Source organism: Paucisalibacillus globulus DSM 18846 (genome assembly GCF_000482485.1).
In the GTDB taxonomy this organism is placed as follows: Bacteria; Bacillota; Bacilli; order Bacillales; family Amphibacillaceae; genus Ornithinibacillus; species Ornithinibacillus globulus.
The window spans coordinates 48,202-151,901 of record NZ_KI519441.1; the positions used below are offsets into that span (position 1 = coordinate 48,202).

Consider the following 103,700-nt stretch of genomic DNA (forward strand, 5'->3'; position numbering starts at 1 on the left):
TCCGTCAAAATGATGTGAATGATGCTCTTATACATCATTTCAACCTAGATTTACATTAGAAGCGATGCGCATCTCCAAATTTCTTAACCCTTACCGCACAGTCTATACAAAGTATGAAATTAACAACAATCATGCCTAAACGTACCGATGGTTTGAAAATTTGGTACCTAAAGAATTCAAATTGGTATTGTACTTTCAAATAGTCAATTCTCAAAAATATGCATAGTAATTATTTCCAGTCATATACTGATATGTTATTTGGAATGCCTTTCCTCCTAAATGCATATGATGAAATAAAGTACTCTTAATATAACAGGGGAATGCCGGTAAGTCGTTTCACCACTTGGGCAAGGAGGAACATACAATCATGTGTGGAATAACCGGTATTGTTGATTTGAAAAACTTTGTAAGAGAAGAGCGAGATACGTTAATTGGTATGACTGAAATGTTAACAACGAGCGGAGTGGCAGATCTATGGTTTAGTACCTTTGTAGGATTTGGCTATAAATATTTAGACGATAGAGGAACTGTTCAAAAAAAGATAAATGGAAATATGTACGCTATTGTATATAGTGGGTCATTAAGCAATAAGAAAGATACAAGAAATAAACTTTTGGAAAAAGGGCATTCCATTCCCTCATCGAGTGATGCAGAAACAATGTTGACATCCTATATTGAGTGGCGAGAAGATTGTTTGGATTTTCTAATCGGTAATTTTGTATTTGCTGTGTGGGATGAGAATAAACAAGAACTCTTTTTGACAACAAGTCAAGGAAGTAATAAATTAATCTATTATGCTTTTGATTCACATCGTTTCCTTTTTGGAACAGAACTGAATGCTATTGTGAAGCATCATAAAGTAAGCTTAGAGAATATAAAAGAGTTACAATTAGGACATTCGTTATTATTTTCAAAAGACAATGTAAAACTTAAGAATTAATATATAAACACGTGAAAAGTAGTGATGTTAATTGTCACTGCTTTTTCCATTGGCCGTTGGAAAGTATAACTATTTTCCAGATAGACAAAATGCGAATTTACACGGAATCAGGAGTTCAACGATGGGTATTAATATAAATCTCCAGGATTAGCAATCGACCACAATGCCCCTGTCGATTAATGAGAGGGGCTGTACTATTTTGTGAAAATATACAATATAAAGATTATTGAAAATAATAATGCGGAATGTTATGGTTGAGATAGATTGTCAACGCTTACAATGACATCCAAAAAAAGTAAAGGGAGTGGATTTTGTGAGTAACAAGGCAGTACTTTATGTAAAACCAGGTGAAGTGGAAGTTAAGGATATTGGTTATCCTGATCTAGTACTACGAGATGGACCAGGGGTCAACCCATTGAATGTAGGTCGCAAATGTAACCATGGTGTTATTTTAAAGGTGATTACGACTAATATTTGTGGTAGTGACCAGCATATGGTTCGAGGTCGTACTACGGCACCAAGCGGGCTTGTGTTAGGACATGAAATTACGGGTGAAGTAATTGAAGTTGGAAGTGATGTAGAATTTATTAAAAAGGGCGATATTGTTTCTGTACCGTTTAATATTGCATGTGGTCGCTGTGTCAATTGTAGGAAACAAGATACGCATATTTGTTTAAATGTTAATCCTGATCGCCCAGGTTCTGCTTATGGTTATGTAGACATGGGTGGATGGGTTGGCGGACAATCAGAATATGTGATGGTACCATATGCTGATTTCCAATTGTTAAAATTCCCTGATCGTGAACAAGCATTAGATAAAATTATGGATTTAACGATGCTTTCTGATATTTTTCCTACAGGATACCATGGGGCAGTTAGTGCTGGGGTGAAAATGGGCTCGACTGTCTATGTAGCTGGAGCTGGTCCTGTTGGATTGGCAGCAGCACACTCAGCGCAATTATTAGGTGCATCTGTTGTTATTGTTGGTGATTTAAATGCTGAACGTCTAGCTCAAGCTAGAAGTTTTGGTTGTGAAACTATTAATCTACGAGATCATGATAACTTAGGAGAGCAAATTGCGGAAATCGTAGGAGTTCCAGAGGTGGATTGTGCAATTGATGCGGTAGGATTCGAAGCAAGCGGCCATGGACAAAATGCTGGGGAAGCTCCAGCTACAGTGCTAAACTCCATTATGGATGTCACAAAAGCAGGTGGTCGACTTGGTATTCCAGGATTATATGTAACGGGAGATCCAGGTGCAAGTGATCATGATGCTAAAGAAGGAACGTTGAAAATTCGTTTTGGACTTGGTTTTGCGAAAGCGCATATTTTTGTTACTGGTCAAACTCCAGTCATGCGCTACAACCGTGATTTGATGAGGGCGATACTTAGTGGAAGAGCTCAAATTGCTAAGGCCGTTAATGCAACATTAATTTCTATTGATGAAGCACCAGATAGCTATCAAAAATTTGATGGTGGATCATCTCGTAAGTATGTTATCGATCCACATGGTACAGTACGTAATCGTCTTGCTGCATCTTCAAGTGCACATGCAAATTTATAAAAATTTCGTATAACTTAAAGAATAAGAGAAAGGGTCTACAGACTAGCAAGAAGTCGCTATTGTGTAGACCTTTTTTTGATAGTTAGGAAAAAACTTTCCGCACGTATAGAAAAAATCTTTTCCAAGACGTAAAAAATAGAATCATAGTCCAACTCTAATGTGGCAATGACTTTTGCCGTAGTCTTCTCGAACTATAATTTTTCCAAAGTAAATGGAATGTATTATTTTTCTTAGGAATATAGTGTATTAGAAAAGTTGGTACATGCTGCGTTCAGACTTAAATGCCAATTTTCCTAAATCGAAATTATTATGCTAAAAAAAGGGGTGTGTGTGATGTCTGAGTTTATGGCGGAACTGGTAGGTACGATGATTCTGATTATTTTTGGTGGAGGTGTTGTAGGCGGCGTTGTCCTGAAAAAGTCCAAAGCTGAAGGATCTGGTTGGATTGTCATTACAGTTGGATGGGGTCTTGCTGTTGCAATGGCGGTTTATGCAGTTGGGGGAATATCTGGTGCACATGTGAATCCAGCGGTTACCCTTGGTTTTGCATCAGTTGGTGAGTTTCCATGGGAAAAGGTACCACTTTATATTTCCGCACAAATGATTGGTGCTATAATTGGTGGAATAATTGTTTATTTGGCCTATTTAGCACATTGGAGAAATACAGATGATCCTGCTACAAAGCTGTCGGTTTTTTCAACTGCACCCGCAGTTCGTAGTACGTATGCTAACTTCTTAACAGAGGCAATTGGTACATTCGTTTTATTATTGGGGTTATTTTTTATCGGCACGAATGAATTTACAGAAGGACTGAATCCACTAATTGTTGGTCTGCTCATTGTGGCAATAGGTGTTTCGTTAGGTGGTCCAACTGGATATGCGATTAATCCAGCTCGTGATTTAGGTCCGAGAATTGCCCATGCCATTCTTCCAATCGCAGGAAAGGGTGGTTCTGATTGGGGTTACTCTTGGATTCCTGTAATCGGTCCAATTTTTGGAGGGATTTACGGTGCAGTCTTTTTCAAGGCAATTTTTGAAGGGCAATATTCCATACTTTTTTGGGTAATGACTGTACTTGTACTAGTAGCAATTGCTGGAGCGGTTAACGAGGATTTTAAAAAGCAAGGTTCCAGTCTAGGACAGCCTAATAAAGAAGCAGTATAATTTTAGGATAATTCGTACGTTCTTTAAAAATGAGAGGGGTGTCATCATGAAAGAAAAATTTATTATGGCATTAGACCAAGGAACAACAAGTTCAAGGGCCATATTGTTTAATCATAAAGGACAAATTGTAGAAACAGCACAGATGGAGTTTGAGCAGTTTTTTCCCAAATCAGGTTGGGTAGAACATGATGCAGAAGAGATTTGGACATCCATATTAGCTTGTATTGCAGAGGTTCTTCGGAAAGCAGATGTAGAGCCTAGTCAAGTAGCAGGTATCGGAATTACTAATCAACGTGAAACAGCCGTCGTATGGGATAAAGATACTGGTAAACCTGTCTATAAAGCGATTGTTTGGCAATCGCGACAAACAGCAGATATATGTAAGGAATTGAATGAAAAGGGTTACAATGACTTATTCCGTGATAAAACTGGTTTATTGATAGATGCATATTTCTCTGGAACAAAAGTAAAGTGGATATTGGATCATGTAGAAGGTGCGCGTGAAAAAGCGGAGAATGGTGATCTGCTTTTTGGTACGATTGATACATGGTTAGTGTATAAGTTGTCTGGTGGAAAAGCCCATGTAACGGATTATTCCAATGCATCTCGCACGTTAATGTTCAATATCTATGACTTACAGTGGGATGAAGAATTACTAGACATATTAACGGTACCAAAGAGCATGCTTCCGGAAGTTCGCGAGTCATCTGAAGTGTACGCAAACACGGTGGATTATCACTTCTTCGGTCATGAAGTACCAATTGCAGGAATTGCTGGTGACCAGCAAGCAGCATTGTTTGGTCAGGCTTGCTTTGAAACCGGAATGGCAAAAAATACGTATGGTACTGGCTGCTTTATGTTAATGAATACTGGGGAGAAGGGTGTTAAATCAGAACATGGCCTACTAACCACATTGGCATGGGGTGTCGACGGTAAAGTAGAATATGCACTGGAAGGCAGTATCTTCGTTGCCGGTTCTGCTATTCAATGGTTACGTGATGGGTTACAAATTATTAATAGTGCACCAGAGAGTGAAGGATTTGCATCAAAAGTAGAATCAACAGACGGTGTTTACTTAGTACCTGCATTTGTAGGTCTAGGAACACCATACTGGGATAGTGATGCTCGAGGAGCAGTATTTGGTTTAACTCGTGGTACATCAAAAGAACATTTTATTCGTGCTACTCTGGAGTCTTTAGCATATCAAACTAGAGATGTACTTGATGCGATGATTGCCGACTCTGGAATTGACTTAAAAACGCTTCGGGTTGATGGCGGCGCAGTTAAAAATGATCTCCTCATGCAATTCCAAAGTGATATTCTAGGAGTTCCGGTTGATCGCCCAGTTGTACAAGAAACAACCGCACTTGGCGCGGCGTACTTAGCTGGTCTAGCTGTAGGATATTGGGAGAACAAAGAGGAAATTGCACAGCAATGGCAAAATGAAAAAACATTCGAAAATACAATGGATTCCGAGGAGAAGGATGCGCTGTATGCTGGGTGGAAAAAGGCAGTGGAAGCAACCCGAGCATTTAAATTGTAATTAAATAAAAACATATAAATGGGCCCTAACGATATACTGACGCTAGGGCTTTTTTTGTAAATGAAGGGGGAGATTTCTAGTGAAGAAAATTATTAATAATCCAAATCAGGTGTTACAGGATATGGTTGATGGCTTGATTGCAGCTAATCCTCAACGTTTAAAGAAAATTCCAGAAACATTTGTTATAGCACGTGCAGATGCACCTGTACAAGGTAAAGTTGGTCTTGTCAGCGGCGGAGGAAGTGGTCACGAACCTGCTCATGCTGGCTATATAGGAAAAGGAATGTTAGACGCTGCTGTTTGTGGGGAAGTTTTCACATCACCGACGCCAGATCAGGTTTATGAAGCAATCAAAGCTGTTGATGGTGGAGCGGGTGTGTTTTTGGTGATTAAAAACTATACCGGGGATGTTATGAATTTTGAGATGGCCGCGGAGCTTGCCGAAGCAGAAGGTATTCAAGTGGAGAAAGTTATCGTTAATGATGACGTAGCCGTAGAAGATAGCTCCTTCACTACTGGACGAAGAGGTATTGCAGGTACGGTTTTTGTCCATAAAATTGCAGGTGCGATGGCGGATAAAGGGGCTAGTTTGGAAGACGTAAAAGCAGTAGCTGAAAAAGTGGTGGCTAATGTTCGCTCCATGGGAATGGCACTTACACCATGTACGGTTCCTGCTGCAGGTAATCCAAGCTTTGAACTCGCGGAGGATGAAATGGAAATCGGTATAGGAATCCATGGTGAACCAGGTATCGATCGTGGGACTATTGCAACTGCAGATGAGATAGCGACCACACTAACAGAAAAGGTTCTGGAAGATCGTGAATTCTCAGGTGAAGTGGCAGTTCTAGTGAATGGGCTTGGAGCTACTCCAGAGATGGAACTATATATTATGAATAAAAAGGTACACGATATTCTAGCAGATAGAGGTATTAATGTATATAAGACATTTGTTGGTGAATATATGACTTCACTTGAAATGGCTGGCTGTTCTGTTACACTGCTTCAGTTGGACGATGAGCTAAAGGAATTACTTGATGCCGAATCAACTGCTCCAGCATTTCGTATGTAGGGAAGGAGAGCATCATGGAATTAGGAGTGCTAGACATCGTAAAATGGTTTGAATTATCAAATGAAAAAATTCAGCAAAACAAGGATTATTTAACGTCGCTTGACCGACCTATTGGAGATGGTGACCATGGAATTAACATGGCAAGAGGTTACCAAGAAACTGTAAATAAAATTAATACTGTGGATTATGCTGAGCCATCAGCGGTACTAAAAGATGCGGCGATGGTATTGTTATCAAAAGTTGGAGGGGCATCAGGTCCTTTATATGGTACGGCGTTTTTGAAAATGTCCGTTGCAGTAAAGGGTATGGTAGTACTTAATTTGCGTACACTTACTGGTGGCTTGGCAGCAGCTCTTGCAGGGATAAAGCAACGTGGTAAGTCTGAGCTTGGTGAAAAGACAATGATAGACATTTGGGGCCCGGTGGTTGACTATTTTACGAAGGGAGAAATAAGTTCAGCTGGTCTAATGGAAATAGTTAGTAGTGCTCTAGAAACATCAAAAGAAACCATGGCAACAAAAGGGCGTGCAGCTTATTTTAAAGAAAAATCAATTGGCCATCTTGATCCAGGTTCAGCATCATCTTTTTATATTTTTGAAGCACTTGCTGAAGTGATAAAGGAGAAAGAGTAAAATGGATTATGTAGGAATCGTGCTAGTGTCCCATAGCCCTAAATTAGTGGAGGGATTGTTAGATATAATACGGCAAGTTATCCATGATGTACCAATCGAAATAGCTGGTGGAACGAATGAAATGGAGATTGGAACGAGTGTTGAAAAAATCATGTCTGCAATTACAGCTGCTAATACCGGAAAAGGGGTTCTAGTATTCTATGACCTTGGAAGTGCGAAGATGAATGCCGAGGTTGCTTTAGAAATGCTAGATTCCATACAGGTGAAAATTATAGATGCTCCATTAGTGGAAGGAGCCTATGTAGCAGCAGTAGAGTCAAATATGGGGAAATCACTAGATAAGGTTTATGAGACAGTGATAAGAGAGTTCTAATAAATAAGGGTCTGGCACCAGTAGTTATGGGTGCCAGACCCTACACTTATATCATAAAGGTAAATACTCATCTAAATCCTCATCATAGTAGTACCATTGACCATCGTATTCATCATAGTATGTCCAGGTCTGTAGATATTCATCAAAGTAATACCATTGGTCATCTACTTCGTCATAATAACTCCATTCACCTGTTTCCTCATCATAATGCATATTGGGATCAGTATTTGGATCAACATATCCCTCATCAGTATAGAAATCCGCACTTTCCTCTCCAGACCAATCTTCTTCGTAGTATCCACTATCTTCTTCATACCAATTTTCATAATTTGAACTCTCATCCCCGAAGTAATCCCACAGGGCATTCCCAAACTCTGCCCAGAAATCCTCATAATCATATTCCCAGTAATTATAGTAATCTTCGTCCTCGGAATACTCACCACCATCAAAGTAACCTTCACTCCATGAGTCTTCGTTATATGTATCATCATAAAATTGAGCAAGAATATCTTCTTCATTCATTGGCTCATTAATCCATGACTCAATAATTGAATGGACGGTATATAGTGGAATGCTAAATCCAATCGAAGCTTCTTCAATACTTTCTGCAGAATTAATGGCAACAATTTTTTCAGAGATCTTGTTTATTAAAGGTCCACCACTACTTCCTGGTGAAATTGGAGCAGAAATTTGGTATAGATTTTCATAAACATAAGGATCAATGACAAAACTCCGATTTTTTCCAGTGATATAACCCATTGTGGCAGTGTTTTCAAGTCCAAGTGGGCTACCAAGCGCAATGATTTCCTCCCCTATTTTGGTAGTATCCGAGAATTCAAGATCAAAAGGTTCTGTACCTACTAGATCTGGTACATGTATTACCGCAACATCAGTTTCGTTCGAATAGCCAATAACCGTACCAGGATATTCTGTACCATTAATTGTTTTGATAAAAACTGCAGTTTCCCCTTCGACAACATGAGCATTTGTAACAACTGCACCGCTATTGTTATACAGGAAACCAGATCCTTGACTGTACGGTGTAAAAACCGTGTAGACCGTTTCTTGTGCAGTAGAGATAATATCTGATAACTCCCGTTTTTGCTCATCTTGTAATTCTTGTTTTTCAGCACTTGGTGCGGTTGTTTCAACAACCTGGGGTCCTTGCTCTTTAGGTAAAATCTCTGTAGCAAGTCTATTCGGTACGTTTGAATAAAAGGACGTAACAATAAAAACACTAAGTACAATTGAACCAACCAATAATATGGATAAGAAAATAATTGTAAAAGGACTCAGTTTCTGCTTGATTTTCTGTTTATTACCACAATGAGGGCAGAAATTTGAGTTGGGCCGTCGCTCTCCACCGCAAGATTGACAGTACATATTCGAACCTCTTTTCTTTGGTTGTTAGTACAATAATTATAGCATGAAAAACTATGCTTAAGCCTAGTAATTATAATTTTGTAAGTATATAGATAGATATACTGATAGTAGGAAATTTGGGCAACAACGGTTTTGGTATTGATAACCCAAATAGTGGCGCATCGTCCAATTATCGGAAATATCATCCAGGCATCGTATCAATCGGCCGTTAATCGGAAATATCAGCCATGCATCGGAAATATCGGCCGTTATTCGGAAATATCAGCCAAGCATCGTAACAATCGGCCGTTATTCGGAAATATCAGCCAAGCATCGTAACAATCGGCCGTTAAACAGAACTATCATCCAGGCAGCGGAAATATCAGCCATTATACAGAAATATCAGCCGAATGTGGGGGAACAACAGACAATCCGCACTACAGTTTATAGCCTGTCCTACTCTTAAATCGTTTCAAAATGACCGAACTCTCCACTCGGGTTATTCCTTCAACCGAATAAAGCTGATCATTAATAAAGGTCTCTAGTTTTTGAAAGTCCTCTACTAAAACATGGGTATGAAGTGTACTAGGACCTGTCATTTGATAAATACTAGCTACATTGGGATTGTTAGCTAAATTCTCTGCAACCTTTTGTAACTGTTTAGGTTCCACATCTACCTCAAAAAATGCAGAAACATTCATTCCTATTTTTTCTGAATTGATGACAACGGAAAATTTTTCAATGATTCCTTTATCTTTTAGGTTTTTAATGCGATCCTTTACCGCAACACGTGATAGTCCAACTTTATCCGCTAATTCCACATATGATAATCGACCATCTTCTGATAGAAGGGATAATAATTGTTTGTCTATTTCATCGATTTTCATATTTAATCATCTCCTGATATTGTTTTGTTTGTAATTATAGTAGAAAAGTAAACATAATGAAAGCAAATATTAGTATATTCTTTTAAAAGTTAATCATATGTTGTAATTGGCTTAATTTTAGAAGAATCTTAGATTGACAGAATACTATATCTTTTGTAATATGTTATTAATTTAGAAAATTCTAGGGGGATTATTATGCTTGAGATGAACCATCACTCTTACCCGTATTCCAGTACAAGAAATTCTACATATGGCAAAAATGGTATGGTCGCAACATCACAGCCACTAGCAGCACAAGCGGGGCTTGAAATTTTAAAAAAAGGTGGAAATGCAATTGATGCTGCTATTGCAACAGCTGCATGCTTAACTGTTGTTGAGCCATCTTCTAACGGAATTGGTGGAGATGCATTTGCATTGGTTTGGACAAAAGGTGAATTACATGGGCTAAATGCAAGTGGTAAGTCACCAAAAAGTATTTCTATTGAAGCGGTTAAGGAAGCGGGGCATGAAACGATTCCAGCCCATGGGTGGATTCCCGTTACTGTACCAGGAGTACCTGGAGCTTGGGCAGAGCTTTCTAAAAAGTTTGGCAAACTTCCATTAAAAGAAGTTTTAGAGCCGGCAATTCAATATGCTTCTGAAGGGTATCCAGTGTCCCCAACGCTTGGAAAGTATTGGAACAACGCATACAAAAGCTTTAAACAGAAATTAACAGATGATGTCTTTAAGCATTGGTTCGATACATTTGCTCCAAATGAAAGAGCACCTAGAGTTGGCGAAGTATGGTCGTCAGAAGGTCATGCAGAAACGCTTCGTTCGATTGGGGAAACAAATGCAGAATCTTTTTATCGTGGAGAATTAGCAGAAAAAATTGCGCGCTTTTCAAAAGAAACAGGTGGCTATTTAACAGCAGAGGACTTAGCCGAATTCAAAGCAGATTGGGTGAAACCGATCAGTGTAAATTATCGTGGCTTTGATGTTTGGGAAATTCCACCCAATGGTCAAGGTATCGTTGCATTACAGGCATTAAACATTTTAAAAGGCTTTGATTTTCCAGAGAAAGAGTGTGTCGATACGTATCATAAACAAATGGAGGCCATGAAATTAGCATTTGCTGATGGGGAGAAATACGTAACGGATGAAGGTCATATGAGGGTTAAGGCAGAACAACTTCTAAGTGAAGCTTACGGTGAAAAGCGCAGAAGCCTTATTGGTGAAGAAGCATTATTCCCTGAAGCAGGAGATCCATCATTAAGTGGAACAGTATATTTAGCTGCCGCTGATGGAGAAGGGAACATGATTTCCTATATTCAAAGTAATTACATGGGATTTGGTTCAGGTCTGGTTGTTCCTGACACAGGAATTGCACTACAAAATCGTGGCCATAATTTTTCAATGGACCCTGAACACATGAATGCTTTAGCTGGTGGCAAGAGAACGTACCATACGATTATCCCGGGTTTTATGACCAAAGGTGATCAACCGATTGGCCCATTTGGTGTAATGGGTGGATTTATGCAGCCACAAGGTCATGTTCAGGTTGTCATGAACACCGTTGATTTCGGATTAAATCCACAGGCGGCACTTGATGCGCCACGTTGGCAGTGGATAAAGGAAAAAGTTGTCGAGGTAGAGAATCGATTTCCACATCATTTAGCACAAGGTTTAGCTGAAAAAGGGCATCATATTAAAATAGCACTGGAGCCAAATAGTTTTGGACGTGGTCAGATAATTTGGCGAGATCCTGAAACAGGAGTATTAGTTGGTGGGACGGAATCAAGAACAGATGGTACAGTTGCAGCTTGGTAATACGTCTAACTGAAAGGTGAATAGTCTTCTATGAAAATACAATGGAATTTATTTTTAGCTTTTTTCCGGGTGGGAATCCTAGGCTATGGTGGAGGGCCAGCCTCAATTCCTCTCGTTCACAAAGAGGTAGTTGATACGTATAAATGGATGAAAGATGAAGAGTTTGGTGACATGCTAGCACTAGCAAACACGCTCCCCGGTCCAATTGCAACAAAGCTTGCGGGATATATTGGGTACCGGGTGGCAGGTATACTTGGCATGTTAAATGCCGTAATTGCAACAACGCTTCCTACGATTATACTCTTAATTATTTTGCTTTCAACTCTTGCCTCATTTAAAGATATTGACTGGGTAAAAGGTATGACAGCAGCTGTGATCCCGGTCGTAGGTATGATGATGGCAACGCTAACTTGGCAATTTTTTGATAAAGCGAGAAAAGGAATGGGCTGGATTAAAGCGATTATCCTGACAGCCGTTGTCTTTGTATTTCTTTCCTTTTTAAATGTTCATCCCGGGATTATTATCGCTATTTTAATTGTTACCGCACTTGTGATTCGTGATAAGAAACGTGAAAAAGGAGTGAATGCCTGATGCTTACATACTGGCAAATATTCTTGGCCTTTTTCATTCCTGGGATACTTGGTTATGGCGGTGGACCGGCTTCCATTCCGCTTGTTGAAAATGAGGTTGTTGGTAGATATGGTTGGATGTCCGTGCAGGAATTTAGTGAAATATTAGCTGTTGCAAATTCCCTTCCAGGTCCAATTGCTACCAAGATGGCAGGGTATATCGGTTATGAAGTAGGTGGTGTACTGGGGGCAGTTATTGGAGTGTTTGCAACTGTCGCGCCTTCGCTAATCATTATGATTGCACTCCTTGGACTTTTGTACAAATATAAAGATTCCCCAAAAGTAAAACGAATTACTCTATTTGTTCGTCCGGTAATCGCAATACTCCTTGGGCTAATGGCTTGGAGATTCTTCTTTGAATCTTATGAGGGAATTGGTCTTCTGCATACTGCCATTATTACCATTGCTAGTTACTTATTAATTGAACGGATTAAGGTTCACCCAGCATTTGTTATATTAGGAGCATTTGTTTATGGGGGATTGTTATTGTGATAAGGATTCTACATGGCCTTATACTGTCAATAGCCGATGATGACCGAATTTTACAATCTAAGCAAAAAAAGCTTGTAGAGAAAAAATACCTGCTTTCTCTACAAGCTGGGGGACAGTGAAAGGTCACTGTCCTCTTACTAATTATTTTTAATAGCTGCTAGATTCGTCGTTTTAACAGTGAAAACCTTATAACTGAAATTTTCGAACTAATTCATTTAACTTTTCAGCTATCTTTGCAAGATCTTCTGAACTACGTGTTACTTCCTCCATGGAACTGCTTGTCTGTTGAACAGATGCAGTAGTCTGTTCAATACCTGCAGCAGACTCTTCAGCTGTCGCTGCAATATCTTGAGTCGCGCTATCCAATCGTTCAGTATTAGTAGCCATGGCTGATAAGTTTTCTGATATACCATTAATATTCGTTGCCATTTCCGTTACAGATTCTTTTATATTTTTGATAGTAGAATGGGTATGGCGAATTTGATTTGTACCCTCTTCAACTTCATTATATCCACTCTTTAAGGAATCCGTAACAAGTAAAACTTCTTGTTGCATATCATTAACAATTTTGGTAATGATTGTTAGGGACGAAGCCGTTTGTTCTGCGAGATTTCTTACTTCATCAGCTACAACTGAAAATCCTTTTCCGTGCTCTCCAGCTCTTGCTGCTTCGATTGCTGCATTTAATGCTAATAAGTTGGTTTGTTCAGCTACTTCCTTTATTACCTCAATCATTTTAGAAATTTCATCGGATTTCTGATGTAAACTTTCTACCTTCATATAAGAATCTTGTACAATCTTATTAGCCTTTTCCATTTGAATAGTAGATGATTCCATTAGTTGGCTTCCATCGTTAGTCATATTAAGAACTTGTTGTGATTTATGTTGAATATGATTTCCAAATTCATTTGCTTCCTTTACTTTCATCGAGAAAATAGAAATTCCAGAAGATAATTTACTTGATACATTAGCTTGAGTCTCTGATCCTGTTGCCAATTCTTGCATCGTTGTAGCAACCTGTTCCGTTCCCATCATAACTTCACTTGCAGATTGTGTTAATTCTTCACTGTGGCTAGTCACAGTTTCGGATACCTTATTAATTTGCTTTAACATATCCCTCATACTATTAGCCATTTGATTTGTAGAGTCTACCAATTGACCTACTTCGTCTTTTGACTTTATCGATAACGGTTCTTTTGATAAGTCTCCTTTAGCAATAACATCCATATGATTCATTACCATTCGGATTGGTTTTGAAATTTTGGTTGATAAATAAACTCCAGCGAAACCGGAAAGGAGTGTAATTAATATGCTTAGGATCAGGGCCAACTTTACCTTGCTCTGTGCATCACTCTTTATATCTGCTCCTTGCTCATCTGCAATACCTTGTATCCATGTAAACATTGCATTCGTATCTTCTACTAAACTGGAAATAATCGGGGTAATTTCTTTTAACCCCTTATCTAGTATTAGTTGTTTGTCCGTTTCAGATGAATTCATTAAATCATTAGCAACCTGTTGTAGCTGATTATTTTTCTCGGCGATTGAAGTTAATCTCTCTACGGTTTCCTCTCTTGTTGATAACTCCTTACCAATCTCAATATATTCAGAAATTATAGATGACGATTCTTCAAACTTATCTTGATATTCTTTATCTTCATAAAGCATATAGGCACGATAATTCCCCACTTCTGTGGACACTTCATTTTGAATGGTTTGTATAACTGCTTTCAAATTAGATAATGGGCCCACTATATAGTCATAGGACTCCGTCATATTTTTCATCGTACTATAGGTCATTATTGATACTCCGCCAAAAATCAGAGAGATAATAATAAATGCACTAATAAGTTTTTGTTTAATAGTTAGTTTCATCGTTAGTTCCTCCAAGATGTATATTCCTGTTAACAATTCCTAAATTTAATTTGTGTACATACTTCCCTTAATCTAATCATCCTAGCATCAGTTTTAAATTTCAATGGTTGTCAAATATACTCCTTTTTTATTGGTATTATACTTATCTCATAAATGGATTAATATTCCTCTGGTTTTTTAACCTGTTAAAGAAAATACAAGTCAAATAAAATCAAAGGTTTACGGATGACTATTTTGCCCAAGTGTAAAAATTATGTATTTCATGCAAAAAATGGTTGTGAACTGATGCACAATTAATTATATAAGAATAAAGACGCGATATCAATTTTAAAATAGTAATATTATACTAATACTAATTACCTATATAACTTATAAGTATACTAGAATTTTCAATAAGAAAAGGTTATGAATTTGACTCTCATAACCTTTTCTAGTTAATTTATATTTTGAAAGCTTCGTGAAAAGAGTAGTTTAGCAATACTATTTTACTAACCCAAGAAATTTCAACCCATGATAAACCCCGGCCTCATCTACAGAAGTAGTTCTATACGTTGCAAATGGAAGTAAATCCGCATGAGCATTTCCCATAGCAAAGCCTGCTCCTACTATTTCTAACATTTCTTTATCATTCATTCCGTCTCCAAATGCAATTGCTTCATCCGGTGAAATTCCGAGGTGCTTTAGCACTACCTTAACAGCTTCGCCTTTGTTAGCAGATAATCGAATTACGTCATAACAATTTGTTACTCCATGTACATTTACCTCTGCAAGTCGAATATCCTTATCTATTTCATAAAGATATGCTTCCTCGGGATGGACATTAATCAGTGTTGCACCTAATACGTAATTAGTCATTTCTTCGTTGATAGGAAGCAGACTTGTATTGGTTACTTGAAATAGCTCTGCAAAATTCCTGATGGAAGGAGATTTCACATCTATTGCATAATTGCTTTCACTTGTATAAAGAATGATTTCATGATTATGTTCCTTTGCTATACGCAGATACGCTTCTACAATTTCCTTTTTCATAGGGGCATCAAGAATATTTTTATTTTGATATACCGTGTAGGCACCGTTGTAACCTATGTAGGATTCAATACGTAATTCCTCAGCAAGATCACTTAATTCATGAGTAGGTCTTCCAGTTGCCAAGAAAACTTCCATTCCTTGAGCTTGAATTTGTTCAATTGCCTCTTTTGTTTTAGGATGGTATGAATGATCAGGTTTCAAAATAGTTCCATCAATATCTAAAAATAAAATCTTATATGTCATGGAAATCTCCTTTTCTAACATTTTAGAATAAGTGTAGCATACTAGTGTTAAGGAATCGAAAAATAGATATTAAGTTTAATCACCAAAATTTGTAGTAAATAGGGTAGTCATTTATGTTAATATAAGGGGAGAAGTAGTATATTATTTTTTAAAAAAAGAATAGACTATACGGATGTTTAGGATTGTTGCTAGTCCTGAATTTTGGCGCATTTATGTTAATCGTTGCATTAAAATTTCAAACTAATCGAAAGAGTTTACTTTTTAATAAAAGGCAGGAGAAATCGCATGGACATAAGAAAACTTAGCAAAGAAGAAGTACCACCAATTGAATTACTGTTATTAGCAGACCCTTCAGAAGAGATGATTATGGGCTATCTTCAACGCGGAGATTGTTATGTTGGTGAACTTAACAATGAGATTGTTGGTGTGTATGTACTACTTCCAACAAGACCAGGTACGATGGAAATCGTGAATGTTGCTGTTGTAGATGAACATCGAGGAAAAGGAATTGGTAAAAAGCTAGTTTCAGATGCTATTCGTAAAGCAAGAATTGGTGGCTACAATGCCATTGAAATTGGTACTGGTAACTCTAGTATTAATCAATTAGCACTGTATCAAAAATGCGGATTTAGAATTATTGGCATTGATACTGACTTCTTTATTCGTAATTATTCAGAGGAAATTATTGAATTTGGAATTTCATGTAGGGATATGATTCGGTTGAAATTAGATTTATAGTTTTGCAAGAAGTAGGGACGTTTAGATCAAAACAAAATAAACAAGGGAAGGTGAGGAAAATGCCAACTTGTTCAGTTTGTAATAAGAAATGGACCTGGTTTGAAACGATAAAAACAATCTTTAAATTGACGTGTCCATATTGTGATAATAGGCAGTATGAGTCCGCTTCCTCTCGAAAAAGAGGTAGCATGTTTGCATTAATACCATTAGTAGTATTACCTATTAACGCGTTATTAGAAGTTTCTGTAGGAACTGCAATCATTCTAGCGATAATATTAGGTCTACTAACATTTGGTTCTTATCCGTTTATTTTAAAGTTATCTAATGAACAAGAGCCACTTTTTTAAGGACTTGTGTTTCTGCTTGATTGGTAGGCTAAATACATCAGTTACTATATAACTAAAAAGGATTAGGGTCTGAAAGCCCTAATCCTTTTATTGTTTCATAATGCTTTATCATCCACAGATTCAAGCCATTCTTCAATTGCTTTTACGGTGGAATTGATGGAACCATCTTCAAAAGGAGATTGAAGATTTGCAGCTTCAACTAAACCTAAAAATGATTTAGAACCACCAAGTTTACATAGGTTTAAGTAATCATTCCATGCTCCCTCGCGATCTTCCCTTGAACGCTTCCAGAATTGGAATGCACAAATTTGCGCTAATGTGTAATCGATATAATAGAATGGAGATTCATAAATATGTCCTTGACGCTGCCAAATAGCACCAGTTCCCCAATATGGCATATCACCATAATCACGATGTGGTAGATATTTTTCTTCTAACCCTTTCCATGCCGTTTTACGTTCTTCAGGAGTCCAATCTGGATTTTCATAAACAAGATGCTGGAACTCATCCACAGCAACACCGTATGGTAGGAATCGAAGTCCACTAGCTAAGTGTGAATGCTTATATTTATCTGTATCCTCTTTAAAGAATAATTCCATCCATGGCCATGTAAGGAATTCCATACTCATCGAATGAATTTCTGCTGCTTCATGTGTTGGCCAAATATATTCAGGAATACCGATACTACGACTCTGATATACTTGGAATGCATGCCCTGCCTCATGTGTTAACACGTCTATATCATCTGACGTACCATTGAAGTTAGAAAAGATGAAAGGGGATTGATAGTCCTCTATAAAGGTACAATATCCACCTGATTCTTTGCCTTTCTTCGCCTCAAGATCCATTAAATTACGATCTAACATATAATGGAAGAATTCATTTGTTTCCGGTGAAAGCTCTTCATACATTTTCTTACCATTTTCAATAATCCATTCTGGTGAACCTTTTGGGGTCGCATTTCCAGTTTTATATTGGAAGCCCTCATCATAAAACTTCAAGGAATCTACACCAATTCGCTCAGCTTGTTTATCAAACAACTTGGATACCAGCGGAACGATGGTTTCCTGTACTTGTTTACGGTAATTAGCAACCATTTCCGCATTGTAATCAATTCTCATCATACGGATATAGCCAAGTTCAACAAAGTTCTTGTAGCCAAGTGTTGTCGCAATTTCATGACGTACTTTTACTAATTGGTCGTAAATATCATCAAATTTTTCTGCATTTGCTTCAAAGAAACCTGACGCTACAGATGCTGCCTTTTTACGTACATCGCGATCTTTATCTTGCATGAAAGGTCCAAGTTGAGCTAATGTGTATGTTTCCCCATTGAATTCAACCTGTGCAGATGCAACTAGTTTGGAGTACTCAGAAGTAAGCTTATTTTCTTTTTGCATTAATCCAATTACTTCAGGATCAATCCCTTTAATGGAGTAATCAGCAATTTCAAAAAGCTGTGTTCCCCATTTATTCTCAAGTTCAGAGCGGTAAGGAGATTTTATTAATTCCTTATAAAAATCAGTATCTAGCTTCTGAATTTCAGGTACGACTTCATCCATGTAATCGCGTTCCTTTTGATAGAATTCATCATTCGTATCGATAGAAGCGCGGATAAATACAAGGTTAAATTGTGTTGAGATATAAGCGCGAAATTTATTAATTTGTTCAATTGCTTCATTTTGCTCATCAACGGATGCCGCATTTTTAAACGCCTCTAGTAAGCCAGTAAATTTTTCCTTAGTTTGCTCCAAATCTGGACGTTCATATGTATAGTTTTCAAATGTCTGCATGCATGTTCCCCCTTAATAAAATATTCTTACTATTATAGTGTACACTATTTATGGGAAAAATAAGATATTTTTATTTTGGGAAATGTAATAGAGATAGTGTAATAGGAAACTGGGTGTTTGTACTGTCCGGGTGCAAGATTTCCTTAAACGGTCACAAGTTCGTACGGCAAGGTCGCAAGGTTACTTGAATTAGTCACATGTTCATTCATCTAGGTCACAACGTCATGTTAAACAAGCAAGTTTAAAAAGAAAAGAACCGACCCACGTGGGGCGGTTCCACACTAACTATGAAGCAATCTTTGCCTCATTCTTTCTTTCTGAATGCTCTATAACAACACTTGCAGCAGCATCCCCCATAATATTTACCGATGTACGCATCATATCTAGAATTCGATCAATACCAGCAATCAAAGCAATTGCCTCTAGCGGAAGGTTAACAGCTGCCAATGTCATTGTAAGCATAACCATGCCGGCACCAGGCACCCCAGCAGCACCAATTGATGCTAGAGTTGCAACTAAGGCAACAATGATTAATTGACTAAAGGAAAGGAATTGGCCAAAATATTGTGCGGTAAACAGTACTGCTATACCTTGGTAGATTGCGGTGCCATCCATGTTAATGGTTGCTCCTAATGGCAAGACAAAACTAGTTGTTTCTTTGGAGACCCCGAGGTTTTCTTGCGTATTTTTCATGGTAACAGGTAATGTTCCAGAACTACTACAAGTTGTAAATGCAACGGTTGCCGCTGGGAAGATCCCTTTAAAAAAGTGGAGTGGACTCATTTTTCCTAGCGTTTTTAGTGCGATAGAATAGACGATGCCAACTTGGATTAAACAAGCAATTAGAACTGCTATAATTAATTTCATCAGTGGCATTAATACATCCAAACCATACTGTCCAACAATCGGTGCTAGTAAACCAAAAATTCCAAGGGGAACAAGCTTCATAACTACAGATGTAATTTTATACATAATTTCTGCCAGTCCATCAAAAAAACGTTGAACAGGTGCTGCTTTTTCTCCAACCATGATAATACCTAGACCAAGAAAAATGGCAAAGAAGATTATTTGCAGAACGTTTGCTGTTGCGAGGGATTCAATGGGATTAGTCGGTACGATATGAAGGAGTGTATCCACCACACTTTGCGTTTCACCAGATGGAATATTTTCGTCATTTAACTGAACATCTACGCCAGTTCCTGGTGATATAACAGAAGCGACTACAAGGCCGATAACAACAGCAAGAAAACTGGTAACAAGATAAAATGTAATTGTCTTTCCACCTAATCTACCAAGTTTCTTCATATCACCTGCACTAGTTACACCAACAACAATTGTTGCTAAAATTAACGGTACAATAATAAATTTAATTAAGCGTAAGAATAAGTCTCCCAGTGGCTGAACATACGTTGCGCTATCTCCAAAAATTAAACCAACAATAATAGCTAATGCAAAAGCAGCAAGTATTTGCCATAAAAAACTCTTTTTCATAGATAATTCTCCTTTCATTTGGTAAGATAAGAATAACTATGTCATGAAAATCTGTTCTCTCCTTTCTACAATAAGGATGGAAGCACTTTCAAAAATTCTTTAGCTTATTTGTATTCGACTTAAATGAAAATTATATTAGTATATCAAAAAAAACTTTTGATATTTACTATAAATACTACTTAAAAGTGAGGTGTGAGCATGTTAGTTCAAGCGGTTATAACCATAGGTGCAGTATTAGCTGTAATAGCTATTATCTTAGGCTTCATTTTCTTAAAATCTACAGGTGGCAAAGGCTATCTGGCTTATTATCCAAGCGCAATTCTTTTCTTTGGTGGAATTATTGTAGTTTGTGCAGCTACTCCTAAGAAGATTATGATTTGGGAAGCAGGACTAGGTGGATGGGGAATTGCATGCCTATTTGCTGCTGCTATCAGCTTCATGGTGACTAGTGTTAGTCATGCATATCAAGCACATGATGCAAAAGCATAAGCAGTTTAGATTGAATTACAAATTATTCACACATAGCTAAAAAACCTCGTACAGTTTGATAACATTCTGTACGAGGTTTGTTCTATAACTGGATTATTTTAAATAAGTGTTTCCATCACGTTGCTCAATTTTTCCATCTTTCATTAGTTTACCCAATGCTCGTTTGAATGCAGCTTTACTAATATTGAATGTCCCACGAATATCATCGGGATCACTTTTGTCACTAAATGGGATCATTCCATCGTGCTCCTCTAAATGCTCTAAAATCATATCCGCGTCCTCAACCATACCGTGTTGCTTTAATGGGCGAAGGGAGATATTAAGAGTCCCATCGTATTTCACTTCAATAACTCGTCCTTCTACTAATTCCCCAAGACGAGGTTCCACTTTTCTTTCAGAATGGTGGATAAACCCACGATAATCCTCATCTGTTATGATTGCAGAACCTTCTCTACTCGTATGGTAGACACGACCAGAAACCGTTTGATTCAATAAAGAATCAGGTGCAAGTTCAATTTCACGTGATATTACTCCTTCTGTAGCAGGGATAGCAAGTAATCTACCTTTCCGGTCCTTACCTAAAGTTACATAAAGCATATCGTCTTCATTAGGCCAAACATCTTCAAATAGGGGAAGATCATCTTTTGATACTAAAAATTCCTTTGTAGTACCTATATCAACGAAAACACCTAAATTAGGAAGTGCATTTACAACTTTACCCCAACCATATTCATCCATCACAGCATGAGGTAGTTTCATTGTTGCAGTTAAGTTTCCTTTTTTATCTTGATACAAAAATACATCAACTTCTTGTTCAATCTCTAGGTCAGCATCTGTTTCATTATGATGAAGTAAAGCTTCGGTCGTATTTTTTTTAACCACGTATCCATTATCGATTTTTCGATCGACAATCATTGTTTGAATGGTACCTATTTCATTCATACTTAAACCTCTTTTCATATGTATTGGAAAAGGGATACCCTAGTATTTAGGGTACCCCTTATATTTCTAAAGTAACACATCGTTTTATATATATCCCGAAACACTTCGGGTGGGAAATTCAGTTCTAATCTGTTTATCAAAAGTTGTTATCTCGGTAACGCTTCCGAGTTCTTTCTAGAATTTCACTTTAACCGCGGTAACTCTTCCACCTTAATTGATTATCGTTCTATCCCAGTGGTGATAGGATATTAGAAATCAATCCGATGTCTTCTAACTTAAGCAACGCAAGCCCAACCTTCTCTTACGTCCTTGCGACCCCTTAGTCGCGCCAGTGTGAATAAGCATCAACAAAAACATTGTAGAATGCCAGATTCGTATGTCACTTTAGGTAACCTAAATAGTATCGCATATAATATTTCTATTGTCAAATTTGCTTTTTAAGACACAGGACTTTATTAGAAATAAATATGGACAAGGAAAATAAGCTAAAAGCTACTATTGTTATTACTAAGTAGGGCTGAATGTGTATAACAGACTCGATTAGTGGAACAGTCCATTGATCAAGGTAATTAAAAATTATTTCATTTTCCATCCCGGAAATGTTAACTAGTGCATCTAATGTGTATAAAAAAACAGCAAAATAGCAGACAGCAATGATGATAATTGGTAATACAAAGGATTTAAATAGAAAGAAAAGTGGCACAAAACACGCAAGCATGATTAATCCTAAAGAGAGCAATATTACTACTTCTTTCCAACCAAATGTGAAAATATGGTATGGGACGAATCTAGCCATTAAATTACCCATAATTAGTTGATACACTATCGTTCCAATCCAAACAATGAGCATGGATAGATACCTCGAAATGACAAGACTACTCCTACTAACCGGTAAACTAACCATATAGCGAGTGATGTGAGCCTGATGATCACTATAAAATACACCTATAAATAATACTGGTAGTAACATTCCTAAACTAATTTGGAAAGGTGGGATTGTAAGAATATGGCCAACTGGTATTAAAATAGCTATTGCTACATATATACTTTTATAATTGATAAAGTCACGAATTAGTATACCTTTCATATATTGCACCTCCTATATAATGTCTCTTCGTTTAAATATTTGTATAGATAGTTGATAAGAAACAAATAAGCAAATGATCGATAGGATGATAGGCATTAGATATGGTTGGATAGTGAAAAGTTCCGCTATAAATGTTCTAATTAAATCATCGAATGTAATGAGTGTGTTTCCAACGGTCAATACATTTAAATAAATTAAGCATGTGAACGATATCATGAAAAATGTTGCAGCATGGATAAACTGTTTATAAAAGTAAAAGACAGGGATGTAAATAGAAAATAAAAGTGCTGTTATCCAATACTGCTGAATCAAATTAACAAAATCCACCCTTGAGAATACTGAAGATGGTACCACAATATGCCAAGCAAGATCCGCAATCCAAAGAGATCCAATGAATAGAACAGAAAGTGATACTAAAAATATATATCTAGCACGCACCATATCTTTTCTCCTTAAGGGAAGACTAACTAGGAATTGTTCGACATTATTCTGTTTTTCTATAAGGAAAACAATAAATAAGAAACTTAGTAAAGCCCAAATGAAGACACTAGAGCTAGGAAAATGAATCACATACGAAATTGGAATGATAGCAAGTAAGATAAGGATGTAAAGTTTTGTTGATTTCCAATCTCTAATAAATAACTGCCACATCCTAACCCTCCTTCCGAGTCATAAGAAACATAATATCTTCTAGATTAGCCTTTTCAATCACTATTTCATCACCAAATGTTTCAAAAATAGAAGGATTACCTTCATATAATCCTTGGAACCCTGTATCGGACATTTGTAGCCCAGTAAATAATCCCTTAGTATCTTCGTCAATCATATTCTTTGCACCTTTTACTAGATGAAAGCTTTCCCTAATGTCATCCATTCTTTTCTGAAAGAGGATTTTTCCTTCATAAATAAACACAATATAATCTGCAATTCGGTCTAAATCATTCGTTAAATGGGTGGATAGAAAAATAGTTTGATTTTCATTAACCATTAAATCCTGTAATAAATCCAATAGTTCCCTACGGAAAATTGGATCAAGTCCAGAGGTTGGTTCATCCATCACAATAAATTCTGGTCTATGACTCAATGCAAATAGAAGCGAGGTTTTCATTTTCATTCCCTTGGAAAACTTTTTGACTTTTTTTCGAAGTGGAAGCTCGAATATAGTTACATACTTTAGGAATAGTTCCTCATCCCAAGTTTTATAGAGTGGTGCAATGAAAGACTTCATATTATTAATGGAAAAATCGTCATACATAAAAAGCTCATCATAGACAAAACCAATTTTCTGTTTGTTTTGATGGTCTTTATGTGAGTTACCAAAAATCTGGATATCCCCTTCATCAATGTGCAAGATGTCCATTAACATTTGAATTGTTGTTGTTTTTCCACTGCCATTTGGTCCGATAAATCCTGTAATAAACCCATTAGGTATGGTGAATGACAAATTTTCAATGGAGAAATCTTTTCGTTTTTTAGTAACATTCTTGAATTCCACTGTATTCATCAGTTGTCCCCCTCATAATAAATTCCAATCATTTCTATTAAGTCATCCTTTGAAAGTCCGATATGTCTACCAGCTTTCACTAACTTTTCTAGGTCATTTTCTAATTCACGAATTTGCCATTCTCGTAATACATGTGGTTGCTGACCTGCAACATATGTACCTCTTCCAACTGCCGATATTAAATATCCTTCTTTCTCCAATTCCTCATATGCCCGTTTAGTGGTAATAACACTGACTTTTAAGTCTTTGGCAAGGACTCTCATGGAAGGTAGTGCATCACCCTCTTTTAATTCACCGGAAAAGATGTGCTGTTTGATTTGTTCTTTTATTTGAAGAAAGAGTGGATCTTTGTTGTTTGTGGAAATAATAATGTTCATTTATAACACCTCCTAATATGTATATATTGTATATAGTTTATATATACAATATATACACTAAGTGTCATGGATTGTCAATATAATTAATGAAAAATATTCAACATATATTTTCGTTGGAAAATAGGTGACATGATACGGTAATTTCAGAGGGGATAAAAGCTACCTGCATTCGATATAATTCTACAAAATATTGCCTGGGAAATAGTTAGAGACTGAAGCCAGACTAATCCTTAACAACCTTTAAAACAAGCTATCTTTCCATAAAAGTGGATAGAAAGTATTGTTTGAATGAACTATTTTCTTTAAAATAATAATAATGAATTAAACGTACAGGGAGGTTATAAAATGAGTATTAAAGTAAAAATTGATGATATCGTCGAAGGACTAGAGTTTCAAATGGATGATTACTCTACCCTACTAAATACTAAAACGAGTAAAGTAGTTTCCATTGCCAATCATTACCTAGGAAAAGCAGAAGATGGAGAATATGATGAAGCAGAGGATTTAGATGACGAAGAAGAAATGGCCTATGATATCGTAGAAAATTGGGATGATTATGAGGATCTACCTTCAACATTTGATATCAACGAATATGAAATGATAGAGGATTTCTGTTTTACTATTAGTAGTGAAGCGAAAAAGGATAGATTGCTACGAGCTATACAGGGGAAAGGTACTTTTAAAAGGTTCAAAGATACTGCTCATGATCTAGGCTTAATAGAGGATTGGTACAAGTATCGTGAGAATTGCTATAAACAAATTGCAATAAGGTTTTGTGAAGAATTAGATTTAGAATATATGGAATAAAGTTAAAGGGGTGGGTTATGAGTAAACAAAAAATAGAGCAACAGGTGAATAGATACGCAATAGAATTAATAAAAGAAAAAGGATATGTTAGTCCAATTGAGCTTCTCATTAAAATGGAACGACTGACACTAAAGCAAGTAGAGGATTGGCGATTCAGGAAAATCCCTTATCTAGAACGTGTTACTAATGGAAATCTATCAAAACTAAATTATACGCTTCAAGTATTAAAGAGATTTGCTGCGGAAATGAAACTTAAACCGTCAATCACTTCCTACAAATCCTGGGGGAAAGGTCCGAAAAAACTTCTTCTTTTTTCTAAGACAGGCAGTCCATATATAGAAGAGCTGTATTCCACACATTATGTTCGACCGAATAACAAGAAGATAGAGCAAAAGAATACATAAAAGGCAGGCAGGGATAGAAACTATAAAGTTAAGAGGGGAATATACATGGGAAAAGTTACAAAACTTAAAGTTACAGAACTAAAAAAGCATTTAAAAGAATATGACCAAAAGGAACTTATCAACCTAGTTACTGATTTGTATAAACTAAATGAAAATGTTCAACAATATTTAACTGTGAAATTTAATGGAGAAGAAACGATTAAGGATCTATATTTGAAGGCAAAGAAAGAAATAAGAGATGAATTCTTTCCAGATAAAGGCTCTGGCAAGATGCGTCTAGCAGAAGCAAAAAGCACTATTACTAATTTCAAAAAGCTAACAAACGATCATGTGAAGATGGTTGATTTAATGGTATTTTATGTAGAAGTTGGAACAGAATTTACAAATGCATATGGAGATATTGATGAGAGATTCTACTCTAGTATGTATTCCATGTACGATAAGGTGATCATGGAATGTGAAAAAGATGAAGCTTTATTTAAAGAATTTCATGATCGATTATATGGGATTATTGTTGATTCTGATGGTATTGGCTGGGGATATCCAGATGGATTGGAAAATCTTTACTATTCGATAAGTTGGTTAGAGGAAGAAGAGTAAATATATAATTTTTATTATGCGTAGCTACAGGGCTGTTAAAACGCTTGTAGCTACACTAGTTTCCAGTAGAAATATATAAAGTACATTTTTTACTCTTTTATTTTCTGAATATTGACATTATATATCATTTCCTATACTATATAAGTATTATGATAAAAGAAAACAAACAACAAAAAGTGTATCGTATTGTAAAGGGTAGGATTATTGAGCGTGAATATGTACCTGGGCAACGAATTGTAATTGATCAAATTGCAAAGGAGTTAGAAACGAGTTCTATCCCTGTTCGGGAGGCGTTACGTCAACTCGAGGCGGAAAGGCTAGTTGTATACAAACGAAATGTCGGTCCAGTTGTTGCGGCAGTGAATGAATCTGATTATTTGGATACTGTCCATGTACTTGCATTATTGGAGGGACAGGCTGCTTCCCTTGCTGCACGAAATTTTCCAAGAGAAGAGCTAGATGAATTAAGAAAGTTAAACCAATCGATGGAGGAGGCACTGAATGAATTTGATATTATCCAGTTCAGCAAATTAAATGCACTATTTCATCGTGTTATTTGTGAGCAGTGTGGTAATACATTTTTATTAGAAACGATTGAGAATACTTGGAATCGGATTGATTCAATACGAGGAACTGGATCAACCTTATATTCGAGACGGGTTAAAGAATCGATAGAAGAACATAATGAGATAATTGCTTTATTAGAAGCCGGGGCTACAGAAGAAATTGAAATAATGGCCCGCGCACATAAAATTCGTACGGCAGAGAACTTTGAAAAGAGAAGGAAGAATATGATTGAGACAAATACGATGACCTTTTGAATAAACTTTGGAAATTAGATTTATAACAGGAGTTTCATCGATAATAGAAAGTTTGAACAACATGCATGGATTTAGAAAAATAAACGGTTCCGTTATGGAATACAAAACCTTAATTACCAGCAAGAATAACATTTAATTTCAACAAATTTTAAGTGGTGAATAATAAGTAAAAAAAACACAAAATATAATGTTGGCTTCATCAAGATATTTGACGGAGCCATTTTAAGTATATTTTCTCTGTTATATTCAGAATAGACTTATTTTTGTGCTACCCTATAATTAGAATGTGAAAAGAGACATTTAAACTCCCTCAATTAGATTCAGGTCACTTGGTGTGAGTAAAGTCCATTACTAATGAATTTCTACCTTTTTATAATACCTTACAATTAATTAGAATCCTTTAGGAAAATTGGTATTGATTTTTTATTAATATGTTGAAATTTGAAAAGGGATAGTGAATAGATGATATACAAATATATAACAATTCCTCTATTTTCTATCAATTAGTCGTCTGGTAAACAAATACCGTGGAGGGTTCTGTCCTTGAAGAAAGGGGTACAACAACGGGGGCTAAGTGTTGAGAGGCGATTTAAGCTATGAATTGGATATTGCTATTTTTCTCAAACCTTATTTCAAACCAACGTTGACAATATGGTTTTGATATTATATTATCATTTTATAAAATGATAATAATAATTGGAGAGGAATTCTATGAAAGGAAAAGCCGATTTACTTCTTCATCCTGTGCGGATGCGAATTGTACAGCAATTGTTGCTAAACAAACCACTGACGATAGCTCAACTTGGAGAGATATTTGGAGATGTTCCTCAAGCTACGTTATATCGTCATATAAATATTTTACTCGAAGCAAACCTTATTGAAGTCATGGAAACGCAAAAGGTGAAAGGAACAGAGGAACGAAAATTCTCAGTCAAAATAGATAACTTGCAAATTCCTGAAAGCGAAATTGAAACAATCTCACAGGAAGACCATATCCGCCATTTTTCCGTATTTCACGGTAATTTACTTCAATTAGCGACATCTTATTTGGCTAATACGTCACCTGAACAGTACGAGCAAGAAGGATTTAGCTATGCGTATGTACCTTTGCATCTGTCAGATGGAGAATTTCAAGAGCTTACCCAGTCCATTCAACAAGCGATTGAGAAGGCGTTTAACAACCATTTAACTCCTGAACGAACCACTCGAATTTTTGGGAGTATATTTATTCCACAGAAATCACCAAAAGGGTAAGGGGAGACAACAGATACATTATGGTTATCACATTGGAATTGATGAAATGGGAGCTTGGTTACCGTTACTTTTGCCTATCTTAATTTTAAATCTGCTCTTATTTTCTATGGCATTATGCAATTTATGAAAAAAAGATCAAAGTGCTAATTATAAATGGTTTTGGGGTGCGGTATATAATATTGATTAACATAATCGACCCCATTTTGTATTTTGTCTTAGGAAGGAGGCAACGCTCAGATGCACATACTTCAAGTAAGTCAAATTCAAAAAAAGGTACGGAGATCATGAAGTCGTTCAAAATATCGACTTTCTTATTAATCAAGGAGAATGTGTGGCTCTTCTCGGTCCCAACGAAGCAGGTAAACCAACGATTATTAAAATGATTTTCGGTATAAGCAAACTTATAGGTGGGCAAATGTTGCTTAACGGAAAACGCCATGACAGAAATGCGTAAATTTATTAGGTATTGCGATCACATTACCTGATCTAACAGCAAGTGAATTGTTAGCTAGTGCCTTAACTGATTATTTTGACCAAATGGCTTAATTGTAATTGTGATGGTGGCGAGGGAGCCATCGTATCCGATAAAAATAATGGCATGTTAACGTTTATTCTGACACGCAACACTACACTTGTTACCTATTGTCTAGAACACCGGCCGTAGCATTGTAATCCTTTTTTTGTTCTGATTTTTTTGAAAATTGTTACTTTGTAGGATTTAGTATTCCAAGTGTCCTAAACCCAGCGCAATTATCCAATCAAGCTGTGATCATCATAACGTCAGGGAATGTGTTACCGCACTTTCACGATAATTGTATCCGTGTTACTCATTGTTTTCTGCTTATTCTTAGCAGTATCGTATTTAACTCGAAAGGAATTGCCTTCCATGTGATTTCTATAATTGGGTTACTGGTTAAATAATCCACGGAAGAATGCTGTGTAAATTGGAGGGGATTTAAGATGGGTTTTCAAGTTGTGGCAGGTGATCGTGAGTTACTACTGAATATTTCAGGATGGACAGCGGCTTTAACTTTGAGGAGAGAGATCAAAATAGATTACATCTCAATTGAAGAAATTCGGGTGGGGAAATTTCATTTTCCATGGACAGTGGCTATTAAAAGAACAGGCATTACGACATTTGGCTATAAAGCTGGAATATTCATGATTGAAGATAAGAAATATTTTTTAGCCTTTCATAACGAAAATGAAGTTGTCATGCTTAAATTGAAGGGATGTGAATTTGATTACATTGTATTTGAAAGTAGAAATTACAAACAATTGGTTCATGAAATTATGAGGAATTGTCCTTCAATCAACCTTATCGAAAACGAGTAAAAGGAAGATAAAATATGATTGAGAAACTCACTCTCTTTCTAATTATTGGTGCATCACTAGGATATGGAGAATTGCAGGATTGTTTTTTGTATTTGCGATATTTGTCATGAATGCTCTTTTTGGAGTCGGCAATTGAGGTGACTGAGACAGGTAAGTCCGTTATCCCGGAAAGTTACTTAGAAATGGGAGAGAAGGGGCTTTGCTATTTTTCGTAATATGAGGCCTATTATGAAATCATTACGAATATCAATCTATGCTAGATGAACTATAGCGCTTTAAAAACGTAAATCATGAAGCGTGGAAATACGGGTCCGATTATACATATCGGAAGCCTGTTTTCATAAAGTTCATTTTTTCTATTTTTGGAGGTGATATATGTAGATAATGCTTGCAAAGAAATCACTGTATCTATGGCTTTGGAACAAAGCTTATTACAATATCGTTGATAAAAATTAAGTTGGTCTGAAAAGAATAAAGTTAAAATTAGTTTTTTAAAGTGTCGATGGAAAACCTAATAAGGGAGGAACTATTTTGGGGCAATCAAAGCAAATGATGAATGAATGGTTACAACATCGAAATGTACTGGAAGAATTACTGGAACTTATTGATGACAAACATATTGATTTCAAACCCTGGGAAGGAGCTATGACACTTGGTGAACTCGCATTGCATGTTGCTGGATGGAATGATGTGTTCGTTTCAATGGTTAAGACTGAAGAATTTGCTTCACCAGACTTCACCGAATGTAAGACGATGGGGGACGTGCGCAAAGTCGTAAAGGACTTTACGAAAAAAACGAAGGCTACATATGAATCATTGACTGATGCAGACTTAGAAACTGAAAATAATTCATCGCACCCGAAACTGCAGGGGCCAAAAAAAAGATATCTAACTGCAATGTATGATCACGAACTCCACCATAAAGGACAACTTTTTATGTACGCACGTATGGTGGGTGTGAAAGAAGTTCCGTTTTTTCGCTAATTGTCGGTCGACGGAAAAGGGACCCATATGATTTCATTTAAAAATACCAACGTCACAGTATTGCAAAGCTCTTTAGTCCAAACAAATTCTACGGTGATTCAAACGAAAGATATGATGCTAGTGGTGGATCCTGCTTGGCTTCCAAAAGAAGTGGAACAATTAAAAAATGAGGTATCTAGAAAACGAAATGGTCGTCCGGTTTATTTATTATTCACCCATTCGCATTATGATCATGTTCTTGGATATGGGGCATTTGAAAATTCACAAACAATCGCAAGCGAGGGAGTCGCGGAGAATCCAGACTAGGAAAAAGTAATCAAGAAAATTAAGGACTTTGACGACGAAATTTATCTACATCGAAATTATGAAATACAGTACCCAAAGATTGATCATCTGGTTCGTGAGGATGGCCATAAGATCAAGATTGGGAGTACCGAACTTGCTTCTATAAATCACCTGGGCATACAGCTGATGGTATTTTTACATTGATTGATTCCTTAGGTGTATTTATAACGGGCGAGATGTTGAATTTCCCTTTATCGAGGATAGCTGTGATTATGAAGAGACCTTGTTAAAGTCAGAATGGATTACACAAAATCATCCAGTCAAACTTTTGGTTCCTGGTCATGGGCAACCTGTGGAAGATCCTGAGGAGATTCGCAGAAGACAACAGAATGATTTAATGTATATTCGAGAGCTAAGGAAATCCATATCAGGAGGGGAAAATAGTCAGAATCTGGAGGAATATATCAATCAGTATCAATTTATCGGTGGAATTAGACGCAACCATTATAACAATATCGCAGTAATAAAAGATGAACTTGGAATCAACTGACTTAATGGGGGTTAAAGTGAATAAATCAATCCCGCTTAACTGTTACAATCTATGAATCTTAGAACATAGAATCATTCAATACATCATAATTCAAAGCCTGGTAATGATGTAGAAGAATTTGTTCTTACCCTCAACTAAAGAAATTCAAGCCATGTTGCTTGTTCTTTTATAGGGCGTTTTAATGGCATAAGGATGGTTCACAGCAATGGTCAAACTTTAAATTCCAAAGCAACTATAAAAGCCGATACTTCCTTAACGTGGGGAAAATTGACTTTCTTTATGTCAAAATTTGCTTAGCATATGTTTTGCTCTTTTTGTTGGTAGGCCCCCTAGATTAGATAAATGACAGGAGAGGAAAAATGGATTGGATTGATAGATTGAATAATGCTTTGGATTACATTGAAAACAACCTAGAGGAGGATATAGATTATAAGAGGCAGCCATTATGGATGAAGAATTTACATACTTATGGGTGTTCGATATGATGAAGATGTCCCAGGTGGTATAGAAACTCTCTCTATTACTCACAGGACCTGGGCTGTATTTCCAGGTAGTGTATGCTTGGAAGCAACTATATACAGAATGGGTTCCAACCTCTGGTTATGAACTTGCTGATATACCATGTATAGAATGCTATTATCCACTAAAGCATAAACCTCGAAACGAACTTTGGGTTCCTGTACTACCTAAATAAATTTATAATAATAATTAGAATCAAACGTACAAGAAGCGAACTTCCAAAAAATGTGGCAGCCCCAATTACTACATTATTATTGCATAACATAATCAATCAACTAGGATTTCGAAATAATGTCATGAAGAATCGGGTGTAATATTTCTAGAAGGAAAGATGCTGGTACAACTTTCGGAATTTCAAGCATCAATAAATAATAAATGTTCTTCCAGAAACATGAGCAAGAGCTAAACAAAGGTAGTGCTAGTGGGGCACCAATTTAGAGAAATTATTAAGCTGAAGTTGCAGAAAAGTTGAAGAAAGGCAATTCCAGATGGGGGAAAGATAATGGAAATAAGAAGTTCTGTACAAGCTGTTATTGTAAAAAGGGAAAAAATCCTGACAGTTAAGAAAGTCACTTATGATAATAAAACGATGTATATTTTGCCAGGAGGCGGGCAAGAACATGGCGAAACGTTGAAAGAAGCAGTTGTCAGGGAGTGCAAGGAAGAAACAGGTTTATTAGTAGAGGCGAAGGAACTCCTGTATGTATCGGAATATATAGGTAAAAATCATGAACATGCTGAATGGGATTCGCATATTCATGTTGTTGTACATCTTTTTCTCTGCTCTATAATAGATGAGAGTGCTTTCAATAAAGGTATTGAAACTGATCCTGAACAAGTGGCATTAGAATGGTTACCATTAGAAAAATTATCAACCTATGAGTTTTATCCTTATAAAATCATACCTCATTTGACAAATGGTATAAGTAATAAAAAGACTCAAGTATATGTAGGTGATATGGGATAATAAAGGGGGTTAGTCATTTTAACAAAACTAGTAATAATTACTACGCTAATATAAAGTCAAAAGTGTAAAAACATTGTTATTCCTATGGATAATAGTAGGTGAATTATCTTTTTAATTCACCTACTAAAAACAATTCTTTTTTCAATTTTGTTCTTCACAGCGGAATGTAAGTTAAATAAGTATGCGTTTTTAATTCTACTTCCCTTTTAGAACTATAGCTCATTCTTAATGATTATTAGGACCCAACGACTATTAAAACAATATCATCTATCCTCGAACGCATAACAGCAAGATGACCTCCAAAGGGTTTTTCAATCGGTGTTTGAATCCAATCAATATATTCATTTTCTATATGAGCATGATAAAATTCTTTCACATTTTCCACTAATACTTCAATATCAGGTTCTTTTAAACTCTCGCTATCATGTAATACAAACTCAGTATTTCCATCAATAAATGATAACCCTACCATATTAGAACCATCCGTTTGGTTAGAACGAAACAATTCACTTGCTCCAAATGTATTCTTATAGAACGCCATCGATTGCTCCAGGTTAGGGGTGTAGAGTGAAATTGCTTGAATTTGCTTTATGTTACCTTTTTGTATTGTATCCATCAAATTACTCCTTTTTATTTTTATTATCCACATTATAGTACATATGTTCCTGTTCTGCTATATTTTTTTAAAGATGCTAATGATTTTCATTAAATTCTCAAGTGATTCTTTAATTAATTTACAAGTAATGTTTAGGATGGAAAATCCATAAAACCAAGCAAATATTCTCTGTTGACATGACATATGAAATCATATATGATTTAATTGTTCAGAAAATTTATAGTTATTTAATTTATTGAAATCAATGGGTTGGAGGTAATCAAATGGCTTTTAAAGAAGCAAAAGAAAGATTCCGAGGCTCGATTGCACCTGTGATTACACCTTTTGACGAGGACGAGCGAATTGATTTTGAAAAGTTTCAGGAATTAATCAATTGGCAGATTGCTAGTGGGAGTCACGGGATTTCCGTTACAGGTACTTCTGGAGAACCTAGCTCCATGTCGGTAGAAGAAAGAATTCAGGTAATGGAAGTTGCCTGTAAAACAGTAAACGGGCGAGTACCTTTTATTCCTGGAACAGGATCAACAAACCACCGAGAAACACTCCGAATGACAAGAGCTGCACAAGAAATGGGAGCAGATGGCGCAATGGTCATTGTCCCTTACTACAACAAACCTAACCAACACGCGTTATACAAACACTTCAAAGCGATAGCAGATTCAGTAGACATACCCATCATTTTATATAATATACCAGGTCGAACAGCAGTAAATTTGGAAGCGGTTACAATCGCTAGACTTGCTGAAGACTGCCCAAACATTATTGGTGTAAAAGAGGCAAATAAGGATTTTGAACATGTAAATAACGTATTACTAAAGTGTGGACGTGATTTTAATCTTTACTCTGGTATAGAGGTACTATGTTACCCGATGCTCGCAATTGGGGGAGCAGGTCATATTAGCGCGACATCAAATGTAGCACCAAGAGAAGTTGCGGAAGTTTATAATCGCTGGGCAGCGGGTGATGTAAAAGGCGCCCAAGACTTACATTATGAATTAATGCCATTAAATGATGTGCTTTTCCGTGATACAAACCCAGCCCCAGCAAAAGCAGCACTAGGAATGATGGGGAAAATTAAACCTATTTTAAGAAAACCATTAGATGTTCCATCACCTCAAGTTCAAGCAGAGATTCGTGAAGTATTGCTAGATTACCAACTAATCACAGAAGATGTGAATATCTAGGAGGGAAGAATTTGGGAGAAAAGATAGAAGATGTAAAACTCTACATAAATGGAGAATTTGTAGATGCAGCTCATGGGGAAACCTTTGAAAATATAAATCCTTTTACGAATGAGGTTACCAACTTAGTGGCAAAAGGGAATAGTGCTGATATTGAAATGGCGGTATCTGCAGCTACAGAGGCATTCCACAGTGGACCATGGGGTTCTATGAAACTGAAAGATCGAATGAAGTATATCGAAAGAATTGCCGATTTAATTGAGGAAGAGGCAGAAACCATTGCTCGCTTAGAGTCACTAGATTCTGGTCTACCAATCAGTCAAACTCGCAAAATGGCTGCTCGTGGAGCGGAGAATTTCCGTTTCTACTCCCGAATGGTGCAGGCGAGAATGCATGGGGATGCCTATCAGGTTGATGATGAGTTCATCAATTACACTGTCTATCAACCACTTGGTGTAGTTGGTTTGATTACACCGTGGAATGCTCCGTTTATGTTATTAACTTGGAAGGTAGCACCAGCTCTAGCAACTGGGAATACCGTTGTTTTGAAGCCGGCGGAGCTATCTCCTTTGTCTGCGAACATCTTAGCTAATGTAATCCAAAAGGCTGAGCTACCAAAAGGAGTATTTAATGTTGTTCATGGTTTTGGAGAAACTGCAGGAGAATCACTGGTTAAACATCCATCTGTAAAAGCCATTTCATTTACCGGGGAAACAACCACCGGGAAACGAATCATTAAAAATAGTGCGGATTCCTTAAAGAAAACTTCTATGGAACTTGGCGGAAAATCACCATTAATTGTATTTGATGATGCGGATTTTGATAAAGCATTAGATGCCGCTGTTTGGGGGATTTTCTCCTTCAATGGGGAACGCTGTACTGCGAACTCAAGAGTATTTGTCCACAAGAATATTAAAGAAAAGTTTTCTATTGCCTTAAAAGAACGCGTCCAAAATATCGTAGTAGGAGATCCAAAAGCTAACGACACGGAAATTGGTCCATTAATTGATAAGGGGCATTTTAAGAAAGTTACCGGATACATTGAACTCGCAAAAGAAGAAGGTTGTGAAGTATTTCAAGGGAATGTCCCAACAGAGTTTAGTTCGGGTAACTATGTTCCACCAACATTACTGTTAAACGCAAAAAATGATATGCGTGTTTGCCAAGAAGAGATTTTTGGCCCAGTTATGGCAGTCATAGAATTTGAGACAGAAGAGGAAGTTGTCCAAATGGCCAACGATATAGATTATGGTCTAGCAGGGTATGTTTGGACAAATGATATTAAGCGTGCACATCGTGTTGCGCAAGCAGTTGACTCAGGAATGATTTGGATCAATTCTCAGAACGTTCGAGACCTACGCATTCCATTTGGTGGAATGAAGGCAAGTGGAATTGGACGGGAAGGTGGACATTTTGCCATCTTTGAATTTTATACAGAACCAAAAGCAATCCATGTCGCAATTAGCGACCATCACATACCACAATTCGGAAAAGGAAATTAGGGGGGATTTAGAATGCCAGCAAAAACAGGAAAAGATTATATCGAAGGATTAAAGAAAGCAAGTAACAATATCTATATCCATGGCGAAAGAGTAGACGATGTGACGGAGCATCCAGCTTTTAAAAATGTCATTAAATCAATGGCAAACTTATATGATTTACAGTATGAGAAGCCTGAGAAAATGCTTTATACTTCTCCAACTACGGGAAATAAGGTGGGAATGACTTTCTTACAGCCACGTTCTGTTGAGGATTTAATTAAGCGTCGAGAAGCAATGCAAGAGTGGGCAAGAACTTCTGGTGGGATGATGGGACGTTCACCAGATTACTTGAATGCAGAAGTTATGGCTATGGGTGTGAATAATAGCTTATTTGCAGAAAACGATCCTCGTTTTGCAGAGAATGCTCGTAATTATTATGAGTTTGCTCGTGAAAATGATATCAGTTTAACCCATACACTAATTCACCCACAAGTAAACCGTGCAAAGATGCAGCATCAACAAAAAGATGCGAATGTGGCACTGCATTTAGTTGAAGAGCGGCCGGATGGAATTATCGTTGATGGAATTCGCCTATTAGCTACGCAAGGTGGGATTACCGATGAAATTCTTGTGTTCCCTTCGACTGTTAAAAAGGCTGGCGAACTTGATGATCCATATTCATTAGCATTTGCAATTCCAAATAACACACCAGGATTGAAATTCATTAGCCGTGAATCCTTTGATTATGGAAAAAATGAATGGGATCACCCGCTTGGTGCACGTTTTGAAGAAGGGGATGCAATTGTTTCCTTTGATAATGTGTTTGTACCGTGGGAGCGCGTTTTTGTTTGTGGAAACTCTTCCGTTTGTAACCGTACATTTAAGGAAACAAATGCTGTGGTACACATGGCCCATCAAGTCCTTGCAAAAAATATAGTAAAAACAGAATTTGTATTAGGTGTTGCGTTAAGTATGATGGATGCGATTGGAATTGATGGGTTCCAACATGTTCAGGATAAGGGCACTGAAATTATGCTTACCCTTGAAACAATGAAGTCTCATTTATATCGTGCGGAGCATAATGCGAAGCTTGATAAGTCAGGAACGATGACACCAGACTTTGCAGCACTTGACGCAGCGCGAAATTGGTACCCTAAGGTTTACCCAAGATTGACGGAGATTGTTCGAATCCTTGGAGCTTCCGGATTAATGGGGATTCCAACAGAAGCAGACTTTAATCATGAAGAAATCGGTCCAATTATTCATCGTGGACTTCAAGGGAAAAATCTGGAAGGTTTTGAGCGTGTTCAATTATTCCGTTTAGCTTGGGATATGACATTAAGTGCATTTGGTAGTCGCCAATCACATTATGAATACTATTTCTTTGGCGATCCAATTCGGATGGGAATGACATATTTTGATGGTTATGATAAAGAACCGTTTAAGCAATATGTTCAGGATTTCTTGAAAAAAACTAGTGGCGTAAAAGCTTCCAATTAAAGGAGTGGAATCAGATGGATTTTAATGTGATTCGTTGTGCCAGAGCAATTTTACATGTAAAAGATCTTGAAGTATCAAGAAAGTTTTATGTTGATGCTCTTGGCTTTATTGAAACGGAATCTGATGATGAACATATTTATCTTCGTGGGTTGGAAGAGCATAACCACCACAGTTTAATATTGAAAAAAGCCGATACACCAGTTGTTGAAGCTTTAGGCTATAAAGTTTCCTCTGAAAGTGACTTAGAAGCGTTGGCACTACTGTTTGAAAAAGAGGATTGTGCAACTAAATGGATCGAGAAGGGAGAACAACATGCCCTAGGCAGAGCATTACGAGTAAATGATCCAACTGGTTTACCGTTAGAGTTTTTTGCTGAAATGGATACGGTAGACCGGCTACTTCAACGCTATGACTTGTATAAGGGATCTCGAATGCAACGCATTGATCATTTTAACTGTGCTGTGACAGATGTGGAAGCAGCATATGCTTTTTATAAAGAAAGGTTAGGCTTTGCTTGCTCGGAATATACGGATACACCAGAAGGAAATATTTGGGCAGCTTGGTTGCACCGCAAACAAAATGTCCATGATGTTGCATTTATGAATGGAAAAGGACCGAGACTTCATCATATTGGCTTCTGGTTACCAGACCAATTGGCATTAATTCACACTTGTGATGTGCTTGCTTCCATGGGATATGGTGAATCCTTAGAACGTGGGCCTGGAAGACATGGATTATCCAATGCCTTTTTCCTATATTTACGTGATCCAGATGGACACCGCATTGAATTATATAGTGGAGACTATTTAACGAGTGATCCTGACTTTAAGCCAATTCGCTGGGATATTAATGATCCAATGCGTCAAACATTCTGGGGACATGAGGCACCAGATAGATGGTTTACAGAAGCATCAACTGTTTTGGATGTTCATACGGGGCAGGAAGTAGAGCCACAGATTGCAAAGCTAGAACAACATAAGCCAACTTTTGTGATTTAGAGAGTTGAGAAATTTTGGCTGAGTGAAGTACTTGTGGACATTTTATAGGGGAAATACATCCAATGTCTATGACAAGAGTGCTCACAGACATTTCGAGGTAAAACTCCATCCAAAATGTCTATGACAAGAGCGCTCACAGACATTTCAACGGAAAAATGTATTCAAAATGTTAATGACAAGCGTCTCTCTCACGAAAAAGTGATGTATTACTAGAAAAGTGAAAAGGGGGTCAAATGATGGATGATCGTATGTTCCGTAACGCAATGGGTAAATTTACAACCGGTGTTACGGTAGTTACGACTAAACTAGGCGAAGAAATCCATGGCATGACCGCAAATGCTTTTATGTCAGTGTCCTTGAATCCAAAACTGGTAGTGGTATCAGTTGATCATAAAGCGACCATGAAACGTTATATTTCTAATTCCGGTAAATTTGCAATTAGCTTTTTAAAGCAAGAACAGAAAGACTTATCCGCCTATTTTGCCGGACAAATTGAGGAAACAAGAGACATCGACTTTTATTGGTTTCACGAACTGCCAACCATTAAAGGCGCACTAGTTAATATGGTTTGTGATTTGCAAGATGTGATAGATGCCGGGGATCATACTCTTTTCATAGGGAAAGTAACTGATTTGGTTATTAGGGAAGGTGATCCGCTAGCCTTCTATGAGGGAAAGTATCGAGAGTTAGGAAATAATGAGCGCGTAAAATAATTTGCTGATTGGGGGGACGACCATGAAACAGCAATTAGATCAATCATCCGAGATGACAATGGATATTTTTGGAAAAATAAGTGGACATGAACAAGTTGTTTTTTGTAATGACCCGAGTACAGGATTACAGGCGATTATTGCGATCCACAACACAACCCTTGGACCTGCACTGGGAGGAACGAGGATGTATCCATATGCTAATTTAGATGAAGCATTAGATGATGTTCTTCGTCTATCTGAAGGAATGACGTATAAATGTGCTGCGGCAGATATCGATTTTGGTGGGGCGAAAGGTGTTATTATAGGTGACCCAAAAACAGATAAATCTCCTGCTCTATTTCGTGCCTATGGACAATTTGTAGATTCATTGAATGGTAGATTTTTCACTGGAACGGATATGGGTACAACCATGGAAGACTTTGTTCAAGCCTCAAAAGAAACACCTTTTATTAATGGGATTCCAGTTGAGTTTGGCGGAGGGGGAGATTCGTCCGTTCCGACTGCACAAGGAGTAATTTACAGTTTAAAAGCAACGGCGGAATATCTTTACGGTGACGAAACATTATCAGGAAAAACGTATGCCATCCAAGGGCTAGGAAAAGTAGGTTTTAAGGTTGCGGAACAACTCTTGGAAATGGGTGCCCATCTTGTGGTGACTGATATTAATCAGGATGCTATAGCTGCTATTCAAGCGAAGGCGTTGGCAATTCAAGGAAATGTTGCAATTGTGGAAAGCGAAGAAATCTATGGTGTGGATGCAGATATATTTATTCCATGTGCGATGGGTGGAATATTAAATGATGAAACCATTGAAAAACTAAAAGTTAGGGCGGTTGTTGGCTCTGCTAATAATCAATTGAAGTCAGATCTACACGCAAAACTATTACATGAAAAAGGAATCTTATATGCACCAGATTATATTGTAAATGCTGGTGGATTAATACAGGTAGCTGATGAATTATATGGGGCAAATAAAGCAAGAGTTTTAATGAAGACAAAAGCAATCTATCAATCTATTTTAGATATTTACAAGCAGTCTGAACTTGATGCGATTACGACACTAGAAGCAGCTAACCGTAAGTGTCAGCAACGATTGGAAGAACAGCGTGGACGTAATAATTTCTACAGCAGACAAAAAAGCCCAAAATGGACATTTAAATGAGGTGTAACCAATGGTTGAAGTGAAATTTCATGATATTGGCGAAGGGATGACGGAGGGCGAGGTAGTAAGTTATTTGGTTAAGGTTGGGGATTCTGTCAAAGTTGATCAGCCTTTAGTAGAAATGCAAACGGATAAAATGGTTGCAGAAATCCCTTCACCAACTTCCGGTACGGTTAAGAAAATAAACGTTGATGTAGGAACAACGATTTCAATCGGATCCATTTTATTGGAAATCGATGATGGTAAAAATATGACATCGTCGTCATCAACTTCGGAAAAAGAGGTCTCTGCAGCAGTATTAGCACCTGAGAAAAAGAAAAGCAAGCTAGAAACAGCTGCCGTCAAGGAACCACCAAAACGAATTATTGCTGCACCACATACGAGAAGAATTGCCCGTGAAAATGATGTTAATATCGAGGAAGTTGTCGGATCTGGATCTGCTGGAAGGGTTACGGATGAGGATATTTTTCGATTTGTTCGTGAACGTGATGGTAAGAGTGAGGTCAAGGCTGAAACAGCGGTGGAACCGGGTGTTATAGAGGTGGAAGAACCGAAAAATACTGTTGGTGACACGATTCCATTCACTGGGATACGAAAACAAATTGCGATAAAAATGTCGGAATCCTTATCGACTATCCCTCATGTCACACATTTTGATGAGGCAGATTTAACAAACTTACTAGACTTTCGTAGGGAATTAAAGGAGTCAGGGGAAACGATTTCTGTTGTAGCATTTTTCCTAAAAGCATTGGCCATTACTTTAAAGGAATTTCCGTTATTTAATGCACGACTGGAAGAGGAAAACAATGTAATCAGACTTTTAAAGGAGTATCATATTGGGCTGGCAACAAATACCGATAAAGGATTGCTTGTTCCTGTCCTTCGGGATGCCGATAAAAAATCATTGAAGGAATTGCATCAAGAGATGAAGGCATTAACGAAAAAAGCTCAAGACCAAAAGTTATCTGCTGGGGAAATGAAGGGTGGAACCTTTACGATTAGTAATGTTGGACCACTTGGTGGAACAGCGGCAACACCAATTATTAATCATCCACAAACTAGTATAATTGCGTTTCATAAAACAAAAAAGATGCCAGTTGTCATGGCAAATGACGAAATTGCTATTCGTTCCATTATGACAATGTCGTTATCTTTTGATCATCGGATTATTGATGGAGCAGACTCTGTAATGTTCACGAATCGATTCATTGAATTAATCGAACAACCCAAAAAACTATTCCTATATTTACGCTAAGGCGTGTGATTCGGGCAGTTAGCACCAAAAATTGGTTCTACTGCCCGTTAGTATAGGAATATAGTAAACATATATTTTAATGGAATAGGGGTGAAAGCTTTCATGTTATACCAAGCAAAAGCGAGATTTTCTTCTACAACAGGACTCGAGGATATCTATATTGGGCAATCCCATATCGAGTGGAAAGGTGAGAAATTATCGGAGGATGCTTTTGATTGGCAATCTCCAGTCATAGGAACCGTTTATGGTACATTATTAAACTTTCGCGAACAGATGGATGCGCTAAAGAGTGAATTTGATAAAGCTCCTTATAATAAACCACCAGAGTACCCGGTTTTATATATAAAACCACGAAATACAATCAATGCTCACTTAAAGGAAGTTGCCATACCTAGGGGAGTCGAAGCGGTTGAAATTAACGCGACACTTGGTGTTGTCATTGGAAAAGCAGCAACGAATGTTAGGGAAGAGGATGCCCTTGAATGTATAGAAGGATATACCATCGTCAATGATGTAACCATTCCACATGATAGTTTTTATCGACCAGCCATCAAACAAAAGGCGCGAGATGGTTTTTGCCCAATTGGACCATGGATTGTTCAAAAAGCAAATCTATCTAACCCAGATAGCTTGATGATTTGGACCTTTAAAAATGGAGAATTAATACAGGTTACAAGTGTAAAAGATTTGGTTCGTTCTATTCCACAGCTGATTCAAGATGTAACAGAATATATGACATTAGCAAAAGGTGATGTCTTACTAGTTGGTATTCCCTATAATCCGCCAATGGCCAAAGCTGGAGATACAATTCGGATTGAAATCGATCAGATTGGTAGTTTAGAAAACCGATTTGTTAATGAGAATGTTCGTATTGCTGGAGGTGAAAAGGTATGAAGCATGCAAAAGTCGCCTGCTTTGGTGCCATTCATGACGCAACCGAAGATAAAGGAAGAATCCGACTTGCAGATGGAAGATTTGTAAATGAAAAAGAAGTTGTTTGGTTGCCTCCGATAGATGCTGGAACTATCTTTGCGCTAGGACTAAATTATGCTGACCATGCAAGTGAAATCAGCTTTAAAGCACCAGAAGAACCACTTGTGTTTTTAAAAGGACCTAACACACTAATGGGGCATAACGGAGAGACCCGTCGCCCTAAAGATGTTGAAATGATGCATTATGAGTGTGAACTTGCCGTGGTTATTGGAAAAAAGGCGCGCAATGTGAATCGTAAAGATGCTTATGACTATGTGTCTGGATATACGGTTGCTAATGATTATGCGATTCGGGATTATCTAGAAAACTATTATCGCCCAAATCTAGTTGTTAAAAATAGGGATACATTAACACCAATTGGACCATGGTTTGTTGATAAAGAAGATATCGACGATCCTATGAAACTAAGGCTTTATACGTATGTGAATGGAGAGCTTAAGCAAGAGGGTTCCACAAAGGATATGGTATTTGACATTCCGTTTTTAATCGAGTATTTAAGTGGCTTCATGACTCTAAACCAAAACGACATTATTCTGACTGGAACGCCAAAAGGTACAGTGAATGTTGTTGAAGGAGATGAAGTCGTCGTTGGCATTGAAGGTATAGGAGAATTGAAAAATACAATTGTTGCTGATTATGTGTTTGCGCGTTAAGGAGTGAAATAATGCCACATATTACAGTTGAGTATACGGATAACCTTCGTGACGATGGAAATATTAGAGAGTTGTTGAGAAAAATAAATGAGAAGTTGATAGTAGAAGGAGAAGCATTTCCGGTTGGAGGCATTCGCTCTCGAGCAATTGAGCTAAAAGATTATGTCATTGCCGATGGAACTGGTGAAGATGATGCTTTTGTTCATGTTACATTGAAAATAGGTGGCGGGCGGCCAGAAGAGGTAAAGAAGTCTGCTTGCGATACGTTGTTTGAAGTGATAGAAAATCATTTTGCAGAACAATTTACCAAACGTTATTTAGCATTATCAATGGAACTGTATGAATTTTCAAATCCGACATATAAAAAGAATAATATTCATCAGCGATATCGATAGTATACAAGACCTGAAATCTCTAGTAGATTTTGGGTTTTGTTTTTGTTATTTTTAGAAATGGATTTTGATGGTGATCCTGGGTTGAAATGATGTATAAGAGCTTGCTGCACATCATCTTGAATGTGAACCTGGATTGAAATGATGTATAAGAGCTTGTTGCACATCATTTTGAATGTGACGCTAGGTTGAAATGATGTATAAGAGTTTGTTGCACATTATTTTGAATGTGAGCCTGGGTTGAATTGATGTATAAGAGATTGTTGCACATCATTTTGAATGAGAACCTGGATTGAAATGATGTATAAGAGCATGTTGCACATCATTTTGAAGGTGAACCTGGATTGAAATGATGTATAAGAGCATGTTGCACATCATTTTGATGATAAAGAATCTCATTTTCAAGTGACTACTATCACAGTAAAGTTCCTCTAACTTGTTTACAATTTAGGCAAGCTTATAATACTAGGAGGGATTTTAGTGAAATTTACTGTTGAACATACACCTGCAACTATAGTTAAGGTTTATCCAAAGTCAAGTGACCTATTTAAGAAATACCGAATCGATTTTTGTTGTGGTGGTAATCGCCCATTGAAAGAAAGCTTCACTGAAAAAGACTTGGATGAATCAGAAGTATTAGGAGAATTGAATGCATCATACGAGGAATGGAGTAAAGAAGATCATGATGTAATTGATTGGGATGCAAAATCACTATCTGAACTTATTGATCATATTAGATACACCTATCATGCTCCATTAATGGAAGAACTTCCAGCATTAGGACAATTTGTCACAAAGGTTTACTCTAGACATGGTGGAACCCATCCAGAGTTAAAAGAATTATATCGAATTTATAATGACTTTAAGGTTGAAATGGAAGAGCACACCATTAAAGAGGAAAATGAAGTCTTCCCACTAATCAAGGAATATGAAGTAAATCCAGGTGAGGAACTGCTAGAAAGAATTCGTGTTGCAAATGGCGGACTGGCAGATGAGCACAATGGAGTAGGAGATATGTTGAAAGAGATGAGAAAAATCACTGGTGATTTCATTCCACCTGTGGACGCTTGTGGTTCTTATCGTATTACCTATGCAAGACTCGCAGAATTAGAGGAAGATACTTTCCAACATATTCATTTAGAAAATAATATTCTATTTGCAAAGTTGTAAGTTAATAAGGGGAACTAATCTTAGTCAAATTTGTCGATTAAGATTAGTTCCCTTATTCACTCACCCTTTTTCGATTCATTCATTGGAGAAGGTGTTTCAGGAATATCAAATTGCTTCCATTGATATTCTTCGTGAATATACCCCCCACCTAGCCCTTCATTAATCATTCGGTCAATTTCAAGTAAATATTCATCCATTTCCATCCCCCCTTACCTTTAATATATGATTGATAGGGGATTAATTTCCAATTAGGTACATATTAATTTATGGTTTACTTGCACAATCAAATATAATTTGCTAGTATAGTAGATAATTTCATATGAAACCTTATCATTCGATGAGGTAGAGGTGCGGATAATATTAGTAAGCAGTAGGAGTATGACATCGTTGATTACTGTCTGAAAGGATTATTTGCCGAAGCTTAATGAAGGTCAAATTCATTTTTGCTGGGGTGTCTACTGAATAAGAGGCACACTGTCATGCTTATTTTTTGTGCATGGAGAACTACTGATCAGGATGGAGGATAACGTAAATTGTTTATAAGCAATGGTAGGTTATTTTCCTATCATTGCTTTTTTGTACAGTTTAATAGGTTTTTCCATCCCCTTTCCCCTAGATGGAATTACTTATTACTATCAGAAAACCAATTACTCAAGTCTCCTTTTACATTTTTCTCTATGTACACCCTAAAACTTTATAAAAAGAAAAGGATGTGCATCATGAGTACTACTACAAAGTCTCAGAAAAAATTTGAATTCCCACATGGATTTGTTATTTTATTTGCCTTTATGGTTATCGCCGCTGCAGTTACGTATGTTATACCTGCAGGGGAATATGAACGAATGGAAATAGATGGCCGTTCCATTGTTGTGGATGGCACTTATAAAACGATAGAGTCTAACTCGACTCGCCTGATGGATTTATTTAATGCATTACATACAGGGATGGTGGATGCAGCCCCAATTGTTTTCTTTATTTTTATTGTTGGTGGTTCGTTTGGTATTCTTGGTGCCACGAATACAATTGAGGCGGCTTTTGGGTCGTTAACAAGAAAATTAGCTGGGAAGGAAATCTTTCTTATTCCAGTTATCATGTTGTTTTTTGCCATTTGTGGAGGAACTTGGGGAATGGCAGAGGAAGTAATTCCATTTATCTTGATTGCTATTCCACTTGCTATGAGAATGGGCTTTGATTCCATTACCGGAACAGCAATGATTTTAGTTGGTGTTTATGCTGGGTTTGGGGCAGCTTTCATGAATCCCTTTACGGTTGGGGTTGCACAAGGAATTGCAGGATTACCAACATTCTCAGGCATGGGTGTTCGGTTTGTATTTTGGTTAATTTTTGTTGCGGTTAATATCATTTTTGTTATGCTGTATGCTAACAAGGTGAAGAAGGATCCAGCAAAAAGCTTAATGTATGCGGAAGACTTAAAGCGAGACGTGAATGAAGACCAACTGGAGGGGCAGACATTAACAAAGAGACAAGTTGCTATTTTGGGTGTGCTTATTCTAACTTTAGTTGGACTAGCACTTGGTGTTATGTTTAAAGGTTGGTATGTTACTGAGATTGCATCTCTATTTCTTATTATGGGGATTGTTGTTGGATTAATAGCTAAAATGCGAATGAATGAGATAGCAAATAACTTTGTTAAGGGTTGCGAAGAAATGGTTATGGGGGCGTTGATTGTTGGATTTGCTTATGCAATTCTAGTAATCTTACAAGATTCTCAAACTATAGATACAATCCTATTCCATATTTCAAATGTAGTTGCGGAGCTTCCAACTAGTTTTACAGCGATTGGAATGTTCTTTGTGCAAAGCATACTTAATTTTATCGTACCATCTGGAAGTGGACAGGCAGCAATTAGTATGCCAATCATGGTGCCACTAGGAGATTTAGTTGGAGTTAGTCGTCAAACAGCAGTATTAGCTTATCAGTACGGGGACGGAATTTCTAACATCTTTGCCCCAACAAGTGGTGTACTATTGGCCTCACTTGCTGTAGCTAAAATACCATGGATTACATGGATTAAATGGTTGCTACCATTACTCCTCATTCAATATACTTTAGGTATCATCTTTGTGACAGTAGCACATATGTTTATTTGGTAAGGGGGAGGTGCCTGTCACTTCCCGAATTTTATCGAAACTTGTCGAACGGATTGCTTCAAGGCTATTTCCTAGTGATAATACCAGTGTTAACTTGCTCAGAATATAGAATTAATATGAATCATCTTGGAGGAAAGAATAGATGCTAGAAAATATATTTGCAAGATTAGAAGAAATTTATCCAGAGTTGGTAGAAATTCGTAGAGATTTTCATATGTATCCAGAGCTCTCTCATGAGGAAGTTAGAACTCCAGAGAAAATAGCGGAGTACTTAACGAATCTTGGAATGGATGTGAAAACAGGTGTTGGTGGAAGAGGTGTTATTGGAACATTGAAAGGTGGAAAACCTGGGAGAACGGTTGCTATACGTGCGGACTTCGATGCTCTACCAATAGAGGAAGAAACGGATGTACCATACAAATCTCGTATTCCTGGTGTCATGCATGCATGTGGACATGATCTGCACACGGCGGCACTTCTTGGAGTGGCTAAAGTGTTGAGTGAAGTACGAGAGGAGATTCCTGGTACAGTTAAATTTATTCACCAATTTGCGGAAGAGGCAACTCCAGGAGGCGCTAAACCGATGATAGAAGATGGATGTTTGGATGGGGTGGATATTATTTATGGTGCTCATGTCTGGTCTACGGATGAGCTTGGGAAAGTTAGTATTAAAGAAGGATATGCTTCTTCTGCCCAGGATGATTTTAATATTGTTATCCATGGAAAAGGGGGACATGGTTCTCAACCGCATTTAACCGTAGATCCACTTGTAACAGGTAGTCAATTGGTCGTGAATCTCCAGCAAATCGTTAGTCGACGTGTAGATCCACTACAGGCAGCAGCATTAACAGTAGGTTCCTTTATTAGTGGAGGGGCAAATAATGTGATTCCAGATAAGGCTATTATTAAGGGAACAGTTCGTACCTTTGATGAGGAAGCACGAAGCATTATAGAAGAAGCATTAGAACATGTAACAAAATCTACATGCTCTGCAAATGGTGCACATGTTGACTATGAATATATAAAAGATTGTCCTTCGATTTATAATGACCCATCTGAAACGAAACGTGTAGTGGAAGTGGCACGGGGATTATTTGGTGAGGAGAATCTAATTACAGGAATTCCAATGATGGGAAGTGAGGATTTTGCTTTTTATCAAAAGGAAATTCCGGGAGTATATTTTCTTGTCGGTGGTCGAATGAAAGAAGAAGATGCTGTTTACCCGCATCACCATCCAAAGTTTAATGTGGATGAACGTGCTATTGTCAATATTGGTAAAATGTTTATCAGTTTAGTGATGGGATAATGTGCATAGGACAATAAAAAACAACACCCGAAATCCAATTAGGATTTCGGGATTATTTCATGTTTATATTAAATTAAATACACCAAGCGCAATTAATAAAACAGATGGTAAAAAGTTCATACGCTCGAATCGTTTATTTTGAGATAAAACAATTCCAACCTTAATCCCATAAGAAACAAATGCACCACTCATAACAGCAATTAACAGAGGAGTATATATTGGTGAATACCCTAAAATTGCTGCTCCGATTCCAGCTCCAAATGCATCCAATGCAAGGGCAGTACCTAACAAGATTGCTTCTCCAATAGAAATGGTTCCTGAATGGTCAAGGTCAGCTCTGTCTGGTGTTGAGATAACTGTTCGTAAACTATGGAAATTATTAGGAGTTGATGGAAGTTTTTCGTTTGACTCTTTCTTCATTTGACTTCGAATCGTATTAATGAAGGAAAAGATTCCAATAAATATTAAAATCGATCCCCCAATTACTTTTGCAAAGCCAACCGATAAAAATGAATGCAACATTGTACCTACAATCATGGATACAAGGACAACAATACCTGAACAAACCATGATAACAGCTAAAGCACCTTTTGGTACGAGGATTTTTCTCATTCCATAGGAAACCCCGACACTAAACCCATCCAAGCTTACAGCAATTACTAGGAAAAATAGTCCAGTGAAAAATAGCATAGCACCATATCCTTTACTTGTTCTAGAGTATTCTATGGAGTAAAGGGGTGTTATGTGCTTTGTCAATGGGGTCTGTTAAAATAATTCAATGATCATTCATGTCAAAATCCTGTTATTACAGGGAAGCTTTTGGTATGGTTGGAATAGGAATTTTCGCTTGATACGAAGAGATGGAGGAAAAATAATGTTAAAAAAATTGTTAACTGCAATCATATCCACTTTATTATTTGGAGCTTTGATGGGATTCATGAATTATATGACAATGCCAGAGGGGATGTCTCAAGGTTTTTGGAAAACGATGTTCTTTTTTGCAATTTATGCAGCACCGGTTTATTTGATTGCTGGTATCCCTATCTCTTATCTAATTGATAAACTGATGAAAAAGGTTAATTCTTCCTCGGAATTAGCACGTCACTATGCGAAATATGGTCTTTATATTTTAGTTGGTATCTTAGCAGCTGTAATTTACAAGGTAATTCTTTTCATAGTAGAAGATATACCATTCTTTTCATACGATCTTGCTACATATATTGTCGGAGGGGTAATTGCTTCATTAATCTTTTACTATGTCTCATTAGTCTTTGATAAAAAAGAAAGTAAATAAGATGTGTAATGGTTATGGGGAGATGACTTTTGGGCGGAATTAGAGCGAGATACTAGTACAAGCAGATAAACTATTTGTAGGTCTTACCAACTTTAGCAATAGTTATTACACTTTCAAAACAATATTTTGGAGGAAAAGTTACCCAAGTTAAACTTAAAAATAATAGTTCCTCACAAAAAGTGTGAGGAACTAGAATATTTAACTACATTGTTTCTCGTTGTAATAGATTGTCTATACCTAATTAAGTAGTGTTGTGACTTGGTTAGCTAAAATTACAGGTTAATACTCATGAATGATTTTTAATTACTAATCTCAATCTTTAGAGCAGGCAATCAGATTTGGCTTTCGCTAACTTCTTCAGTGCCAGTAGGCCAAATGTCATCTTCCCCTGATACTTCTGTTGTAGTATTATTAATTGTAGCAAATAGAAATAGATTTACAGTTATTAAGACTAGTAGAAATCGATGCTTCATAATTAATCCTCCTAAATAATTTATTAACATTCTTATAGTTAGTTGAAAAATGTTTAGTTGTGTTATAATTCAAATATTATTATATTTTGTATAAATTTGTCAATTTGAAGATGGTGATGTAATGCAGGTAGGTAAGAGGATTAGGGAATTAAGAAAGGCAGCAAATTTAACGCAAGAGCAGCTGTCAAAAGGAATCATCGCTAGAACTTATATCAGTCAACTAGAAAAAGGGGTGTATAATCCATCATATGAAACATTAGAGAAGTTAGCCAAAAGGTTGGGATGTGATGTAGAAACCTTTTATGAAGAACCTCAGAATAATATATTATTAAAAGCTGATTCTAAAAAGATAATTTATAAGATGAAAAATTTGATTGAATCAAAATTTTATACACAGGCCAAAAAACTATTAGAAGAACTTAACAAAAATATAGATCACCTTAATAAGTTCGATAGGGGAATATGTCATTGGATTAATGGTGAAATTTTGTATTATGAGGGCCGGTACAATGAAGCCTTAAAGGAGTATAACATTTGCCAAGAGATATTTTATCATCTTCAATCATTTGAGGAGTATGTTAGTACCCTAGTGTCCATTTCTAAAATACATCAAAAAAATTCTGAAATAGTTAAGGCACTTCAGTTTCTACAAAAAGGACACAATATTATATATTCATATAGTTTATCCGGAGAGGTAAAAAAAAATCTATTACTCGAATTAGGTAAAGTACATGGTAAATTAGACGAGTACAAAACTGCTATATACCATTTAGAGCAATTAAAGTTAATGAATATAACAAGTGGAAATCATTATCGTGCGGGAGCATTATTTATGTCCTTAGGTATTTGCTATCGCAGCATTGGTGAATATGATAAAGCATTAGAATGTTATTATAAAGCAATCGAGTTTTACAAAATCGAGGAGGATAAGGAAAATATAGCAGCCTTATATAACAACTTAGGCAATATATATACTGATTGCTCAAAAATTCTAGAGGCTATTAATTTTTACTATAAATCAATAGATTTATACTTAGAGTTAGGTATTGGTGATAATATATTATTTGTGAAATCAGGACTGGCAAAAGCTTATTATGTAGCTGATCAATTCGAGAATTGTATTAATGTATGTAATGAAATAATTAGAAATAGTAGTAAACAAACGAAAACAATAGGTAAGGCATATTTTTACCTTGGTTTAGCAAATATAAAATTGGACTCCTTTACAGAAGCCATTAATTATTTAGAGAAAGCAACTAAAATATTTCTTATATCTAATAGCAAGAAGAACTTGATTAAAGCATATAAAGAAATTGGCGAAATATACGAAAAGTTAGGTGATTATGAGAATTCCTCCCTTTATTACAAAAAGGCATTAAAGTATTATGATTAAAAAGCAAAATTCCCAGGATGTATCCTAGAAATTTTGCTTTTTCTATTTGATTAATACAGCCATTTGCATAGTAAAAAGTTGTTTCTTAAATTGCTTAAATAGCTCAAAGTAGAATAACATCACTTAACAAAAGTAAATAATTGTATAAATGTATTGAAATTTATTAGAATCAATTTTATAATTAATATTAACAAATATGTAACTAATCAGAAATTTCATAAAGAGGGTGAACGCTTTGGCAATTATATCTTTAATAAATCTATCAAAAAGCTACAGAAAGCAAGCTGTATTGAATAATATTAATCTTACAATAGACTCGCCAGGAATTTATGCACTTGTTGGTCCTAATGGCGTGGGGAAGACCACTTTATTAAATGTAGTTACTAATATTCAACCTGCGTCATCAGGAAGTGTTGAAATTTTGGGGAAATCAAATAAAGATCAAACTGTTTTTAAAGAGGTTTCTTACTTACAGGACAATACGGTTTTATTTGATTACCTAACCGGTTATGATCATCTGAAATATGTTTGTGATGTAAATAAAATTAATAAAAAACGTGTACGAGAAGTTGCATCGTATGTAGGTATGAGTAATTACCTAGACAAAAAAGTTGGAAATTACTCTCTAGGTATGAAGCAACATTTATTACTTGCTATGTCCATTGCAAATAGGCCAAAGCTTTTATTAATGGATGAACCTTTAAATGGATTAGATCCGACCAGTTCTATTCTTATGAGGAAGATTCTGTTGGAATTAGTGGAAAACAATACGACAATCATTCTTTCTTCCCACAATCTAGCTGAAATTGACCGTGTGACAAAACAGGTATTGTTTTTAAAGGATGGAAAACTGATTGATGTAGATATGGGGGAACATGAGACTACATCTTATTACTTTGAAATTTTAGAAGCAAAAATAGCAATTTCCATTTTAAATGAGAAAGGTTTTTTAATACAAGAAGTCAAAAATGGAATCAAGGCAGATATACCAAATAGGAAGCTAGATTCCCTCATCAGTGAATTGAAACAGCATTCTATTGAAATAAATGACATACATAAAGAAGTGTCTGGATCCGAGAAATTATATGAAGAGTTTTTTAATTTGTGAGGTCAATGCTGATGAAACTATTCCTTTTTGAATTCAAAAAAATAACCCGTTCAAGAACAGTTTTGTTATTTCTACTCTTATCTATTCTAATGGTGTGCGGGCTATTTTTCAAAAATACTATTCTTCAAGATAGAATTGCTATTCAAAAAATAGAAAGATTCTCAGAGTATTCCTATGAAGTATCAAATGGAATTCAGGGAGATGACTTTTTATTGAAAGGTGGAGCAGATGCAGAGGTAGAAGCCAGATTGGAAGTGGGTCATTTACTGTCAGACCAGTTAAAATATCTGATTATGACAATACAAAACAACCAGTGGAAGGAAGAATTAAAAGCCGAGATAGATGTATATAATACTGCAATGACATACAAGGAAATGGAAGGTTCTTTTCGAGCAAATGTATCGGATATGAAGGAGACTATTAAGCTAAACGAAAAACTATTGGAAGTTGGTTTACCAAAAGAAGATTTAGAACTGTCTGTACAGCCAACTATATTTTTAAAAAAGGTAGTTTTTTTATTTCATAATACGTTTGGATTTCTAGTTATTGTTTTGGTACTTGGTACACTAATAACCAGAGAATTTGAAGAAAACAATATACGTATGGTTTATGTACTTCCAGTTTCTAGCACGAAGTATATTCTAGTAAAGTTTTTTAGTTTATTAATTATAGGAATTATCTGGTTAATAATCGTTTTGTTATTATCATATCTATTACCATTTTTATTTGGTCATACCGCGGGAGACATTTTCAATTATCCTTTATTTACTTCAGAAGGTAATTTCATCACTTCAGGAGATTATATCAAACAAGCAATTTCCTATGGTTTGCTATTTATGACATTTACAGTTGCGCTGTTAGTTGTGCTAGGATTTTTAATTAGGAATACGATTCTTACTTATTTGATAGTTACCTTCCTATTTATTGGAACTTTTTTTGCTTTAGAAAATGGATTAACAGCAATTTTTAATCCTTTTACATACCAAAATATTGATTACATCGTTTTAAATGAGACTGGATATTACCCTATGGGAATACTAGTACTCTTTGTAACTACTGTTTTGCTGCTCATATTAACAATGACTTTTATGCGAAAAAGGGGTGGCCCAAGTTGAGAACATTTTGGTTTGAGTCTAAAAAGATAGCAAAAAAAAGAACTACATGGCTGGCATTCCTTTTAACCATTATGACCGTCATTACTATTTATCTGCTAAATTTTTCAGTTGCTAAAGACATATACGAAGGGAATATAACTAAATTAAAAAATGATGTAATCACAACCGAAGGCTATATAAATAGTTTTGCAAAGGAATTAGATATTGCGGAAGAAGCAGATGATTCAGATACAGTCAAAGAACTAGGACTAATAATTGAGGGCTATGAGAAAAATAAGGCACTAAAACAAGAGAGAATTAAGGCATTCGAGGAACAAGACTGGGAGACAATTCTAAAAGGAGAAATTAGTGATTTAAATTTTCTTTTTGAGGCTGGTGCAGGGGCTACAACTCCACCGATGAGTATTGAAGAACAGGATACTTCTTGGTTTACGTTCCGGGCAACCCTTGAAGAAAAAAAACATCTACTTGATTATAAAGTGGTTCCTATTGTACAAAACACAACTGATGTTGGCTTCCTCCCGACCTATTACGATAATTTTACAGGTAAGTCTCTAGAGCAATGGAAACAGATGACTAAACGCTATGGAGTAACTGGTTATTCTTTCTTGTACCAGTTGATCCAGTTATTGTATATACCGATTATTGTTCTTTTGGGGTGTTTAATTTTCGGAAATGGTATTTCTTCTGAATCAGGGAAAAAGAAACATGGATTACATTTTTTTGCAGTTCTGCCTTCCCGGAAAGGAAATGTATTCATAGCAAAATATGCAAGTGGATTAATGTATACTTTGGTATTCTCATTAATTATGTTAATGGTTCCTGTTTTTTGCAGTGTGTTTACTGTTGGAATAGGTAGTTTGGATTATCCCGTTCTGGTGTATGATGGTCCAGAACCAAATCCTTTTGGCGATGAATACACAACATTAGATCCGATGAAGGACACTTTTCATTTTATTATGCTTAAAGAATATATTGGATATGTCCTACTGTTCAATGTAGTATTGGTCTTTTTCTTGTATTCCTTATATTTTTTTATATCACTATCTGTCAGAAATCCTGGTGTAACGATTAGTATATTGGTTGCTTTAATATTTGTGGGGATGAGTATATATCAGAATGAGTATAATCCTTTTACTTATATAGATATTGACCAGATAATCACTAGAGAAAAAGCAGTGATTGACTTAGATTCAGCAATTACTTACAAAACTGGATTAATATTACTTATATCAGTTGGCTTTTTTGCCACAGTAATAGGTTATATTCGGTTTAAATATAGCTATTGGAAAGCATAATAAACTTCTTGCTTTATATAAAGTATGAAATCATGTGCTAAATTAGGGGATATAATTGAAGGGAGAGGAACAATTATTATAGTTATAAGCGTCAATAAAAGTAAAAAACTTATTAATAAAGTTTTCGTAGCACTTTTTATCACAATGGTAGCATTTACGGGTATCACATCAACTGTATCTGCCGCAGAAAGTTCTAGTACAGGAAATGAAAGTGTCTCAATGTTGGCATCATCATATCCTACAGAGGTTTATGTTACTGAATCAAGGTCCTTTAGTAAAAATCATGCACTTCCACCATCAACAATCTATGAAAGACGAACTATCAACGGATTTGAGTATGCAGGAACGCTTAATAGATTTAGTTATTATGATGCAGATGTGCGTTGGTTAGCAACCTATAAAGGCTGGATAAGAGCATTATAAAATAAAAATTATCTATATCCCCTAATTTACTTATAAATTTTTCAATAAATGTTGCAGAGCTTTAATATTATAAAAAGCAGAACTACAAGCTAAAATCTTGTGGTTCTGTTTTTTATATGTGGTTACGGACTGCTCTTTCATATTTATCTTGGCAAGAATGGATCCATATTTAAGAATGAGTCTATCATTTTGTATTAGTTTTATAGGAGATAGATAGAAGCTGGCAAAGTAACACATTAACGTCTAATTTAATTCAATTTCTTGATCCAGATTTCCTTACATCTTGATAAACAATCTAAAAAATATGCAACTAAAAAAACTATGTTATAGTGATAGGATAGATGTTTTTTAAAGAAAGGAATTACAAATATGAGTAAAACACTAGTACTAGCAGAAAAACCATCCGTAGGTCGTGACATTGCAAGGGTGCTAAATTGCAATAAAAAAGGCAATGGCTGTTTGGAAGGTTCTACCTATATTGTAACCTGGGCTCTTGGTCATTTAGTGACATTGGCAGATCCAGAAGCCTATGATGATAAATACAAAACCTGGAATTTGGAAGATTTACCCATGCTACCTTCTAACCTAAAGTTAGTGGTGATGAAGAAAACCGGGAAGCAGTTTAGTGCTGTAAAAACATTGATGAATCGTAAAGACGTAGGTGAAATTGTCATTGCGACAGATGCTGGCCGTGAAGGTGAACTTGTTGCCAGATGGATCATTGAAAAAGCACGTGTACAAAAGCCGGTTAAACGACTTTGGATTTCATCTGTTACGGATAAAGCGATTCGAGATGGATTTAAACAACTAAAGCCAGGCAAAAACTATGAAAATTTATATGCGTCAGCAGTTGCGCGTTCTGAAGCGGATTGGTATGTCGGGCTGAACGCGACAAGAGCTTTGACTACTAAATTTAATGCGCAGTTATCGAGTGGGCGTGTACAAACACCTACCCTGGGAATGGTAGCTGCTAGAGAGCAGGAAATAAAAGAGTTTAAGCCACAGACATATTACGGAATGAAAGCTAAATCTAAAAATGGTGTAACCTTTACATGGCTAGATAGTAAGAATAATACCCGCATGTTCTCAAAAGAAAAAGCAGAGGCTTTACTTGGTGGGCTTAAAAGTCAGCCTTTAAAAGTGGATAAGATTGATACAGCAGCTAAAAAGAAGTTTGCACCTCAGTTATATGATTTAACAGAACTGCAACGAGATGCAAACCGTATGTTTGGTTTTTCAGGTAAGCAAACATTATCGATTATGCAAAAGCTATATGAACGACACAAGGTTCTAACCTACCCAAGAACAGATTCACGTGTAATTTCAACCGATATTGTTCCGACCTTAATAGACCGATTAAAAGCTTGTGGCGTGGACCAATATGCTCGTTTTGCGCAAACCATTCTGAGACAAGGAATTGGTAAACTTCCAAAATCGGTAGTGGATAACGCTAAAGTGAGCGATCACCATGCGATTATTCCGACGGAGGAGTCCGTTGTATTAGAGGACTTAGATGATAAAGAAAGAAGAATTTATGATTTAGTCGTAAAGCGTTTCTTATCCGTTTTAATGGACCCTTATGAATATGAACAAACAACTATACATGCAGTGATTGGAGCAGAAACGTTTACTGCTAAAGGAAAAGTTGTGAAGAAACAAGGATGGAAGGCTGTTTATGACCGTCACTTTGATGAGGAAGAAACTGATGACCAGCGTTTACCTGTCATTAAACAAGGCGAAAGTTTTTCATCTATTACTATTTCCTTAACAACTGGAGAAACGAAACCACCAGAACGTTTAACGGAAGGTGCACTACTGCAAGCGATGGAAAATCCAGCGCGCTACATGAACCCAGATGAAAAGCATTTGGCCGGTACCCTACAAAAAACGGGTGGAATTGGTACAGTTGCAACCCGTGCAGACATTATCGATAAGCTTTTCAATGGTGGATATATGGAGCTTAAGGGAAAACATATTTTCATTACATCAAAAGGAAAGCAATTGTTAGACCTTGCACCAGAGGATTTACGTTCCCCAGCATTAACAGCCGAATGGGAACAGAAGCTAAGCCTTATTGCAGAAGGAAAGTTAAATAAAAATAAGTTTATCGCTGAAATTAAGGATTATACAAAAGATATCATCCAAGAAATAAAAAGTAAGGAAAGCACATTTAAGCATGATAACATAACAGGAACGAAATGTCCGGATTGTGGAAAGTTGATGCTTGAGGTGAATAATAAGCATGGTCGTATGCTTGTCTGTCAGGATCGTTCTTGTGGGCATAAGAAAAACATTGCCAAAAAGACAAATGCCCGTTGTCCAAATTGTCACAAGCGGTTAGAGCTGCGAGGTGAGGGTGAAGGGCAAATCTTTACGTGCACTTGTGGACACCGTGAAAAGCTTTCCACTTTTAATAAGCGAAAAGAACAAGAGAAAAAGGGGAAAGTTTCGAAAAAAGATGTGAATAAGTATTTGAAGAAGCAGGATGATGGATTTACTAATAATCCTTTTGCTGACGCACTTGCTAAATTGAAGGATAAGAAATAATGATGGACTGTCTAAGATGATTATATCTCTTAGGCAGTTTTTTTTATTTTGTAGGGATAATGAAACTAAATGCAGAATAAGGATAGTAGACTTTAGTTTAACTGGAAAGGGGAAGGAAAATGATTCAGATTAAAGAAATAACTGCAGAAATGGCATATCCTCTTAGACACTCTATCTTGCGTCCAAATCAACCTTTTGAGGCTAGCGTATATGATACGGATTACCAGGATGGGACCTTTCATATAGGTGCTTTTTACCATGAAAAATTAATTACTATTGCATCATTTTATAAGGAAATTAATCCTGTATTACCTTCAAATAAGCAATACCGTTTAAGGGCCATGGCTACGGTAAAAGAATATCGCAAACTAGGAGCAGGTAGGCAGGTTGTAAGCTACGCGGAAAGTATCATAAAGGGAAAAGGAATTGAATTATTATGGTGTAATGGGAGAACTACTGTACAAGAATATTATGAAAAACTTGGTTTTAAAACACATGGCGAAGTATTTGATTATCCACCAATTGGAGCGCATGTTGTAATGGTTAAGTATTTAGTAGGAGGACTATAGTAGTGCTAACATTCTAAAATTAGTTAATTTTTGTAAAACTAGTAATGTTGTATTATATTTATAGTAGAATTGGATTAGAAATTATATGTATCCATTGGGGGTGATGTAATGGCGAATGAACGTATCTTAATTGTCGATGATGATCATGACATGCTAGAAGTTTTAGGATTATATTTGAGAAAAGAAGGCTACAGTGTTTATTCTACTCCTGATGCGTTTAAAGCAATTCAAATTGTTGAAGATGTACGTCCAGAATTAATTATTTTAGATGTTATGATGCCTAAACTCGATGGTCTAGAATTGTGCCAATTTATTCGAAAGAAGAGTGATGTCCCTATTCTGTTCCTAAGCTCTAGGGATAAGGATTTAGATAAAATAATAGGGCTTGGTATTGGAGGTGATGATTACTTATCGAAAACAACAAGCCCTTCCGTTATTGTTGCTAAGGTTAAAGCACATTTAAGGCGGAATCGATTTGTTCTAAGTAGAACAGTGAATCATAATGATAATTCACTTAAGGACGAATCCATATTGAGCTTTCCTGGAATGATGATTAACCTAACTAGTGCTGTTGTAAAAATAAATGATTCAGAAATTAAATTAGCTGCGAAAGAATATCAATTATTGACTATCATGGCGAGTAATCCAGGAAGAGTATATAGTGCTCAGCAATTATTTGATTTAGTCTGGGGTGAGGATAGTCTTGGTGATTATCGCACTGTAATGGTACACATCAGCAATTTACGCAAAAAAATTGAAAACATTCCAGATTCCCCTGAATATATCATTACTATACGTGGAATAGGCTATAGATTTCGAGATTTTACCGAGTAGTATTTGTTTCTAAGAATTCACGTATTTCATCTAGATTAATTCCTACACGTTTAGCTTCTAAAATTAACTCTATCCATTCTTCGTCAAGCTCAGATTGTATAAGCACTTGTACCTGAATACCCTGTTTCTTAGTCATCTCTATTTACCCCCTCGTATTCCCACAAGACTAAGAATACAATAGTAAGTTTAAGATTTATTAAAAGGTAGTTAAAGTTTATCCTAAATAATACGTAAAAGGTGATGAAATGGAAAATCTACCTGGATATCATATATTGGAGAAAATAATAAATGGAGAAACTTGGGAACTTTATAAGGCTTACTCACTGGAAGAAAACCGTGTAGTAGCGATAAAGTCAATGAAAGTCAACGAAGATAATCCATATGAAGCAGCTGAAGTAATCCATGACTTTCATATAGCTAAAGAAATTAATTCGACAGGGATTCTTTCTCCTATTAAGCTAGAAAAATATCAAAGCAGGGCTTTTGTCGCTACGAATCTATTTCAGGGAATAACATTAAAGCAATGGTTAAAAAGTGAGAAAGTGGCTAACCTGACTACATTTCTGAAAATAGCCAACCAACTATGTAACATACTATCCATGATTCATGGGAAGCGTATTATCCATAAATCATTACACCCTGATCACATTTTGTATCATCCTAAATCAGGTGAGATGAAATTAACAGGATTTTATCAAGCAACCAAACTCCCAATAGAAAATGAGCTTCCAACGATTAGCCCCTATCGATTAAAGAGGCAATTAACCTACATGTCACCTGAACAAACTGGAAAAATGAATCGCTCTTTGGACTATCGCACAGATATCTATTCTCTGGGAGTGATTTTCTATGAATTGTTATTAGGAACACCGCCATTTCAAACGGAAGATCCAACTGAAATGATTCACGCTCATTTGGCCAAAATGCCGATTGCTCCAAAAGAAGCGGATGAAACAATTCCTGAAGTAATTTCAAACATCCTAATGAAGCTGCTAGAGAAGACTCCCGAAATGCGCTATCAAAATGTTCATGGTCTAAAACATGATTTAGAAAGATGTGTTCATGATGTACAAGTAAACGGGAAAGTAGATACATTTGAACTTGCGAAAAATGATACAAAAAGCTTACTTGAGAAGCCAACAAAGCTTTACGGCAGAAAAGAATCGATTGAAGAATTACTTGGAGGATTTAAGCGAGTACAAGGTGGAAAAAAAGAGTTATTGTTAATTCCCGGTGTATCCGGCATTGGAAAGACAGTTCTAGTTAACGAAATACATAAGCCACTTATCCAGGAAAAAGGGTATTTTATTTCAGGGAAATTTGTTCAACTTAAGAGACAAATTCCCTATGAACCACTTGTTTATGCTTTTGAAGAATTAATTAGACAGATTTTAACGGAGGGAACAGAGAGAATCCAACAATGGCGAACGAAGCTATTATCAGAACTAGATACATATGCAGCCGTCATAGCAAAGTTTATTCCAGAAATACAGTGGATTATTGGAGAACAAGGGGATATTCCCGATTTACCACCAGAGGGAGTTCACAATCGTTTTCGCCAATCCGTGAGAAGATTTGTTGGGGTCTTTAGTAAAAAGGAACACCCACTTGTCTTGTTTCTTGATGATTTACAATGGGCAGATGCCGCAACGTTGGATCTTATTGAATATTTATTGCGAAACACAGATTTACAACATCTATTGATTATCGGTGCGTACCGTGAAAATGAAATTCATGCTGGACATCCATTAGAATTGATGCAGAGAAATGTGAAAGGTGATGGTGTTTCTTTAAAAGAAATACCACTGACACCATTGAATTCTTTGCATCTCAAGCAATGGGTTTATGAGACACTTATGATTACAGGTAAAGATGCCGAATACCTTGTTGAAATGGTGTATCGAATAACGAAAGGAATACCGTTTTATATTGTGCAGGTGTTTCAAACATTATATGATGAAGCCATTTTAAGTTTTGACACTACTAGTGGAGAATGGAAAGTTAATATGACGTCACTTAAAACTATTCCAGTTCAAGACACTATCCTAGACTTTATTTTAAAACGGATTGATAAATTGCCTGATCAAACGAAGCAACTGCTTCAACTTGCCTCCTGTTTCGGTAACCAATTCAATTTAAAGTCTTTAGCAACCATTGCTGAAACAAGTTTATTACATACTGCTGAAATGCTATGGGATGGACTAAAGGAAGGACTCATTCTTCCGTTGGATCAAAGCTATAAATGGATCTATCCGGATATGAATTTAAGTGTTCTGGATGTGCAGCCACCAAGGTATTTGTTTTTGCATGACAAGGTAATGCAGGCATTTTATATGACATTAACTGATGAGGCACGTGAAATGAATCATTTGCAAATCGGTCAGCAACTACAAAAGTATTATGGTGAAGAACAATTAGAGGAGAATGTTTTTGATTTTGTTAACCATTTAAATCGAGCTAGGACTAGATTAAATGAACAGGAAAAACTTGACCTCTCCAGATGGAACTGGATTGCGGGTGAACGGGCAAAGAAAAGCGCCGCAATGGAAGCAGAACTTGAATTTTTTACGGTAGCAGAGGAGTTACTTCCACCGACCACTTGGAGCAACCATTATGAATTGACTATTCGGATCATGATGGGGCTGGGAGAGGCCCAATATTTAAACCGTTTATTTGATGAATCCGAGGAGACATTCGACCTTATTTTGAAACATGCAAGATCTTCTCAGGATAAACTAGCCGTTTTTCAAATTAAAATTACATTATATACACATATTCACGAAGTAAAGAAAGCTGTTCAAACTGGATTAGATGGTATAGGATTATTCGGATTTAATGTGAATCCTGAACCAAGTAAACTAATGATAGCTAAGGAATATATATTAACGAAAATGGCAATAGGAAAAAAGAAACCTAAAGATTTATTATTACTTCCATCTATTTCCGATTCCAACAGGCGTCAGATGATGAAGGTTATGATCAATACGAATGGATCTGCTTACCATGTCAATCAAAATCTCGCAACGATTTTAATGCTTCGTGCACTACGTATCATGTTAAAGTATGGAGATATGGATATTTCAGCACTGGTTTATAATAATTATGCTCTTACATTAGGTGCAGGGTTTGAGGATTATAATGGTAGTTACCAGTTTGGAAGACTAGCAATCGACCATGCGGAAAAGTACGGAGAAGATAGTCTAAGAGCACGTGTGTATTTTGTTTTTGGAACCTTTATTAACCACTGGAAGCATCATCTTCGTATTAATTTAGATTTTTTGGAACGGTCACAGCAATTGTCGATTGAATCTGGCAATCTACATTTAGCAGGTGCAGGTAGTGCTTTTATTGGAATTATAATGTTCATGAAAGGAGACCCTCTTATGGACGTTTCTGCTGGAATTGATCGACAATTAAAATTTGCAAAAGACAATGAGTACAGTATATCCGACGATGTATTATCAGAAATTATGGAGTGGATAAAACTTCTGTCTACTGAAGATGCAGTCTTTAACTGGGATTTTCCGGACTTTACTGATGATGTTTCAGCAGCAATCGTACATTACACCATTAGGCTACAAATGACCTATTTATTTCAAAATGAAGATGCAGCAAGGTCTATTATAAATACAATGGGTCCTGTGGTGGAGAAATCTATGGAGCTTATTGTTGTTCCGGATTTTTACGTTTATCATGTGTTATGGCTTATTCAAATGATGCGTGAGGATAAGCTATTGTCTGTTAAGGATAGGAAAAAGCTTAAAAAATTGATGAAAAAGTTGAAACAATGGTCAGAGCTTTCTCCTGAAAATTATTTACATAAGTACATTCTAGTTAAAGCAGAATACGAAAGAGGTAGGGAAAATCACATAGAAGCAATTCAGCTCTATAATCGGGCAATTGTATTAGCGGAAAAACATGACTATTTACAGGATGCTGCACTTGTTAATCGATGTATTGGGGAATATTATTTGTCCCAAAGATTACCAAAGTCAGCACAAGCCTATTTAACCGATGCGTATACACTCTATCTGAAGTGGGGAGCAAAAAAACTAGCAAATGATCTTTTGCAAACCTATCCAGATATCATTCATGTAAATAGAGCATCCTTTATAGCAGCAAGTTCGGAGGAAAAAGGTCTCGATTTGCATGCTGTCTTTGACACGGCAGGAGTTATTTCGAGGGAAATTATTCTTAATCAACTATTGAAAAAGCTCATGCAGATAGTGTTAACGAATTCTGGTGCAGAGCATGCCTATTTATTACTTAATAAGGAAAATAAACTAGAGGTAGTAGCGGTCAATTATGCAAATGGTTTCTTAAAGGTTTATGAACATCCAGAGTCTGTTACAAAGTTAACGAACCTATCTGTAGCGATTGTAGACTATGTGGTGAATAGTAAAGAAGTAGTCGTACTAGCAGATGCATTAAATGAAGGGCATTTTAGAAGGGATGCCTATATAAGAGAGAATGGTATAAAATCAGTACTATGTATGCCAATCCTCAATCAAGGTACATTAATTGGGATTATGTATTTTGAGAATAACCAATCAACTTATGCATTTTCAGAGGAAAAGATTGATGTTTTATCTTTTATTGCCTCACAAGCAGCTGTTTCAATTGAAAAAGCATATTTATACGCTAATTTAGAAGGAAAGGTTAAAGAACGTACTAACATGCTCCATGTTACCAATCAAAGTTTGCTAGCAGCAAATGACTCACTAGAGCGCTCAGAGGAGAAAAGACGGCAAATGCTAGCCAATATTTCTCATGATCTTCGTTCTCCTATAGCTGTTGTGAAAGGATATGTTGAAGCGATTTTAGATGGGCTTGTAGAATCCCCCAAACAAGAAAAGGAGTATTTGCAGATTATTAAAGCACGTCTTGCTTCATTAAATGGATTGATAGAAGACCTTTTTATCCTTGCAAAGCTTGAATCACAAGACGTTAATTTTGAAATGGAAGTCATTCCGATAGATAAATTGTTTCTCCATTTAGCTAATCCTTTCAAATTAGAACTTAAACAAGCAGGTCTTTTATTCCATGTGGATCTACCAACTCGAAATGGATCGTATCCATTAATTGAAGTGGATGTAAAACGGATGGAACAGGTCATTGGAAATCTTATTTCGAATGCAATTAAACATACAGATAAAGGATGTATTCGTTTCGCTTTAGTTCTAGAGTCATCTAAGAAGGCATTGTTTATTTTAGAAGATCAAGGAGAAGGAATACGAGCGAATGAACTTCAATTTATCTTTGAAAGAGCTTATTCTTATAATAAAAATCATAAGAAAAAAGGCAATGGATTAGGACTTGCAATTAGTAGGGAAATTGTACAAGCCCATAAAGGTATGATCTGGGCAGAAAGCGAAGAAGGTACAGGTACAATATTCTATATATCTCTTCCGATTTTTGATATTCATGGTGAATGATAAAAGTTCAAGCAGTGTTGAAACTTTGCAGTGACTTACAAATTGACTCTGACAAGCAGCCTATGCTCCCGATAGTAGAAAACATGTGCCCTGTCATACAAATCATGCTCCCGATAGTAGAAAACATGGGACCAATCATTCAGACGATGCGCCCGATTCAGGAAAACATAGACCTTGTTACTGCGCAGTTTATACAAATTCAATGATTAGCAACAATCTATTAGAAACCAGTCTTCACCGTTAGAAACTGTTTACTTGAACTTAAAGTAGTTGTATCATTAATATGTAGATATACCTTGAATTACTTATTAGGGAGGGTAAATATAGATGGCTTTTGTTATTTTAGATCCATGTCAGCAAGAAAAAGCGGCAGAATGTGTTAGTGTCTGCCCTGTTGATTGTATAGAGGAAGGTCCAGATCAATTCTACATAGATCCAGATATTTGTATTGACTGCGGAGCTTGTAAAGCAGCTTGCCCTGTTGATGCAATTGAGGAAGAATATGATTTGTCACCAGAACAAGAGATTTTCTTAGAAAAAGCAGAAGAATTCTTTGCGAATCGTTAATGATATAATGAAAAATCCCGTTAGTAGATTTACTAACGGGGTTTTTTATGTATATTGTTTTGTGGTTTTCCCTTGACTTGTTGTGGGATTAATCTAGAGAAAAGAAACTGAAGTTCCCTTAAGAGGATTAATAAAACTTTCTAATGCTATTCTTCTACGGCTACTGCTAGTTTACTAGCAATCCAACGCTTTGCTGTCGCCTTATCTACTTCATACACCTTTCCTGCACGGAAAAGTTCCCCATGGTAGGCAGTTTGAACATTCATTTTTACTTTAATCATTGTTAAAAACCCCTTCCTTATTCTATTATAACGAACTATAGCGTGTTTTTCTAATCTTTTAGATAATAGTTTCTTTTACAAAAATACGGATCGATAGATTTCACCAATAATACCTTTCAATTGATGAATACCCAATTCAGCATTAGTCAAAATGACGGCACCTTTTTCTAAATAAGGAAATGCTACTAGCATACATTGAAATCCAACTCCCCAGCCTAGTGATGAAATTTCAATTTCTTTCTCTGAACCATCTAAAAAGACGCCTAGGCCAGACCATGATTTATCAAATTGTGGGGATATCATTTCTATAGCTTTTTTAGTAGAAATTCCAAGCTTAGTCATTCCTTTCATCGCATGAATCATTTCAAGTACTACCTGAGCAAGGTCTTTACTGGTCGTCCATAGACCAGAAGCAGCCGGATATGGATATATTGGATAATTGTCTGAAACTAATTCCCCACTTTTGTTATGCCCACATGAAAAATCAATCATTTTTATATCGGATAATTTTTCGATGAATGTACTGTTATCCATTTTTAAAGGTTTAAAAAGTTGTTCATTCATAACTTGACTATAGTTTTTTTCCGTAACATCTTCAATTAGTTGTTGGATAACACAATAACCTGCATCTGAATAGTGAAACTCACTTTCGGGTTCATACGTTACTTCAATAGGCTCCTTACAATAAGGTGTTTTACCATTTAAGAGGTCATTCATTGTAGGAAATTTACTAGTTTGAATGAGTTCTGAAAAGCTACCTTCTGGATCAATAATTCCAGATTGGTGGGAGAGCAAATTCCGTAATGTAACAGGTTTAGCGAATAATTGGTTAGGTACTTTCCAAGAATATAGTTTGTTGTTCACATCCTCATCTAAATGAAGCGTGCCTTGTTCAGTTAGTTTCATGACTAGCATACTTGTTAGAAACTTACTGATCGAGCAGGCGCTGAAACTAAAGTTTTCATTTACTTTTCTGGTAGAGCCGGCTTCGAGATAACCGTAACTCCTCGTTGAATGGACTTCCCCATCTTCAATCAAGGTAATGCCCAGGCCGGTAACATGATAGTGCTTCATGCGTTCTACCATGTCTATATTCATTAATTCCATGACAATTCCTCCTTGTAAATAGTAATCTAATTTAATAATAATACGAATATATGTTCTTGTATATACCATATAGAATATTGTGTCATTTTATCAATAGAATCATAGTAATGGCTTTTTATCCGAATACTTCCCTACTACTTATGTAGGTAATCCATTCAGAGAAACAAAAATCCCCGACATAATACGGAATTCTCAGGCACGTTTCCAATTAGTAATCTAATAATAAGCGTAACAGCGAGTTTACTATTTTGATAGGAGGAATAAAAATGGAAGAGGTAAAAAAGTTATTTAGTGAAATTGATACAGCGTTAAAAGAGGATCCGGGTAGTGCAAAAGGTATTGAGGCAGTTTACCAATTTAAATTTCATAAGGATGAATCACATACATTCCAGCTTATACTTAACGGAGATAACAGCTTTGCAGCAGAAGGTAAACATGAAAATCCGGATTGTACGCTTGTTATGGTTAAGGAAGATTTCTTAGCCATGGCTAATGGAGAACTGAATGGAACGAAGGCATTTATGAGTGGTCGATTGAAGATAAAGGGAAATATGGGGCTTGCTTTAAAGCTTCAAGATATCCTTGCTTCTTATAATAAATCAAGAAACTAAGGGGGAGATGGCAATTTCCCCCTTTTTAAGGAGTGAATAGGTTTGATCTCATTTCAAGCAACAGATGAAGAATTAGCTTTTGTAGAAGTTGCAAAGGATTTTGCGAAGGATAGGATTCGTGTATTAGCAAGAACATCTGAGAACCATTTAAAAGTAAAAGAGGATTTGAGTGAAGAAGCAATGGAATTAAGCTTTCTTTCACTTGAACTTCCGGAAGCATGGGATGGACTTGAATTACCATTAATTAGTCAAGTACAGATTCTAAAGGCATTAAGCTATGGAGATTTAGGAATTGTCCAAGGATTTCCTAGTGCAGGCGATGCAGCCTCTTTATTTCGATGTTTATCAGAACATACCGAACTCCAAACTATTAAAGCTACTTATTTAGCTAATACAGATCATCCTTCCGCATTAGTGGATTTAACAGATACAGAGAAACCTTTTGGCAATACTATAACAGTTCGAAATAATAATGGTGACTATATATTGAATGGAACCACGGAACCAGTTAGGCTCGCTCAATTTGCAGAAACGATTGTAGTATTCGCAAGGGATAATGAAGATGTTGCTGTTGTACTACTTCTTAATGACCAGGAATGGTTAGTAGAGGATGGTGACTATCGTATAGGTCTTCTAGCTTCTGGACTAGGTAAACTAAAATTTAATCATGTGTCTACTGGTAAAATTCTTGCAAAAGGTAAGGAAGCAGAAAGGCTAATAGAAAAGGTGCAGACCCGTAATTACATCCTTCAGGCAGCTAAACAGAATGGGCTGATGGAAGCAGCACTAGATTATGCAACCCAATATACAGCAGAACGAAAGGCCTTTGGACAGGAAATTGCAAAGTTCCAAGGGGTATCGTTTAAAATTGCCAAAATGGCAATGGAAACACGAATCGTGAATCATCTTATCTGGAATGCAGCAATAAAGGTAGATGAAGGATCCTTTGAAGCGTTCAGTTTAGCCTTGCGAGCTCTCCATCGGGCACATAAAGGGGTTCGATTTGTAACTGATGCAGCGGTACAACTTCTTGGTGGGCACGGTTTTATTCAAGAGTTCCCAGTGGAAAAGTGGATGCGTGACGCACAAGCACAGGTAGCACTTTATGGTAGTGAACGTGAATTTCTAGCCAGGCGTGGTGCAGCATTATTGGAAGAACAAGGGCAGGTGAGTGTAGAATGATTTCTTTTGAATTATCCGAGCAACAAAAACAAATTAAGGAAATGACCCATTGGTTTGCAGAAAATGAAATTCGTCCTATAGCTCTAGAGGCAGATAAACTTGGAAAAGTTCCTGATGAATGGCTACAACAAGTTAATCGTATGGGAATACAGTTAAATACATCTTCCTTTAGTGGTGGAAAAGGGTCTTCAACAGGGAAAAAGAAGCGCGAGAGGGAAGGAAACCGCATGGGGGTTTTAGCGACAGAGGAAATGGCTTGGGGAGATCCTGCTATAACATTATCACTTCCAGGAGCCGGGCTGGGTGGCCCACCGATTGAAAGTAGTGGAACACCAGAACAGAAAGAGCGATTTCTATCGATTTTCACTACCGATAAGCCACGATGGGGTGCCTATGCCTTAACCGAACCAGAAGCAGGTTCTGATGCATCAGGCGTACGCACTACTGCTAGAAAAGTTGATGGTGGCTATATCTTAAATGGACAAAAAATATTCATTACGAATGGTGGCCGTGCTTCCTGGGTAGTTGTATTTGCAACGGTTGACTCAAAGCTTGGCCGCGCTGGGCAACGTGCATTTGTTGTGGAAAAAGGAACACCAGGATTCAGTTGTACAAAGCTTGTGAAGAAAATGGGATTAAGAGCGAATGAAACAGCAGAGTTATTGCTGGAGGATTGTTTTGTACCAACGGAATATTTACTAGGTGGTGAGGAATTTTATGATTCTAGTGACTCCAAGCCATCTGGATTTCAGGTTGCAATGAAAACCTTTGATTCTACTAGGCCAATAGTTGCTTCGATGGCGATTGGTATAGCTAGGGCTGCATATGAATATACACTGGATATGGTGAAAAAGGAGTATCCAAAGCAGGGGAAGTATTTTTATTTAGCATCTGAGATATTAGCAGAAGCAGAGGAGGACATTCAGGCTGCTAGACTTCTTACTTGGGAGGCTGCGTGGATGGCGGACATGGGAATAGCAAACGCAAAGGAAGCGGCTATGTGTAAGGCATATGCAGGGCAAATGGCGCTGGATGTATGTGCCAAGTCTCTTGAACTATTAGGCCCAACAGGGTTAGATGGACATTTAGTAGAGAAGCTTTTTCGTGATGTAAAGGTATTTGATATTTTTGAAGGAACAAATGAAATTCAGCATCTAGTTATCGCTCGTAGACAATATGCCCCGTTTGGTGTTCGGGTATAGGGGAAAAGGAGGATGACGTTGTCTTATCAACTGGTTGAAATAGAACGAAGGCATAAAGGCGTCACATGGATTCAAATCAACAACCCACCAGCAAATGCTATTAGTAGAGAATTGATGGAAGAATTAGAGCGAGCAGTAAAAGAATTAACGTTTGATTCATCAACTCGTGTTGTGGTTATTGCTTCTAAAAACCCAAAGATTTTCTTAGCTGGTGCGGATTTAAAAGGGATGATCTTGGGGAGTAGTGATATAGCTGATAGTGATAATTTTATTGAACATGAGAGTGCTAGAATGCAAGCTTGTTTTCAGAAGTTTGCCGATATGCCAAAACCTGTTATTGCAGCAATCAATGGATATGCACTTGGGGGAGGATGTGAATTGGCATTAGCATGTGACTTTCGTTTAATGGGGAATGGGAAAATTGGTTTGACGGAAGTTTCGCTTGGGCTTATTCCAGGTGCAGGTGGTACGCAAAGAATGACAGAAATAGTTGGTAGAGCTAAGGCGACAGAACTTATTTTTCTAGCTAGAAAGTTAGAAGCTACGGAAGCGGAAGAGATTGGTCTCATTCATCGTGCTGTAGACCCAAATTACTTTGAAGAAGAAGTAACTGCTTTTGCCGGGGAGTTGGCTGTTGGGGCAGTACATGCAATGGGGTTAGCAAAGAAAGCTATTAATGCTACAGGAAAAGGTCTGAAAGAAGGATTAAAGGTGGAAGCTAAAGCTTTTGCTGAAACCTTTTCATCTGATGAACCAAGTATTGGTTTGGCAGCATTCTTTCAAAAGCAAAAAGCGAATTTCTTAGATGGGTAATTGATTAGGGAGGGGTTATATGTCATGGAATGAATTGTTAAAGGGGAAAGTTGCAGTTGTGACAGGTGCTTCCAGAGGGCTAGGACGTGCAGATGCACTAGCATTAGCAGAGGCTGGAGCAGATGTGGTGATTACAGATATTTTAATTGAATCGGATAAATCCAATGAAAAGGAAGCAGAAAAGTATGGTCCAATGGCACAAATTATGCAAAGTACCAATGTCATGTATGCGGATAAAACTGCGTTAGAAATTCAAGCGATGGGACGTAGGGCATTTGCGATTAAAATGGATGTGACCGACCGTGACCAAGTGAAAAAGGTATTTGCCAAAGTGAAGGAGGAATTCGGTTACATTGATATTTTAGTGAATAACGCTGGAACACTGGATCATATTTCCCAAATTGAAGACCAAAATGATGATTACTGGGAACGAGATTTGAATGTGAATTTAACAGGCGCATACAACTGTACGAAGGCAGTCTGGCCATATATGAAGGAACAAAAGTATGGAAAAATCATTAATATGGCTTCTGTTGCGGGTACCCTTGGTGGCTTTGGGCAGGCAAGTTATTCGACTACAAAAGCAGGACTACTCGGCTTTACAAAGAGTATGGCATTAGAAGGTGCTCGTTTTGGTATTAATGTAAATGCGATAGTCCCAGGGATTATTGGGACTGAAGCTTTTAATATCGGAAATCCGAAGATGAATGAGCGAATGATTAATCGCACTGCACTGAAACGACCGGGAGATCCTGAGGATATAGCAAATGCGATTACATTTTTAGTTTCAGACAAGGCGAAGTATATCACTGGTGTTGGGCTGAATGTTTCTGGTGGAATGGAACTATTTACGTTTTAACAAGGGGTGTTTACTATGCGTGAGGTAGTTATTGTAGACGCGATTAGAACCGCGGTTGGCAAGAAAAAAGGAGCATTATCGAAGGTTCATCCTGTTGATTTATTAGTACCTGTTTTAAATGGACTTGTGGAACGAAATAAGTTAGACCCTACACAGGTTGAGGATGTTGCTTGTGGGTGTGTAACGATGACAGAAGAACAGGGTGGAAATATTGGAAGGATGGCTGTTCTTGCTGCAGGGTTTCCGGTTGAAGTTCCAGCTTATTCGATGAATCGAATGTGTGGATCTAGCCAACAAGCAATACATAATGTCTGCCAAACCATATTAGCTGGTGATGCAGATATTGCAATTGCTTGTGGTGTTGAAAATATGAGCCAAGTACCGATGGGGAGTGATTTAGGGACATTTAGTAATAAACTAATTGATCAATATCAGATTATTCCCCAAGGGTTTTCAGCAGAGATGATTGCAACCCAGTGGGGGCTTTCAAGGGAGGAATTGGATAAATTCTCATTAAAGAGCCACCAAAAGGCATTACGAGCTAGAGAACAGGGAGAATTTGAACGGGAAATTATACCTGTTCACCTTGAAAATGGGGAAGTCTTTTCAAGCGATGAAGGAATTAGAATAAACACATCAATGGAAAAACTTGCGGGGTTAATCCCGTCTTTCAATCCAGATGGTGGTGTTGTTACGGCAGGGAACTCTAGTCAAATCAGTGATGGTGCTGCGGGAGTATTACTGATGTCCAGAGAGAAAGCGGCTAAGCTAGGACTTAAACCCCGTGCGAAAATTTTAGCGAGAACTGTTGTTGGTGTTGATCCTGTCATGATGCTTACTGGCGTCATTCCCGCAACGAAAAAGGTTCTTGAAAAAGTTGGTTTAACGTTAGATGAAATAGATACTATTGAAATAAATGAGGCCTTTGCATCTGTTGTAAAAGCTTGGGAGAAGGAACTACAACCGGATATGTCGAAGGTGAATGTTAGAGGTGGAGCAATTGCATTAGGACATCCATTAGGTGCTAGCGGGGCAAGAATTATGACTAGCTTGCTTCATACATTGGAAGATACGAACGGAAAATATGGACTTCAGGTTATGTGTATTGGGTTTGGGATGGCAACAGCGACAATTATAGAACGATTATCTTAAGGAGGGTATGAAATGGAATTTGTAAAGCCAAAAACAGATGATGTGTTTCTGATGATTGACGCGGCATTACATTACGATCCTGCTGCGACAAAAGGGAAGGAGGGCATATATCAATTTAACTTATTAGGTGATGATGGTGGAGTTTTCCAAATGATAATTGAACCCGAAGAAGCACGAGCGATAAAAGGGGAAGAGAAGGATCCAAGCGTTGTACTGACATTGGCGGCAGATGATTTTAAATCCTTAGTGGCGGGTTCATTAAATCCTACGGCAGCATTTATGAGTGGTAAATTGAAGATAAAAGGAAATATGGGGCTTGCCTTAAAATTGCAAACAGTTCTTAATTCATTTTCTTTCTAATATAAGTTTCTTAAGGGGAATCGTGGGAGCTTACGAAACAAGGAGGTTTTTAGATGAAACCAAGTAATCTAGTAGAAATGCTTTACTGGACAGCCACGAATTATGCCGAAAAAGATGCTTACATGTGGAAAGTAAATGGTATATATCAGCATATGACCTACGGTGTGTTCTGGGAAAAAATTCACTATGCTGCTTCAGCTTTCAAAGCACTTGGGATTGGGCCAGGTGAAAAAGTAGCGATTCTTTCTAACAGTAATCCGATGTGGGGAATAACTGATTTTGCATTAGCTAGTATTGGAGCGGTAAGTGTTCCTGTTTATCCGACCCTACCACCTGACCAGGTTGCCTTTGTCTTAGAAAATTCAGATGCTCGAGCAATTGTAGTTGAAAATGAAGAACAGAGGCAAAAGGTTATAGCTAGTAATATGAAGCTCGATTATACCATTACCATCTATCCGGAAGGTGAGTTTTCTATGGATGGAGAATTATCCTATGAAAACTTCGAACAAATTGGTAGGGAAAGTTTGCTTACCAATTGGGAGGATATGTGGCGCGGGATTAATAGAGAACAATTAGTAACGATTATTTATACATCCGGCACAACAGGAAATCCAAAAGGTACGATGCTAACACATGGGAATTTTTTATCTAATGTCGAGGCAGTTAAGTTTTGGTTTATTGAGCTTTTACCAGAGGATCTTGCATTATCCTATTTGCCTTTGTCCCATGTTTTTGAACGTATGGCAGGACATTATACCTTGCTTTCTATTGGTACAACGATTGCCTACGCAGAGAGTATAGAAACGATTCAGGAGAATTTAGTTGAAATACGACCTACGATTATGACTAGTGTGCCACGATTATTTGAAAAGGTTTATACAAAAGTGATGGATGAGATAAACAGTGGTTCTCCGGTTAAGAAGAAGATTTTTAATTGGGCAGTGGAAGTAGGCAAAGAACGTTACGATCGATATGTAAATGCTTCTGTTCAGGATTTAGTTCTTGGAGACGCAATGCCAAAAAGCTTTGAGAGGAAATGGAAGCTAGCAGATCGACTTGTTTATCAGAAAGTAAAAGAAAAGCTTGGAGGACGATTACGGGGTCTTGTTTCCGGTGGAGGTACATTAAACTCAGATATTGCTCGTTTTTTCTGGGCATTAGATATGCCTATTTTAGAAGGTTATGGTTTAACAGAAACAGCCCCCGTAATTACGCTGAATCCAATGACTCGTTCCAAGGTTGGTACAGTTGGAAAAGTCCTTCCAAATGTTGAAGTAAAGCTAGCCAGTGATGGTGAAGTTCTTGTAAAAGGCCCGAGTGTCATGAAAGGTTATTACAAGAATGATGAAGCGACATTAGCGACTTTTCAAGGGGAATGGTTTAAAACTGGTGATATCGGAAAATGGGTAGATGATGGGTATTTGAAGATTATTGACCGTAAAAAGCGTATTCTGGTTTTATCAACTGGGAAGAATGTTGCTCCACAACCAATTGAAAGCGCAATCAACGAAAGTTCATTTATAGAGCAATCGCTAGTTGTTGGTGATAATCGTAAATTTATTATGTGCCTAGTTAATCCAGATTATGAAAATTTACTCCCATGGGCAAAGGAAAAAGGTGTCCGCTCTGAAACCTTAGAGGAAATCTGCGAGTACAAAGTTATCAGAGATTTATTAGAACAGGAAGTAGGGGACAGAACAGCGAAGTTTGCTAATTTCGAGCAACCAAAGAAAATTGTCATTATTAGTGAGCCGTGGACAATCGATAGTGGGGAATTAACACCTAAACTATCGTTAAGGATCAATGTGATTCAGGAGAAGTATAAGGATTTGATAGAAAGGACTTATTTGGATGCAGAAGCTAATAATAGTGAAATAGTTGTAAGTAGTTAGGGAAAGTCTAGTAGTCTTGCACCCAATATAGTTAACTATGTGCCCAATCCAGTAGAACATGTGCCCAATCTAGCAAATCATGTACCCGTTGATCCGGCACATGAGCCCGATCCGTCTGAACATGTGCCCGGTGGTTCAGCTCATGTGCCCAATCCAGTAAATCATGTACCCGTTGATCCGACACATGAGCCCAATCCAGTAGACCATGTGCCTACCCTTGTGAACCCTGATGGCATAAAAATAAGGAGCACCTGAGCTCCTTATTTCATTCAATCAACCCTTCCCGTAATGCACGGGCAACGGCTTCTGTTCGATTTCTAGCATCCATTTTTTGCATAATAGCAGAAACATAGTCTCTAACCGTGTATTCACTTAAGTTTAAGAAACTTGCGGCTTCAGTGGTGGCATATCCTTCTGCCATTAATTGTAGTACTTCAATTTCTCTTGGTGAAAGTTTGATAGCTGATTTAGGTTCCTTTTCCTTTGCAGTAGAAAATTTTGCTAGTATTTCTCCTGCACTTTGGCCAAATTTAATTAAAGCAGAAAAGATTTCCTGTCCCACTTTAAAATGTTTGCCAGGACCTTGATCAAGAATGGCTGCACCTAATAGTTGATTGTTGGAGCTTAAGTAGATTGGTGCAATGATAACCGTTTGTAACTCAAATTGTTTAATATACTCATTCGGAAAACCAACCTTGGCATCCGCAATATATATAGGCTGCACATAATCTAAACTTTTTCCAAAAAGCTCTAAAATATGTAGGTTGTTCTGGATGATTGGGAGATTGCTAATATCTTCGGTGATATTTTGGATAGCTTTGTTATCGAGATGATGGCCGAATAGACCAAAGCCCATTTGTTCGTTAGCAGAATAGGAGAATAAGGCACATCGCTCGAACGGAAGATAATTTACAAAACCAGCAGAAATATTTTCAACTGCTTCATGGTGATTTTTTGAACGCATAATAGTTTCATTGAACATGATTACGGAGTCTTTCCATTGCTGATCTTGTTTCGTAACATGAAAGGATTCTTTTCCATTTTGAAAAACCTGTAGTGCATAGGAAACGAATGGGACGACATGGGTGCTGTCTTCTTTATGTACACAAATTAAAATCGTAATATCTTCATATGGGACTGGAAAAACAGCGAACTTTCTTTTTTCCTCTGGTGACATTTGATTTAATAGAAGCTCAGACAATCCGTAAATTGTACTTGCCTTTACATCATCATTTCCATGCAGCAAATCCTGGCTCATTTGATTAAACCACTTTTCAACGATAAATTGATGATTCCTCTTTAATACAATAGCGGTCCAAATGATAGGCAGTTGATTAGACGATACAAGGTTTTGTAAGAAGGTATCGATTGCGAAATACTGCTGATAGTCTTCCGTTAGAACATCCTCACTAATTTTAATGAACACGTATTGAATGGCTTGATGATGCTTATGGGAAAACGCTTCTTTTTGTTGGATTACCTTATGTACAGCGTTCTCTAGTAAGGTAATGATAAATTTATTTGTTTGAAAAGATAAAGTTAAGGCGTTTGAATTCGTTGAATTAGTGGTATGAAATAATTTATTAGTGAAGTATTGAATCGTATCTTCAATATTTTTTGGAAAATGATTTCTATTTAAGTTTAGGCGAGCTGATACAGTATTCCACTCTTCTATGACCGCTTCCTTATGACGTTGAATTAGATGTAGCCCGTTTTGGAAAATGGTATTCATTTGTTCATTCAATGTATAGGTCATAATTACACCCCTTTCTAATTCATTTTAAAAACACAGTTTACTTAAAGAATATTCATACAAGCCAAAGATTATCCCATCTGTGGAAAATGAATCACTATTCAAAAAAAGAAGTTCGATAGACTACCTAAATTCAAAGGGAGTCCAAGCTAATAACTCGCTAAGTATTGTGATAATTAGGGAAAAGGGACTAGAGGCCCTTATGAAAAAAGCCTATATTTGTAGGGTTTTATTATAGAAAATTCTGAATTATAATAGAGGCAATATTTTGTTTAACCCTATCGTAACATTCCATAAATGAAAGCGGTATCACAATGAGGTAGGAGGTATGATAATTAATAGTAGAATTTTATTAATAATACCATATCTTTTGAGTTTAGCAACAGTTATTTCAAAGCTTTTGAATCAGTAAAAATAACGTTAAGAGGTGGTTATCTTGAAAAAGGAAAAGAAAATAATTGTAGGAAAAACAATGAAGAAGAAATTCTTTATTGCAATGATGACTGGATTTTTAGCTTTTGGTAGTTTAATAGCAGCATTAGGATTTTCTGGAACAGCTTTTGCCTTACCACTTGGAGGTATCGGTGACTTCTATGTAGAGTTTGATGAACTAAAAGGTACCAACTTTCAGCTTTTGCCACATGTAGGGGAAACAGGGAACTCAGATGCAGAGCCAATGGTTCGAAATAAAATGGATGAAGTTGTCATAACAAATTTACACATCTACAAAGATCTTGAGCTACCCGGAATTGGGTGGGTACGGTTCCATATTCGATCCACTGGTCCAACGAATATTACTGGCCTCATTCATGATGCACGATTAATTGAGGCAGATTTAAGTTTCAATGAGTTAGCAATTCAAGAAAAGAATACGGATGAATTTTCTCAAAACTGGTCTCAAAATGCGGCAACAATTAATATTAAGGACGCTAAGATTGTAACAGACTACTTATTCCAATCGGTGGTTAGTTTGGAAGGAGCAAAGATTTCGGCTGAAAGAATTGATGGACCAGATATGACTACATTCCCAGGAAGTGGAAAGTAATATTCGTAAAAAATGAGGTGAATTGTCATGAAGCGAAAGGAAAGAAAGGTACATGAAAAGTTAGGAAAACAAGATAGGAAGTTTGAAAGAATTATGGAGGGAAGCAAATTTCAGCAATGGAGAAGCGGACGTCCTTTTTGGGGAGCGACACTTACAGTACTAGCTGGACTTATGATACTTTATATTCCCTTGCATCTATATGCTATTGCCTTTATTCCTGGCAGTCTAGTCTTTGTTGGATTCATCTTTGGCGGACTTGTGCTAATTATTGGCATATGTGAATATTTTTATCCACAGCTATCAACCTTTTTTGGAATAGCCACGATATTTCTATCCGTCCTGTCAATCATGGGGGCATTGGGTGGCTTTTTAATTGGTACTACGATTGGAATTGTCGCGGGGGCTCTCAATATTGCTTGGGATAAAGAAGAGATTGATAGAGACACATGGGAACGTAATCGCAAACAAAAGAAATTGGAACAGGTGAATGAGGCTGTTTAAAGGAGAGTCTGGTAAACGAGGGGAATTTTAAATGAAAACCAAACAAAATCGCAAAGTGTCCGTTAGTTTGATTTTTATATTAGTCATAGCCATGATACTTACTCCAGTTAGTCAGATTTTTGCTAGTAATAATTCATCAGTGGACACATCCAGTAATAGTGGTGGATTTATTATCGAAACGGTAAAAGTAGATGGTTCAATGGATTTAGTTGGTGCATTGACTGGCAATATTACGATATATGAAGGAGAAATTCATGGTCTGACGATAACAAAGGTGATGGAAAGAGGGAATGGTCTGGAGCCATTAGTCGTACGAATTTCTTCGCCAGGGCCAATCCCTGTCAAAAACTTAAATGCAAAAACAATAAATAACGAGTTACCAAACATAGGTGGGCTTTGTAAACCAAGCCAGCTTGGAAGAATTTGCATGGAAAATGTTGTTATGAATGTGGAGGAACAATTTGTAGAAACCATTTCCCTAACGAACGCGAATATTTATACATGTTATTTAAGTGAATGTGATGCACTTCCTACCTATAACTCGTCAATTAGCCCAGAGCAGGTAGAAGAGCTTTTAAATGGAAACAATGATGAATCTGAGCAAGAGCTTCAGGAGATTGTTGATCAAATTGAAAAACAAGAAAAGTATGTTGAACAATTAGATGGACTGTTAACTAGCGTATCAGACATGTTAAATGAACTTTCAAATCAAGAATATGTTGGGAAAATACAGGATGTTATTAAAGAAGTTGAACATGCTGTGGAAAATAATTTAGGATTGGATGAACTTATGCCAACTGTTCAAGATTTATCGGCAACATTAGAGTTTATGAAGTCCCAACTCCTTACTGCAATTGGCTTGCTAGATGAAGGGGGAACGGTTGTAGAGGAAGTAGATAATAGTATGTCATCTATCGAAAAAATCTTACTAGAGAAAGTAAAGAAAAGGGAAGAGCAAAATCTTCTCCAGGAGCAACTTGGGGAATATGTTGTTATAGCTGAGTTGGCTAAAAAGCAAAAAGCAGGCGATGAAGTTGAATATTCTCTGGATGAATTAGAAGGGGATAAAAAAGTTGATGATGAACTTCAAGCATTAGTTGATCGTTTCGATAATCTGAAAACCATTTTTGTAGAGAAAAAGAAGTGGTTTGAAGAATTAACCGCAGAATATGAAGCATTAAATTCAGAGTATGAAAAAGCGGAAAAAGATGTTAATGGATTAAAAGAATTACTCGAACAACTTGGATTAGAATCGGATAAGGAGGTTACAGATGATGGGATTTTAGATTCAGTCAAAGATCCTGTGGAAGAGAATGTCCTAGATCCAGTGAAAGACAAGGTGGTAGATCCGATCTTAGATCCAGTTGAAGAGAATATTCTTGATCCTATAAAAGAGGAAGTTGCCGATCCTATTCTAGATCCAGTGAAAGATAATATCCTTGATCCCGTTGAAGAGGCTGTGTTAGAACCAATTCTTGATCCGATTACTGGTAAACTATTAGACCCGGTTACAGGAGAGGTTATTGATTTGATTCTTGACCCTGTCTCGATAAAATTATTAGACCCGATTACAGGAAAAATTGTTATACCAATATGGAATCCATTTACAGGAAAAATAATTAACCCGCTAACAGGGGAAGTCGTGGAGAAAGTATTCAATAAGGACACAGGTGAATTATTGGATCCATATAAAGATAGCATATTAAAAAAGATATTGGAGAAGATTTTCGGGTCCAATTAATTGGTGACATAAAGAAATCCTCACAGAGTATATAGCAGCCAAAAAGTTATATTTTCTTACTTTAATAATGGTAGCTGCACCAATGTGAGGGTTAATTATTCAGCATATTAGGGCCATGCCTACAATACTCAAGTTCCTATTAGTTAGGGCAATCTAGCACCACGTGAAGCAGTATATAGGGAATACCATTCCTCTCGAGTCATAAGTTCTGCCTGCCTTATCGCATCTTGACACTTTTGTATTCTCTCTGGGTTAGTTGTACCGATAACAGGTTGAATCATAGCTGGATGACGCATTAACCAGCCAAGCACAATGGCTTCTGTGGAGGTTTCTTTTTCCAATGCTAATTTCTTCACCAGTTCTATGGTAGCGAGCTCCGATTCGGATGGATTTTCAATGGTGCGACCGGAATATATCCCATTTGCTAATGGTGCCCATGCTTGAATTTGTACATCGGCTAAGCGACAATATTCCATTGTCCCATCTGGAAAGTTCACACCTGTACCTTCTTGTTGATTTACTAAAATACCTTGCTCTAGCCAATCAATATGTTTTAGGCTCATATTCAGTTGGTTAACAATCATAGGTTCAGAACAATAAGCATTCAAAAATTGAATTTGAGAAGCACTCATGTTAGAAACCCCAAAGTGATTAACTTTACCTGTCTTCTTTAACGTTTCAAATGCCTCTGCCACTTCTTCTGGTTCCATCAACGGGTCTGGACGATGTAATAGGAGAATATCTAAATACTCCGTGTTCAGCCTTTTCAGGATCCCATCCACTGAATCCAAGATATAATTTTTTGAAAAGTCATATCGACCTGGATTTTTGTCATCGGCAAATCGAATACCGCATTTTGATTGAAGTACGATGTCTTTTCTTAGTTCTGGCCGTGATTTTAAGATTTCACCAAATACTTTTTCTGCTTTTCCTATCGTGTAAATATCCGCATGATCAAACATCGTAATCCCATTTGATAATGCTGCATCAATTGCCTTTTCTGCTTTTAGGATATCCTCTTTTATGTAAGTGGCTTGATCCCAGCCACCACCAAATCCCATACAGCCTAGTACAAGGCGGCTTGTAGTAATTCCCCTTTTTTCAATAGGCATTACATTCATGTTCGTTCCTCCTAAATCATCGTATATTTTATCGCAGGTTAACTGGCTGTAAGACCCTAAACGAGAGGAATTCGAGTGAAATTCAAGAATTATAAGTGGGGGATCAACAGCCAGTAAAAGCTAAGGTTCGTTCAACTAACAATCAGTGGGGGAAGTACAAAAACCCCCACTGATTGAAGTTTCACTTTATTACTTTAAGTTATAAATAGTAAGGCTAATCTAGAACGACTTTACCTTAAGTATTAATAGGTGCCACAAGTTCTACTTTTAATCTATCAGGGTCCTCAAAATACACAGCATAATGATTATCTCCCCCAGCAAATGGATGAGCTTTTGAATAAAGAATGGATATTCCTCGTTCTTTTAATTTTTCTGTCATTTCATCAACGTGTTGACGAGAACTTGCATGAAACGCCAGATGATTAAGACCTACTCGGCATCTATGATAGGGAATATCTAAAAACCTATCCTCTGTTTGTACAAAAACAATGTATGTATGATTGATTTTCCAACTTTGCCCATTTTCCCATTCTTGAAAAGAAGTATATCCTAATTCTTCAAGAAACCAACCCCAAAAATGTTTTGTCCGATTAATATCTGACACATATAGTTCAATGTGATGAATCAACCCTTTTGTCATTATATGTTCCTCCACTTTATTGCTAGATAGTTCTTTCACAATACTAACATAATCTTAAAGTGATAAAATTAATACGCTCCGGAAATATACTCCGCTTTTACTTTCGAGCACAGGGGCGACATCTGCTCGAAAGAACCGTCGCAGTGTCTACCTTGCCATGGGCTCACCGATGCCTATCCTCCCATAGGACAAGGAACGCTTCGGTAGCGAATCATCGCACGCAGAAAAAGTGTACTTCTTTTTCAAGGAGTCTCCGTATATTTCCGGAGCTAGTATGATGATTCATTCAGATTTTTGACTTAAATCTTTAGTTATGTCCCAACCTCCTATTTATTTCTTGCTTAAATACTTTTACTTAATATTTCTCCTGGCAAACCGTCTATTTCACAAATTTTTTCTGATATAAATCCCTGGTTGATTAATATTTTTCTGGAAGGAATATTTTCTGGGTCAATGATTGCTTTTAGTATCTTTACATTTGATTGATTTGCAATGTTGATTAATCTTTTGGCTATCTCAGTTCCGTAACCCATCCCCCAGTATTCTGGCAATATCATATAGCCAATTTCAGCTTCATCCATATTATCTTCATGTAAAGTTAGATGCCCAAGTCCGATGAAATGATTCTCACAATCCATAATTTTATAGGAACCATATCTATCATATTTTTTATTGCGTTTTAATAACTTTATATAGTTCGATTGCGCTTCATCATAAGGAATAGAACGCTCTGTGATTTGTGCCATAACCTTTTCATTGGACACTAGGCGAAAATAATAGTCAAAATCATTTTCTTGAAATTTTAATAATGTTAATTCCATTTTACTAGCTCCTATCCTCTTTTTGATGAAATGAGCTTTCGAAATATTCATCTTTATCTTATCATACTAAGCTATAAAACATTGAAAGATTTCCAAGATGATGATTTTGGGTGCTATTTATAGTCTTTCCTACTTTACCAAAGGAGACTAATGGCGTATATACAACGATTTAATGGTATTGCCACTAGTATCTGAACAATTAACTTGCTTGGTTTCAGGTGTTGGAAAGTATTCAACATTAAAGAAATGAAGCTACTATGAACGACTTGATTATGTGGGAATGTTTGATATAAAATTCAGAAATTTATGATATAATAAAATTAACTATATTTGTGACTTAACATAATATTTTATATAACTAAAGTAGAAGTGTTGGAAGAAGGAAAAATATATATTTTGTAGAAATATAATAGAAACGTTGGGAGAAGTATTTATCATGAACCTAAAGATAATTAAAAGTGTTAGAACTAATAATTTTAAAGACGAAGCTATCATGCAAAAGATTACAGATTTGTGGAAAGAGTCTTCGAGTATTTTAAAACACCAAGATGAGGTTACATATGGTTTGTATCATGGTTACGAGAGTGATTATAAGGGGGATTATACATTAAGCGTAGCAATAGAAAGTAGTGATAATGCATCTACAATTAATATTCCAAACACAACTAAATATGAGGTCTTTGAAGTAGATATATCAGATGAAAATGGAATACTTAACACTTGGAAGCAGATATGGGAACTAGAAAAGAATGCTTTTTTAAAGAGAGCTTATTCGTTTGATTTTGAAAGATATTATCCTAATGGTCAAATCGAGATTCATATAGCTACTAAATAGTTTACTATGTTTATTAAACGATAAAGTACTTTGTATAAGAAGATTCAATTTATTGTGCAGTCACAGCAGGATTGTTTAATTTGCAAAAGGTATAAGATTTGAGGGGATATAATGTTTCACTTCCAAGAGAATAATATTACTGTTTTTCAAAGTTCATTGTATATGACTTCTACATCAATAATTCAATCTAATGAGGTCATTGTCATGACCGATCCTAATTGGCTACCTGGTGAAATCCAGGAAATTAGAAGATTCATAAATAAGCAATTGGGCAATAGGGATCTGTATATCATTTATACCCACAGTGATTTTGACCATATTATAGGCTCTGGAGCATTTCCGGAAGCAAAAGTAATCGCATCAGAAGAATTTATAAATAATCCAAATAAAGCAGAAATTGTTCGAAAAATTTATGAATTTGACCAAGGATACTACTTAGAAAGAAATTATGTTCCTACTTATCCAGAAGTTGATATACCAATTGTTAATAATGGAGAAAGTATTAAATTAGGGGACTTATCCTTAACTTTTTATAAAGCTCCTGGACATACAAATGATAGTTTATTTACTATCATAGAACCGTACGGGGTATTCCTCTCAGGTGATTATCTATCTGATGTGGAATTTCCTTTCATATTCAGTAACTATCAGGATTATGTAAATACTATAGAAACAGCTTCTTATATTATAAAAAATTTCGATATCAAATATCACATACCTGGTCATGGTTCCACCACGAAAGTAAAACAGGAAATGATAAATAGAATAAAATTTTCAAAGGATTATTTACAGCAACTAATTAATGATGATGGGGATTTAGAAAGCAAATGTCAGAATAAGTTTCGTTTTTTTGATGGAATGAAAAGCATTCATTACGATAATAAGAAATTAGTGAAAGAAGAAAGTTTTTAATGAACAAATTATTGCATTTACTGGTTCTTTAGTTGAAGAAGCCTATATTACGAAGTAGAACTTCCGAGCATTCTGGAAGTTCTACTTTTTTTATAATTTTAACATTGCCTATTGATTTAAAATAGTTGTTAAAGCAGTTTCTATATCTGTCGTTGGCTGTTTACAAGCAAAATTTTCACAGACATAGATTGTGGATTTATTGTCTTGTTTTTTATAATCAGCAGCAAAGGGTACTACTTTTTTAAATTGTTCGGGATTCTTTGCGACAAGTAATGCTATATCGGGTGTGAAACTTTCTTGAAGCATATTTCTTACCTTGTCCCATGATTGATCTTCTTCATATAAAATAACTAACTCTTTTGTCGGATTCTCAGTAAGCAAAAGGCTCTGGATGAAAAATGCCCCTGCTGATGGCTGTATATTGATATCCTCATAAAACGTATAGTACATTTCTTCTGCTCTATCTAAATATTCCGTTTCTCCAGTTAAGTGCCCCATCTGAACAAGCACAACTGCTGCAACGCTATTTCCAGAAGGAGTAGCACCATCATAGATTTCCTTATCATTGGAGATAAGCTTTTCATTATCCTTACCACTAAAGAAAAAACCACCATGATCTACGTCCCAAAAAAGATCAATCATCTCGTTTGTAAAATGCTTAGCTCTTTCCAGATAATCCAAGTTAAAGGTTGTTTGATATAACTCCATATACGCCCAGATGAGAAAAACATAATCATCCAGATAGGCTTTATATTTGGTCTCACCGTCTCTATAACGGGCCATTAATCTATTGTTCATGATGAGTTTTGAGTCGATAAATTGAACGGCTTTTTCAGCCATTGCCAAATAATCTTTAGAATGAAAAACTTTGCTAGCTTTTGCTAATCCAGCAATCATCATCGCATTCCATGAGGTTAGAATTTTGTCATCGACATGCGGATAAATTCTTTTTTCACGCTCCACTAAGAGTTTTTGTCTTGCTCCTTCCAATAGCTCACGTAATTCATTCCGTGTCAAATCGAACTCTTCTGCAACACTTTCTAAACTAGCTTTGATTAGGTTCGGGATATTTTTTCCTTCAAAGTTACCGTAAGGGGTGATACCATAAGCAGTTGTATAGATTTCGCCTAAGTCCTCACCAAGTATTTCGTATATTTCCTCATCTTCCCACACATAATATTTTCCCTCAACACCTTCTGAGTCTGCATCAATAGCAGAATAAAAAGCCCCGTCATCACTAGTCATTTCTCGCTTTACAAATTCAATAATCTGTTCAGCGATTTGTTTATAGACAGGCTTCTTTGTGATTTGATAACACTCCGTGTATACCATTAGTAAAAGAGCATTATCATAAAGCATTTTCTCAAAATGTGGAACAAGCCACTTTTCATCTGTCGAATATCTAGCAAATCCATAGCCAATATGGTCCCAAATACCACCTGCGGCCATATGTTGTAACGAACTTTCCACCATTTTTAATGCGGCCGTTTTACCAGTAAAATGATAATAACGAAGTAGGAACATTAAATTTTGAGGCTGAGGAAACTTCGGAGCCTCCCAGAAACCACCATATGTAAAATCAAATCCTCGGCCTAATTGTTGGAAAGCTTTGTCAGTTGTATCTTTAGATAAACGGTTCTTACTTTTTTCGCGTGTAGTATTGTCTAATGCATGTTGGACACTTTCCGTTACTTCAGATATATGTTCAGGATCAGTTGTGTACTTGTTATGTAGTTGTTCTAAAGCTTCCATTAATCCAGGTCTTCCATACTTACTTTCTTTTGGAAAATAAGTTCCAGCATAAAATGGGACTTTATCTGGTGTCATGAATATAGTGAGAGGCCAACCACCATGTCCTGCCATCATTTGGCACACTTTCATGTAGATGGAGTCGATATCCGGTCGTTCTTCACGATCTACTTTTATCGAGATATAGTGGTCGTTTAAAATCTTAGCAACTTCTTCATCTTCAAATGATTCATGGGCCATGACGTGGCACCAATGACAAGTCGAGTAGCCGATTGAGAGGAAGATGGGTTTATCCTCTTGTTTCGCTTTTTCAAATGCATCTTCTCCCCATGGAAACCAGTTAACGGGATTATTTGCATGTTGTAATAAATATGGTGATTTTTCAGTGATTAATTTATTGGGTGTCCTTTTATTTGTCATAGGGAATCACACCTTCTTTCTACTTATTATACTTTACCATAAGAATCCAATTATGCTACGTAAGCCTACCTAGTTATAGTAGAACTTAACTAATTTAAACCTCGAAAGTATACAAATAATCTTCCCAAATAATACGCTATTGTTTCATGTGAATTTACATTTGCAAAAAAAGTCAGAAAAATCTATTGACATTTGGATTTACAAATCGTATTATAATTACAAATAGGTGATTTGGATTTACAAATCGATTTAAAATACAAAAATAAAGGTGATGATTTAAATGAATAAAAAAAATGAATTAGAAAAACAAGTTATGGAAATTAATTGGGAACAACAAAAAGTGCTTTCCAATCCCCTAAGGTCACGAATAGTAGCTTATCTCTATGAAAAATCCATGACACCTAAGCAAGTAGCAGACTTAGTTGGGAAAAACCCTGGAACGGTTTACTACCATATTCAACAGCTTTTCAAGCACGATATTCTAGAAGTTGAAAGTGTTAGTACGGAAAAGGGGATAGTCGAGAAATATTACAGAGCAAAAGCAAATGTATATAAAAATCCGGAGCAGGTAAATCCTCCTGGGCAAGTTGATGGAGGAACCACACAGATTTATTTATCAAAAAAACTTGTAGCCCAGTTAAGCGAAGAGATAAATGACCTTTTCTTTAAATATGGACACTTATCACATAAAGAAAAGGATTCAGAGGAACAATCACCATATTCAATTGAATTTCTTATAAAAGAATCGAACGAGGAGGAGTAATAATGATGAAAAAAAAGAAATCATTTATGATAGAAAGAAATTTTTTACTATTAATGACGGGCGTTTTTATTAATGAGATTGGAAGTGGAATTTACTTAATTGCAGGAATGCTGCTTGTATTAAATTTAAGTGGAAGTGTATTCTTCTCTGGTTTAGCTGTTTTTGCGATAAGTTCAGCTGGCGCTATGTCGTTTTTAATTGCCCCTTTAGCTAATTACGCTAAATATAAACATAGTTTAGTATACGGTAACCTTATAAAAGCGATTATCTTACTCACCATTCCGTTATTACACTACACAATCGGATTAAATATTTGGTATGTCATTAGTTTGTTATTTATCGTTGCTTTATTGACACAATACACGTATCCAATTGAATCAACAGTACTACCAATTATTGTAGGCAAAGATAATGTGGTGGAGGCAAATTCCTTTTTACAAACGATTCGTGAAGCAATGAACATTGCTTTTCTTGCAGGAGCAGGTATTATTATTACATTCATTGGGACGATACCAGCCATCTCTATTACTGCGGTCTGTCTATTATTAGTAAGCCTCTTGTATACATTCTTTAATTTCCAACAACCGGACATTACAAGAGATAATCATGCCTCTATGGAATCGGCGGCTAAGACTTATATCATTGATCTCAAGGCGGGTTTTAACTATATTAGAAATTCCTTAATTCCTAAAATGATTTTTTCTATTGTTTTTATCAACATTGCAATGGTCATCATGACAACCAATTTACCTGCATTTTCTCTCATGAAGGGTAGTGGCATAGAAGCCGCGTATGGATTTTATTTAGCAGCCATGTCTTTTGGAATGATGATCGGTGCGATTATTTCTTCTAAGCTAAAGCAAATCAATTTTGGAAAATTAATTATCATTACCTTTTTTGGTACAGGTATAGTATGGATGGGTAGTGCAACTTTACCGTTAATCCCATCTATTATTTTATACGGTGCAGGTGCAATCTCGATTGGAGTACTTAACATCTTTGTATTTTCAGCCATTCAGAAACAAGTGGAGACACATTTCATAGGTAGAGTAGTCACGTTGTTAACTAGTACAGCGGCTTTGGGTATGCCTATAGGTGCTCTGATTGGTGGATTTATAGGTGAAACCTTCTCACCAGTAATTTCTGTTATGATCTGTAGTATTTCAATGATGATTTTCAGCATTTTTTGGTTGAGTAGTTCTGTTTTACGTAAACTACCTGAAATTGATCGTGTGAAGCTGTTTAATAGTAGTAGTGCGGCTTAATTGGATATAAACAATATAGACACAACTTTTCATAGGATTTCTTACTAGTGGCATTCAGACGATGATAATTAAGACGGGATTTATTTTTCATTGACGTTTAGACCAAAACCTGATAACATTCTTCTATTATAAAAAAATGATAAACCTTGTATAAGTTCAAGAATATGGCTTGAACGTTTCTACTAAGCTACCATAAATAGCTTGTCTACAAGGAATGGAAAAAATAGTAAATATTTTTAAATTCCTCTGTAGATAAAACTTTGGCTAGCTTGTAGTCAAAGTTTTTTTGTAGTTAGGAAAGTATAATAAACTTTCCGCCGACATAAGAAAAGCTAACACATTCGTAAAAGGACGAGCGAATGATTCGTTCAACTAACAATCAGTGGGGGAATAAGGGAACGCAGACTAAGACCGCCACGTCCTTATGTCTTCGTCTGCATGACCTACATCCTGTAGGCCTAAAACCCCCAACTGATTGAAGTTTCACTTTATCTGAAATTCTTTCTTTAACATCATAGAAGAGGAGAACAAACATCATGAAAAATTTTTTTAAGTTTACGGAACACAATACGTCCTTTAAACAAGAATCATTAGCAGGACTGACAACGTTCTTATCTGTAGCATATATTTTAGTTGTAAACCCACTTATCCTTAGTCAAGCGGGAATGGATAGGGGAGCTGTATTTACAGCAACAGCTCTTACTGCTATTATCGGTACACTACTTATTGGTTTACTTGCAAACTACCCAATCGCAATTGCCCCAAGTATGGGATTAAATTCATTTTTTACCTTTTCTGTATGTATTGGAATGGGAATAAAGTGGGAAGTGGCTTTGACTGGTGTTTTTATTGCAGGAATTATATTTATGTTACTAAGTTTAATGAAAATCCGGGAAAAGATTATTACTGTTATTCCACCAGATTTAAAACATGCGATAGCAGCTGGAATTGGATTTTTCATCACATTTATCGGATTAAAGAATGCTGGAATTATTATTTCTAACCCAGACACATTTGTTACGATAGGAAACCTAACCTCACCTGCAACTGGACTGGCTATAATTGGTCTTATCATCACAGTAATTATGTTAGTACGCGGAATTAATGGTGGGATTTTCTATGGAATGGTAATCACAACGATCATAGGGATGATTGTTGGATTAATTAAGGTTCCCTCTAAGTTAATTGGAAGTATACCTAGTATGGAACCAACATTCGGGGTCGTATTCTCACACTTAAATGAAATTTTCACCCCGGAAATATTGGCGGTTATCTTCACTTTTCTATTTGTGGCCTTTTTTGATACGGCTGGTGCATTAATCGGTCTTACTAGTCAGGCAGGAATGATGAAAGATAACAAGATTCCAAATATAGGAAGAGCGTTACTTGCAGATTCTTCTGCTGGTGCAGTCGGAGCGATTCTAGGAACATCCACTCCTGCAACGAGTGTTGAATCATCCGCTGGTATTGCAGTTGGGGGCAGAACTGGATTCACTTCGGTCATTATTGCTGCTTGTTTTGCAATTGCTTTATTCTTTTCTCCAATACTTGCGGTTATTACTTTGGAAGTTACCGCACCCGCTTTAATAATAGTAGGTGCCTTAATGGCGATGGAGATAAGTAAAATAAACTGGAATAAGCTTGAAATCGTTATTCCATCCTTTTTAACGATAATTATGATGCCCCTCACTTCTAGTGTGGCTACGGGCATTGCATTTGGTTTTGTTCTTTATCCACTTTGCTTAATTGTACAAAAGCGTTTTAAAGAAATTCACCCAATTATGTACGTACTTGGTTTATTGTTTATCTTATATTTTGTTTTTGTTGCCTAGCTTTAGGTTAACGTTAGGTAAGAAAAATTAGGACAGATTCTTTCTCTTAGAATTTGTCCTAATTTTTGTTTAGATCCTATAGTGCTTAAAAGAGGTTAAAAGAAGGACAGAGGGGGAGCAAGATGCGATTAAAAATTAATGTGCTTCATTTTCGAATCCTAGTTTTCGAGCCATTGTATAGAATGTTGATATAGCTTCTTGAAAAGCAGTTTGAACCTCTTTTTTATCTACAACGGTTTCAAAATCTGTATTAACTCCTATGAAGTTTCCACCAAATAATGCAACTTTCTCCATAAATGTTTTTACTTCTGTTGATTGACTAATTTCAGCATCCATATAGGAATATACCCGTAATGAATGTTCATTTGCACAAAACTTTTCAAACAAGTTAGAGCGGATCTGATCATTTTTTGTTGTGTGACGTTTCAAGTTTTCCATGCTGTTTATCGTGTTTTTACTTTGTTTTACAATTATTTCTGCAGTGTTTGTCATGTCCATAATCTGATTCCCTTTCATAAATTATTCTATTAGCATAATGATATCACAGAAGATATATTGAATTAGGGTAGAAGGATTTTAAAAAACTTTGGCTAATTGCCGAGGAATAATATTATAATTGATTCATGTATGCTAATCCTGTAAACAAGGTGATTAATAAATGTGCTTTATAAATATAACTACCCAAAACTAGGGGAAGACTGCCAACGTTAGTGATACTGTACATACACTTACTATTGGAAGGTGGAGGCAATCTGTCTTACAGTGGTCAACACAATGAAACAAAATTGATCGTGGTCCGGATATACAGATGAAAGATGCTGTATGGAAGTAGGAAATAGAAGTAATCGCTATACAGAATATGGCGGTGAATTTGTCACTAGTACAGTAAAGCCTAAGACTTACATAGTCAATGTGAGGAAAACAAAACTGAACCCTTTCTTCTAGATTTCAATCTAAATCTAGGAGGATATGTTTTGGGTAGAAAAGAAGAAAATACTAGTTTTATTTGTGAGAATTGTAGTAATTATGTCATGCCATTAACTAATGGAAGTTATCGGAACCATTGTCCACATTGCTTGTATTCCAAACATTTGGATGACAAGCCAGGTGATAGAAGTTCAAGTTGTGGTGGTTTAATGAAACCTATCGATATTTCATACCATGCTAAAAAAGGTTATCAAATCATTCATCAATGCTTAAAATGCAAAAGGATAAAGAAAAACAAAGTAGCTGAGAACAGTGTTCAACCTGATAATGTTATTAACTATTATCAAAATCTAATGTAAAATCAAGCAGGATTTGCATACATACTTACTAATCCCCGTTACATGAAAATATTGTAACGGGGATTAGTTTTCAAGCGATAGTGAGGATCATTTTGAATTTTAAAAGAAAGTTATTTGAATTACTGAATTCTATGGAATGCTTATAGCTCTTTTAATCTCTCCTTCGCTTGCTCATCCCCTTTTAATGCTGCTCTCTTGTACCAATTCTTTGCCTTTTTCAAATTAACGGTTGTTCCTATGCCATTCTCATAACAAAGCCCAAGATTAAATTCCCCATAAGAGTCACCACTCTCAGCAGCCATTTGATACCAAGAAATAGCTTCTTCTCCTCTTCCATTCTCCACGGCTTCATGGCCAAGGCGATTCGCAGCAAACACATCCCCAGCATGTGCAGATTTTATAAACCATTCTCTTGATTCCTCTAAATCTACTATAGTCCCAACACCATTTTCATACATATAGCCTAATGTATACATTGCTTCGGGTACCTCTTTTTCAGCAGCCAGTTTAAAAATTTTAAGTGCCTTTTTCTCATCTTTTTCTACATACTCTCCGCGTAAATACATATCTGCAAAATTATTTAAGGCATCCGCATGACCCTTTTCCGCAGCAGATTTATAACAATAATACGTTTTCTCTAGATCCTGTTCTACAACTTTACCCATAAAATAATAATTACCTAGCATGTATAGGGCATCGGCGTTACCAACCGTAGCGGATAATTTAAACCAGTCAAAAGCCCATTCATCTTGATTAATCGATTGATAGAAATGTCCAAGTTCTAATTGAGCATCAAAATTACCAACTACCGCCCCACTATAAAGTTCGGTTACTTCGTTTAATTCATCATCTTCCAAGAAAATCACAGCTGAATCAGTGGAAGGATGTATGATTTCCATCAAAATAATCGTTAAATCGCGCAATAGTATGGGTTGATACTTCTCATGGAAGGTAGCTACTTGTTTTAATTGGTTATATAAAATAGTAATATCGTCTGGCAACATAGTGTGAGGTGGCACGCATTCTTCTAAAATTTGAGTTAAATTATCTATCGACATATCTTCCTCGATTAATTTCGTAACTAGTTCAGCAGAATGGTGATACCCCATATGATGTAGTTCCTTATGCAAGTGATTCATTTCCACTTGTATGACACCTTCTATCAAAATTTTTCTAAAGTATCTCATATTTAGCTTTGGGGTGCACGTTTGTAACTCTCGTTTTTGATAGTTTAGTAAGTATAAAAACTATTTTCATGTATAGAAAATACAAACAATTTAGTAAAGGCTGATTATAAGTTACTTTAACAAATATTAATTATTCTTCCAGTTTCTTACTACTAGTGAAAATTAGAAACGTGGAAATACTAATGACTACATCGCTTACATAAAAATGATTCACTATCTTGCTATTTTTTAGAACTATTTCACTTCTTAAAAAGCCCTTTACGTTAGTTATAATTTATTTTAAAATGTTTAAGTCAACTACTTGAGAGTTTTCAGTTTATTTACGAAATTTAAACAACAGGAGGCTATTTCTTCAATGAAATCATATGATAAGGAGTCCATTCTAAAAACGATTCCTCAAAAAGGTTTTTTTGGTCATCCAAAAGGACTCTCAACGCTATTTTTTACTGAGTTCTGGGAACGATTCTCATACTATGGAATGCGAGCAATCTTACTATTCTATATGTACTATGAAGTCAAAGACGGTGGACTAGGCATTGACCAAACCACTGCGAACTCTATTATGGCAATATATGGTTCACTTGTATACATGTCTGGTATTATCGGTGGTTGGATTGCTGACCGAATACTAGGTACTGCTCGGACTGTATTCCATGGTGGAGTACTCATCATGGTCGGTCACCTTATTCTAGCTTTACCATTTGGTGCACCAGGTTTATTTATTTCTATGTTCTTTATCATTATTGGAACAGGATTGTTAAAACCAAACGTCGGTGGTATGGTTGGGGATCTTTACAGCATGAAAGACCCTCGCCGTGATTCTGGTTTTAGTATTTATTATATGGGTATCAACATGGGTGCATTTATTGCTCCATATATTGTTGGAACACTAGGTGAGGAAGTTAACTTCCATTTAGGATTTGGTGTTGCAGCAGTCGGTATGTTTGCTGGACTAGTTGTCTATGTTATTACTCGTAAGAAGTTTCTTGGATTAGCTGGTTCTGTTGTACCGAATCCATTAACGAAACCTGAAAAAGGTCGTATTACGAAGATTGTTCTTCTTGTACTTATTGTCTTAGGAATTGTTGGTTGGGCTGGAGTTTCTGGTGGATGGTTAACCGTTGAACGTGTTATCTTTTCTATTAGTATTCTAGGAATTATTATTCCAACTGTATACTTTATTTTTATGTATCGTAGTCCAAAAACAACGAAAGATGAAAAATCTCGTCTACTTGCATATATTCCGTTGTTTGTAGCAGCTATGGTTTTCTGGGCAATCGCAGAACAACAATCAAGTATCCTTGCTACTTTTGCAAATGAGCGTACAGACTTAAACTTTATGGGAATAGAGCTTAAAGCATCATGGTTCCAATCTCTTAACCCATTATTCATTATCATGTTCGCACCATTATTTGCAGGATTGTGGACGAAACTCGGGGACAAGCAACCATCTGTTGCACAAAAGTTCTCATTTGGTTTAGTATTTGCAGGTTTAGCCTTTATTGTGATGATGCTACCAGCTTATCTAAACGGTGGTACAGGAACATTAGTAAGTCCACTATGGCTAGTACTTTGTTTCTTCCTAATCGTAATGGGTGAATTACTAATCTCACCAGTTGGATTATCCGCTTCAACGAAACTTGCACCTGCAGCCTTTGCAGCACAGATGATGAGTTTATGGAATCTTTCCAACTCATCCGCACAAGCAATCAACGCACAGGTAGTACGTTTCTATACAGAAGAAACAGAAGTCATGTACTTCGGTGTCATTGGTGGTATCGCCATTTTACTTGGAATTATCTTATTTATGTATTCTCCAAAGTTGAAAGAATTTATGAAAGGCTTAAATTAAGCTTACCTGAAAAGCTGACTTCGAATTGGGATTTCCTGATTCGAAGTCAGCTTTTTTGCTTTTATCAGACAATGTTGCCGTAAAAGCTGTGAATCAGTCTAATAGAACGCGACTAAAAGACAAAGATCCCGAAAAAGCTGAAAGTCTGTCCAATAGAACGTATCTAAAAGACAAAGTTTCAATAAAAGCTGAAAGTCAGTCTAATAGAACCGTTCTAAAAGACAAAGTTGCCGAAAAAGCTGAAAGTCAGTCTAATAGAACCGTTCTAAAAGACAAAGTTGCCGAAAAAGCTGAAAGTCAGTCTAATAGAACCAATCTAAAAGACAAAGTTCCAGTAAAAGCTGTGATTCTGTCTAACAAAAAGAAAGAAATCTTCTAAGTCTGTAGAAAAACGAAAATTGGTAGTTTTTTCCTAGTGAATTAGTAATGAAAAAATAAAAACCTAGAGAGTGATTTAGTGCTAAATATTCAATTTTTGGAAAAATATGATATCCGATATAGCACTTTTCAAAATCTTAGGTATAATGGACGCAAGGTAATAAATTAATCATTTGGAGGTATGTCAATATGAGTAACATTCGCTTGAATCCTGATGAACTTGAAGGCTATGCAGCCAACTATTCTCGGAAAGCTGAAGACATCAACGGTACGATTGTAGAATTGACGCAACTAACAACTAACTTAGGAGACCTTTGGGAAGGGGAAGCGTTTCAGGCTTTCTTTGATCAATTTGAGGAACTAAAGCCATCATTCCTAAGTATGGTAGAATTGCTTCAAAAAATTGACCAACAATTAGTATCTACTGCAGGTGCATTAAGAGACGCAGATACTAATGTCGCAGGCCAAATCCGAGCATAAGGAATAGCTTACGGCGTAAAAAGGATAGTGCCTCGGATAACGAAGGCACTATCCTTTTTTAGTTGGTAGGAAAGTATAAAAATTTTCCACATGTATAAAAAAACTAACGCATTCGCTTTGTACAAGAGCGAATGCGGGTTTTTCTAATTTCTAAAATTTTTTTCATAGGGATGAAGTTAATGTATATACAAATAACGGTTGGAATGAAAAACTATGGCCAAACACCGATTGAACTTAGGTTATCAGACCAACATTCTATAAAAAAATTAATAAGTATTGCTTGGCAAACAACAAATATTCCAGTAAAACCTCGGGAAGGATTTTGGATAAAAGTTGTCAATAAAGACCGGGTTTACAATGGATCAAAAACGTTAGAAGAATGTGGGATTTTAACTGGTGATAAAGTTGAAATCCTATAATTTTGTAATATAAATGATTCTTTAGTAATGGAACGAGAGGCATATAGAACGTGGGGGAAGGATGTGGTAACTTTTGTCGAAACCAAGAGATGATAACTATTTAGAAAAGCTAACTGGAGCCAGGATGGTTCGTGATGATGAAAAAGTGGAGATTATTTTTTATCGGGCAAGGATTAGATTAAGAGATAAGCTAGAAATAAATCTATTAAAATCGATTCATCCTGATTTTACAAGAGACTTTACGATCAATGATGACCAATTAATTATTCGTATTCATCCACCGAATTATTATCATGACTTTCATATCATCCATCAAACAAATAAGGAATCCAGATATAGATTCGCTTATAACATTATTCAAGCCATACAAAATCAAACGATGAATCGGATTAAGCTCGTGGTTTGTCCGGAAAATATTATGTTCGACCAAGGTCACACCCCACATTTTTTACATTACGGGGTTCAAGAAAGTATACCACCTTACGAAAATGACTTGGAACGAACTTGGCAAGAGACCAAAGCAACAGTTGCAGCTTGTGTGGATGAAACATATAATTTTTCATCTTATTTATTACATTATGAAACGATTCCCCTATCACCTGTAACAAAGAAAATTATGGAAGCAGAGAACATAGAGCAATTGTTGCAGATAATGGAAGAAAATTTGAAACAGCTTGCAGAATATGAAAAAACAGTTGTACATATTCCTAAAAAGAGATGGACATTATCTCAATACATGATCTTATTTCTTGCATTGGCATTGATTCCTAGTGTCGTATACAGTATATCTGCTATCTTTTTTAAGATTCCACAGTCCGAGGCTTATGTAGAGGCAAATCGCTTCTTTTTACAAGATGAATACAGTTCAGTCATTTCTACATTGGAAAACTATGATGATCATGAAGACATGCCTTATGTTGTCCAGTATCAATTAGCTCACTCCTATCTTACATTGGAAAACTTGGATGAATTACAACGGGAAAATGTAATGAATACCATTACCTTACAGTCCAATCAGAATTATTTTAAATATTGGATTGATATTGGAAGAGAAAATTATGAAGAGGCAATTGATGTAGCTAGAATACTAGAATCAAGAGATTTGATTATGTATGGATTATTAAAAGAGCGTGAAGCAGTAAAAACTGATTCATCTTTAACTGGTGGAGAACGTGAAGAAAAAGTAAAGGCCATTAATAATGAACTTGCTGAATACCAAACGGAAATCGACGAAGAGAAGAAAGAAATGGAAGAACAAGAAGCGATGAAAGAAGATGAATCTGTTCCAGAAGATTCGGCAGATGAAGGGTAAGGGGAAGAATGATTGCTTAATCCATTAGTAGGAGGTGGAAAAATGGGATATTTGTGGATTTTTTATGATCAAACCTATCAATGTCAACAATTAAGTGATGTAGAGCGTGAAGAAATAAGTATCGGTAATAAACGCAAAAATAATATTACTATTCAATCGATTGAAATGAAGCAGGATATTACGATCAAGAAGTATCAAACACCTGCCGACGGATTAGAAATTTTTCTAGGAGAGGATTCAATCGGTTATTTGAATGATAAAGTGGTAAAGTCACTTTCGATAGATCAACATGTGGTACGCATTCTATATCGAAAAGGTACCCAACACGAGAAAGTGTACTATATAGGAAACCAATCTGAAGTACACTTCCCAGTTGAACAACTTGATGAGAAGATGTTGGCATTTTCTTTAGTTAAAGTAGAGGGGAAATGGAGCATTGCACCCATAATAGAAAATGTCTATGTAAATGGAGAAGTAGTACACCAAGTTAGTGAACTATCAAGTGGAGATGTTATTTTTCATCCATATGCGATTAGTACATTAACGGAAGAAGATACCATTACTGTTTTAGCTGATCAGAGGTATCTATTACCTTTACCAGAGCTAAAAATGCCTACAACGGTCATGAAAGAAAAATATCCAAATTATCGTCGGACACCTCGGATGATGTATGACCTTCCAGATGAAAAAATAGAATTCTCTTTCCCACGAGAAGAAAGTGATCATTCAGGTCGAGGTCTCTGGATGATCGTCTTGCCACCATTAGTTATGTTAATTGTAATGGGGGTAGTAGCTCTCGTGAGACCAAGAGGTATATTTATCTTAATATCCATTGCGATGTTCACCACGACCATCATAACATCGACTGTTCAATATTTTAGAGAAAGAAAGAAGCAGCGAGAAAAAGAAGAAAAAAGACAGCGCCTTTACAAGCGTTATATGGAGACAAAACGAGAAGAACTACAGGAATTGGCTCAAAAACAACAAGATGTATTGTATTATCATTATCCATCATTTGAACGAATGAAATATTTGACACAAAGTATTAGTGATCGTATTTGGGAACGTACTAGAATTAGTAATGATTTTCTTCAATTTAGAATTGGTCGAGCGACAATACCTTCAAGTTATGATGTATCAGTGAGTAGTGTGGATATGTCCAATCAGGAAATCGATGAACTCTTAGAAAAGTCCCAAGAATTGGTGGAACATTATAAGAATGTAAGAAATGTTCCATTAGTCATTGACCTCTATAAAGGTATCATGGGAATGGTAGGTAAGCATCAGGTGGTTAAAAAGGAAATTCATCAACTTGTTGGTCAGTTAAGCTTTTTTCAAAGTTATCATGACATTCGCTTTGTCGCCATATTCCATGAGGAAGAGTATAAAAGCTGGGAATGGATGAAATGGTTACCCCACTTTCAACTACCACATGTTTATGCAAAGGGACTAATATATAACGAAAAAACACGGGATCAGCTTCTAACAACTATATATGAAATATTAAAGGAACGTGATCTAACGGAGGATAAGGAAAAGAAGCTTTTTACTCCACACTTTATTTTTATTGTAACGAATCGACAGTTGATTTCTGAGCATCTGATTTTAGAATATTTGGAAGGGATCCATACGAACATTGGAATCTCTGCTATTTTTGCTGAGGATACAAAGGAGAGCCTATCAGAAAATATTAATACACTAGTCCGATATATTGATGAAGAAAATGGCGAAATATTAATTCAAGATGGAAAGGCAGTCCATTTATCCTTTACGCTCGACCAACATTCGGTTGAAAATAATGAGCGTTTTGCAAGAATGTTAAGGTCTTTGAACCATCAATTAGGAATGAGTAACTCTATTCCGGATAAAGTAACCTTTTTGGAGCTTCTTCAAGCTAATCAGGTGTCGGATTTAACGATAGAACAGAAATGGTTAGAGAATCATTCTGCAAAATCACTAGCAGTGCCGATTGGGTTAAAAGGGAAGGATGATCCAGTATACCTTAATTTACATGAAAAAGCCCATGGTCCACATGGGTTATTAGCAGGGACGACAGGATCAGGTAAAAGTGAATTTTTACAAACATATATTTTATCGCTAGCAGTTCACTTCCATCCACATGAGGTTGCATTTCTGTTAATCGATTATAAAGGCGGTGGCATGGCACAGCCGTTTAAAAATATGCCCCATCTGTTGGGAACAATTACGAATATTGAGGGGAGTAAGAACTTTAGTAAACGTGCCCTCGCCTCTATTAAAAGTGAATTGAAGCGAAGACAGCGTCTATTTGATAAATCCGAGGTTAATCACATTAATGATTACTCATCCCTGTATAAAGAAGGAAAAGTAAAACAACCAATGCCACATCTTTTTCTTATTTCTGATGAGTTTGCGGAATTGAAGAGTGAAGAACCGGAGTTTATTCGTGAATTAGTCAGTGCAGCACGTATTGGGAGAAGTCTGGGAGTTCATTTAATATTAGCTACTCAAAAACCTGGTGGAATCATCGATGACCAGATTTGGAGTAACTCGCGTTTTAAGGTGGCACTAAAAGTACAAGATGAAAATGATAGTAGGGAAATTCTTAAAAATTCGGATGCAGCGAACATTACCATTACAGGTCGGGGATATCTCCAAGTAGGAAATAACGAGGTATACGAACTATTCCAATCCGCCTGGAGTGGTGCTCCATATGCAAAAGAAGCGTTCGAAACAGAAGATGAAATTGCTTTGGTTACTGATCTCGGATTAATTCCACTTTCAGAAGTAACGGAAGATGTTGGTGGTAACAAAGATAATCGGATAGAAATTGATGTTGTTGTGAATGAAATTATCCATGTACAAGAACGTCTACATATACCAAAAGTGGCAAGTCCTTGGCTTCCACCACTTTCCGAAAGACTACCAATACCAACGAATGAGCAACTAGACCGACATCAAATTATCATAGGATTAATGGATGAGCCTGAATTGCAAAGACAAAGCAATCATGTCTATCTGGCAATGGATGATGGAAATATCGGTATATATGGTTCTTCTGGATATGGAAAGTCAATGACATTATTATCATTCCTATTACAATTTTCTAGAAAAAACAACCCGGAGCAATTCCATATGTATGTCTTTGATTTTGGAAATGGAGCATTATTACCATTAAAGCAACTGCCACATATGGCGGATTACTTCCGGGCTGATGAACAACGAAAAATGGAAAAGTTTTTTTCAATTATACAAGAAGAAATGGAGAAACGGAAAAAGCTGTTCCAAGAACAAGAAGTTAGCAATATTAAAATGTACAATACATTAGCTTCAGTTGAACTGCCTCTCATTTTTATTACGATTGATAATTATGACATTGTAAAAGACGAATTGTTCGAACTTGAAAACAAGTTTATTCAAATTGCTCGCGATGGGCAGTCATTAGGGATTTATATGGTGATTGCAACAACTAGACCAAATGCAATGAAACAGGCCATGATGAGCAACTTGAAAACAAAAGTCGTCCATTATTTAATGGACGAATCAGAGAAATTTAATTTAGTCGGACGGACAGTTTACGAGACAGAAGCAATTCCAGGAAGAGCGTATATTAAAAAGGATGAATCTACGCTTGCACAAATCTATCTCCCTGCAATGGGTAAAAATGATGTGGAATTGCTAGAAAATATGAAACTTGATATTCAAACAATTAAAGGGATGTACAATAAATTTAACCGGCCGAAAGCAATACCAATGCTACCAGAAAAACTTGGATTTATTGTTCTAAATAAAAACTACAATCTTCGCCAATCTGAGGACCTTGTTGCTATTGGTCTTAACGAGGATACGGTTGAACCTGTCTATGTGGATTGGAAGAAAAATAAGCATTGTATTGTGATGGCTGATGGTCAAAAAGGTAAATCCAATGTCTTGAAGATTATCTTACATTCCATAGTAGAAGTGGAACATGCTAAGGTTATCGTAAGTGATTCGATGAGCCGTTCTTTATCGGATTATGCAGATGATGAGAAAGTAACTTACTTAGAATCCAAAGAGCATATCAAATTATGGGTTGAGGAAGCGGAAGAAGAATTTAGAAAGAGAGATGCTTTATACCGTGAAGCATTAAATGAACGACGAGCATCATCGCTATCTTTTCCACCATATATGCTTGTAGTGGATGGAATGGGACAATTCCAACAAAATATCGATGCAGTCATCCAGGGGAAATTGGCTAATATAATCAAAAGTTATAGCCATCTTGGCTTCCATTTCGTAGTCAGTGGAAACGTGAATGAAGTTACCAAGGGATTTGACGCTCTAACAACCGAAGTGAAGCAAATTAAACAAGTTATCCTACTCATGAAAAAGTCGGAGCAGAATCTAATAAACTTACCATATACAAGAAAAGAAACAGAAATGAAGGTCGGCTTTGGATACCTAGTCGAAAATGGAGATGCCGTTAAAATCCAGATAGCCCGATTTGATATGGAGAGGGTAAAAACTGAGTCAAAGAAAACTTTAGAAACAATTTCGATTGGTGAGAAATGACATAGTCTCGTAAATCTGAATAGTAGAGTCTTCACAAACTAGTTTGAGGCATGCTTGTTTGAAGCATGGTAGATAGGAAAGTATAAAAACTTTCCGCCGACATAAGAAAAACTACCACATTCGTTAGGGGACGAACGATTATGAGATTTTCTAACGAATACGGATAAAGAAAGAGGCTTAAGGGCTTAAGGTGGTACAAGATGAAAAAGTTTCTACTTAGTTTTGTATTAATGGTTATTTGGTTTTGGCCAATCGTGTCCCATGCAGAAGATGAGACAGTTCCTAAAGAGCAAAAGCAGCTGACATTTGAGGAAGTAGAAGCACCAAACAGTGAACAAATAGAAAAACAGTTATTTCAGACGGCTATTCGGGAAAGTAACACCATTCAAGCAAAGACAGCACAAATTGGCCTGTTTTCCAATCCAGATACTACAGTAAAAATGGAAGCAGAGACACAAACAGAAGAGGCGGCTTCTTCCATTATGGTACTAATGATTATTTCGGTGATAATAATCATCATGTTTATTTTCATACTTCCAAAGATAAAACAAAAATCCGTCTAGACATAAGGCCATACTTACTTATTGAAGTCAGTATGGCCCATATCACTAAACGAGGAATAGATATTTCGTAAGCTTGCCAATAGGAAAATTAAGCTATACCATTTGATTATTTTTTGAAGAAAAAATGGTATGAAAGAAAAGGATTTGATGAAGATGGAATTGGATTTTAAAGGACAGTTAACGAAACTTGCACTTCAAAAGGTTGACCAAATTATCCAGGGATTAGAAAAGGAAAAACAGTTAGAAGATGGATTTGCCATACGGGATTTTTATCAGCTATTTATGGAGGATAAGCAAGTACTTCAAGATATTATGGATTCCTTTCGAAAAAAAGTGACATCCTACACCATGACTAGTAAAGATATACCAATCTACTATAGCTACCAAGACCCCACATATACGATAGCTTTTCATGATAAGCAGTTTTCTCTAGATAAAGAGAATTTCAGCAAACTTTTCTCAAGTACGATTGAAATAATGCGAGATCTTTTACCACTCGGAACGGTTGTAGAATTAAATCCAGAATACTTCAAACTCGATCAACCAACATCGTCCCCTACAAAGGTTGTCATTACAGGCAGATATATCGCACCACAGAATTACAGCACTTATTTTCCTTATGCGGGAGTTGTTTATCCGCTCGGAGAGATAAGAAAAGATGCGCAAATTTATTTTACGGAGCCTTTGATTCAATCTATTGTTCATCTAGGGTATCAAGATGAAATGGAACGGGCATTCGAATTATTGATGAAGGAAGAGTTTATACTCGATAGAGATTTACAATCTATTGAGTTTTCGGGTAGCGATATGAAAAAACTTGAGAATGATTTAAAACATCAACAAGTAGGTGAATTGTAATGGGATTATATACAGCTAGTTTTTGTCATGATATTTTACATGCTGGATGGGATGCGGGGGTTATTGATAATTTACAGGATGCAATTAATGAAATCAACCAAAACTTCGGACAGATGGATTTAGAAAATGCGTCAGTATTGGAGGAAATGGAAGAAATCGTTCAGCAAATGAATACAGAGTTAGAACAATTGATTAGTAGAATTAATTCCGTTTCGTTCAGATAGTGAAGTGAGAGGGGAGTGTGGAACGTGGCCAAAGAAATTAAATTGGATCTATCCAATCTTAAATCTACTTTGAAAAAGTTAGATGCTAGTATTGATGACTTTGAGAGTTATACGACATCATTTCGAACGAGTACAATGGATAGACTAAAAGATTTTAACTCTGATTTTATTAGTAAAGTAGATGCTTTACTAGATAATATGAAGAATGATATTAATTCGGATCTGATGGAACAGCTAAGAAATATACATGCAGCTGGAGATA

The 103,700-nt window shown here is 36.4% G+C and carries 104 protein-coding genes and 2 riboswitches; of the genes, 78 read left to right on the forward strand and 26 right to left on the reverse strand.

Annotated elements, in window-relative coordinates; translation table 11 throughout:
• The first annotated feature begins 367 nt into the window (after nucleotides 1-367).
• The 7 genes from K332_RS0121080 (at nucleotide 368) to dhaM (ending at nucleotide 7,285) form a co-directional block, all read left to right on the forward strand.
• Nucleotides 368-940, forward strand: coding sequence for an asparagine synthetase B family protein (locus K332_RS0121080; RefSeq protein WP_026909259.1), 573 nt, complete (start codon nucleotides 368-370; stop codon nucleotides 938-940).
• A gap of 313 nt (nucleotides 941-1,253) precedes the next feature.
• Nucleotides 1,254-2,504 carry a formaldehyde dehydrogenase, glutathione-independent gene (fdhA, locus tag K332_RS23100; protein WP_051359576.1) on the forward strand — a complete coding sequence of 417 codons (1,251 nt, stop codon included), beginning with the start codon at nucleotides 1,254-1,256 and terminating at the stop codon, nucleotides 2,502-2,504.
• Nucleotides 2,505-2,837: 333 nt separating this feature from the next.
• Nucleotides 2,838-3,668 carry an MIP/aquaporin family protein gene (locus tag K332_RS0121090; protein ID WP_026909260.1) on the forward strand — a complete coding sequence of 277 codons (831 nt, stop codon included), beginning with the start codon at nucleotides 2,838-2,840 and terminating at the stop codon, nucleotides 3,666-3,668.
• A 46-nt stretch (nucleotides 3,669-3,714) separates the two neighbouring features.
• Nucleotides 3,715-5,211, forward strand: coding sequence for a glycerol kinase GlpK (gene glpK, locus K332_RS0121095; protein ID WP_026909261.1), 1,497 nt, complete (start codon nucleotides 3,715-3,717; stop codon nucleotides 5,209-5,211).
• A gap of 79 nt (nucleotides 5,212-5,290) precedes the next feature.
• Complete coding sequence (dhaK, locus tag K332_RS0121100) at nucleotides 5,291-6,280, forward strand: dihydroxyacetone kinase subunit DhaK (protein WP_026909262.1); 990 nt, start codon at nucleotides 5,291-5,293, stop codon at nucleotides 6,278-6,280.
• 14 nt (nucleotides 6,281-6,294) lie between these two features.
• Nucleotides 6,295-6,912: a dihydroxyacetone kinase subunit DhaL gene (dhaL, locus tag K332_RS0121105; protein ID WP_026909263.1), complete on the forward strand. Its 618-nt coding sequence runs from the start codon at nucleotides 6,295-6,297 to the stop codon at nucleotides 6,910-6,912.
• A gap of 1 nt (nucleotide 6,913) precedes the next feature.
• Nucleotides 6,914-7,285, forward strand: a complete 372-nt coding sequence (dhaM, locus tag K332_RS0121110) for a dihydroxyacetone kinase phosphoryl donor subunit DhaM (RefSeq protein ID WP_026909264.1) — start codon at nucleotides 6,914-6,916, stop codon at nucleotides 7,283-7,285.
• A gap of 51 nt (nucleotides 7,286-7,336) precedes the next feature.
• Here dhaM and K332_RS0121115 read toward each other — a convergent pair whose 3' ends face one another.
• Complete coding sequence (locus K332_RS0121115) at nucleotides 7,337-8,668, reverse strand: trypsin-like peptidase domain-containing protein (RefSeq protein WP_026909265.1); 1,332 nt, start codon at nucleotides 8,666-8,668, stop codon at nucleotides 7,337-7,339.
• A gap of 416 nt (nucleotides 8,669-9,084) precedes the next feature.
• A complete protein-coding gene (locus K332_RS0121120) occupies nucleotides 9,085-9,534 on the reverse strand; it encodes an Lrp/AsnC family transcriptional regulator (RefSeq protein ID WP_026909266.1) in 450 nt (149 codons plus the stop codon).
• Nucleotides 9,535-9,738: 204 nt separating this feature from the next.
• On the opposite strand from K332_RS0121120, the gene K332_RS0121125 reads away from it, so the two are divergent.
• The 3 genes from K332_RS0121125 to K332_RS0121135 are packed head-to-tail and all read left to right on the forward strand — an operon-like array spanning nucleotide 9,739 to nucleotide 12,464.
• Nucleotides 9,739-11,343: a gamma-glutamyltransferase family protein gene (locus K332_RS0121125; RefSeq protein WP_156914265.1), complete on the forward strand. Its 1,605-nt coding sequence runs from the start codon at nucleotides 9,739-9,741 to the stop codon at nucleotides 11,341-11,343.
• A gap of 30 nt (nucleotides 11,344-11,373) precedes the next feature.
• A complete protein-coding gene (locus K332_RS0121130; protein WP_026909268.1) occupies nucleotides 11,374-11,934 on the forward strand; it encodes a chromate transporter in 561 nt (186 codons plus the stop codon).
• Nucleotides 11,934-12,464 (forward strand): chromate transporter, encoded by a 531-nt coding sequence (locus K332_RS0121135; RefSeq protein WP_026909269.1) that lies wholly within the window; start codon nucleotides 11,934-11,936, stop codon nucleotides 12,462-12,464. The genes K332_RS0121130 and K332_RS0121135 overlap by 1 nt, the downstream gene beginning before the upstream one ends.
• A 186-nt stretch (nucleotides 12,465-12,650) precedes the next feature.
• Here the strand turns inward: K332_RS0121135 and K332_RS0121145 are convergent, their stop codons facing one another.
• Nucleotides 12,651-14,339 (reverse strand): methyl-accepting chemotaxis protein, encoded by a 1,689-nt coding sequence (locus K332_RS0121145; protein ID WP_036689564.1) that lies wholly within the window; start codon nucleotides 14,337-14,339, stop codon nucleotides 12,651-12,653.
• Between the two features lie 480 nt (nucleotides 14,340-14,819).
• Nucleotides 14,820-15,611: a Cof-type HAD-IIB family hydrolase gene (locus tag K332_RS0121150; protein ID WP_026909271.1), complete on the reverse strand. Its 792-nt coding sequence runs from the start codon at nucleotides 15,609-15,611 to the stop codon at nucleotides 14,820-14,822.
• 285 nt (nucleotides 15,612-15,896) lie between these two features.
• Between K332_RS0121150 and K332_RS0121155 the strand changes: the two genes are divergently transcribed.
• Together K332_RS0121155 and K332_RS0121160 are read left to right on the forward strand one after the other, a co-directional pair.
• Nucleotides 15,897-16,349 (forward strand): GNAT family N-acetyltransferase, encoded by a 453-nt coding sequence (locus K332_RS0121155; RefSeq protein WP_026909272.1) that lies wholly within the window; start codon nucleotides 15,897-15,899, stop codon nucleotides 16,347-16,349.
• Between the two features lie 59 nt (nucleotides 16,350-16,408).
• Nucleotides 16,409-16,696 (forward strand): TIGR04104 family putative zinc finger protein, encoded by a 288-nt coding sequence (locus K332_RS0121160; protein ID WP_026909273.1) that lies wholly within the window; start codon nucleotides 16,409-16,411, stop codon nucleotides 16,694-16,696.
• A 95-nt stretch (nucleotides 16,697-16,791) separates the two neighbouring features.
• Here the strand turns inward: K332_RS0121160 and K332_RS0121165 are convergent, their stop codons facing one another.
• Nucleotides 16,792-18,489, reverse strand: a complete 1,698-nt coding sequence (locus tag K332_RS0121165; protein ID WP_026909274.1) for a M3 family oligoendopeptidase — start codon at nucleotides 18,487-18,489, stop codon at nucleotides 16,792-16,794.
• A gap of 285 nt (nucleotides 18,490-18,774) precedes the next feature.
• The gene (locus K332_RS0121170; protein ID WP_026909275.1) at nucleotides 18,775-19,980 is read right to left on the reverse strand and encodes a dicarboxylate/amino acid:cation symporter; all 1,206 of its coding nucleotides are present in this window, start codon (nucleotides 19,978-19,980) and stop codon (nucleotides 18,775-18,777) included.
• A 198-nt stretch (nucleotides 19,981-20,178) separates the two neighbouring features.
• Here K332_RS0121170 and K332_RS0121175 point away from each other — a divergent pair, with 198 nt between their 5' ends.
• Complete coding sequence (locus K332_RS0121175) at nucleotides 20,179-20,469, forward strand: hypothetical protein (RefSeq protein ID WP_036689567.1); 291 nt, start codon at nucleotides 20,179-20,181, stop codon at nucleotides 20,467-20,469.
• Nucleotides 20,470-20,562: 93 nt separating this feature from the next.
• Here K332_RS0121175 and K332_RS0121180 read toward each other — a convergent pair whose 3' ends face one another.
• The 5 genes from K332_RS0121180 to K332_RS0121200 all read right to left on the reverse strand — a co-directional run bounded on the left by K332_RS0121180 (nucleotide 20,563) and on the right by K332_RS0121200 (nucleotide 24,379).
• Nucleotides 20,563-21,411 carry a CvfB family protein gene (locus K332_RS0121180; protein WP_026909277.1) on the reverse strand — a complete coding sequence of 283 codons (849 nt, stop codon included), beginning with the start codon at nucleotides 21,409-21,411 and terminating at the stop codon, nucleotides 20,563-20,565.
• 424 nt (nucleotides 21,412-21,835) lie between these two features.
• On the reverse strand, nucleotides 21,836-22,498 hold the full coding sequence (locus tag K332_RS0121185) for an ABC-2 transporter permease (RefSeq protein WP_026909278.1): 663 nt from the start codon (nucleotides 22,496-22,498) through the stop codon (nucleotides 21,836-21,838).
• 12 nt (nucleotides 22,499-22,510) lie between these two features.
• Nucleotides 22,511-23,149: an ABC-2 transporter permease gene (locus K332_RS0121190; protein WP_026909279.1), complete on the reverse strand. Its 639-nt coding sequence runs from the start codon at nucleotides 23,147-23,149 to the stop codon at nucleotides 22,511-22,513.
• Nucleotide 23,150: 1 nt separating this feature from the next.
• Nucleotides 23,151-24,005 (reverse strand): ABC transporter ATP-binding protein, encoded by an 855-nt coding sequence (locus K332_RS0121195; protein ID WP_026909280.1) that lies wholly within the window; start codon nucleotides 24,003-24,005, stop codon nucleotides 23,151-23,153.
• The gene (locus tag K332_RS0121200) at nucleotides 24,002-24,379 is read right to left on the reverse strand and encodes a GntR family transcriptional regulator (protein WP_026909281.1); all 378 of its coding nucleotides are present in this window, start codon (nucleotides 24,377-24,379) and stop codon (nucleotides 24,002-24,004) included. Before K332_RS0121200 ends, K332_RS0121195 begins: the two co-directional genes overlap by 4 nt.
• A gap of 345 nt (nucleotides 24,380-24,724) precedes the next feature.
• Between K332_RS0121200 and K332_RS0121205 the strand changes: the two genes are divergently transcribed.
• The 13 genes from K332_RS0121205 to K332_RS0121260 all read left to right on the forward strand — a co-directional run bounded on the left by K332_RS0121205 (nucleotide 24,725) and on the right by K332_RS0121260 (nucleotide 32,905).
• Nucleotides 24,725-25,186 (forward strand): UPF0158 family protein, encoded by a 462-nt coding sequence (locus K332_RS0121205; RefSeq protein WP_026909282.1) that lies wholly within the window; start codon nucleotides 24,725-24,727, stop codon nucleotides 25,184-25,186.
• A 17-nt stretch (nucleotides 25,187-25,203) separates the two neighbouring features.
• Entirely contained in the window at nucleotides 25,204-25,590 is a 387-nt protein-coding gene (locus K332_RS23105; RefSeq protein WP_051359577.1) for a hypothetical protein, read from the forward strand.
• Between the two features lie 45 nt (nucleotides 25,591-25,635).
• The gene (locus K332_RS24265) at nucleotides 25,636-26,190 is read left to right on the forward strand and encodes a DUF6155 family protein (RefSeq protein WP_026909283.1); all 555 of its coding nucleotides are present in this window, start codon (nucleotides 25,636-25,638) and stop codon (nucleotides 26,188-26,190) included.
• Nucleotides 26,191-26,339: 149 nt separating this feature from the next.
• Nucleotides 26,340-27,011: a GntR family transcriptional regulator gene (locus tag K332_RS0121220; RefSeq protein WP_036689572.1), complete on the forward strand. Its 672-nt coding sequence runs from the start codon at nucleotides 26,340-26,342 to the stop codon at nucleotides 27,009-27,011.
• Nucleotides 27,012-27,722: 711 nt separating this feature from the next.
• Nucleotides 27,723-28,265, forward strand: coding sequence for a helix-turn-helix domain-containing protein (locus tag K332_RS0121225; RefSeq protein WP_026909285.1), 543 nt, complete (start codon nucleotides 27,723-27,725; stop codon nucleotides 28,263-28,265).
• Nucleotides 28,266-28,566: 301 nt separating this feature from the next.
• A complete protein-coding gene (locus K332_RS24900; RefSeq protein ID WP_084288225.1) occupies nucleotides 28,567-28,719 on the forward strand; it encodes an ATP-binding cassette domain-containing protein in 153 nt (50 codons plus the stop codon).
• A 506-nt stretch (nucleotides 28,720-29,225) separates the two neighbouring features.
• The gene (locus K332_RS0121235; RefSeq protein WP_026909286.1) at nucleotides 29,226-29,600 is read left to right on the forward strand and encodes a hypothetical protein; all 375 of its coding nucleotides are present in this window, start codon (nucleotides 29,226-29,228) and stop codon (nucleotides 29,598-29,600) included.
• A 531-nt stretch (nucleotides 29,601-30,131) separates the two neighbouring features.
• Nucleotides 30,132-30,584, forward strand: coding sequence for a DinB family protein (locus K332_RS0121240; RefSeq protein WP_026909287.1), 453 nt, complete (start codon nucleotides 30,132-30,134; stop codon nucleotides 30,582-30,584).
• A 27-nt stretch (nucleotides 30,585-30,611) separates the two neighbouring features.
• On the forward strand, nucleotides 30,612-30,890 hold the full coding sequence (locus K332_RS23450) for an MBL fold metallo-hydrolase (RefSeq protein ID WP_026909288.1): 279 nt from the start codon (nucleotides 30,612-30,614) through the stop codon (nucleotides 30,888-30,890).
• Nucleotides 30,891-31,152: 262 nt separating this feature from the next.
• Entirely contained in the window at nucleotides 31,153-31,419 is a 267-nt protein-coding gene (locus tag K332_RS23455; protein ID WP_026909289.1) for a hypothetical protein, read from the forward strand.
• Between the two features lie 359 nt (nucleotides 31,420-31,778).
• Nucleotides 31,779-31,904: a hypothetical protein gene (locus K332_RS24905; protein WP_425414470.1), complete on the forward strand. Its 126-nt coding sequence runs from the start codon at nucleotides 31,779-31,781 to the stop codon at nucleotides 31,902-31,904.
• Nucleotides 31,905-31,957: 53 nt separating this feature from the next.
• Nucleotides 31,958-32,113, forward strand: coding sequence for a GyrI-like domain-containing protein (locus K332_RS24910; RefSeq protein WP_425414471.1), 156 nt, complete (start codon nucleotides 31,958-31,960; stop codon nucleotides 32,111-32,113).
• A 327-nt stretch (nucleotides 32,114-32,440) separates the two neighbouring features.
• Nucleotides 32,441-32,905 carry an NUDIX domain-containing protein gene (locus K332_RS0121260; RefSeq protein WP_026909290.1) on the forward strand — a complete coding sequence of 155 codons (465 nt, stop codon included), beginning with the start codon at nucleotides 32,441-32,443 and terminating at the stop codon, nucleotides 32,903-32,905.
• A gap of 235 nt (nucleotides 32,906-33,140) precedes the next feature.
• On the opposite strand, the gene K332_RS0121265 is transcribed toward K332_RS0121260, so the two are convergent.
• On the reverse strand, nucleotides 33,141-33,521 hold the full coding sequence (locus K332_RS0121265; protein ID WP_026909291.1) for a VOC family protein: 381 nt from the start codon (nucleotides 33,519-33,521) through the stop codon (nucleotides 33,141-33,143).
• Nucleotides 33,522-33,784: 263 nt separating this feature from the next.
• On the opposite strand from K332_RS0121265, the gene hpaI reads away from it, so the two are divergent.
• The 11 genes from hpaI (at nucleotide 33,785) to ric (ending at nucleotide 45,019) form a co-directional block, all read left to right on the forward strand.
• Complete coding sequence (gene hpaI / locus K332_RS0121270; RefSeq protein ID WP_026909292.1) at nucleotides 33,785-34,705, forward strand: 2,4-dihydroxyhept-2-ene-1,7-dioic acid aldolase; 921 nt, start codon at nucleotides 33,785-33,787, stop codon at nucleotides 34,703-34,705.
• Nucleotides 34,706-34,716: 11 nt separating this feature from the next.
• Nucleotides 34,717-36,204 carry a 5-carboxymethyl-2-hydroxymuconate semialdehyde dehydrogenase gene (gene hpaE / locus K332_RS0121275; protein WP_026909293.1) on the forward strand — a complete coding sequence of 496 codons (1,488 nt, stop codon included), beginning with the start codon at nucleotides 34,717-34,719 and terminating at the stop codon, nucleotides 36,202-36,204.
• Nucleotides 36,205-36,216: 12 nt separating this feature from the next.
• Nucleotides 36,217-37,683 carry a 4-hydroxyphenylacetate 3-monooxygenase, oxygenase component gene (gene hpaB, locus K332_RS0121280; RefSeq protein ID WP_026909294.1) on the forward strand — a complete coding sequence of 489 codons (1,467 nt, stop codon included), beginning with the start codon at nucleotides 36,217-36,219 and terminating at the stop codon, nucleotides 37,681-37,683.
• 14 nt (nucleotides 37,684-37,697) lie between these two features.
• The gene (gene hpaD, locus K332_RS0121285; RefSeq protein WP_026909295.1) at nucleotides 37,698-38,681 is read left to right on the forward strand and encodes a 3,4-dihydroxyphenylacetate 2,3-dioxygenase; all 984 of its coding nucleotides are present in this window, start codon (nucleotides 37,698-37,700) and stop codon (nucleotides 38,679-38,681) included.
• A 236-nt stretch (nucleotides 38,682-38,917) separates the two neighbouring features.
• Entirely contained in the window at nucleotides 38,918-39,394 is a 477-nt protein-coding gene (locus K332_RS0121290; protein ID WP_026909296.1) for a flavin reductase family protein, read from the forward strand.
• A 22-nt stretch (nucleotides 39,395-39,416) separates the two neighbouring features.
• Nucleotides 39,417-40,556: a Leu/Phe/Val dehydrogenase gene (locus K332_RS0121295; protein ID WP_026909297.1), complete on the forward strand. Its 1,140-nt coding sequence runs from the start codon at nucleotides 39,417-39,419 to the stop codon at nucleotides 40,554-40,556.
• A 10-nt stretch (nucleotides 40,557-40,566) separates the two neighbouring features.
• A complete protein-coding gene (locus K332_RS0121300) occupies nucleotides 40,567-41,811 on the forward strand; it encodes a dihydrolipoamide acetyltransferase family protein (protein WP_026909298.1) in 1,245 nt (414 codons plus the stop codon).
• 102 nt (nucleotides 41,812-41,913) lie between these two features.
• Entirely contained in the window at nucleotides 41,914-42,705 is a 792-nt protein-coding gene (locus K332_RS0121305; protein WP_026909299.1) for a fumarylacetoacetate hydrolase family protein, read from the forward strand.
• The gene (locus tag K332_RS0121310; protein WP_026909300.1) at nucleotides 42,702-43,457 is read left to right on the forward strand and encodes a fumarylacetoacetate hydrolase family protein; all 756 of its coding nucleotides are present in this window, start codon (nucleotides 42,702-42,704) and stop codon (nucleotides 43,455-43,457) included. Before K332_RS0121305 ends, K332_RS0121310 begins: the two co-directional genes overlap by 4 nt.
• An 11-nt stretch (nucleotides 43,458-43,468) precedes the next feature.
• Nucleotides 43,469-43,852, forward strand: a complete 384-nt coding sequence (locus K332_RS0121315; protein ID WP_026909301.1) for a 5-carboxymethyl-2-hydroxymuconate Delta-isomerase — start codon at nucleotides 43,469-43,471, stop codon at nucleotides 43,850-43,852.
• A 477-nt stretch (nucleotides 43,853-44,329) separates the two neighbouring features.
• Complete coding sequence (ric, locus tag K332_RS0121320) at nucleotides 44,330-45,019, forward strand: iron-sulfur cluster repair di-iron protein (RefSeq protein WP_026909302.1); 690 nt, start codon at nucleotides 44,330-44,332, stop codon at nucleotides 45,017-45,019.
• Nucleotides 45,020-45,075: 56 nt separating this feature from the next.
• On the opposite strand, the gene K332_RS24110 is transcribed toward ric, so the two are convergent.
• Nucleotides 45,076-45,216 (reverse strand): hypothetical protein, encoded by a 141-nt coding sequence (locus K332_RS24110; protein WP_156914258.1) that lies wholly within the window; start codon nucleotides 45,214-45,216, stop codon nucleotides 45,076-45,078.
• Between the two features lie 138 nt (nucleotides 45,217-45,354).
• A riboswitch (Lysine riboswitch) is annotated at nucleotides 45,355-45,534 on the forward strand.
• A 204-nt stretch (nucleotides 45,535-45,738) separates the two neighbouring features.
• Between K332_RS24110 and K332_RS0121330 the strand changes: the two genes are divergently transcribed.
• A complete protein-coding gene (locus K332_RS0121330) occupies nucleotides 45,739-47,133 on the forward strand; it encodes a YfcC family protein (protein ID WP_036689576.1) in 1,395 nt (464 codons plus the stop codon).
• 139 nt (nucleotides 47,134-47,272) lie between these two features.
• Nucleotides 47,273-48,436 carry a M20 metallopeptidase family protein gene (locus K332_RS0121335; RefSeq protein WP_026909304.1) on the forward strand — a complete coding sequence of 388 codons (1,164 nt, stop codon included), beginning with the start codon at nucleotides 47,273-47,275 and terminating at the stop codon, nucleotides 48,434-48,436.
• Nucleotides 48,437-48,499: 63 nt separating this feature from the next.
• Here K332_RS0121335 and ytaF read toward each other — a convergent pair whose 3' ends face one another.
• A complete protein-coding gene (gene ytaF, locus K332_RS0121340) occupies nucleotides 48,500-49,126 on the reverse strand; it encodes a sporulation membrane protein YtaF (RefSeq protein ID WP_026909305.1) in 627 nt (208 codons plus the stop codon).
• Nucleotides 49,127-49,310: 184 nt separating this feature from the next.
• Here ytaF and K332_RS0121345 point away from each other — a divergent pair, with 184 nt between their 5' ends.
• Nucleotides 49,311-49,730 (forward strand): hypothetical protein, encoded by a 420-nt coding sequence (locus K332_RS0121345; protein WP_026909306.1) that lies wholly within the window; start codon nucleotides 49,311-49,313, stop codon nucleotides 49,728-49,730.
• Between the two features lie 332 nt (nucleotides 49,731-50,062).
• On the opposite strand, the gene K332_RS24115 is transcribed toward K332_RS0121345, so the two are convergent.
• Nucleotides 50,063-50,203, reverse strand: coding sequence for a hypothetical protein (locus K332_RS24115; RefSeq protein WP_156914259.1), 141 nt, complete (start codon nucleotides 50,201-50,203; stop codon nucleotides 50,063-50,065).
• 121 nt (nucleotides 50,204-50,324) lie between these two features.
• On the opposite strand from K332_RS24115, the gene K332_RS23115 reads away from it, so the two are divergent.
• The 8 genes from K332_RS23115 (at nucleotide 50,325) to K332_RS0121390 (ending at nucleotide 59,490) form a co-directional block, all read left to right on the forward strand.
• Nucleotides 50,325-51,596, forward strand: coding sequence for a helix-turn-helix transcriptional regulator (locus K332_RS23115; RefSeq protein ID WP_036689579.1), 1,272 nt, complete (start codon nucleotides 50,325-50,327; stop codon nucleotides 51,594-51,596).
• 226 nt (nucleotides 51,597-51,822) lie between these two features.
• Nucleotides 51,823-52,704, forward strand: a complete 882-nt coding sequence (locus tag K332_RS0121360) for an ABC transporter ATP-binding protein (RefSeq protein WP_245604787.1) — start codon at nucleotides 51,823-51,825, stop codon at nucleotides 52,702-52,704.
• A gap of 11 nt (nucleotides 52,705-52,715) precedes the next feature.
• Nucleotides 52,716-53,819, forward strand: a complete 1,104-nt coding sequence (locus K332_RS0121365) for an ABC transporter permease (protein WP_026909308.1) — start codon at nucleotides 52,716-52,718, stop codon at nucleotides 53,817-53,819.
• Nucleotides 53,816-55,117, forward strand: coding sequence for an ABC-2 family transporter permease (locus tag K332_RS23120; RefSeq protein WP_051359579.1), 1,302 nt, complete (start codon nucleotides 53,816-53,818; stop codon nucleotides 55,115-55,117). Before K332_RS0121365 ends, K332_RS23120 begins: the two co-directional genes overlap by 4 nt.
• 144 nt (nucleotides 55,118-55,261) lie before the next feature.
• Entirely contained in the window at nucleotides 55,262-55,540 is a 279-nt protein-coding gene (locus tag K332_RS0121375; RefSeq protein ID WP_156914260.1) for a hypothetical protein, read from the forward strand.
• A gap of 369 nt (nucleotides 55,541-55,909) precedes the next feature.
• On the forward strand, nucleotides 55,910-58,087 hold the full coding sequence (locus tag K332_RS0121380) for a DNA topoisomerase III (protein WP_026909310.1): 2,178 nt from the start codon (nucleotides 55,910-55,912) through the stop codon (nucleotides 58,085-58,087).
• 119 nt (nucleotides 58,088-58,206) lie between these two features.
• On the forward strand, nucleotides 58,207-58,656 hold the full coding sequence (locus tag K332_RS0121385) for a GNAT family N-acetyltransferase (protein WP_026909311.1): 450 nt from the start codon (nucleotides 58,207-58,209) through the stop codon (nucleotides 58,654-58,656).
• Nucleotides 58,657-58,764: 108 nt separating this feature from the next.
• Nucleotides 58,765-59,490 carry a response regulator transcription factor gene (locus K332_RS0121390; protein ID WP_026909312.1) on the forward strand — a complete coding sequence of 242 codons (726 nt, stop codon included), beginning with the start codon at nucleotides 58,765-58,767 and terminating at the stop codon, nucleotides 59,488-59,490.
• Here the strand turns inward: K332_RS0121390 and K332_RS23825 are convergent.
• The gene (locus K332_RS23825; RefSeq protein WP_084288231.1) at nucleotides 59,480-59,626 is read right to left on the reverse strand and encodes an anti-repressor SinI family protein; all 147 of its coding nucleotides are present in this window, start codon (nucleotides 59,624-59,626) and stop codon (nucleotides 59,480-59,482) included. The two genes, K332_RS0121390 and K332_RS23825, sit on opposite strands and share 11 nt — an antisense overlap.
• A 109-nt stretch (nucleotides 59,627-59,735) precedes the next feature.
• On the opposite strand from K332_RS23825, the gene K332_RS0121400 reads away from it, so the two are divergent.
• The 3 genes from K332_RS0121400 to K332_RS0121410 all read left to right on the forward strand — a co-directional run bounded on the left by K332_RS0121400 (nucleotide 59,736) and on the right by K332_RS0121410 (nucleotide 65,492).
• On the forward strand, nucleotides 59,736-64,925 hold the full coding sequence (locus tag K332_RS0121400) for an AAA family ATPase (RefSeq protein WP_026909313.1): 5,190 nt from the start codon (nucleotides 59,736-59,738) through the stop codon (nucleotides 64,923-64,925).
• Nucleotides 64,922-65,131, forward strand: a complete 210-nt coding sequence (locus K332_RS0121405) for a hypothetical protein (protein WP_026909314.1) — start codon at nucleotides 64,922-64,924, stop codon at nucleotides 65,129-65,131. The genes K332_RS0121400 and K332_RS0121405 overlap by 4 nt, the downstream gene beginning before the upstream one ends.
• A 121-nt stretch (nucleotides 65,132-65,252) precedes the next feature.
• Entirely contained in the window at nucleotides 65,253-65,492 is a 240-nt protein-coding gene (locus K332_RS0121410) for a ferredoxin family protein (RefSeq protein WP_026909315.1), read from the forward strand.
• A 146-nt stretch (nucleotides 65,493-65,638) separates the two neighbouring features.
• Here K332_RS0121410 and K332_RS24760 read toward each other — a convergent pair whose 3' ends face one another.
• Nucleotides 65,639-65,773 carry a hypothetical protein gene (locus K332_RS24760; RefSeq protein WP_281170940.1) on the reverse strand — a complete coding sequence of 45 codons (135 nt, stop codon included), beginning with the start codon at nucleotides 65,771-65,773 and terminating at the stop codon, nucleotides 65,639-65,641.
• A 75-nt stretch (nucleotides 65,774-65,848) separates the two neighbouring features.
• Nucleotides 65,849-66,880 carry a serine hydrolase domain-containing protein gene (locus K332_RS0121420; RefSeq protein WP_026909316.1) on the reverse strand — a complete coding sequence of 344 codons (1,032 nt, stop codon included), beginning with the start codon at nucleotides 66,878-66,880 and terminating at the stop codon, nucleotides 65,849-65,851.
• A 266-nt stretch (nucleotides 66,881-67,146) separates the two neighbouring features.
• On the opposite strand from K332_RS0121420, the gene K332_RS0121425 reads away from it, so the two are divergent.
• The 8 genes from K332_RS0121425 to K332_RS0121460 are packed head-to-tail and all read left to right on the forward strand — an operon-like array spanning nucleotide 67,147 to nucleotide 74,951.
• Nucleotides 67,147-67,491 (forward strand): SCP2 sterol-binding domain-containing protein, encoded by a 345-nt coding sequence (locus tag K332_RS0121425; RefSeq protein ID WP_026909317.1) that lies wholly within the window; start codon nucleotides 67,147-67,149, stop codon nucleotides 67,489-67,491.
• Between the two features lie 42 nt (nucleotides 67,492-67,533).
• Entirely contained in the window at nucleotides 67,534-68,673 is a 1,140-nt protein-coding gene (locus tag K332_RS0121430; RefSeq protein WP_026909318.1) for an acyl-CoA dehydrogenase family protein, read from the forward strand.
• Nucleotides 68,670-69,875 carry an acyl-CoA dehydrogenase family protein gene (locus tag K332_RS0121435; RefSeq protein WP_026909319.1) on the forward strand — a complete coding sequence of 402 codons (1,206 nt, stop codon included), beginning with the start codon at nucleotides 68,670-68,672 and terminating at the stop codon, nucleotides 69,873-69,875. Before K332_RS0121430 ends, K332_RS0121435 begins: the two co-directional genes overlap by 4 nt.
• A gap of 18 nt (nucleotides 69,876-69,893) precedes the next feature.
• Nucleotides 69,894-70,688, forward strand: a complete 795-nt coding sequence (locus K332_RS0121440; protein WP_026909320.1) for an enoyl-CoA hydratase/isomerase family protein — start codon at nucleotides 69,894-69,896, stop codon at nucleotides 70,686-70,688.
• A 19-nt stretch (nucleotides 70,689-70,707) separates the two neighbouring features.
• Nucleotides 70,708-71,547, forward strand: coding sequence for an SDR family NAD(P)-dependent oxidoreductase (locus K332_RS0121445; protein ID WP_026909321.1), 840 nt, complete (start codon nucleotides 70,708-70,710; stop codon nucleotides 71,545-71,547).
• A gap of 15 nt (nucleotides 71,548-71,562) precedes the next feature.
• Nucleotides 71,563-72,699 carry a thiolase family protein gene (locus tag K332_RS0121450; protein WP_026909322.1) on the forward strand — a complete coding sequence of 379 codons (1,137 nt, stop codon included), beginning with the start codon at nucleotides 71,563-71,565 and terminating at the stop codon, nucleotides 72,697-72,699.
• 12 nt (nucleotides 72,700-72,711) lie between these two features.
• Nucleotides 72,712-73,059, forward strand: coding sequence for an SCP2 sterol-binding domain-containing protein (locus tag K332_RS0121455; protein ID WP_026909323.1), 348 nt, complete (start codon nucleotides 72,712-72,714; stop codon nucleotides 73,057-73,059).
• 53 nt (nucleotides 73,060-73,112) lie between these two features.
• The gene (locus tag K332_RS0121460) at nucleotides 73,113-74,951 is read left to right on the forward strand and encodes an AMP-dependent synthetase/ligase (protein WP_026909324.1); all 1,839 of its coding nucleotides are present in this window, start codon (nucleotides 73,113-73,115) and stop codon (nucleotides 74,949-74,951) included.
• A 31-nt stretch (nucleotides 74,952-74,982) separates the two neighbouring features.
• On the opposite strand, the gene K332_RS24120 is transcribed toward K332_RS0121460, so the two are convergent.
• Both K332_RS24120 and K332_RS0121465 read right to left on the reverse strand, forming a co-directional pair.
• The gene (locus K332_RS24120; RefSeq protein ID WP_156914261.1) at nucleotides 74,983-75,135 is read right to left on the reverse strand and encodes a hypothetical protein; all 153 of its coding nucleotides are present in this window, start codon (nucleotides 75,133-75,135) and stop codon (nucleotides 74,983-74,985) included.
• Nucleotides 75,136-75,216: 81 nt separating this feature from the next.
• Nucleotides 75,217-76,707, reverse strand: coding sequence for a response regulator transcription factor (locus K332_RS0121465; protein ID WP_026909325.1), 1,491 nt, complete (start codon nucleotides 76,705-76,707; stop codon nucleotides 75,217-75,219).
• Between the two features lie 433 nt (nucleotides 76,708-77,140).
• On the opposite strand from K332_RS0121465, the gene K332_RS0121470 reads away from it, so the two are divergent.
• Genes K332_RS0121470 through K332_RS0121480 form a run of 3 tightly spaced genes read left to right on the forward strand, consistent with a single transcriptional unit; the run spans nucleotide 77,141 to nucleotide 79,991 of the window.
• The gene (locus K332_RS0121470) at nucleotides 77,141-77,749 is read left to right on the forward strand and encodes a DUF6230 family protein (protein WP_026909326.1); all 609 of its coding nucleotides are present in this window, start codon (nucleotides 77,141-77,143) and stop codon (nucleotides 77,747-77,749) included.
• A 27-nt stretch (nucleotides 77,750-77,776) separates the two neighbouring features.
• Nucleotides 77,777-78,250: a DUF6114 domain-containing protein gene (locus K332_RS0121475; protein WP_051359580.1), complete on the forward strand. Its 474-nt coding sequence runs from the start codon at nucleotides 77,777-77,779 to the stop codon at nucleotides 78,248-78,250.
• Between the two features lie 31 nt (nucleotides 78,251-78,281).
• Entirely contained in the window at nucleotides 78,282-79,991 is a 1,710-nt protein-coding gene (locus K332_RS0121480; RefSeq protein ID WP_026909328.1) for a hypothetical protein, read from the forward strand.
• Between the two features lie 143 nt (nucleotides 79,992-80,134).
• Here K332_RS0121480 and K332_RS0121485 read toward each other — a convergent pair whose 3' ends face one another.
• The 3 genes from K332_RS0121485 to K332_RS0121495 all read right to left on the reverse strand — a co-directional run bounded on the left by K332_RS0121485 (nucleotide 80,135) and on the right by K332_RS0121495 (nucleotide 82,573).
• Nucleotides 80,135-81,112, reverse strand: a complete 978-nt coding sequence (locus K332_RS0121485; RefSeq protein ID WP_026909329.1) for an aldo/keto reductase — start codon at nucleotides 81,110-81,112, stop codon at nucleotides 80,135-80,137.
• Between the two features lie 235 nt (nucleotides 81,113-81,347).
• Complete coding sequence (locus tag K332_RS0121490; protein ID WP_026909330.1) at nucleotides 81,348-81,752, reverse strand: VOC family protein; 405 nt, start codon at nucleotides 81,750-81,752, stop codon at nucleotides 81,348-81,350.
• 341 nt (nucleotides 81,753-82,093) lie between these two features.
• Complete coding sequence (locus K332_RS0121495; RefSeq protein ID WP_026909331.1) at nucleotides 82,094-82,573, reverse strand: GNAT family N-acetyltransferase; 480 nt, start codon at nucleotides 82,571-82,573, stop codon at nucleotides 82,094-82,096.
• Nucleotides 82,574-83,009: 436 nt separating this feature from the next.
• Here K332_RS0121495 and K332_RS0121500 point away from each other — a divergent pair, with 436 nt between their 5' ends.
• Together K332_RS0121500 and K332_RS0121505 are read left to right on the forward strand one after the other, a co-directional pair.
• Nucleotides 83,010-83,408 carry a GyrI-like domain-containing protein gene (locus tag K332_RS0121500; protein WP_026909332.1) on the forward strand — a complete coding sequence of 133 codons (399 nt, stop codon included), beginning with the start codon at nucleotides 83,010-83,012 and terminating at the stop codon, nucleotides 83,406-83,408.
• Between the two features lie 111 nt (nucleotides 83,409-83,519).
• The gene (locus tag K332_RS0121505; RefSeq protein ID WP_026909333.1) at nucleotides 83,520-84,320 is read left to right on the forward strand and encodes an MBL fold metallo-hydrolase; all 801 of its coding nucleotides are present in this window, start codon (nucleotides 83,520-83,522) and stop codon (nucleotides 84,318-84,320) included.
• Between the two features lie 108 nt (nucleotides 84,321-84,428).
• Here K332_RS0121505 and K332_RS0121510 read toward each other — a convergent pair whose 3' ends face one another.
• Nucleotides 84,429-86,489, reverse strand: coding sequence for a thioredoxin domain-containing protein (locus K332_RS0121510; RefSeq protein WP_026909334.1), 2,061 nt, complete (start codon nucleotides 86,487-86,489; stop codon nucleotides 84,429-84,431).
• A gap of 280 nt (nucleotides 86,490-86,769) precedes the next feature.
• Between K332_RS0121510 and K332_RS0121515 the strand changes: the two genes are divergently transcribed.
• The 3 genes from K332_RS0121515 (at nucleotide 86,770) to K332_RS0121525 (ending at nucleotide 90,349) form a co-directional block, all read left to right on the forward strand.
• Nucleotides 86,770-87,252: an ArsR/SmtB family transcription factor gene (locus K332_RS0121515; protein WP_026909335.1), complete on the forward strand. Its 483-nt coding sequence runs from the start codon at nucleotides 86,770-86,772 to the stop codon at nucleotides 87,250-87,252.
• Between the two features lie 2 nt (nucleotides 87,253-87,254).
• Nucleotides 87,255-88,517, forward strand: coding sequence for an MFS transporter (locus K332_RS0121520; protein ID WP_245604789.1), 1,263 nt, complete (start codon nucleotides 87,255-87,257; stop codon nucleotides 88,515-88,517).
• 126 nt (nucleotides 88,518-88,643) lie between these two features.
• A riboswitch (purine riboswitch) is annotated at nucleotides 88,644-88,745 on the forward strand.
• A gap of 308 nt (nucleotides 88,746-89,053) precedes the next feature.
• Nucleotides 89,054-90,349 carry an NCS2 family permease gene (locus K332_RS0121525; protein ID WP_026909337.1) on the forward strand — a complete coding sequence of 432 codons (1,296 nt, stop codon included), beginning with the start codon at nucleotides 89,054-89,056 and terminating at the stop codon, nucleotides 90,347-90,349.
• A gap of 135 nt (nucleotides 90,350-90,484) precedes the next feature.
• Here K332_RS0121525 and K332_RS0121530 read toward each other — a convergent pair whose 3' ends face one another.
• On the reverse strand, nucleotides 90,485-90,847 hold the full coding sequence (locus tag K332_RS0121530) for a hypothetical protein (protein ID WP_026909338.1): 363 nt from the start codon (nucleotides 90,845-90,847) through the stop codon (nucleotides 90,485-90,487).
• Nucleotides 90,848-91,323: 476 nt separating this feature from the next.
• Here K332_RS0121530 and K332_RS0121535 point away from each other — a divergent pair, with 476 nt between their 5' ends.
• A complete protein-coding gene (locus K332_RS0121535; RefSeq protein WP_026909339.1) occupies nucleotides 91,324-91,635 on the forward strand; it encodes an RNHCP domain-containing protein in 312 nt (103 codons plus the stop codon).
• Between the two features lie 140 nt (nucleotides 91,636-91,775).
• Here K332_RS0121535 and K332_RS0121540 read toward each other — a convergent pair whose 3' ends face one another.
• The gene (locus tag K332_RS0121540) at nucleotides 91,776-92,774 is read right to left on the reverse strand and encodes a tetratricopeptide repeat protein (RefSeq protein WP_156914266.1); all 999 of its coding nucleotides are present in this window, start codon (nucleotides 92,772-92,774) and stop codon (nucleotides 91,776-91,778) included.
• 403 nt (nucleotides 92,775-93,177) lie between these two features.
• Between K332_RS0121540 and K332_RS0121545 the strand changes: the two genes are divergently transcribed.
• The 10 genes from K332_RS0121545 to K332_RS0121590 all read left to right on the forward strand — a co-directional run.
• Nucleotides 93,178-94,674, forward strand: a complete 1,497-nt coding sequence (locus tag K332_RS0121545) for a peptide MFS transporter (protein WP_026909341.1) — start codon at nucleotides 93,178-93,180, stop codon at nucleotides 94,672-94,674.
• Between the two features lie 25 nt (nucleotides 94,675-94,699).
• Nucleotides 94,700-95,053: a hypothetical protein gene (locus tag K332_RS0121550; RefSeq protein ID WP_156914262.1), complete on the forward strand. Its 354-nt coding sequence runs from the start codon at nucleotides 94,700-94,702 to the stop codon at nucleotides 95,051-95,053.
• Between the two features lie 188 nt (nucleotides 95,054-95,241).
• A complete protein-coding gene (locus K332_RS0121555; protein WP_026909343.1) occupies nucleotides 95,242-95,532 on the forward strand; it encodes a WXG100 family type VII secretion target in 291 nt (96 codons plus the stop codon).
• A 179-nt stretch (nucleotides 95,533-95,711) separates the two neighbouring features.
• A complete protein-coding gene (gene yukD, locus K332_RS0121560; protein WP_026909344.1) occupies nucleotides 95,712-95,951 on the forward strand; it encodes an ESX secretion system protein YukD in 240 nt (79 codons plus the stop codon).
• A 73-nt stretch (nucleotides 95,952-96,024) separates the two neighbouring features.
• A complete protein-coding gene (essB, locus tag K332_RS23125) occupies nucleotides 96,025-97,263 on the forward strand; it encodes a type VII secretion protein EssB (RefSeq protein WP_051359581.1) in 1,239 nt (412 codons plus the stop codon).
• 42 nt (nucleotides 97,264-97,305) lie between these two features.
• A complete protein-coding gene (essC, locus tag K332_RS23130) occupies nucleotides 97,306-101,793 on the forward strand; it encodes a type VII secretion protein EssC (protein WP_051359586.1) in 4,488 nt (1,495 codons plus the stop codon).
• Nucleotides 101,794-101,993: 200 nt separating this feature from the next.
• Nucleotides 101,994-102,356, forward strand: a complete 363-nt coding sequence (essA, locus tag K332_RS0121575; protein ID WP_026909345.1) for a type VII secretion protein EssA — start codon at nucleotides 101,994-101,996, stop codon at nucleotides 102,354-102,356.
• Between the two features lie 129 nt (nucleotides 102,357-102,485).
• Entirely contained in the window at nucleotides 102,486-103,214 is a 729-nt protein-coding gene (locus tag K332_RS23460) for a DUF4176 domain-containing protein (protein ID WP_051359582.1), read from the forward strand.
• The gene (locus tag K332_RS0121585) at nucleotides 103,214-103,438 is read left to right on the forward strand and encodes an LXG domain-containing protein (RefSeq protein WP_026909346.1); all 225 of its coding nucleotides are present in this window, start codon (nucleotides 103,214-103,216) and stop codon (nucleotides 103,436-103,438) included. Before K332_RS23460 ends, K332_RS0121585 begins: the two co-directional genes overlap by 1 nt.
• A 24-nt stretch (nucleotides 103,439-103,462) precedes the next feature.
• Nucleotides 103,463-103,700, forward strand: a 238-nt coding sequence (locus K332_RS0121590; RefSeq protein WP_026909347.1) for a hypothetical protein, incomplete at its 3' end; no start/stop codon positions are given.

Excerpts from the sequence above, each read along its gene's own strand:
- K332_RS0121510 (WP_026909334.1), bottom strand. The coding sequence starts at position 86,489 with ATGACAAATAAAAGGACACCCAATAAATTAATCACTGAAAAATCACCA.
- K332_RS0121390 (WP_026909312.1), top strand. The coding sequence starts at position 58,765 with ATGGCGAATGAACGTATCTTAATTGTCGATGATGATCATGACATGCTA.
- essC (WP_051359586.1), top strand. The coding sequence starts at position 97,306 with ATGGGATATTTGTGGATTTTTTATGATCAAACCTATCAATGTCAACAA.
- K332_RS0121530 (WP_026909338.1), bottom strand. The coding sequence starts at position 90,847 with ATGGACATGACAAACACTGCAGAAATAATTGTAAAACAAAGTAAAAAC.
- K332_RS0121520 (WP_245604789.1), top strand. The coding sequence starts at position 87,255 with ATGATGAAAAAAAAGAAATCATTTATGATAGAAAGAAATTTTTTACTA.
- K332_RS0121205 (WP_026909282.1), top strand. The coding sequence starts at position 24,725 with ATGAGTATTAAAGTAAAAATTGATGATATCGTCGAAGGACTAGAGTTT.
- K332_RS0121335 (WP_026909304.1), top strand. The coding sequence starts at position 47,273 with ATGCTAGAAAATATATTTGCAAGATTAGAAGAAATTTATCCAGAGTTG.
- K332_RS0121405 (WP_026909314.1), top strand. The coding sequence starts at position 64,922 with ATGATAAAAGTTCAAGCAGTGTTGAAACTTTGCAGTGACTTACAAATT.
- K332_RS0121220 (WP_036689572.1), top strand. The coding sequence starts at position 26,340 with ATGATAAAAGAAAACAAACAACAAAAAGTGTATCGTATTGTAAAGGGT.
- K332_RS0121445 (WP_026909321.1), top strand. The coding sequence starts at position 70,708 with ATGTCATGGAATGAATTGTTAAAGGGGAAAGTTGCAGTTGTGACAGGT.
- K332_RS0121475 (WP_051359580.1), top strand. The coding sequence starts at position 77,777 with ATGAAGCGAAAGGAAAGAAAGGTACATGAAAAGTTAGGAAAACAAGAT.
- ytaF (WP_026909305.1), bottom strand. The coding sequence starts at position 49,126 with ATGCTATTTTTCACTGGACTATTTTTCCTAGTAATTGCTGTAAGCTTG.
- K332_RS24115 (WP_156914259.1), bottom strand. The coding sequence starts at position 50,203 with ATGAAGCATCGATTTCTACTAGTCTTAATAACTGTAAATCTATTTCTA.
- K332_RS0121155 (WP_026909272.1), top strand. The coding sequence starts at position 15,897 with ATGGACATAAGAAAACTTAGCAAAGAAGAAGTACCACCAATTGAATTA.
- K332_RS0121290 (WP_026909296.1), top strand. The coding sequence starts at position 38,918 with ATGGATGATCGTATGTTCCGTAACGCAATGGGTAAATTTACAACCGGT.
- K332_RS0121115 (WP_026909265.1), bottom strand. The coding sequence starts at position 8,668 with ATGTACTGTCAATCTTGCGGTGGAGAGCGACGGCCCAACTCAAATTTC.
- K332_RS0121265 (WP_026909291.1), bottom strand. The coding sequence starts at position 33,521 with ATGGATACAATACAAAAAGGTAACATAAAGCAAATTCAAGCAATTTCA.
- K332_RS0121235 (WP_026909286.1), top strand. The coding sequence starts at position 29,226 with ATGGGTTTTCAAGTTGTGGCAGGTGATCGTGAGTTACTACTGAATATT.
- hpaI (WP_026909292.1), top strand. The coding sequence starts at position 33,785 with ATGGCTTTTAAAGAAGCAAAAGAAAGATTCCGAGGCTCGATTGCACCT.
- K332_RS23825 (WP_084288231.1), bottom strand. The coding sequence starts at position 59,626 with ATGACTAAGAAACAGGGTATTCAGGTACAAGTGCTTATACAATCTGAG.
- K332_RS0121490 (WP_026909330.1), bottom strand. The coding sequence starts at position 81,752 with ATGACAAAAGGGTTGATTCATCACATTGAACTATATGTGTCAGATATT.
- glpK (WP_026909261.1), top strand. The coding sequence starts at position 3,715 with ATGAAAGAAAAATTTATTATGGCATTAGACCAAGGAACAACAAGTTCA.
- K332_RS0121435 (WP_026909319.1), top strand. The coding sequence starts at position 68,670 with ATGATTTCTTTTGAATTATCCGAGCAACAAAAACAAATTAAGGAAATG.
- K332_RS0121130 (WP_026909268.1), top strand. The coding sequence starts at position 11,374 with ATGAAAATACAATGGAATTTATTTTTAGCTTTTTTCCGGGTGGGAATC.
- K332_RS0121160 (WP_026909273.1), top strand. The coding sequence starts at position 16,409 with ATGCCAACTTGTTCAGTTTGTAATAAGAAATGGACCTGGTTTGAAACG.
- K332_RS0121555 (WP_026909343.1), top strand. The coding sequence starts at position 95,242 with ATGAGTAACATTCGCTTGAATCCTGATGAACTTGAAGGCTATGCAGCC.
- K332_RS0121185 (WP_026909278.1), bottom strand. The coding sequence starts at position 22,498 with ATGAAAGGTATACTAATTCGTGACTTTATCAATTATAAAAGTATATAT.
- K332_RS0121375 (WP_156914260.1), top strand. The coding sequence starts at position 55,262 with ATGGTAGCATTTACGGGTATCACATCAACTGTATCTGCCGCAGAAAGT.
- K332_RS23450 (WP_026909288.1), top strand. The coding sequence starts at position 30,612 with ATGATTTCATTTAAAAATACCAACGTCACAGTATTGCAAAGCTCTTTA.
- K332_RS0121380 (WP_026909310.1), top strand. The coding sequence starts at position 55,910 with ATGAGTAAAACACTAGTACTAGCAGAAAAACCATCCGTAGGTCGTGAC.
- K332_RS0121485 (WP_026909329.1), bottom strand. The coding sequence starts at position 81,112 with ATGAATGTAATGCCTATTGAAAAAAGGGGAATTACTACAAGCCGCCTT.
- K332_RS23115 (WP_036689579.1), top strand. The coding sequence starts at position 50,325 with ATGCAGGTAGGTAAGAGGATTAGGGAATTAAGAAAGGCAGCAAATTTA.
- K332_RS0121515 (WP_026909335.1), top strand. The coding sequence starts at position 86,770 with ATGAATAAAAAAAATGAATTAGAAAAACAAGTTATGGAAATTAATTGG.
- K332_RS23105 (WP_051359577.1), top strand. The coding sequence starts at position 25,204 with ATGAGTAAACAAAAAATAGAGCAACAGGTGAATAGATACGCAATAGAA.
- K332_RS0121330 (WP_036689576.1), top strand. The coding sequence starts at position 45,739 with ATGAGTACTACTACAAAGTCTCAGAAAAAATTTGAATTCCCACATGGA.
- K332_RS0121455 (WP_026909323.1), top strand. The coding sequence starts at position 72,712 with ATGGAATTTGTAAAGCCAAAAACAGATGATGTGTTTCTGATGATTGAC.
- dhaM (WP_026909264.1), top strand. The coding sequence starts at position 6,914 with ATGGATTATGTAGGAATCGTGCTAGTGTCCCATAGCCCTAAATTAGTG.
- K332_RS0121465 (WP_026909325.1), bottom strand. The coding sequence starts at position 76,707 with ATGACCTATACATTGAATGAACAAATGAATACCATTTTCCAAAACGGG.
- K332_RS0121300 (WP_026909298.1), top strand. The coding sequence starts at position 40,567 with ATGGTTGAAGTGAAATTTCATGATATTGGCGAAGGGATGACGGAGGGC.
- K332_RS0121200 (WP_026909281.1), bottom strand. The coding sequence starts at position 24,379 with ATGAACATTATTATTTCCACAAACAACAAAGATCCACTCTTTCTTCAA.
- K332_RS0121425 (WP_026909317.1), top strand. The coding sequence starts at position 67,147 with ATGGAAGAGGTAAAAAAGTTATTTAGTGAAATTGATACAGCGTTAAAA.
- K332_RS0121500 (WP_026909332.1), top strand. The coding sequence starts at position 83,010 with ATGAACCTAAAGATAATTAAAAGTGTTAGAACTAATAATTTTAAAGAC.
- dhaL (WP_026909263.1), top strand. The coding sequence starts at position 6,295 with ATGGAATTAGGAGTGCTAGACATCGTAAAATGGTTTGAATTATCAAAT.
- K332_RS0121150 (WP_026909271.1), bottom strand. The coding sequence starts at position 15,611 with ATGACATATAAGATTTTATTTTTAGATATTGATGGAACTATTTTGAAA.
- K332_RS24110 (WP_156914258.1), bottom strand. The coding sequence starts at position 45,216 with ATGGATGAATATTTACTTGAAATTGACCGAATGATTAATGAAGGGCTA.
- K332_RS23460 (WP_051359582.1), top strand. The coding sequence starts at position 102,486 with ATGAAAGAAAAGGATTTGATGAAGATGGAATTGGATTTTAAAGGACAG.
- K332_RS0121135 (WP_026909269.1), top strand. The coding sequence starts at position 11,934 with ATGCTTACATACTGGCAAATATTCTTGGCCTTTTTCATTCCTGGGATA.
- K332_RS0121165 (WP_026909274.1), bottom strand. The coding sequence starts at position 18,489 with ATGCAGACATTTGAAAACTATACATATGAACGTCCAGATTTGGAGCAA.
- K332_RS0121525 (WP_026909337.1), top strand. The coding sequence starts at position 89,054 with ATGAAAAATTTTTTTAAGTTTACGGAACACAATACGTCCTTTAAACAA.
- K332_RS0121305 (WP_026909299.1), top strand. The coding sequence starts at position 41,914 with ATGTTATACCAAGCAAAAGCGAGATTTTCTTCTACAACAGGACTCGAG.
- K332_RS0121400 (WP_026909313.1), top strand. The coding sequence starts at position 59,736 with ATGGAAAATCTACCTGGATATCATATATTGGAGAAAATAATAAATGGA.
- K332_RS0121480 (WP_026909328.1), top strand. The coding sequence starts at position 78,282 with ATGAAAACCAAACAAAATCGCAAAGTGTCCGTTAGTTTGATTTTTATA.
- K332_RS0121225 (WP_026909285.1), top strand. The coding sequence starts at position 27,723 with ATGAAAGGAAAAGCCGATTTACTTCTTCATCCTGTGCGGATGCGAATT.
- K332_RS0121175 (WP_036689567.1), top strand. The coding sequence starts at position 20,179 with ATGTTAGTTCAAGCGGTTATAACCATAGGTGCAGTATTAGCTGTAATA.
- hpaD (WP_026909295.1), top strand. The coding sequence starts at position 37,698 with ATGGATTTTAATGTGATTCGTTGTGCCAGAGCAATTTTACATGTAAAA.
- K332_RS0121420 (WP_026909316.1), bottom strand. The coding sequence starts at position 66,880 with ATGGAATTAATGAATATAGACATGGTAGAACGCATGAAGCACTATCAT.
- K332_RS0121125 (WP_156914265.1), top strand. The coding sequence starts at position 9,739 with ATGAACCATCACTCTTACCCGTATTCCAGTACAAGAAATTCTACATAT.
- K332_RS0121180 (WP_026909277.1), bottom strand. The coding sequence starts at position 21,411 with ATGAATGAAATAGGTACCATTCAAACAATGATTGTCGATCGAAAAATC.
- K332_RS24760 (WP_281170940.1), bottom strand. The coding sequence starts at position 65,773 with ATGATTAAAGTAAAAATGAATGTTCAAACTGCCTACCATGGGGAACTT.
- K332_RS0121190 (WP_026909279.1), bottom strand. The coding sequence starts at position 23,149 with ATGTGGCAGTTATTTATTAGAGATTGGAAATCAACAAAACTTTACATC.
- K332_RS0121310 (WP_026909300.1), top strand. The coding sequence starts at position 42,702 with ATGAAGCATGCAAAAGTCGCCTGCTTTGGTGCCATTCATGACGCAACC.
- K332_RS0121460 (WP_026909324.1), top strand. The coding sequence starts at position 73,113 with ATGAAACCAAGTAATCTAGTAGAAATGCTTTACTGGACAGCCACGAAT.
- K332_RS0121365 (WP_026909308.1), top strand. The coding sequence starts at position 52,716 with ATGAAACTATTCCTTTTTGAATTCAAAAAAATAACCCGTTCAAGAACA.
- yukD (WP_026909344.1), top strand. The coding sequence starts at position 95,712 with ATGTATATACAAATAACGGTTGGAATGAAAAACTATGGCCAAACACCG.
- K332_RS0121120 (WP_026909266.1), bottom strand. The coding sequence starts at position 9,534 with ATGAAAATCGATGAAATAGACAAACAATTATTATCCCTTCTATCAGAA.
- K332_RS0121585 (WP_026909346.1), top strand. The coding sequence starts at position 103,214 with ATGGGATTATATACAGCTAGTTTTTGTCATGATATTTTACATGCTGGA.
- essA (WP_026909345.1), top strand. The coding sequence starts at position 101,994 with ATGAAAAAGTTTCTACTTAGTTTTGTATTAATGGTTATTTGGTTTTGG.
- K332_RS0121410 (WP_026909315.1), top strand. The coding sequence starts at position 65,253 with ATGGCTTTTGTTATTTTAGATCCATGTCAGCAAGAAAAAGCGGCAGAA.
- hpaB (WP_026909294.1), top strand. The coding sequence starts at position 36,217 with ATGCCAGCAAAAACAGGAAAAGATTATATCGAAGGATTAAAGAAAGCA.
- K332_RS0121170 (WP_026909275.1), bottom strand. The coding sequence starts at position 19,980 with ATGAAAAAGAGTTTTTTATGGCAAATACTTGCTGCTTTTGCATTAGCT.
- K332_RS0121450 (WP_026909322.1), top strand. The coding sequence starts at position 71,563 with ATGCGTGAGGTAGTTATTGTAGACGCGATTAGAACCGCGGTTGGCAAG.
- K332_RS0121545 (WP_026909341.1), top strand. The coding sequence starts at position 93,178 with ATGAAATCATATGATAAGGAGTCCATTCTAAAAACGATTCCTCAAAAA.
- K332_RS24265 (WP_026909283.1), top strand. The coding sequence starts at position 25,636 with ATGGGAAAAGTTACAAAACTTAAAGTTACAGAACTAAAAAAGCATTTA.
- K332_RS0121295 (WP_026909297.1), top strand. The coding sequence starts at position 39,417 with ATGAAACAGCAATTAGATCAATCATCCGAGATGACAATGGATATTTTT.
- K332_RS0121495 (WP_026909331.1), bottom strand. The coding sequence starts at position 82,573 with ATGGAATTAACATTATTAAAATTTCAAGAAAATGATTTTGACTATTAT.
- K332_RS0121080 (WP_026909259.1), top strand. The coding sequence starts at position 368 with ATGTGTGGAATAACCGGTATTGTTGATTTGAAAAACTTTGTAAGAGAA.
- K332_RS0121540 (WP_156914266.1), bottom strand. The coding sequence starts at position 92,774 with ATGAATCACTTGCATAAGGAACTACATCATATGGGGTATCACCATTCT.
- K332_RS0121145 (WP_036689564.1), bottom strand. The coding sequence starts at position 14,339 with ATGAAACTAACTATTAAACAAAAACTTATTAGTGCATTTATTATTATC.
- K332_RS0121345 (WP_026909306.1), top strand. The coding sequence starts at position 49,311 with ATGTTAAAAAAATTGTTAACTGCAATCATATCCACTTTATTATTTGGA.
- K332_RS0121385 (WP_026909311.1), top strand. The coding sequence starts at position 58,207 with ATGATTCAGATTAAAGAAATAACTGCAGAAATGGCATATCCTCTTAGA.
- K332_RS24905 (WP_425414470.1), top strand. The coding sequence starts at position 31,779 with ATGGATTGGATTGATAGATTGAATAATGCTTTGGATTACATTGAAAAC.
- K332_RS0121505 (WP_026909333.1), top strand. The coding sequence starts at position 83,520 with ATGTTTCACTTCCAAGAGAATAATATTACTGTTTTTCAAAGTTCATTG.
- K332_RS0121315 (WP_026909301.1), top strand. The coding sequence starts at position 43,469 with ATGCCACATATTACAGTTGAGTATACGGATAACCTTCGTGACGATGGA.
- K332_RS0121260 (WP_026909290.1), top strand. The coding sequence starts at position 32,441 with ATGGAAATAAGAAGTTCTGTACAAGCTGTTATTGTAAAAAGGGAAAAA.
- K332_RS0121090 (WP_026909260.1), top strand. The coding sequence starts at position 2,838 with ATGTCTGAGTTTATGGCGGAACTGGTAGGTACGATGATTCTGATTATT.